The organism is Vibrio sp. Vb1755, from assembly GCF_033338635.1.
Taxonomy (GTDB): domain Bacteria; phylum Pseudomonadota; class Gammaproteobacteria; order Enterobacterales; family Vibrionaceae; genus Vibrio; species Vibrio alginolyticus.
The window spans coordinates 1-114,316 of sequence record NZ_JAWOTA010000006.1; the positions used below are offsets into that span (position 1 = coordinate 1).

Here is a 114,316-nt window from a genome sequence, read left to right on the forward strand (position 1 = left end):
TGGTGATTTCTCCAATTGATTTTCCGGTGTAGCGGTTTCCGACGTCTCGGAAAACCAAGTAGTTCTCTCAAAGTTACTTTTATTAACGGCGCATGCCCTGTTTTCTTTAGAGAAAATTTTGGATTTTTTTGAAAATAATTCGTTTGGAGGGGGAATCGTGACAAAGCGGATAAAAAAGCAAAAAAACTTTCATTTTTCGCTAAAGCTTCTTTTCGAATTGTCGATACAGGCAGGTTTTACGTTAAATTCGGGCAAGGCCGTTCATCAGCCAAGTAAAGTTAATGCTAGGTTGGGCGCTTGTTTTGCTTGTGCAAGAATAGAAGTACTGACCTGCTGCAAAATCTGCTGCTTCACCATTTGCGTGGTTTCTTTCGCGTAGTCAGTGTCTTGGATACGACTGTTGGAAGCAGCTAAGTTTTCGTGGATGTTATCGAGATTATTGATCGCGTGATTAAAGCGGTTTTGATACGCGCCTAACTCCGCACGACTGCCATCTACCGTTTTCAAAGCATCATCTAAAATGCCGACCGCCATCTGAGCGCCACCGACCGTGCTAATATCAATACTATCTACCGTTCTATTTACGGTGACATACTTGCCAAGTTCTAACTCATCAGCCAGGCCACCACTGAAGGTTGGTCCAGGGTATTTTATGGCGTCCTTGTGGGACATGAGTAACTGCAGTTGCCCCTCCTCATTAACAGACGCTTTCACTTTATCGGTTTGCCCATTAATGTAAGTCGCGAGTTCTTCTATATCGTCGCCAGCTTTAGCTTCAATACGGATCTCCTGCTCTTCAAAATTGTTATCACGGTAGCTGATAACAATTTCATTATTTCCGTTTTGAACCGTCCAATCTGAACTGACTCTTTGATATGAGCTCATTGAAAAGCTACCTAAAGATTCCGGCTGCATGGTCCGCAGGCCAATTTGTACCGCTTCACCAGCCGTTGCTCCGATTTGAAAAGACGATGTACCGAATGTGCCATTCAGCAATTTACGTCCACCAAAAGATGTGGTTTCTGCAATACGACTTAACTCATCATTTAAAGCAGACACTTCTTCTTGCAGTGCAGTGCGCTCCGCTTTGCTGTTTGAACCATTGGCTGACTGTAGCGACAAATCACGCATACGTTGCATGATATTGGTCACCTCATTCATCGCGCCTTCCGCAGTTTGCATGATGGAAATGCCGTCATTCGCGTTGCGAACCGCAACATCTAAACCACGCATTTGCGATTGCAAGCGGTTGGAGATTTGCAGACCCGCAGCGTCATCCTTTGCGCTGTTAATACGCTTCCCTGAAGACAAACGCTCCATGGATTGGTTCAGCATGTCAGTTGCACTGGTCAAATGACGCTGTGCGACGAGTGCTGCCACATTGGTATTAACGGTGATCGCCACGAGACACAGACTCCAAATAAATTAAGGCTTTGGATACTTATCGACCAAGTAACAGAAAAGTTTAGTGTTTTTTGAAAAGAGATTGGAATAGAAATAGAAAACAAAAGCCCTCTAATTGGAGGGCTTAAGAAATAAAGTCTGAGAACTTACTTGATGGCTAGCTCTGCGAGCATTTCTTGCGAAGGAGCGAAAAAGTACGCACCTGTTACCGCTGTTGTGAAACGAAGCATTTGGTCTGTTTTACCATCTGTTACGCCGTACATACTTTCTAGCATCACTTTAATGTTATGAAGTGTATTGCAGTAAGAGATGAACAACAGACCGTGAGCTCCGGTCACCGTCCCGTATGGTAAGCTGTGGCGAACAATCTTCAAACCTTTACCTTCTTCTTTGATATCAACTCGACCAACGTGTGATGCAGCAGGAACGTCTTCTAGCTCGATAGAGTCTGGCTTGGTACGACCAATCACTTTTTCTTGCGCTTTGACATTCAATCGATTCCAAGCGGCAAGGTTATGTTCAAAGCGCTGAGCCATAACATAACTGCCTCCAGCAAATGGGCCCTCTTTTACTAGAGCCACATCAGCGCGAGCCTCCCCTTTCGGGTTTTCTGTGCCATCAATGAAGTCTGTCATATCACGAGCATCAAGGTAACGGTACCCATATGTTTCGTCCACAATGGTGACATCTTGTGCCGTCTCTTCTAGGAACTTACGCAGAACATAAAAGTGCAAGTCGTGACGAGTAGAGTGACAGTGAATCAGCACATCGACATCCGATGCAGGCGCTACGATGTCCCCTTCGCCAAGTTGAGTAAAATCAATAAGCTCTTCTGGCGCGTCTACATTAAGGTGTTCCCAAAACGATTTTGTGAATGCGATAGAAAGCGTCAGCGCTGCACCCGGCTGGGTAATGTTTAACTCTTCCACCAACTTTGGCAGTGCTTTCAGTTTTTCTAATACGTTTTCACGGTTTTGGTTCACTTTGAGTTGAGTGTACAGTGCAAATGGCCCGGCTTCTGGCACGATCGCCGTTTGAGCTTGTGACATTGAGGTTTCCTCTATTACTTTGCCCCAGAGTGGGAAGTTATTGTTTTTAATTCTTTGAATGCTGCTGTTCATCGTGCGCCAATTGTGGCACATGAAAACAGTCTTTTACCCATCTTCCATTTAGAAGATAGATCATAAACCAAGCTAATAAGGTAATGGTAAGGGCGTTTGCCCAATTAAACACTCCATGTTCTAGGTACACATGATACATGGTCTGAGCAAGTTGAATACCGCACAAGATCAAAGTGATCTCGCGACCATAGCGAGTAATTCTGTTTACCCATCCTCTGTCGGGATGACGAAGCCCCATTAACCACATAAGAAGCAAACTTGGAATGCCCATCGCCAAACCTAAATACAACGTACTTGAATCTGGGTAAACAATAGCGAGTAGCTTGCTGCCACTATCACGACTTACACCAGCCATGGCAAACACCACCCATGAACGCACAAGAAACATCCATCCCACCCATAAAATGATCGGCGCCTTTAAAAATCCATGAGCGTCATATTGGTCAAACGAATAGCGCACAACATCTTCTTCTTTATGTGATAAAAACGTCACTTTAACCTATCGTTTCAGAGTTGCAAGCCAACAAAGATGAGAACTGAAGTTCATTTCAGCACCTTACACAGGTAAACTAAACAAAGATTTACAGCGACGTTGATGAGAAACATGAAAAAAAGAACTCCAGCTACCCCAGCGCCTTCTCAAGAAACTCAAGCCGAAGCGATGAGAATTGCCAAATCCACGCAGAAACCGGGGCAAACCAAAGAGCAAACCAAGCTTATCGCTCAAGGTATCGAAAAAGGCATCGCGCAATATAAGAAACAACAAAAAGAGCGCAACCGCCAAGCCGATAAAGCGAAGAAAAAACAGCAACGTGAAAAACAACGTCAGCATGAAGAGATTATCGAACAAGACAATATCACCGACGATGCGCCAAACCATTCATCAAGCAAACTGCCTTGGACACTACTTGTTCTGAGCTGGATTGGCTTTGCTGCTTACATAGTATTGGGGAAATAGCTAATGAAACGCCTGTTACTTGGACTTTTTGTCGTGCTTCTAACGGGTTGCACGATGCCTTCTCACCTTACTCATGCTCAAAGTCAAGATGTTCATATTCGCATTGACGCGCAATTCAACCCTGAGCGATGCGAATACAAAGGCGAAGTCACCGGAAGTGAAGGCCATTGGTATAACTACATTTTCATGACTAATGACGCAATGATGCAAGGCGCGATGAACGATTTAAAAAACAATGCAGCGGCTATCGATGCGGACACCGTTTTTATGGTTTCCCCACAAGATTTTATCACTTCATTTAGCGTACTGGGTTCCGCCTACCGCTGCAATGGATGAGGCCTGAATATGAAAAAAGCCAGCAATTGCTGGCTTATGCACGAAATCCAAGACTGCTAGCGATATCTCTCTCCCGCTCTAGAACCCATTGGCTATCAAAAGGCCCCCAATCTGAAAGTTGATAATAGCCGTCATTATGACGTCGGCCATCTTGAACAAATATGAGTTCAATGCCGATCCCAGGTAACGCCTTGAGTACATCTTGAATAGTACGACGAGGCCACCCCGTTTTTTCGATCAACTTTGGCACATTCGGCCTTTCTAGGTTTTCCACCAACAAGGCCAAATATAGCCGCCTTGCAAAAACAGGACTCAATTCCATTGACACCTCCTAAAATTGTGCTGATTCATTATTTCGTTTTTGCTCAGCGAGGTGTTGCGTTTGATCAATAACTCGACTTTTCCATTTGATTTAGACGAATTTTTATTCGATTTATAGCGCATTCATCGTAAATAAGTTATGTGACATTAGTTATCTCAATCTATCTGAAAATATTTTCCACCGCATTTTGTCAGTTTGATTGCTTCTTGATAGGATGCTTTAACAGCCCAAATCACTTAAGTGCGTCTTAACCGCGCCAGTGAAAAATAGAACAAAGAAAAAGGAAACACTATGTCGATTACCATGTTTGGTATTCCCAACTGCGATACGATCAAAAAAGCCAAGAAATGGTTAGAAGCCGAGGATATTGCTTACGACTTCCATGACTACCGTAAGCAAGGCATTGATGCAGAAATGGTAAGTGAATTTTGTCGCGCTTTAGGTTGGGAACAGGTGCTCAATAAACGTGGCACAACCTACCGCCAATTAGCGCAAGAGCAGAAAGACACACTTAACGAGGAAAACGCCATCGCTCTTTTGGTAGAAAACCCTGCGATGATTAAACGCCCAATTTTAAAAGTGAATGATCAACTTCATATCGGTTTTAAAGCTGATCAATACGCTAGCATTTTCAACTCTTAAATAAAGGAATACTCAAGGATGACAGACAGTCCAGTATTGGCACTTGCTAAAGATCTGATCAGTAGACAGTCCGTAACGCCGGAAGACGCAGGTTGTCAGGATTTGATGATCGAGCGCTTAAAAGCACTCGGGTTTGAAATTGAAGTGATGGTATTTGAAGACACCACGAACTTCTGGGCTCGACGTGGTTCAGAAGCGCCGCTATTTGCGTTTGCTGGCCACACCGATGTGGTACCAGCTGGCAAATTGGAACACTGGAATACACATCCGTTTGAACCGACCATTATTGATGGTTACTTGCATGGCCGCGGCGCAGCTGACATGAAAGGGTCGCTAGCTGCTATGGTCGTTGCTGTCGAACGCTTCATTGAAGAAAACCCAGACCACAAAGGCTCAATTGGCTTTTTGATTACGTCAGATGAAGAAGGGCCATTTATCAATGGTACCGTTCGCGTTGTAGAAACGTTGATGGAACGTGGTGAGAACATCGATATGTGTATTGTTGGTGAACCATCCAGCACCGACGTGGTTGGCGATGTAGTGAAAAATGGACGCCGTGGATCCATCACTGGTGATTTAACGGTAAAAGGAACACAAGGTCACGTGGCCTACCCTCACCTAGCCAGCAATCCAGTGCACGAGTCTCTACTCGCGATTCATGAACTCGCGACGACAGAATGGGACAAAGGGAATGATTACTTCCCACCGACTAGTTTCCAGATCCCGAATGTATCGGCTGGCACTGGTGCGTCTAACGTTATTCCTGGCGAGTTCCATGTTCAGTTCAACCTACGTTTTAGTACTGAGCTTAACAATGACGCAATTGTTCAGCGTGTTACCGAAACATTGGACAAGCATGAGCTGGACTACGACCTAAAATGGACATTCAACGGTGACCCATTCCTGACCGATACGGGCGCACTGCTAGACGCGGTTGTAGCTGCTGTGGCCGAAGTCAATGATACGAAGCCAGCGCTACTTACAACTGGCGGTACGTCTGATGGTCGTTTTATTGCTCGAATGGGAGGTCAAGTCGTAGAGTTAGGCCCTGTTAACGCTACGATTCATAAAGTGAACGAGTGTGTGAAAGTCGACGATCTTGAAAAGTTGACGGACATGTACGAAAACACGTTGAAACACCTATTGGCGAAGTAATCAGCGAGAACACAATGACACCAGAGCAACTCACCGGAATCACTGATTCCCATCTTCAATCCACACTAGTGGGGCAAAAGGCATTTATGCTTCACCCTAAAGTAGTCAATGACTTATTGAAGATGATTAATGCCGCAACCGAAGCAGGTTTCAAAATGGAAATCGCCAGTGGTTTTCGTGACTTTAATCGCCAAAAAGCCATCTGGAACGGGAAGTTTTCTGGTGAGTTGCCAATTCTCGACATAAACTCCCGCCCTTTGAATAAAGCAGAGTTAAATGACGAAGAGAAATTGATGGCCATTTTGCGCTGGTCGGCATTGCCCGGAGGAAGTCGTCATCATTGGGGTTGTGATTTTGATGTCTATGCGCGCAATTTATTGCCTGCTGACACCAAACTCAAGTTGGAACCTTGGGAGTATCTTGAAGGCCACCAGCAGGCGTTCTACCAATGGTTAAAAGCCAACCTTGGTCGGTTCGGTTTCTTCTTCCCTTATCAGCATGATTTAGGTGGCGTTTCGATTGAGCCTTGGCACATTAGTCACCGCGCTGTCGGGCAGCAATGCCTCGAGCAGTTGACGCTTGATGTACTCAGAAGCCAGTTGATTAAACAAAATCAGACCGACAACATTGCAGGGATTGACGTCATACTGAATAATTTGGATAACGTCGTTGCCAAATTTATTCACAATATCACGCCGCCGGAGGCTCTATGATAGAAATACTAACCAATCCTTGGGTCATTATTATTGTAGTGTTGAGCGTGGTCATTGGTAATATTGCCGCACTCAAATATACCGCAAAAATGAAGTTTGGTCAGATGGATAAAAGCCGTAAGAACGATTTAGATAAGCTGAACACATTGGATAAACAGCGCTACGCTGAAGAAGATAAAAACAAAAACGAGCCTCGTTAGTTACTCACCAGCTTCATCTCGACACATTTAATCTAAACATCAAAAAAGGGACCACTAGGTCCCTTTTCTATCATTAAGTAAACACGCCGCGTTAAGCTCGCTTTGTTTACTGCTTCACTGTTGCAGCCAATACAGGCGCTAGTGATTTCAAAAACTCTTCTTCTACTGGCTTGCCAGAGGAGTCGGTGATATTGATAGACGTACGGTTGCCTAAATCACCAAGTAAGAATGTGTACTTACCAGCGGCTAACTCCACTGGTTTAACGCCGATATCGTTCCAGAATTCATCATCCGGAGACGCATATTTCGCAGTGATTGTGCCCTGAGACTGGCTACGCTCTTCAATCTTAAAGCCCATCTTAGGTAGAATATTAGGCAGACGCTGCCAAAGCATGTTGTATTGCGCACGCGCGATAATCACTGGAAGTCCGCTGCGGTCTTTACCCATTGTGATTGGGATCTGTTTAACCAACTCTTGCGCTTTACGCTGTGCTTCTTCACGCACTTCTTGATCGTAGCGAGCGGTGACCAAGTTCGTCATGAACACATTGTAGCGCTCACGGTTGGTCGCCGTTACTTCTTTCACTTGATTGCCTTCACGCCAGTCAATAAGGCTCACCTTAAAGCCGTGTCGACCATTTGCTTCAGCGCGTACGATTTCATATCGGCTGCCAATTTCTAGCTCTTCATCTGGCGAATCCCAAGTCACCCATCCTGTCTCGATGCGAGAGTCTGTTTGGCTTTCAACTGGAATCTCGTTGGCCGCGACCATGTTTTGCACCGTTTGCCAAACTTTATCTAGTTCATCTTTACGAAGTAGCCAAAGTGTCACTTCACCATCACTACTGCGGTCTAGACGTGCACCGGGAATAAGCTCTAGGACTTGTTGAGGTGGACGAATGTCGACATCTTTACCGACACCACCAGCGTAGTTACCCTGAGGGATCTCGTAGTTAGGGTAAAACTGAGGCTGTGCACCCTGTGGGACATTCCACTCACCCAAATTGGGGGAGTTCAAATACTCGAAGTCATCTTTTGCTTGACGACGTTGATTGGCACCACCTGAACAGGCAGTCAATACGAATACAGCTAATGAACTTAACACTAACTGGCTTGAAAGCTTCATCTATACTCCTAAAACACCGAGGGCGCTTTGGCCCCCAGTATGAACTTCAATCCTAGTAACTCAATCTTAATAGCTCAATCTTAATAAATATGGGCGTCTGTTAGCGCCTGCTCGACGATCGGCTGCGATTTTTCAGAAAGCGTAGTTAAAGGAAGACGCAAACCACCTTCTTCAATCAAACCAAGCTTTTGCGCTGCCCATTTTACTGGGATAGGGCTTGCTTCGATGAAAAGGTTTTTGTGTAGAGTCATCAAGCGTTGGTTAATCGCTTCTGCTTCTTCGTACTTACCTTCACTTGCCAAATGGAACATGTCTGCCATGTCTTTAGCTGCAATATTGTTCGTTACCGAGATAACACCATTGCCGCCAAGTTTCACAAAATCCAGCCCTGTCGCATCATCGCCACTTAGTAAGATAAAATCTTCGCCACAAAGTTCACGATGAATTGCAATTCGTTCCAAATCGCCCGTTGCATCTTTTAGAGCCACGATATTATCAAGCTTTGACAAGCGTGCCACTGTTTCTGGCTGCATATCAACAGCAGTACGGCCTGGTACGTTGTACAAAATTAGAGGCACATCACTCGCTTCGGCAATTGCCTTGTAATGTAAAAACAAACCCTCTTGAGTTGGTTTGTTGTAATACGGTGTCACACTCAGGAAGCCAGCAATACCAGAATCAGCCAGTAATTTGCTAAATGTTACTGCCTCATGGGTAGCATTTGCACCCGTGCCAGCAATCACAGGGATGCGACCGTCGGCAAACTCAACAGTTTTATTAACGACCTTTACATGCTCTTCAATGGTCAGTGTCGCTGACTCACCTGTTGTGCCTACTGCCACAATACCGTCTGTACCCGCTTCAACGTGGTACTCTACTAGCTTTTGCAGACCGTCAAAGTCTACTTCGCCATCTGCTTTGAATGGCGTAATCAGCGCTACGATACTTCCTGAAAACATGTTTATCTCCCTCATTTAACTCTTTCTGCATGGTACTGTAATGCGATTGAAAAACACAAGAGCGTAAACTCGCTTACAAAGTACAAATGAATGAATAATTATCAGTTGTTAGAGGTCTAGCAACTTAATTGCTCTATTTGGTTTGATTAACGGCAATATTGATAATCGTGTTGGGCTTTCGAGTGACTTTAGAATCTATCAGTGATTTGGAAAATACTGAAGAGCACAAGCAAGGAAAATATACTCTCTGGTCTTGTTAGCCAAGTCAGATCTAAGTGAATAAAACGGCCAGACAATAGGCAAGCACATCATGCAAACGTTTTGTTTATCCTATAGCCTGCATTTACTGTTTATTTCCCACCACTCCCCTCAAGCTCCGACTGCTTTTTTATGGACTAAAAAAGAACTGGCTCGATATTTCTTCGCAATATCTGTGCTAACATCTCTCTATTGAAGAAAGGACAAGAAGCTCATTTATGAAGCAACATCTGGTACTTACAGCAGTTGGAACGGACCGTCCAGGCATTTGTAACCAAGTCGTACAGCTCGTTACTCAAGCTGGTTGTAACATAGTCGATAGCCGTATCGCTATCTTTGGCAGCGAATTTACGCTGATCATGCTCCTGACTGGGAACGCCAGCAGCGTGACTCGAGTTGAAACGCAATTGCCCCTGCTTGGCCAAGAACATGACCTTATTACGATCATGAAACGCACAGCGGCGCACGAACTGCTCGATAACAGCTACACCATGGAAGTGTTTATTGAGTCTGAAGACCGCCCTGGGTTAACTGAAAAATTTACTAAGTTCTTCGCTGATCAGCAGATTGGTTTAGACTCTCTTAGCGCGCAAACCATCAGCAAGTCGAAAATTCAACTCGATTCTGACCAGTTTCACATTGCGATTACTGCATCTGTAAGCGCGGATTTTAATTTGATGCAGTTACAAGAAGACTTCGATGAACTTTGTAAGTCGCTCAACGTACAAGGTTCTCTGAATTTCATTAAAAACACACTATAAAGTAAAGGAAATCAAAATGAATACGCTGACAGCAGGCTCGCCAGCGCCAGCCTTCTCTTTGCTCGACCAAGACGGAAATACCGTTTCTCTTGAAGACTTTAAAGGCAAGAAAGTACTTTTCTACTTTTACCCTAAGGCGATGACGCCGGGTTGTACTACACAAGCAAAAGGCCTTCGTGACATCAAAGCTGAACTCGATGCACATAACGTGGTGGTACTCGGCGTAAGCATCGACCCTGTAAAGCGCCTAGGCAAGTTCATCGAGCGCGATGATTTAAACTTCACTCTGCTTTCTGATGAAGACCATGCCGTTGCTGACCAGTTCGGCGTTTGGGGCGAAAAGAAATTCATGGGCAAAGTATACGACGGTCTTCACCGCATTAGCTTTCTGATCAATGAAGAAGGCGTGATCGAACATGTGTTCAACAAGTTCAAAACCAAAGATCACCACGAAGTCGTATTAAACTACTTAAACGAAAACGCTTAAACGCTATTGTTTTTCTACAAACAAAAAGCCCAGCAAACTGCTGGGCTTTCTTTTAACCATCGTACCTTTGGTAACAACTACTCTTGTTCGACAGGTTCGTTTTCTTCCGTGCTTGGTAATGCATGCCATACGGCTTTGACTAATGTCGCTAAAGGAATGGCGAAGAACACCCCCCAAAAACCCCACAGCCCACCAAAGACTAATACAGCCACAATGATAGCAACTGGGTGTAAGTTTACTGCCTCGGAAAACAGAACAGGAACCAACACATTACCATCCAGCGCCTGGATAATACCGTAAGCAAGCAACAACCAATAAAACGGAGGCGTTAAACCCCATTGGAACAAACCAACGATAGCAACAGGTACAGTAACAGCCGCCGCACCGATATAAGGAATCAAAACCGACAGACCAACGGCTACGGCAAGCAACGCCGAGTAACGAAGATCTAAAAGGGCAAAAGTCACGTAGCTCACACCGCCCACGATTAAAATCTCTAACACTTTACCGCGAATGTAATTTGATATCTGCTCGTTCATTTCATGCCAAACTTTATTCGCCAATTTACGGTTTTTCGGCAGAATACCGCTTGCGATTCGCAGCATTTCTTCTTTGTCTTTAAGCAAAAAGAAGATAAGGAGTGGCACTAAGATCAAATATACCGCTAGCGTTGCAATGCTAACTAATGAAGCAAGCGACCCTTTGACGACACTTTCACCCAGCCCCAGTGCTTGGTTTTTGGCGTTCGTCACCACGGTTTCTACTATTTCTAAATTGGCTAGTTCAGGATGGCGCTCTGGCAATGTGACAATAAACTTTTGTAGCCCGTTGTACATGTTCGGAATATCGTTAATTAGATTACCGACCTGAGTCCAAATCGTCGGAACCAAGCCAAACAACGCAATTAACATTAACCCGACAAAGACCAAGATCACGATAATAACCGACAAAGTGCGCGGCACGCCCATACGACACATTTTGACAACTGGCCATTCAAGTAGATAAGCCAAAACGATCGCGACAAGTAATGGCGCAATCAAGTGTCCAAAGAAGTAAATGGTGATAAAGCCAAACAGCAAGATCGCGACGAGACTTACTGCGTGAGGGTCAGAGAAACGTCGTTTATACCAACGACTAACCATTTCAAACATCTTATGCGGATTCCTTATTGAAGACAGTCAATGTGTAGTGCTCTGATGTAGATTGGCAATCAACCGAGTACCCTTGGGCACTAAGATAGTTCACAATGTCTCGTTTAGAGCTGTTGTCCACTACTTGAATGACAAGTTGATGATACTGCTTTGCTTCTCCTTGAAAGACCTCAGCAGCATGACGCTTTGCAAGTAACAGTGCCATAGGACAACGTTGCTCACGCAAATCAAGTAACATGGATTCCATTGTATTGCTCTGCACTTATGATAGGGTTGTATTGTAACGGCTTTTTGAGCTGGTGCTAGCACTTCTGACATGATTTAACCACATGCTGAAATAGCTCGGATGTAAAATAATTTACGAAACCAATTCATTTATTTCCGGTCTTACTGTTAGCTTATATCCTCACGGATAACCAAAACGTATGTGGCGCTGTTAATAGGCTCTCGACCTGTAACCACATGCTTATGTATTTTGGAGAACCTTTTAAACGTATGTTAAAACGCACTCGCTCGCTAGTTTGCTTATGTCTTGCTGCTGCCATCAGTTCGCCGACAACTTATGCCAATAGCATTGACTTGCCAGACATTGGCACAGCTGCTGGTGGCACGCTTTCAATAGACCAAGAGTTGATTTATGGCGACGCCTATATGCGTATGCTCAGAGCCAGTAAACCTATCGTTAATGACCCTGTCATCAATGAATATATTGACTCTCTTGGGCACAAATTAGTGGCCAATGCGAATGATGTAAAAACGCCGTTCCACTTCTTTATGATTCGCGACCGTAATATCAACGCGTTCGCATTTTTTGGTGGCTATGTAGCGCTGCATTCTGGGTTGTTTCTTCATGCTCGTTCAGAAAGTGAGCTGGCCTCTGTTGTCGCTCACGAGATAGCGCACGTCACACAACGTCATCTTGCTCGGAGTATGGAAGAACAAGCACGCCGCTCTCCGGCCACATTAGCCGCACTTGCGGGGGCACTACTGCTTTCAATTGCCTCACCCGAAGCGGGGATGGCTGCAATTACAGCAGCAACCGCGGGCAACATGCAAAGTCAAATCAACTACACTCGTGCAAACGAAAAAGAAGCGGATCGCTTTGGTATTTCGACACTAGCAAAAGCCGGTTTTGATGTTCAAGCAATGCCAAGGTTTTTTGGCCGTCTTGCTGATGAGTATCGTTATGCGAGTAAACCGCCACCAATGCTCCTGACTCACCCTCTGCCTGAAGATCGAATTACCGATAGCCGTGCGCGAGCAAGAACCTATCCTCCAATGCGTGTTGTGCCTTCAATAGACTATCATCTAGCTCGCGCGCGCATTGTGGCTCGTTACGCTGGCATTGATGGACAAGCCGCCCTGAGCTGGTTTGAGCGAACTCAAAAGAAAGCCTCTGCGGACATTACACCTGCTTTTGATTATGGTCGAGCACTCGTGCATTTAGACAATAAACGCCTATCTCAAGCGGAACCAATTTTGAAAAAGTTACTGGAACAAGACCCAAGTAACCCGTTTTACTTGGACGCTATGACGGATTTATATATCGAGAAGAAGCAGCCAGAAAAAGCGACCGAGATGCTCCGTAAAGCGTTATCTCGTAACCCTCAAAATAAAGTATTAACCATTAACTACGCCAATGCGCTACTTGAGGACAATAAAAACGATCAAGCCACGCGAGTTCTTCAAAGATACACTCATGACTATCCTGAAGATACAAATGGCTGGCACCTAATATCGAAGAGCTACCACGCGCTAGGGCGTAGCGATGAAGAATTGGCTGCTCGAGCGGAAATTTTGGCATTGCGAGCAAATTGGAATAAAGCGATTCAATATTATAGTGAAGCAAGTAAAATGGCCAAGTTGGGCAGCTTAGAGCAAGCGCGATACGATGCCCGTATCGACCAACTCATGATCCAAAGAGATCGATTCATGGCATTACAATAACGAAATGGAGAAAACCATGTCAGTCGTGATTTATCACAACCCTCGTTGCTCAAAGAGCCGTCAAACACTTGAACTGCTTGAGCAAAATGGTGTTACACCGGAAGTCGTCAAATACCTAGACACACCACTTAACGTGGATGAACTAAAAGCGCTGTACGCCCAGCTTGGCTTTTCATCTGTACGTGAAATGATGCGCACTAAAGAAACTGAATATAAAGAGCTTGGCTTAGGCGAAGACTCCGTCAGCGATGAGCAATTATTCGAAGCAATGGCGAAAAATCCAAAGTTGTTTGAGCGTCCGGTAGTCGTTGCCAACGGCAAAGCAAAAATTGGTCGCCCACCAGAGCAAGTGTTGGATATTTTATAAATGGATTGCCAGATCCTTATTTTGTATTTCAGCCGTCATGGCTCGACAAAACAACTGGCAAGACAAATAGCAAGAGGAGTCGAATCGACTCCTCAATGCCAAGCAATTTTGCGTACAGTTGAAGAATTGTCACCTCACTCACACTCCCCTTCTGATCCAATTGTTACTCTAGAGGAACTGAAAACGTGCGACGGTCTAGCGTTTGGCAGTCCCGTCTGGTTTGGCAACATGGCTGCGCCTTTAAAGCACTTCTGGGATCAGACTACATCTTTATGGGTCAGTGGTGACTTAATCGATAAGCCTGCTTGTGTCTTTACCTCTTCGTCCTCGATGCATGGTGGTCAAGAAACAACGTTACAAAGCATGATGACCCCTTTATTGCATCACGGGATGATGGTTTTGGGCATTCCTTATTCCGAGCCAGAGTTACACACTACGCAGTCCGGAGGCACTCCGTATGGCGCCAGCAGTGTAGGCCATGAGGCAACCCTAAGCAGTGAAGAGATTCGCCTGGCACAACAATTAGGCAAAAGGCTGGCAACTGCAGCGTTAAAACTAAAAGTCTGTTAGTAAAATCAAGGATAGTTAATCGATGTCTGACTCTTTAGACCAAACACCACTCGGTACACAGGCTAAAACCTATCGTTACCTGGCTTTATTTGGCAACTTAGCCTTATTAGCCTGGGTCGCTATTTGGCAGCTTGCGTTATCCCCTCACCCTCACCTCAGCAGCACAACACTTGCTATTGCTTGGTGTATTCCGCTACTACTTCCGTTACCTGGTATTTTAGCTGGTAAGCCTTACACTCATGCTTGGGCTAACTTTGTTCTTATGCTGTATTTCTTGCATGCGCTGACCATCCTTTATGTGGATGGGGGTGAACGCTGGCTTGCGGCAGTGGAACTGATACTGACTTCACTCGGTTTCGCTGGCAATATTTTGTTTGCTAGAGCGAGAGGCAAAGAGCTAGGTCTTAAGTTGAAACGCCTCTCTCAAGTAGAAAAAGAAGAAAAAGCGAAATTCAATAAATAACGCCAATTGCAGTCAATCACTGATCATTGGTTCGAATACGAATTTAGAAAACAAAAAGAGTCGCTATTGCGACTCTTTTTTATGCTTACCACATTGGTCTTTGATCCTTGCGTTTCACGCCTGGAACGCTACGAAGGCGATTACGATGCCGAGCGCCACTCGTAGATCAAGTCATACTGTTCTCGGACAGGCTCCACAATCATCGGCTGAGTTGGCTGTGTTTCGTCACTTGCTTCTGCCACAACATTTACTGGTACTTCAGGCTGCGCTTCTTTTGGCGTCGCGGCGTCTTTTGCTTCATTACTCTGAACCAATGGCTCTTCTTCTTGAGTTGAAGCTGGGGCATCAACTTCACCTAAAGGATCTTCAAAAACCATTAATTGAGAAATAGAAGAAGCTTCTTTCTCAAAAGCTTGTTGTGATGCCAAAAGGTGGATGTTGAGCGTTAACTCGTCCCCTTGAACACGCTTAATCTCTGTACCCGCAACCGAATTAAGTTGTTTTAACGCATTCTCTAAACGGAAGAAGTCCGTGGCAGAGGTTACATTAAGGACTTTCACTGCTAGCGCTTTTGAAGACTTTCCTGAAACCACAACTGCACTCTTACTTGCATAGTAGTCTGCGATGCCATCCACCATTTCTGCAATAGCATTAGCACCTGATGCAGACCCGCTGCGCGGAGAACGTTGCGCTTCTACAATTCTCGTTGGCGACTGGTCGTAGAGTGTCCAACGAATTTGTTCACCTTGAGCTCGTACAACCAAAACGGCGTCAGCTGGGTAGCGCTGGCTGGCTTGACCAATTGGCTCAATAAAGCCGCCCCAAAGATCAGAGACATTAACACCGGTTACATCATCAAAATCCCCAACCGGGATAGTGATTGGTAGGCCTCTTAGTTTCGCTGCGCTACGAAGTGCTGCAACATTTGAAGATTCAGAATGTTCCCACGCAATGTTACGATCGTAACCCTGTTCTTCAACCATCCAAACTAAAATATTGGCACGATTTGGCGACCAAGATGGCAATTGTGCTTGTGTTAAAAGAGAGCTGATTTGGTCGTTGTTAAACAACATTTTTAAGCTCGCTTTTCCATCAACCTGTCCATAGCTCAGTTGAGAAATGTAACGCGCACTTGAGCTAAGTGCCTTTTTAATCACTGGATTGCTTAAAGAGGATTGAGAACCGGTCGCTCGAATAATCACATCCTGCATACCTTGTTGACGAGCCAAAGACTCACCGTCGTTCTGCTCACTGTCGATAACCACTTCGGCACGATAGATATCCACCTGAGTTAATGCATATACTGGTAGGGACAACCAACCTATCAGTAAGAGAGCTAAATAGCGCATAGTTTTTATAATCCTCTGAACAAGAACCCGAATAATAAGCAACTATCAAATCTTGAGCAAGGTAAGTACTGAGTAAATTGTCTGTATTATGACCAGCTTTGTTAACTCGGGCCTCAACCAGCGCTTCAGTGCTATTTTTTATAATAAACTCATTGCTTATTAAGCTATCTCAACAAGTTAGGCTGTCCATTTTTCATCTTCACGCAAGACACGTAAAAGAGGACAATTTGCAAGCAAGCAACTCTCAAAAGTGCTATTTATGGGAAAAATTCAATCGAAAGTTTGATCTATGCAACATTGCAAACGATTGCAGGATGATAGTATTCGCCGGATTTGTCTGCGTATCTTGAAAATAGGGAATTATTATGAAAAACGCGTTACAAGGCGCTCAAATGCTCTTTGTCGCTTTTGGTGCTTTGGTGCTTGTGCCGCTCCTAACTGGCCTTGATCCAAACGTAGCCCTCTTTGGTGCCGGTGTCGGTACTCTCCTCTTCCAGTTAATGACTAAACGTTCTGTTCCCATCTTCCTTGCCTCTTCTTTTGCGTTTATTGCTCCTATTATGTTCGGTATCCAAACTTGGGGTATCGGTGCAACGATGGGCGGCTTGATGGCAGCGGGCTTAGTTTATGTGGCTCTAGGGGCTATGATCAAAGTGCGCGGTGTTGGATTTATCCATAAAATTCTCCCGCCCGTTGTCGTTGGCCCTGTGATCATGGTTATCGGCCTTGGCCTTGCCCCAACAGCAGTGAACATGGCGGTAGGTAAAACTGGTGATGGAGCTGCACAGCTAGTTAATGGTGATGCTGCGATCATTATCTCGGCGGTCTCACTGCTCACAACCATTGTACTCAGCGTTTTTGCAAAAGGCTTTTTGAAGCTCGTTCCTATTGTTGGTGGTATTCTTGCTGGTTACTCTGTTTCTCTATTCTACGGGGTGGTTGATTTCACTCCCGTAGAGCAAGCGGCTTGGCTAGCCATGCCAAACTTCACCGCGCCAGAGTTCAATATCAACGCAATTTTGTTCATGATTCCTGTCGCTATCGCACCTGCGGTTGAGCACGTAGGTGACATGCTTGCAATCTCAAACGTTACAGGTAAAAACTACCTGAAAAAACCAGGCCTTCACCGCACAATCGCAGGTGACGGGGTGGCAACTATCGCAGCTTCGATGGTGGGTGCTCCACCAAACACCACTTACAGTGAAGTAACAGGAGCGGTAATGCTAACCAAAGCATTTAACCCTGTGATCATGACTTGGGCAGCAATCACCGCAATCGTACTTGCATTGGTAGGTAAGCTAGGTGCGGTTCTTCAAACGATTCCAGTTCCTGTTATGGGCGGCATCATGATTCTGCTGTTCGGCTCCATCGCAACGGTAGGCCTCAACACACTGATCAAGAATAACGTTGATTTACATAAGTCTCGTAACCTAGTGATTGTTGCCGTAACACTTGTGTTTGGCATTGGTGGTATGGCTTTCGGTATTGGTGAGTTCAGTCTACAAGGTGTGAGCCTATGCGGTATCGTGGCAATTATTCTTAACCTTGTGCTACCAAACGATTTAGGTGAAAACCACGTTGTGGATAACGCACAAATGGAAGAAGAAAGCGCGAAATAGTTCGTTTGCGCCGCTTTATTAGTTGGCGTGTCTTACTCTTCTCCTCTTGTAGATACAAAAAAGGCTTGGTTTTCACCAAGCCTTTTTCTGTTCAGTCATAGTAATACATCAAAGAATTACTTAGTACCGAAGATCTTATCACCTGCATCGCCTAGACCCGGAACGATGTAGCCTTTGTCATTAAGCTTCTCATCGATTGCCGCAGTGTATAGCTCAACATCTGGGTGTGCTTTTTCTAGCGCTTCAATACCTTCTGGTGCAGCAACAAGTACCAGCACTTTGATTTGGTTACAACCTTTCTCTTTTAGGAGATCGATAGTAGCAATCATAGAACCACCTGTTGCAAGCATTGGGTCAACAACAAGCGCAATACGCTCCTCGATGTTTGAAGCAAGCTTGTTGAAGTAAGGAACTGGCTCAAGCGTTTCTTCATCACGGTAAATACCCACAACACTGATACGTGCGCTTGGCATGTGCTCAAGAACTCCATCCATCATGCCTAGACCTGCACGTAGGATTGGCACTACGGTTACTTTTTTACCTTTAATCTGGTCTACTTCTACCGGACCGTTCCAACCATCAATGGTCACTTTTTCTGTTTCAAAGTCTGACGTTGCTTCGTAAGTAAGTAGGCTACCGACCTCAGTCGCTAACTCACGAAAACGTTTTGTGCTGATGTCACCTTCTCTCATTAGACCAATTTTATGTTTTACTAGAGGGTGCTTTACTTCAACAACTTTCATGTCCATCTCCGGCTATAGTTGGCAATATTTAAACAAACCTTCAGATTATACATGATTTTCACAGGGATATCAGGATAAATCACTAAAGAAAAAAACAGACGCAAACGTTTGCTATCTATGTTTAAGCACTGTTAGAATAGCGCCGTTTTCATATCCAACTTAATACCGAGGACTTCCCTGTGAGTGGTAACAACTCTTCTCTTAGCTATAAAGACGCTGGTGTAGATATTGATGCAGGCAACGCGCTTGTGGATCGTATTAAGGGTGCGGTAAAACGTACTCGTCGCCCTGAAGTTATGGGTGGTATCGGTGGTTTTGGCGCGCTATGCGAATTGCCAACTAAATACAAACAACCTGTACTGGTTTCTGGTACTGATGGCGTTGGCACAAAACTTCGCCTAGCACTGGATATGAACAAGCACGACACGATCGGCATCGACCTAGTGGCAATGTGTGTAAATGATCTTATCGTGCAAGGCGCAGAGCCACTGTTTTTCCTAGATTACTATGCAACAGGCAAACTAGACGTTGATACCGCAGCGGATGTTGTTTCAGGTATCGCTGAAGGGTGTGTTCAAGCAGGTTGTGCCCTAATTGGTGGCGAAACTGCGGAGATGCCGGGCATGTATGAAGGCGAAGACTACGACGTAGCTGGTTTCTGTGTTGGCGTAGTAGAAAAAGAAGACGTGATTGACGGCACGAAAGTCGCTGCTGGTGATGCACTTATCGCTGTTGGCTCAAGCGGCCCACACTCAAACGGTTACTCCCTTATCCGTAAGATCCTAGAAGTATCTGGTGCAGATAAGAGCGAAGAGCTAGCAGGCCGCACTATTGGTGAGCACCTACTAGAACCAACAAAAATTTACATCAAGTCAGCACTTAAGATGATTGAGAAACACGACATCCATGCGATTTCTCATATCACTGGTGGTGGTTTCTGGGAAAACATCCCACGCGTACTGCCTGAAGGCACGAAAGCAGTTATCGATGGTAACAGTTGGGAATGGCCAGTTATCTTCAAGTGGCTACAAGAGAAAGGCAACGTCGACACACACGAAATGTACCGCACATTCAACTGTGGTGTAGGTCTAATCGTCGCACTACCGAAAGACCAGGCAGACGCAGCAGTTGCTCTTCTTAAAGAAGAAGGCGAAAACGCGTGGGTGATTGGTCAAATCGCACAAGCAGACGCGAACGAAGAGCAAGTTGAAATCCAATAATTTGCAAATCGAGCTCAAAAGATAAGAAGAATGAGGACACTAGATGACTAGGTCCTCATTTTGCTATCTAGAACACTAAAAACCATTCTATTAGTAGGTAGTTTAGAAGCTACATAACTCCAACCTACAATACCAAGGCGCTCTCGACATCATGAAAAACCATACCCTAAAAAACTTTGTGGTCCTCATCTCGGGTAACGGAAGTAACCTGCAAGCTATCTTGGAAGCTTGCGAAGACAGCATGCCAAACGCACGAGTGGCAGCCGTGTTCTCTAACAAAGCAGATGCTTTTGGTTTAGAACGTGCAAAAAAGTTTGATGTAGACGGTCACTTTGTCGACCCTAAAGCATTCAGCTCGCGTGAAAGCTTTGATGCAGAGCTAATGAGTCAAATAGATGAATACCAACCAGACGTGATTATTCTTGCTGGTTACATGCGCATTCTGAGCAGCGCATTTGTTTCTCATTACATGGGTAAGATGATCAATATCCACCCTTCTCTTCTACCAAAATATCCTGGGCTACACACACACCAGAGAGCAATTGATGCTGGCGATAAAGAACATGGTACGAGTGTGCACTTTGTAACGGAAGAGCTTGATGGTGGCCCTGTCATACTGCAAGCAAAAGTTCCTGTGTTCGAAGACGATGATGCTAGTGTACTTGCGGCACGTGTTCAGGCGCAGGAGCACCGAATCTACCCTATGGTGGCTAAGTGGCTGGTAGACGAGCGGTTGATCATGAAGGATGGTAAAGCCTATTTAGATGGCGCAGAGCTTGGCGTACATGGGTACGCCTCAGATGAGTAGCCCTGAATAATAAACTCCAGGCACAAAAGAGCAGCCTGAGGGCTGCTCTTGGTTGTTTTAATACTTATAAACTTGATTCAAGAAAACCATGGTGAGACTAGAAACCTAAAACCCAACATTCTAAAAAATCCCATAACCACTTGAGTAACATAACACTCGGAAAGTAGATTCTGAATCTGGTTCGTTCTTCACCGTTCAGACTGACGAGGTGTTTTATGAGAAATTTCTATCAGTTACGTCTTTACAGCAAGCCTTAGCGAGACTAGGACTCTACTACCAGCACTCTAGAAAGTAAGAATGCTCATCCGTATCCGCCCTCGGTTTAAAACGCATAAAAATAAAGCTCGCGATTAAGCGAGCTTTATTTTTATATTCAGAGTAAGAGACCATCACTCTAACGGTTCGGTTGGCGCTTGATTGCCCGGCTTAGCCGCCGCAAACGGCACATTTACCAGTTCAGAGGCATTATTTTTGACTAGTTCACCTAGGTGAAACAAGCCGTATTCGCCAGGTTTCATACGCTGCCAAGCTTCGTTGCCCGTCAAAGGTTGAGTTGCGATCACAGAAACGATGTCATGTGGCGTGGTTTCTTCTTGGAAGTTAATTTCCACATCTTCATCAAGCAAAGCAGCTTTTCCAAACGGTGCGCGTCTTGTGATCCAATACAAATGATTGGTGCAATACGTCATTACATACTCACCATCACTCAGAAGCATGTTAAATACACCCTTCTCTCTTAGCTCATCACAACATTTAGCAACATATAAGAATACCGACTCCATATCCTTTGGTGGCTCAGGATATCGATCTTCCATTTGCTTCAATAACCAGCAAAATGCCAGTTCACTATCTGTTTCACCGACAGGTCGATGTCGACCTGTATGCAAGTCTTGATAGCCAGAGAGCTGACCGTTATGCGCAAACGTCCAATACCTACCCCACAGCTCACGTGTAAAGGGATGAGTATTTTCTAAATTAACACCACCACGATTCGCCTGTCGGATATGACTAACGACCGCACGACTTTTGATGGGATAATTTTGTACCAACTCTGCTATTTTAGACTCACAACTTGGCTTGGGATCTTTGAAGGTTCTAAAGCCCTTCCCTTCGTAGAAGGTGATCCCCCATCCGTCACGGTGTGGGCCGGTTCGACCTCCACGCTGCATGAGCCCAGTAAAACTGAAACAAATATCCGTTGGAACATTAGCGCTCATACCGAGCAATTCACACATGGTTTAAAAAACTCCCTAACAACACAGCTCGAAACGGTGGCCGTAAACGATTATTCCATCTCTTTTTCGATCAACTGAATGATGATATGAATAATCTTAATATGAATTTCCTGAATGCGGTCTGCATAACCAAAGTGTGGCACGCGGATTTCAATATCTGCAAGGCCTGCCATTTTGCCGCCATCTTTACCTGTTAGCGCAATCGTCTTCATGCCTTTCGCTTGTGCTGCTTCAATCGCTTTCAGGATGTTACCTGAGTTACCTGAAGTCGACAGACCAAACAGTACGTCACCTTTTCGACCAACCGCTTCTACATAACGTGAAAACACGAAGTCATAACCAAAGTCATTACTCACACAAGAAAGGTGGCTTGGATCTGAAATAGCAATACCAGCATAGCCAGGACGATTTTCTCGGTAACGGCCTGTTAGCTCTTCGGCAAAGTGCATTGAATCACAGTGAGAACCACCGTTACCACATGACAATACTTTACCATCTTGCTTGAATGAGTCAGCAATCATTTTCGCCGCTGCTTCGATTTGCGCAATGTTATGGTCATCGCTTAAAAATTTGTTGAGCACTTCAGCAGCTTCGTTTAATTCACTTCTAATCAGATCATGGTACATAAGACGTTCTCTTTATTATTTCGGCTTCAGTCAGCTCTTGACTCACTGAGCAAATTGTTCTGATACCAATTTGGTATCGGACATTTCATAAACCTGAACTCGGGTTTGATTACTCTGAGTTTACCCACAAACGAGAATTAGTGTCGATAGTGAACCAACAGATTTAGATTAGTGATGGTAATAAACTTGTCAACTTGCTCATGAAACCATCACTCAAATCTCAACTTTAGAATTTTAACTCTACTTAGATCACTTTTTATCCAATCTTATGTTTTACATTTCCTTAATATTTTGATTACACTTAAACCAACTGGTTAGACCTCTTACCTAACATACAGACGTACAAAACTTATAAAGTCTGAAAAGGAAAATACATATGGACATCTTGCTCTCAATCATCACGATGGCGATCGTGCTAGGCATTACGCTCTACCACCGCATGTCTCTCGTGAAATCTATTAGCTTACTCACCGCAGCCATGCTGGCTCTTACAGTAGCTGGTACTGTCGGCGTTATTGGTTGGGCTATTTACGTTCTCGCCGCAGCTGTGCTCGCGGTTCCTGGCGTACGTCAGTCTTTAATTAGCCGCAAAGCGTTAGTGCTTTTCAAGAAAGTGCTGCCAGCTATGTCTCAAACCGAAAAAGAAGCGTTAGACGCAGGTACCGTCTGGTGGGAAGCCGAACTATTTAAAGGCAAACCAGAGTGGCAAAAGCTACACGCAATTCAAGCACCTAAGTTAAGTGCGGAAGAACAAGCCTTTTTAGACGGCCCTGTGAATGAAGTGTGCGCCATGGTGAGTGATTTCCAAGTGACCCATGAACTCGCGGACTTACCGCCAGAAGTTTGGCAATACCTGAAAGATCATAAGTTCTTCGCCATGATCATTAAGAAAAAGTACGGTGGTCTGGAATTCTCAGCATACGCGCAATCTTTGGTGCTACAAAAATTAACGGGTGTTTCTGGCGTTCTATCGTCTACCGTTGGTGTTCCTAACTCTTTGGGCCCAGGTGAGCTACTGCAACACTACGGTACTGAAGATCAAAAAAATCATTACTTACCGCGTCTAGCTGAAGGTAAGGAAATCCCTTGTTTCGCCCTAACAAGTCCAGAAGCGGGTTCTGACGCTGGATCTATTCCAGATTACGGTGTGGTCTGTAAAGGCGAATGGGAAGGAAAAGAAGTACTGGGTATGCGCCTGACTTGGAACAAGCGCTACATCACCCTAGCGCCAGTCGCAACGGTACTAGGCTTAGCATTTAAACTTCGCGATCCTGAAGGTTTGCTAGGCGACAAAGAAGATCTTGGCATCACTTGTGCGCTTATCCCAACTGATGTCAAAGGTGTTGAGATTGGTAACCGACACTTCCCACTCAATGTACCATTCCAAAATGGCCCAACGCGCGGTAAAGACATCTTTGTTCCTATCGATTTCATTATCGGTGGCGAAAAAATGGCGGGCCAAGGTTGGCGTATGCTGGTTGAGTGTCTGTCGGTTGGACGTGGTATCACGCTACCTTCAAACTCAACAGGTGGCATCAAAACTGCGGCAATGGCAACCGGTGCTTACTCACGTATTCGTCGTCAGTTCAAACAGCCTATCGGCCATATGGAAGGGGTTGAAGAACCATTAGCACGCTTGGGTGGTAATGCTTACGTGATGGATGCAGCAAGCAACTTAACCGTTGCGGGTATCGACTTAGGTGAAAAGCCTTCAGTAATCTCAGCTATCGTGAAGTATCACTGTACGCACCGCGGCCAGCAAAGCATCATCGATGCAATGGACATCGTAGGCGGTAAAGGTATCTGTATGGGACCTTCTAACTTCCTAGCTCGTGGTTACCAAGGTGCGCCAATCGCAGTAACGGTTGAGGGTGCTAACATTCTAACACGCTCAATGATCATCTTTGGCCAAGGCGCAATCCGTTGCCATCCGTACGTTCTTGAAGAAATGAACGCGGCGTATTCTGAAGCAAGTAATGCTGTCGAGAAGTTTGATAAAGCGCTTGCTGGTCACGTGAGCTTTACAATGAGTAACCTAGTGCGCAGTATCTGGTTTGGTTTGAGCGACGGTCTGGGCTCTTCATCACCAACCAAAGATGCAACCAAGCGTTACTACCAACAATTGAACCGTTACAGTGCAAACCTTGCTCTGCTATCGGATATCTCAATGGCAGTGCTAGGTGGCTCTTTGAAGCGTAAAGAGCGTCTATCAGCGCGTCTTGGTGACATTCTAAGCCAGCTATATTTAAGCTCTGCGACGTTGAAACGTTTTGAGCAAGATGGCCGCCCAGTCGAAGATTTACCATTAGTACACTGGGGTTTACAAGACAGTTTGAAACAAGCGGAAGTGGCGGTAGACGAATTCTTAGCAAACTTCCCGAACAAAGTGATTGGTAGTGCACTGCGCGTGTTAATCATGCCATTCGGTCGTGTACGCAAAGCGCCAAGCGATAAACTAGACAGTAAAGTGGCGCGCATTCTACAAACGCCAAGTGCAACGCGCTCACGCATTGGTCGCGGTCAATACCTTGAACCAACCGAGCACAACGCAGCAGGTAAGATTGAGCTTGCGCTGTCAGTCATTCTTCAAGCTGAACCTGTGTTTGACAAAGTATGTAAAGCGCAAGGTAAGCGTCGCCCATTCTTACGTTTGGATATGATTGCTCAGGAAGGGCTAGAGCAAGGCTTTATCACGCAAGAAGAAGCCGATCTACTCAGAGAAGCGGAACAGCATCGTCTAGATACAATCAATGTTGACGACTTCGAGCCGGAACTGCTTGCCGCAAAGCCGCTATACCCTCAGATGGATAGTGTCGCGTAACTCTAGAATCTGAGACCACAAACGGGAGTATCAGCTCCCGTTTTTTATTGCTTCCAGAATCGGATTCATAACACCTCACACTACAAAGCCCCCCTGCGCAATAAAATCCTCGCACTCCAATCTTTCCCCCGATTTCCAGTGATAACTAACTCACAGACGTTCCAACTAAGCGGTGTATACTTTAAGTAACTCACTCACATATATGGTAAATCCGTTGGCTAAAATATTACTCGCACAGTGGTTCCCAGGGCTTGTTCAGCTTAAGCATTATCAAAAAGAATGGTTTGTTAACGACTTTAGAGCCGCCTTTTCTGTTGTCGCGGTTGCACTGCCAGTTGCCATAGCTTACGCACAATTAACTGGTGTATCCGCAATTGTCGGTCTGTATTCGTGTGTACTGCCAATGTTGGTTTACGCCATGATGGGCACATCTCGACAACTCATTGTCGGACCCGATGCAGCAACCTGTGCAGTGATTGCTGCTGTTGTGACACCACTTGCCGCAGGTGACCCCACAAAACATTGGCAGTTGGTTATGACCATGACAGCGATGATGGGGATTTGGTGTGTACTGGCAAGTCGTTTCAAGCTAGGGGTATTTGCAGATTTCCTTTCTCGTCCGATTCTTTTGGGTCTACTCAACGGTGTTGCTCTCACAATTATCGTTGGTCAGTTTGCGAAAGTAGTCGGTTTGAAATACGAGCAACGTTATTTACTGGAACGTTTATGGGAAGCTCCACAACGATTAACCGATCTTCATTGGCCTACTGTAACTCTGAGTATCGTGACAGTTGTCGTTTATTTGCTCACCAAACGCTACCGACCAACTTGGCCTGCTGCCATGCTGGCGATCCTCGTAACTACTGCGTCAGTTTGGTTTTTCCATTTACAAGAGATGGGCGTATCGGTTGTCGGACTCACTCAAGGTGGCTTCCCTCAGTTTCAAACACCGGAATTTGAGCTAGGTGAAGTTCGTGAACTAGTAGTCCCGGCGCTCAACCTTGCGATTGTCAGTTTTGTTAGCATGATGCTCACCGCCCGCAGTTTCGCGGCTAAAAACGGTTATGATATTGATGCAAATAAAGAGTTTCAGGCGTTGGGTTTTGCCAACATTGCCTCAGCGTTTTCACAAGGTTTCGCGATAAGCGGCGCTGACTCACGCACAGCCGTTAATGATGCAAATGGTGGTAAATCTCAATTAGTTTCGATTGTCGCTGCAATCACCATTGCCATTATTGCGGTATTTATTTATGAGCCTTTACAGTTCATCCCTATCGCTTCACTTGGTGTTGTATTGATCATTGCGTCCCTATCGCTGCTCGATCTTAAAGCAATTTGGAAATTAAAATCTCGTGACAAAGATGCATTTTATCTGGCCATCATTACTTTTATTTCTGTGTTGATCGTGGGTGTAATACCGGGGATCACTTTGGCGGTATTGCTAGGGCTGTTTCAATTTTTACGTATTGTCATGCGGCCGAGTGATCAGCTACTTGGCTTGGATGAAAAAGGCACCATTCGGACCATCGACGACTCAGGAAAAGCTTCGCCTATTCCTGGAATGGTGATTTACCGCTTTAACTCACCGCTAACTTACTTCAATGCTCCTTACTTTAAACGTAGAGTGTTAGAGCAGGCAGAGCATCACAAAGACGCAAGTTGCGTTGTCATCGACGCCGTGTCGAGCTTTACTCACTTGGATCTTAGTGTGATGGCAACACTGGCAGATATTCACAATACTTTGAAAAAGAGAGGCGTACGCTTAATCCTCGCAGGAAGGAAACGACGTCTTCGTCAATGGTGTGAGCTTACTGGTATCAGCACCAGTGAAGGAGGCATCTTACTGCGAGCTGATATGTACCTTGCCATTAAACTTAGTGGCTGTTACATCAGTGCTGTGGGTGAGGGACAAATTCCTACTGTTCAAAAAGAGCCTGATTTAGAGCAGCCACCCAAACCAATTCCAGAAGTGGCTTAAATACAAATTTAATATAGAAAACAGGAAATTAAACTCCTGTTTTCTAGTGCTTATCTTCACAGCTGAATACGTGTTACGCCTTTGGCTTAAACTTTTTTGTCATCCCTTGGCTTTTAGGAGCCACCAGCCTATAACCAAGCTTTTCGTAAAAGACCGGTTCATCAGCAATCATAGAAACGTAAGAGCCTTCAAGTGCAACAGATGAAAGATAACCGTCGATGTATTCCATGACTTTTCTACCTAAACCGTTGCCTTGATAATCAGAATCAACGGCAACGTCGACAATTTCGAAGTTACACGCCCCGTCACCAACAACCCGACCCATTGCAATGAGCTTTCCTTCATCCCGAACAGATACGCCATATAACGAATTGGGTAGGCCAATTTCAGCAGCTTTCAACGATTTAGGTGATAGCCCGGCTTTTATACGCATATCACAGTATTCTTTCGGGCTTGGCACATGCTCTTCATATCTTATTGTCATTATGTACTACTCCTTTGTATCACCTTGGAGCTTACATAACTAAACTGTATAAATAAACAGTTATACGTTGGAAAGATGTTCCCATTAAGCACACAAAGTATCGGGTCTAGAAAAGAACCCGCCGACAACTCTGACGCCATAATAGATATAAGTTGCTCTGAAGCTAGACGTTCCTTTTTCTAAACATGTTTCTCTCAACAACGTATCCGCATGCTTTCGAGCACTTTGAGGCAACACCTCTTCCCTCATGAGTTGGTAAAGAGCATCATGCACTAAAGAAGCTTTCATAATGTTTTTTGTGTCTAACGCTGGCCCACTCGCTCCATCCCATGCATAGCCCTTTTTAATCGTTAACACGCCTTGTTTGGACAAACTAAGAAAAGGGCTGTCATACGCCTGACTCACTGAAATGTGAGTCTCAATCTTTTCTTCAGAATGGAGAGTGTATTTGTACTTCTGACGCTTTTTGTATTTCATCAGAGACCTCGCGTTTACTTATTCTTATTTATCACGCACAGCTGAATATTTATCCAGAAACCCTAAAAGATCGGCTCTTGTTATTATGGCGTACTACCTATTACAAAGCCCAAATCAATATAAATAGAACTCCATGCAATCAATAAAGCCAGAACCCCTGACTTTATTGACCAAAATTCAACCAACAATCCTTATTCTGAAGGAAGTCTACTCAATTTTTTATGGATATCTTCTACAAAATTGACTTGTTCACTTGGAGAAACCTCTAGAACATAATGAAAAAACGGACTTGTATGCTCAGTAATTTTATACTCTTCACTTAACAGCTTAATTACTTGTTCATGATTAAATCGTGCGGAGACTAAGCCACTCTCGGTTTCTTGAGTTATAACTATATAGTGAGCGGTTGGAAAAACCGTAAACCTTCCTTCGACAGGAAACCAAGGAGCAAAAGAAATAATCTCGTCATCAATTATGTATGCTTGAGGTTTACTGACATAGGTGTAAGGGTACTTTTCATCTAAATAGGGTCTTGCTGTATCAAACAAGCCATCATAATAAGTTGGTATTTCTACTTTTTGGATTTTACTTAAGGGATCGAAAGTGAAGGTATCAAGTGATTTTAAATTATTACTTCCCGAATCTGGATTATTAACACCATTATCAATAGAAGAACAACCTACAATTATCACTGCACAAAAAAAAGCTAAAATTTTATTCATTATTTCTTTATCTTTAATTGATTGTTTTGAAAGTTAGTCACATTAAAAATGCAACCAATTTAGAAAGTAAAAATGATATATTATTTATATAAAATCCCAAACATATATTTGAATACAGTAAACTTAAATATTCATAATTTATCCATTTTTCTTCTTCCAACTTGGTAACTTGATAAAAAAACGGAGCCGATTGGCTCCGTTTCTCGCTTTATGTGTTACTACTATTTCTTTGGTACTTCTAATTGCATCTCTGGCATGGCATCGCGCTTCGCTTTAATTTTGAGCCAGACTATCCATGCAATGATCACAATCAGCAGCATTATCAAATTACCCACCGCGATAATAATCATGCTGCGCTTACGCTCAGCCTCTCGCTCAGCGATAATTTGCTTTTCCATTTCAATACGGCGCTGTTCGGCTAATTCAGCTTCTTTTGCAATTCGAGCAGCTTCTAGATCAACTTCATCAACAACACTGAAGGTTTGCTCTGGGATAGGAAACACCAACGAGCGCTGAGTTGCAAAATCAGTGGCAAAGATCTCGCCGCGCCATGCGTACTTACCAAGCTCAGCATCGTTATTGAGGTTCAACGTAACTCTCATTCCATCTTTAGAGACCTGTCCTTGGCTGTAACTAATGAAACCATCGGGAGCGTCCTTTTTCACTGTGACTGCAATAGAGCCTGGTGCAATCATACCTTGCTCGCCACTCACCACTAATTGGTGTGGCTTATCGGGATTACGAGCCTGAATAAAAGTACGAGAGATTGGGTTCGGATAAACCAAGATGACTTGCTCTTGCGCTCGTAAGAATACGCCATTGCCAGACGTGATGCGCGCACGGTACTTACCAGGCTCAACGTCTATTGGGAGCTGAACCGTGAACACTCCATCCCCTGCTTTTTCATCCAAGCCTCGGCCGTCATCAGAAAACTCACCCACAACCATCGGCACTGGACGTGCTTCTTTGATCAGCTCATCTTCATTTTCGACAAACTTGGTAAATGTCACGCGCAGATTCACGCGATCAAGGAAGTCGCGCAGTACAAGAGGTTTGCCGTCGGAGGTCAGGCGAGCTGTAAACTTAAGCGCTTCCCCATTATATAATCGGTCTGGGAACAGATCCGTACTGAGCTTTAGGTGAGAAATTAAGCGGATGTTATTTTTAGGCGTAACTTTCCCCACAGCCTGCCATGGACCTGGCATAGGGTTATCAACGGAAATAATATCGAGTGAGGCTTCTTGATACCAACGTACATTGTCGTAAGAGCCCCAAGCATAGTATTTTTTACCGTCAGGACGGACTAAAACAACTGGCTGAGAACTTTGCTCACGATAAACCAAAAACGTGATCTGCTCGATGGTTGGATCAACTCGAAAGCGATTGTCTAACAAAGACATTGTAGATTCACTCGCAGCACTCGAGAGACTACTCCATATCGCTAAAAACGCGACCAACAAAGCCCTCAACATAGCTTCTCCTATTGATGCCAAATACAGTTGTTCACCAACTCTAATCTTTTTTGGTGAGCTTCTAGTTCATCGGCACTTGCGCGCAAAACCTTTAGCGCTTTTCTTCCTTCAATACGACGAATGGTTTCTACCCCACCCTCTTGTTTATTCGCGTTAAATTCTAGACTCGTTTGACCACCCGTCATAAAGAGGTAAACGTCGGCTAGAATCTCCGCATCGAGCAAAGCTCCGTGGAGTGTACGGTGCGAGTTATCAATACCGTAACGTTCACATAAGATATCAAGGTTGTTTCGCTTACCAGGGAAGATTTTCTTCGCCATAGCAAGGGTATCGGTCACCTTGCAGTAGTCGTCCGTTTTGCCGATGTTAGGATCGAGCATGCCAAACTCGTAATCCATAAAGCCGGTATCGAAGGGCGCGTTGTGGGCAACAAGTTCTGCGCCTTTAATAAACTCAAGAAACTCTTGGTGCACGCTCGCGTATTCCGGTTTATCAACCAAGAATTCATCCGTAATACCGTGAACTTCAACCGCTTCTGGTTGGATTTCACGATCGGGTTTTAAATAAACGTGGAAGTGACGACCAGTCAGCTTACGGTTGATGATCTCCACGGCACCGATTTCAATAATGCGGTGTCCCATGTAGTGAGGACCACCCTCGCGGTTCATACCTGTGGTTTCGGTATCGAGAACGACAATGCGGTTATATTCAGAATTGCTGCTGGTATTCATAAGGTTATGTATGTCAGACTATGCTTTATTAAATGTTTCGGCTAATAGTACCAAAAAATATGACCAAACACGTTGAGATTTTCACTGACGGTTCTTGTTTAGGTAACCCAGGACCAGGTGGTTACGGCATAGTATTGCGTTACAAAGACGTAGAAAAGACACTTTCCAAAGGCTATACGTTAACTACCAACAACCGCATGGAAATGTTGGCGGCTGTCGTCGCGCTACAGACGTTAAAACAACCTTGTAAAGTCACTTTAACGACTGACAGCCAATATGTGCGCCAAGGTATTACTCAGTGGATCCATAACTGGAAGAAGCGTGGTTGGAAAACAGCGGATAAAAAACCCGTGAAGAATGCCGATTTATGGCAAGCTCTAGACAAAGAAACCGCACGCCATCAAGTTGAATGGCATTGGGTAAAAGGCCACGCGGGCCATCGTGAGAACGAAATGTGTGATGAGCTAGCCCGGACTGCTGCAGAAAACCCAACTGAGGAAGATACAGGTTACCAACCCTCTTAGCGAGATTCTTTCCTCATAGTGTTACCCTCTCGATTCATCACCCCAAGTGGTGTGAGCTTTTTCTTCAAGCGCCAATGCGGTTTGATAGGCTTGAGAGGGTATGTCCGTTTCCGCGCGACTATGTAATACAAACTCCCAGCGGGTGATGCCCAATCACCAAGACTATTTTCCAACCATGTCCACATCGTACGGTAACGTTTCATCGGAAACAGCGCATAACGATCACAATGAATCACTTGATAATTAAGTAACCCTAACCAATCTTTGATGCGGTTCGACGTAAACATTCGTCCACTCCAAGGCAAATTATGTTTACGCCATGGAAGCAAACTCGCTAATCCAGTCAAGCTTAATGGGTTGAATCCAGTAATAATTACATAGCCATCATCCATCATCACTCTATCGACTTCACGCAACAAACGGTGTGGATCGCTTGCATAGTCGAGCTGATGAGCGAGTATCACAACATCAAAGCTTTTTTCCAAAAAGGGTAATTCGTAACCATCTGCAATCACATTATGCAACGGGTTCTGGATATCTACGTTGACTTGGTGTTGAATGTTACAATTACAGCTGGTTAGCTCACAGCTCAACCCGCCCAGTTTGAGCATATGGTAGCCGAAGAGTTTCGGGCACCATTCATCAAGTCGGGTCTGGATTGACTCAAGCACCCACGGACCGTTGTTCATTGCTGACCAAGTCGACGGGTGTGGTATAGTTTTGTTGCTGAGTGCTGGTTTCATTAACCACCTGACTAAAATGGGTGACGGAGAACGAATCGTGTTAGAGATCAAAAGCATACCCGCATTTAATGATAATTACATCTGGCTGATACAAAATAGCGATAAGCGCTGCGCAGTCGTTGATCCGGGCGATGCGAAGCCAGTATTAGAATTTCTGCAGGCTAACGAATTAACTTTAGAAGCGATTTTAATTACGCACCACCACAACGATCACATTGGTGGCGTTCCAGACTTAGTGCGTGCATTTCCTGACGTCGCCGTTGTGGGCCCAAAATCAGAGCCAATTCCAACCCTAACGACACCAATGGAAGAAGGCGACAAGCTGGAGTTGTTTGGTGAGATTTTCTTAGTACTTGGGTTACCCGGCCATACTTTGGGCCATATCGGTTACGTTGGGGACGGAAAACTGTTTTGCGGTGATGTGCTCTTTTCTGCTGGCTGCGGTCGTATTTTTGAAGGTACGCCTGAGCAAATGTTTGAATCACTGAGCAAACTAACGTCTCTACCAGAAGAAACTCAAGTCTTCTGCGCGCATGAATACACCGCGAGTAACGTGGCGTTTGCTCTAGCGGTTGAACCTGACAATGAGCAACTTCGCCAATATCGCGACGATGTAAACCGACTGCGAGCACTCAACATTCCGACACTTCCAACAACAATACGCAAAGAAAAGTGGATTAATCCGTTCTTGCGAACCTCTAACCCTGACGTGGTTCAATCTGTTGCTAGTCGCATTAAAAATAGCGATCCATGCTCGGTTTTTACTGCTTTACGCGAGTGGAAGAACGAATTTTAACCATTTTCTGCTTGTAAGTTTGCAAGACCCCAGTATTATCAGGGACTGATTTTTCGAGAAGCGCCACTGGCGCTTCTCTTACGTTTGGGGTTGATATAAATCTATTTGAATTTCTCCCCATTGCATAATTAGATAGAAGCTCTTTGCCTCTATAAATTAGTTAGTGTTTAAAAGATGTCTATTATCTTGCGACTGCCACGCACATTACGTTGCGCGACAGGCAGGTGAAGATAAACAGGCCCTAAATAGGCTGAATCCATGCGTTTGAAGTATACTTGGGCGTTGGCGTTGTTATTATCTGGCTGTCAATTGACTCAGTCAGATTCAACGTCTTCTACACCAGAAACCAATAAATCTGAGCAGACTGCAAAGCAAAATGCAGTAAAAGCTCAACCGGGCAATAAATCGTCACTAGCAAAAAAATCCGCTAACGACGCGCCTAAAGTTCTCTCCCCCCAAGAACAAGAAGATGTGTGGCAACGTATCGCCATGCAGCTGGACATGGATATCCCAAACCACAAGAAAGTGGACTACTACCGTACGTGGTATTTAAAGCACCCAAATCACCTTTACACGGTATCTAAGCGTGCGACTCCTTTTCTATACATGATCACAAAACGTATCGAAGAGCGCGGACTCCCAATGGAGCTTGCATTACTTCCTGTAGTGGAAAGTTCATTCGATGCCTTTGCCTACTCACATGGTAGCGCGGCTGGGTTGTGGCAATTTGTCCCAGGCACCGGAAAAATGATGGGATTAGAGCAAAACTACTGGTATGACGGTCGCAGAGATGTGGCAGCAGCAACGGATGCAGCGCTGGACTACCTAGTACAACTAAACGAGCGTTTTGATGGTAACTGGGAACATGCAATCGCCGCTTATAACAGCGGTGGAGGCCGAGTTTCTAGCGCAATTCGTAAGAATAAAAAGCTCGGTAAACCTATCGATTTCTTCTCATTAGACTTACCAAAAGAGACCAGCAGTTACGTTCCTAAGCTATTGGCCTTGGCTGACGTTATCGCAAACCAAGACAAGTACGGACTTAATATTCCTGCAATTCCAAACAAGCCTGTTCTAACGCTTGTTGATCCAGAAGAGCAGTTAGATCTGGCTATTGCCGCAGATTATGCCGGCATTAGCGTAAAAGAGTTGCAGAGTTACAACCCAGCATACAACCAGTGGTCGACAGCGCCTGAGGGGCCGCACCAACTTTTGATTCCCGTAGAGAAAAAAGAGACTTTTCTCACCAAGGTGGAGAAAAATCGCGGTAAAGGGATGAAGGTCGCTCGCTACAAGGTGAAATCTGGTGACTCTTTAAGCGTGCTAGCTAATAAATACGGCACAACCACGAAAGTCATTCGACGTGCCAACGGCCTATCGAATAACAACATTCGTATTGGTCAATACCTATTGATTCCGACATCAACAAAAGACGATGCAAAATATGCATTAACGGCACAAAACCGATTAAACAAGACTCAATCTCGTGCTCGTGGTCAACTCAAGCTCACCCATGTCGTTCAGTCTGGAGAAAGTTTGTGGTCAATCGCACGTAACAATAAAGTGTCGTATAAATCGTTAGCTAAATGGAATGGTATGGGCCCTAAAGATCCATTGCGTGTGGGTCAAAAGCTAGTGATTTGGAAAGACTCAGACAAAGGTTCTGTGATCCGTACCGTTTTCTACAACGTTCGCTCTGGCGACACCATTAGCGGCATTGCAAGCAAGTTCAAAGTAAAAACGAACGACATCGTGAAATGGAACTCGCTACACAAGAAAAAATACTTACAACCAGGTCAAAAGCTTAAGTTGTACGTTGACGTAACGAAGGTAAGTGTATGAACCCATCAAGCAATCCACTTGTGATGCTGTTGGACATTTTTCGTTCTCCAACATCTTGTTTTCTTGCGCTTTATCAACGCGGTGGATGGGGATGGCAACCGTTCATCTTCCTGATGCTTAGTCCGTTTTTATTCTGGGGTGCTTACTTTTCGAATGTCGATTTCACGTGGCTCAGTGACCAACTTGCTGCGCAATTTCAGCAAATCGACCCGAAGCAGATTGAGCTATTAGAACCAAACACGCTAATGGCAAGCGCGATCATCAATGATGTATTCAACCGCTTTGCCACCTTACTATTGCTCGCGCTTTGGTTCTTTCTTGCAACAAAGGCAAGCAAACAACAATACGGTTACTGGAAATGGTTTGCCGCATCGTGTGCTATCTTATTCCCAGCAGTATTGGGCGATGTAGCAAGCTACGCGAGCTTGCTACTCAAGCATGGTCAGGTAATGACTTACGCTGCCGATTTAAATAGCCTCAATGGTCTATTAAAGCTGCCTCTTACTAACGAATGGTCTCATTTCGCTAGCTCGTTACCTTTGCTTCTGCCTTGGTACATTGTGCTCGGCTACGGCGTTGTACTGACGTGGACGGAGTTTGAACGTGGCCAAGCTTTGGTGATAGCAAGCCTGCCATGGGTATTCTTCTACGTTATTTGGGCACTTTATATTGTGGTAACCTAAGCTAGTTATTTAACGTAAATGACAATAACAATGGGTTATGATCGGAAGCGTCGCTCTGCGGCGCTTTTGCGTACTTAAGCGTCAGACCTCGGTAAAACACATGGTCCAGTGGTAACCCTGTTATAAATTGGACTCGATGATCCGGCAAGAACGTCACCTCTTGTAAGTCCGCAGCCTTTAAGGCCTGCCTCATCGCATTAACGCGAGATTCACTCCAGCTATTGAAGTCTCCAGCAAATAGAATTGGCCCCACATGATGCTTTAAAAGCATTTCAAGCGCCGTTAACTGAGATACATACTCTTTTGTACCCACGGTGAAGTTAATCGCATGTACATTCACCACTGCGAGTTTCTCGCCATTACTCAAGTGATACTGGCTATATAATGCAGACTTAGGTAAGCGAAGCCACGGCTCTTTAGAGGTGTAAGCGCAGGCTTTTTCTGGTTGCCCTTGAGCAATACTAATTACACCGGCACCGCTACCCAGCGCCTTAAAAGCACTCACTTGATTACTAACCCAGCGACCATCCACCAACCACTGTTTAAATGATGGTGTCATGCTGGCTTCTTGCAATAACAGTAACTGCTTATCAGCAGAAAACTCATCGAGTGCACGTTGCCAATTAGCCCGGTTCTGTTTGTAGATATTCCAGACAAGCACATTGATTTTGCCGTCATGATCGAGAGCTTTTGAATCGCTAAATTCGATGCACCTGATATCTTGTGTCAGCTCGGTACCTGTTTGAGTAATAATTTGCGGCTGATCTGGTACGGTGAAAATAACCTGGAAGCCAACCAATACCGCCATTACGAGAAAAGCTAACGCCAGAAAAAAACGCTTAAACATACGACAAACCTGAATGTAGGCACCCGAAATCTAGAACAACCAATCTCGGGTTAAATGATTTCACTAATAAGCAAACAACAAAAAAGGAGCCACTTGGCTCCCTTTTAGCATAATAAATACGAAACAAGTGACAAGAAACCTTAGATCGCGTCTTCGTCTTCTTCACCAGTACGAATACGAACCACACGCTCAATATCAGTGACGAATATTTTACCATCACCAATCTTACCAGTTTGCGCGGTTTCAATGATTGTCTCTACGCATTTATCAGCCACATCTTCCGTTACAACGATTTCGAGCTTCACTTTAGGTAGAAAGTCCACCATGTACTCTGCACCACGGTAAAGCTCGGTGTGACCTTTTTGGCGACCAAAGCCTTTCACTTCAGAGACGGTCATCCCTGTAATGCCAACTTCAGCTAGCGCTTCTCGAACATCATCCAGTTTAAATGGCTTGATAATCGCTTCAATTTTTTTCATGTTCATCCCTTAAGCTTCAATCGATTGCGCTTATTATCGTTTAGCGTTTCGCAACATTCAATGTTTGTCTCTGATCCACCAGCGAAAATCCAGGCTGAGCAAATTAACATAGCGAATATCGTGAGTTGATAAAACCCAATGAGGACTGCTCAATGCCCAATCGTCCAAGCTTTTTCAGACTCGCGTTTACTTCAAACTTGCGTAGTAAGCCGCTAGGTTAGCGATATCTTCATCAGACAACAATGAAGCTTGAGCTTGCATCACAGCAGCAAGCCCACCTGTTCGCTCTTTATTTTTATAAGCTTTAATTGAACTGATAATATATTGCTCATTTTGCCCTTTCAGATTTGGGTAACCCGGAATGACAGCAATACCATCAGCGCCATGACACGCCGCGCATACTCCCGACTTTGCTTGACCTGCTGCAGCATCTCCCGCAGCTAGAGCTTGCCCACTGAACATGGTTAGCGCCACCATTGCGCCCATGATTGTTTTCTTCATTGCTTCACCTAATCAATTATTATTTAAGGATTTTTATATATTATAATCGACATTGTGGCATGAATTTTCATTACCTGCGCCAAATAAGTTCACAATCTTGACCATTAAACGCCTGATCAACGAACAGATCTGCCACAGCAACGACTCGGTCTTGGTACATTAAAATCGGAATTTGACGACGCAGCCAGCTTGGCACATTGTATTCTTGGAATAACTTCTTCAGTTTTCGACTGTGATTACGCGTGGTTGGATGCGCTGATAAACCTTCCGGATTGAAGGTCACGCGAAGCAATTCTGGCTGACTCGGTAGCGCAATCGTTGCGTTACTAGAACTCGTCGTTAAGGTCAGCTCCCCGAGTCCCTCAGGCAGCGACAAAGTCGCATCAACTTGAATCGTACTTTGCCACTTAGTGACATCAGCCGTTTCCGTTACCCAATAGAGACGATTTCGAAAACGGCGCACTTCACCTTGTTTAAGTTGTAGTTTGGGGTTGGCATCTTGCTGAGCTAATGCCACTTCATTCCAGATAAGATTGAGTTGTACCTGAGTCGGCATACTAGTATTAAGCTTAGCTAGCCACATACGAATCAAGCGCGCACGTGCTAATTCACTGTGCTTAGCCAGTTCTTCAATACTCAAACTTAGATCCGTTTGTAAAGCGCGTTCAAACACCGCGCTCAATAGTTCATCCAATAGCGCTTCTTGTTGAGCACATAAGCTTGCACTGCGCTGAACCGCTTGATGGATACTCGGCCAACGACCAGACAATTCAGGAACAACACAATGACGAAGAAAGTTACGATCATAACGGGTATCTTGATTGCTTTCGTCTTCCACCCACTCCAAGCCTAATTTAGTAGCGGCGTCTTCGATGGTCTTCCGCTTGATAGTAAGCAATGGTCGAACTAGAGATCCGCAAGAAAACGGCATACTCTCCGCCATCGAAGATAACCCTTTTGGCCCGCTACCGCGCTTAAGAGCAAGGAGAAAAGTCTCTATTTGATCGTCGGCATGTTGACCAGTCAACAGTATATCGCCTTCTTGAATGTACTTAGTTAAGGCTTGGTAGCGAGCTTCACGAGCAAGAAGTTCAATACTTTCACCATTGTTGATGTCTAAGCTCACTCGCTCGATCGAGCACGATATCCCCACTTGTTGTGCCCAAAGTAAGCATTTATCGGCCCAATTATCGGCATTCGAGCTTAAACCATGGTGCACATACACAGCGTGACACTCTACAGAGTGCGCTTGTTGGTAGCGACTGAGTAATTCGAGTAAAAGACGTGAATCCACCCCTCCGCTAAACGCCAAGACAACCTTAGTGCCTGATTGATAGTAGCGGCCGAGAACTTGAGCAAAATGCAGGTAAAGCGATTCCATAAACGATCCGATAGGTGCAAAAAAGGGCTGGACTCTCATCCAACCCTTTCTATTTTAACTGTTATCAATTGAGATATCAGCTAACGCTTAACAGCAATCACCGAAATTAACAGTAACCGTAGCTCATTAGGCGCTGGTAACGACGTTCGCGTAGCGTCTCTTCATCCAGTTGTTCTAGATCTTCGAGCTGACGAAGTAGTGTCGCTTTCATATTCGCTGCCATTTGAACATGATCGCGATGAGCGCCGCCTAGTGGCTCTTCGATGATTTCGTCGATCAGTTCAAGCTCTTTAAGACGCGGAGCAGTTAGGCCCATTGCCTCTGCCGCTTGTGGCGCTTTGTCTGAATCACGCCATAAGATTGAAGCACAACCCTCAGGAGAAATTACTGAGTACGTAGAGTACTGAAGCATGTTCACGTAGTCGCCTACACCGATTGCTAATGCACCACCAGAACCGCCTTCACCGACAACGTTACAGATTACTGGTACTTTAAGACCAGACATCACTTTTAGGTTTTTCGCGATAGCTTCAGATTGACCACGTTCTTCTGCGCCCACACCTGGGTATGCGCCAGCCGTGTCAATAAATGTGATGATCGGCATGTTGAAACGCTCTGCCATTTCCATCAAGCGTAGAGCCTTACGGTAGCCTTCTGGTTTCGGCATACCAAAGTTACGTTTCACCTTTTCTTTGGTCTCACGACCTTTTTGGTGACCAATGATCATCACAGGGCGGCCTTCAAGGCGAGCCATGCCACCCACAATCGCTTTGTCGTCTGCAAACGCGCGGTCACCCGCTAATTCATCAAACTCCTCAAAAGCGTGTTGGATGTAATCCAGCGTGTAAGGACGTAGTGGGTGACGAGCCAGTTGAGCTGTTTCCCATGCACCTAGGTCACTGAAGGTTTTTTTCTTCAGCTCTAAGCTTTTCTTCTCAAGCTGTTCGATTTCTTTATCCAGGTCAATCGCAGAATCACCACCGTGACGAGAGACATCACGTAATGCTTCAATTTTCGCTTCTAGTTCTGCAATTGGCTTTTCAAATTCAAGAAAGTTTAGGCTCATCTATGAATCCTTGTTTACTCAGCGTCTAACATATTGCGCTGAATTTTTAGTTAAATTCGAGTTCTACCTGGCTTTTGCCAAGCAACTGTTTTAAATCGTCGAGTAATGTATCACTTGGCGTAACTCGCCACTCGGTGCCCAATGTTAACCGCGCTCTGGCGTCGGCACGCTGGTAGTATACATTGACGGGTACGGTTCCGGCTTTGTGCGGTTCTAAAATACGGCTGAACTGCTCAAAAAACTGATCGTTGATCTGATTTGCATCTATCGATACCGACAAACCACGAGCGTATTTCTCGCGCGCACTGCCGAGATCCATAACTTCACGCGCCGACATTTTAAGGCCACCGTTGAAGTCATCAAAGCTGACCTGTCCAGAAACGACCAAAATTCTGTCTTTTTCGAGAAGTTCAGCGTATCGATCCAGTGCATCTGAGAACAACATCACTTCCATGCGACCACTTCGGTCATCCAGTGTCATAATGCCAATTCGTGTACCACGCTTAGTCGTCATTACACGAGCGGCAATAACCAGACCTGCCACCGTGACAGATTGGTCGCGGCGAGTGGGCGTTGCGTCTTTTAGTCGACAACTGGTGTATTTGTTTAGTTCCTTTACGTAGGCGTTAATTGGGTGCCCTGTCAAATATAGACCTAGGGTATCACGCTCGCCCTCTAACCACACTTTTTCTGGCCAAGGCGGAACCTGCGTATACTTATGCTCTACTTCTTCAGGTGCATCCGTTAGCACACCAAACATATCCGTTTGACCAAACGCTTCAGCTTGGTGATGTTGACTTGCTGCTTTTACCGCATCATTGAGTGACGCCATCATCGCCGCGCGGTGTGGGCCTAGTCGATCCAACGCGCCCGCGTAAATCAGCTTCTCTATCACTCGTTTATTGACGCGTTTTAGATCAACTCGAGCACAGAAATCAAATAGGTCTTTAAAGTGACCACCTTTATTTCTCGCCTCAAGAATCGCATCGATAGGACCCTCACCTACCCCTTTTATCGCACCAATACCGTAAACAATTGCGCCATTTTCATCAACATTAAAGCGATATAAGCCAGAGTTGATGTCTGGTGGCAGCACGGTGAGCTTCATACGGAAACACTCATCGACCAAGCCAACGACTTTTTCCGTGTTATCCATATCGGCTGTCATTACCGCAGCCATAAATTCGGCAGGGTAATGTGTTTTCAGCCAAAGAGTCTGATAAGAAACCAATGCATAAGCAGCAGAGTGCGATTTGTTAAAACCATAACCGGCGAACTTCTCTACCAAGTCGAAGATTTTCATCGCCAACTCGCCATCGATACCGTTCTTTATCGCACCTTCTTCAAAGATAGCACGTTGTTTTGCCATCTCTTCTGGCTTTTTCTTACCCATTGCACGACGAAGCATGTCCGCACCACCTAGCGTGTAACCTGCTAAGATCTGCGCAATCTGCATTACCTGCTCTTGGTACAGGATGATGCCGTAGGTTGGATCAAGCGTCTCTTTTAGCGACTCGTGTTGCCACTTTTCATCTGGATAAGAGATCGCTTCTCGACCATGTTTACGGTCGATAAAGTTATCTACCATGCCCGATTGCAAAGGACCCGGACGGAAGAGTGCTACCAATGCGATAATGTCTTCGAAACAGTCTGGCTGAAGTCGTTTGATCAGCTCTTTCATGCCTCGAGATTCAAGCTGGAATACTGCTGTCGTTTCAGAGTTTTGCAACAAACGGAAAGAGGCAGGGTCTTCTAACGGTATGGATTCAATTTGAACCGGTTCTTTCCCTTCTCGCTCTAGGCGTGGGTTAATCAGTCCTAACGCCCAGTCAATAATGGTTAAGGTACGTAAACCCAAGAAGTCAAACTTAACTAGGCCAGCGGTCTCAACATCGTTTTTATCAAATTGAGTAACCGGAAAGTGACCTTCAGCGTCTGCATAAATTGGCGCAAAATCGGTAATTGTTGTAGGTGAAATTACAACACCACCAGCGTGTTTACCGGCGTTTCGCGTACAGCCTTCCAAAATATGACACATGTCGATGAGTTCTTTAACTTCCTCATCGGCCTCATACAATTCAGGTAGTGCAGGTTCAGCTTTAAACGCTTTATCTAGCGTCATGCCTGGATCGGGCGGGATCAGCTTTGAAATACGATCAACAAAACCAAATGGGTGGCCCAATACGCGGCCAACGTCACGGATTACCGCTTTTGCCGCCATGGTACCAAACGTGATGATCTGAGATACCGCGTCGCGACCGTACATTTCCGCAACGTGGTCAATAACCTGGTCACGTTTATCCATACAGAAATCGACGTCGAAATCGGGCATCGAAACACGTTCTGGGTTCAAGAAACGTTCGAACAGCAAGTCATATTCTAGTGGATCCAGATCGGTGATTTTTAGTGCGTAAGCCACCAAAGAACCAGCACCGGAACCACGTCCAGGACCGACAGGAATTCCATTATCTTTTGACCACTGGATGAACTCCATTACGATCAAGAAGTAACCAGGAAATCCCATTTGGTTGATAACATCTAGCTCTATCTGAAGACGTTCATCATATTCAGGTCGGCGACGTTTTCTCTCTTCCTCATCTGGAAATAGGAACTCTAAACGCTCTTCCAACCCCTCTCGGGATTTCATGACTAGGAACTCAGTCTCTTTCATCCCTTCGGTTGGGAAAGCTGGTAGGAAGTACTCACCTAAGCGCACAGTCACGTTACAACGCTTCGCTATCTCGACACTGTTTTCTAACGCTTCAGGAATATCAGCAAACAGCTCACACATTTCTTCTTCTGTACGAAGATATTGCTGCGGACTGTAGTTTTTTGGCCTGCGCGGATCTTCTAATGTGTAACCATCGTGAATCGCTACGCGTATTTCATGAGCATCAAATAGGTCAGGACTCAGGAATACAACTTCATTGGTCGCCACTACTGGCAAGTCTTGCTGCTCTGCCAATTCAACTGCAAAGTGAAGATAAGTTTCTTCATCTGGACGACCGGTACGAAGTAACTCAAGATAAAAGCGATCTGGAAAATGCTGTTTATAAAAATCAACACACCCCTGCACTAGTTGACGGTTGCCTTTCAAAAGGCCGCGACCAATTTCCCCGCTTTTACCGCCGGATAATACAATCAAGCCTTCAGACATTTCAGCCAACCAGGCTTTATCAATCACAGGGTGGTGTTGAACATGTCCACGTAAGTACGCTTTTGATATCAATAACGTCAGGTTCTTATAACCCACATTATCCGCCGCAAGCAAAGTCACTTGAGTCAGCTCTTCACCAAACTCGTCCGACTGCATTTTAAAGTCAGCACCAATGATCGGTTTAACACCACTGCCATGTGCTGTACCGTAAAACTTCACCAAACCACATAGGTTGGTAAAGTCGGTCAACGCCATTGCGGGCATACCGAGCTCAGCAACTTTCTTCACGATTGGCGGAACTTTGTTGAGGCCATCCACCATCGAGAAGTCACTATGAACACGCAGGTGGATGAATTTGGGATCTGACATTAACAGGTACCGTGTAACTCTATTTTGTTGGGGATTCTAACCTAAAGAGGTTGGGTTTATAACACCAATTAGATCGTTTGATTATTCTATGCCTAACGCTTTTTTTACTGGCTTGAAACTCTTGCGGTGTTCACTGATCACTCCGTGTTGCTCAATCGCTTCAAAGTGCGCTTTAGTTGGGTAACCTTTGTGCTTCGCGAAGCCAAATTGTGGATGAAGTTTATCCAACTCTTCCATCTCTTGGTCACGCACGACTTTGGCAATAATTGAAGCCGCACTGATTTCGGCAACACGTAGATCGCCTTTTACTACAGCTTGAGCATCCATTGGCAGCTCCGGACAACGGTTACCATCAATCAACACCAAATCAGGTTGAACCTGTAACCCCGCCACTGCACGCTGCATCGCAACCATAGTCGCCTGCAAAATATTCAGTTGATCGATTTCTTCAGGAGAACAACGCCCGACCGCCCACGCCAATGCTTTTTCTTTGATTTCAGGAAGCAACGCCATGCGTTTCTTTTCGGTCAATTTTTTCGAATCGTTCAACCCTTCAATAGGATTGTTAGGATCAAGGATAACCGCAGCGGTGACGACGTCTCCCACCAAAGGGCCACGTCCGACCTCGTCGACTCCGGCCACAAGCTGATAACCTTGCGGATATTCAAACGGAGGGAGTTCAACTTTGGTTTTGGTCGCTTTTGGTTTAACAGCCATGATAAATCTCTATTTTTCAATCAGTTTTAGAACTGCGTTTGCGGCTTGTTGGTCCGCATCTTTACGAATCCAATGATGCATTTCCGTAAACTTATCTAACATCGGTTTATTGTCGCTTTCCAATAAGCGAGAAACCTCAGTAAACAAATTGTCTGGTGTGCACTCATCTTGTAGATATTCTTTGACGAGCTCATCATCCGCCAAGATATTCGGCAATGACACATACTTCGTTTTCAATAGACGTTTAGCTAAGAAAGCAGTAAATGCATTCACACGATAACCCACCACCATTGGACGCTTGAGAAGCATACACTCCAACGCTACGGTACCGGAGGCCAACATCACGGCATCGGATGCGGTGATGACGTTGCGTGCGGTGTCATCAACTAACTTGAAGTCCAACTCTGGCGCTAGCTCTTTCCATGCTTGTTCAAACTGCTCACGGCGTTTTTGATTAACAAGCGCGACAACAAACCCCATTTCTGGAAATTTTTTATGGAGTAACTTGCAGGTTTCAATAAATGGCTCTGAGAGCATTTTTAACTCGCTACCACGACTGCCTGGCAGGACAGCAAGCCACTTTTTATCTTGTTCTAAACCAAGCAACTCACGTGCAGGCGCTTGTTCTGATTCTAGTGGGATGGCATCAGCCAAGGTATGACCAATGAACTCGCAAGGTACATTAAATTTGTCGTAGAACGCTTTCTCAAACGGAAGAAATGCTAGTACCAAGTTCGTTGCCGCTTCTATTTTAAAGATGCGCTTCTGACGCCAAGCCCAAACAGACGGACTCACGTAATGAACGGTTTTAATGCCCGCTTGCTTGAGGTCAAGCTCCAGGCGTAAGTTGAAGTCAGGAGCATCGATCCCGATGAAAACATCAGGCGGATTCTGAGTAAAATACTGAACGAGCTCAGCTTTCACTTTAAGAAGTCTCGGTAAGCGGCCTAAAACCTCGACTAATCCCATCACCGCAAGCTCTTCCATATCAAACAGAGACTCGCAACCTTGGGCTATCATTTTCGGACCACCAATGCCTACGAACTCTGCGTCTGGATATTGTTGCTTTACTGCTTTGATAAAGCCTTCACCTAGCGTATCGCCAGACAATTCTCCGGCAATGATGCCAATACGTAATGGTCTTTCCATATCTACTTCGCTATTTTTCCTGTGCGCTATGGATAACGGTTTGCCTTATCCATAAAACACAAAAAGATCGTAACCTCAAATTTGGTCACGATCTTTTTATTTATTGGTTCATTCGCCAATTAACGAATAATGCCACGTTCCGTCGTTTCCAGAATATCTGAGAAACGCTTCACAGCCGGCCACTCTTGAGCCATTTCAGCCAGAATAGGCTTCACTTCTTCTAGCGTCTTACCTGAACGGTAGATTTCTTTATACGCTTTTTGTAGCGCACGAATCTCTGGTTTCTCAAAGCCATTACGCTTCAAGCCAACAAGGTTCAAGCCGAATGGAGTAGCGTGGTTACCTTGCGCGAGTACATAAGCTGGGACATCTTGCACCACAGCTGAACAGCCGCCAATGTATGCGTAAGCGCCCACTGTACAAAACGGATGAATCGCAGACAGTGCCATCACACCGGCATAATCATCAACAGTAACGTGACCACCAAGAATCGAGTTATTACCGATATGAGTGTGGTTACCAATAACAACATCATGCGCAACGTGTGCATTCACACACAATAAGTTGTCATCACCAATGATCGTGGTTGCTTTGTCTTGCACTGTGCCGCGGTGAACTTGGACCGCTTCACGAATGACGTTACGGTCACCGATAACCACAGTTGTGTCTTCACCACCGTATTTTTTGTCTTGGTTTTCTTCACCAATGACAGCATGTGGGAAAATACGGTTATCTTTGCCAATAGTTGTGTGACCTTTGATCACAACGTGAGACATCACTTCTGTGCCTTCACCAATTTCAACCGTAGAGGTGATGTACGTAAAAGGACCTACTGTTACGTTAGCACCAATTTTGGCGCCCTCTTCTACCACCGCTGCCGGGTGGATTTTAGCGGTTTCATGAATCATATTAAAACTCTCGACGAGCACACTTCAGTTCTGCAGAACATACCACTTCGCCGTCAACTTTTGCTACACCGCTAAATGCAGCAATGCCGCGACGTTCTTTCAGAAATTCTACCTCAATAACCAATTGGTCGCCCGGAACCACTGGTTTACGGAATTTCGCGCCGTCTACGCTTGCAAAGTAGTACAGTTCATTTTCTGTTGGTGCACCAAATGATTTAAATGCAAGTAAGCCTGTTGCCTGAGCCATTGCTTCTAAAATCAAAACACCTGGGAATACTGGTAGTTGAGGAAAGTGACCTGTGAACTGAGGTTCGTTAACCGACACGTTTTTAATCGCGTGAAGGTACTTCTCTTCTTGGAAGTCTATCACTCGGTCGATCAATAAGAATGGGTAGCGATGAGGTAGTAGCTCTTGAATTTCAGAGATGTTCATCGTTTTCTTTTCAGTAGTCAAAGTCGTCTTCCTATATCAATTTTTTGCCGCCAAGATGGCAAACGTGGCAACAGGTCGTAAAGCCGAATCGCTTTGCAATATACTAGCAAAATACGCACCATCTTGGAGTTAAATCTACTTAGAGCGCGTCATTATAGAAGAAAAAGACCCGCATTTCGCGAGTCTTCGTACAGAATATGGAACTAGAGCCTGTTAGCTTTCACGTTAAATACAGAGCGAAAGATAACTTGTTCTAAATTTCTTCTTTCTGTTCCAGCTGTTTTTCAACCGCTTTCAGGCGCTTATTCATCTCATCAATACGGTGAACTCGAGTTGCAGTTTTACGCCACTCTCTGTTCGTTTGTAGTGGAATACCTGATGAGTAAAGGCCTTTTTCTTCGATACTGCGCATTACCATGCCCATACCTGTAATCGCCACACCATCTGCGATAGTGATATGGCCATTCAGAACAGACGCGCCGCCAATCTGGCAGTACTTACCAATTTTTGTACTGCCCGCGACAATAGTACCACCAGGCATCACGGTACCATATCCGATCTGCACGTTGTGCGCGATTTGAAGTTGGTTATCCAGAATGACATTGTCTTCAATGATAGTATCTTCGAGTGCACCGCGGTCAATCGTAGTACAAGCACCAATCTCAACGCGGTTACCGATACGCACTGAACCAAGCTGAGGAATTTTAATCCACTCGCCTTTGTCATTCGCGTAACCGAAGCCATCAGAGCCAATGACGGTACCCGATTGAACGAGACAGTCATCACCCAATGACACTTCATGGTAGATAGTGACATTAGCCCAAAGCTTGGTGTTATTCCCTAGCTTGGCGTTCTTACCGATAAAACAACCAGCACCAACACTTACGTTGTCGCCGAGTTCCACGCCCGTTTCAATCACAGCGTTAGCGCCGATTGTAACGTTCTCACCCATCTTAACGTCAGCGGCAATCACAGCACTTGGTGCAATATCGTCTGCCGGTTTTGGTGTGGTATCCATCGCTTGGACCACACGAGCAAATGCGACATAAGGGTCTGAAACCACTAGCGCATTTCCAACGCATTGATCTTTATGCTCAGCCTTTACCATAACAACGGTAGCTTGGCACTCAGAAAGGTGTTTTGCGTATTTTGGGTTAGACAAGAAGGTTACGTCACCTTCTTGTGCTTTATCCATTGGAGCAACACGGCTTACAACGAGAGACTCGTCACCAAACAGCTCACCCCCGGTAATTGTCGCCAATTCGGCTAATGTTAATGTCTTCATAACTTCTTATTTTAGAGCTTTAATTACGTCTTCAGAGATATTGTATTCTGGCTTGCCGTACTGCAAAGCAGAGATGTCAATCACAAGATCGTAACCATTTTTGTCTGCGACTTTCTTAACTGCATCTTGAATCGTTTTGAAAAGCTTCGCTTTTTCTTCAGCTTCACGACGCGCACTTGCTTTTTCAAGTGCTTGTGCTTTCACTTTGTACTCGCTGTCTAGCTTCGCGATATCGATACGTAGCTTTTCAACTTCGTCTTGACCCAAAAGCTCGCCGTCACGTTGTAGCTTCTCAATCTTTGTTTTAGCTTGTGCTTGGATTGACTTCAGTTCATCAGCTTTGCTTTTGAAGTCTTTCTGCATTTTTTGTAGTACAACTTCACGTTGAGGAAGAGCTTGAAAAACTTGAGCTGTATTTACGTAAGCAATTTTCTGTGCAGCTTCTGCCGCATTTGCAAACATTGAAGAGCTCAGTACAAGAAGGCCAATCCCAGCCGCTTTGATCATTTTATTCAAAATATTTTCCTCTTTAGAAAGTTCTACCGATAGTGAATGTGAAGAACTCTTCATCATCGCCATCAAATTTCTTAATTGGTTTCGCTAGTGAGAATACTAGTGGCCCCATTGGAGACATCCACTGCAACGCCGCACCGTAAGAAGAGCGGTAGTTGGTTGGATCTGAGTAATCGTAGTAGTAGTTAGCACCCGAAATGTTGCTATTTTCTCGATAATCAAACTCGGTATCCCAAACACTTGCCATATCAAAGAAGATACTGGTACGAATTTGGTTTTGTACTTCCTCTGATGCGAACGGCGTTGGAACGATCAACTCAATACTTGCTAATGCGACTGCGTTACCACCCACTGAATCATCTGTCGCAATATCTGTACCATTGTTAGAGCCGGATGTATCGCGGTAAACCGCTTTAGGGCCAACAGAGTTTGAGCCAAAGCCACGAAGCGATGTAAAGCCACCGGCGTAGTAGTTTTCGTAGAATGGGAACAAGTTATCGTTACCATCCGTTTGACCGTAACCATTACCGTAACCTAAGCGGCCACGGAACAAGAGGGTAAACTCGTGCTTTTTAGTCAATGGCACATACTGGCGAACATCGTACTGCATTTTGAAGTATTGAACGTCAGAGCCAGGTACGGTCATTTTATAGAATGCACGCTGATGGTTACCTGCCGTAGGGAAATAGCCACGGTTTAAGTTATTACGTGTCCAAGAGATATTGAAGTCGAAGTCGTTCGTATTCAATGCCCCACTTGAATCTATATTATCTTTTTGCGCTTCTAAGAACTGCTCTACCTGCAAGTAAGGCGATAAGTTACCGATCTTGTTGTGCGTATAACCGACACCGAATTCAAAACGGTTCAACTCATCGAATGGGAAGCCCCACGTTAAGCTCGCGCCATAGCTTTCGTTGGTATAGTCAACGATATTGGCTTCTTTAGCTTCAAATTCGTTATAGAAAACCTTACCACCTAAGCTTACACCGTCTAAGTTCCAGTACGGATCACGGTAATCAAGACTGATGTTTTTCTGGTAGTCATTCATCATCGCGTTGATACCAACACGGTTACCGCTACCAATAAAGTTATCTTGTTGCAGGCCAACCTGGAAGCTCACACCCGATTCTGTACCGTAGCCAACACCGAAGTTAACGCTACCAGAGTTCGCTTCTTTGACAGAGTAAACTAGGTCAACTTGATCATCACTACCAGGAACTCGAACCGTCTGTACTTCAACATTTTCAAAGTAGCCCAAACGATTTAGACGAGTTTTACCCGTTTCAATCGATTTCGAGTTCAACCAACTGCCTTCCATCTGACGCATTTCACGACGAAGGACTTCATCTTTGGTTGAGTTATTACCCGTGAAGCGAATATCACGAACATAAATTCGGTTACCCGGGTCTACGTTAACGACCAAAGAAACTTCTTGATTCTCGTCGTCAAACTCTGGAATGGTATTCACTTGAGGATAAGCATAACCGGACTCACCAAGCACACGCTTAATCCCTTCTTCCATTGAAGTCACCAACGAGCCGTTGTATGTCTCATTGTCTTCAAATGGCACAAGTCTTTCGAACGTCGCTTCCTCACCAATCAAATCACCACGGAACTTCACGTCCTTAACGGTGTAAACCTCGCCCTCTTCTAGACCAAGAGTAATGTATACCCCTTTCTTGTCAGGAGAGATTGCAACTTGTGTCGAATCAACGTTAAATTTTAAGTAACCACGATCCAGGTAGAATGATTTGAGTGCTTCAATATCACCTGCAAGAACTTGCTTTTGATACTTTTCATCAGAAAGGAAATTCCACCACGGCACATCAACATTTAAGTTAAAGCGCGAAAGCAGTTCTTCATCACTGAACACTTCATTACCGATAAAGTTGATTTGCTGAATTTTTGCCGACACACCTTCAGTAAAGACAAACTTAAGATCAGAACGATTACGTGGTAGTGGAGTCACCACCGCTTTTACTGTTGCGTTGTATTTACCTACGCTGTAGTAAAAGTCTTCTAAGCCTTTTTCAATGTTGCTTAGCGTGGTGCGGTCAAGCGCTTCACCTTCACGAACGCCAGACGCGTTCAGGTTTTCTTGTAGCTGCTCGTCCTTGATTGCTTTGTTACCTGAAAAAGAGATGCTTGCAATGGTAGGACGTTCTTTGACTTGAACCATCAGAACACCACCGTCACGCAACACTTTCACATCTTCAAAGTTACCAGATGCATACAGGGCGCGGATAATTTCTGCAACATCGCCTTGGCCAATGGTATCACCGACACGTACAGGCATTTTCAACAATGCAGCACCCAGTGCTACACGCTGCAATCCATCGATTTCAATATCTTGAACTACGAAGTTCTCTGCTCCATTTGCAGATACACTGGTCGCCAGTAAACTTGCAAATAGAATTCGCTTAATCGCCATACTTGTTCTAATTATTCCTTGCTACTGCTTTTGTCTCTGAACTATCACAGACGAGTAAAATCATTAAATAGCGCTAACGCCATGAGCGAGAAGATGATCGCACCACCAATTCTAAAACCCATTTCCTGCACTTTCTCAGGAACAGGACGTCGAATGACAGCTTCAATTGCAAAAAACAACAAATGACCGCCATCCAACATTGGTAAAGGAACGAGATTAATAATACCTAGGTTAACACTAATTAGAGCGAGAAAACCTAAAAAGTAGACCAAACCATAATCTGCTGTCGCGCCTGCGCCTTTGGCTATTGATATTGGTCCACTCAGATTATTCAGACCAACGTCTCCAACAATCAGCTTCTTAAGCATGCTGATTGTCAAACCAATGACTTGGCCAGTTTTGTCTACTGCTTTACCTATTGACTCGAATACACCAAACTGAAGATCGAAGCGATAACTTTCTGGCCATTCTGCGACTTTAGGTGCAATACCTGCAAAACCAACGACTTCTTTGTTAGCTAGCTCACGGCTACCGGGCGTCAGCGTCAATGTTTGCTCATAACCCTGACGCAACACCGTCAATTCAAGCGGTGTATCAGGATTAGAACGAACCGCTTCAACCACTTGCTTCCATTCGGTTACGCGTTGTTGACCAATTGCGACAACCTCATCACCTGGAAGCACACCGGCTTTTTCCGCCGCTCCACCTTGCGAGACCTGCTCGATAACTCGATACACCTCCGGTGTATACGGAGCAAAACCTAACGACTGCATCGCTGACTGAGTTTCTGGGTCGAACTTCCACTCACGTAAATCGAGCGTTTTCGTTACTTCTGAACCAACTTCATTCGCTGACGTTAGTGTTACCGTCATCAAATCATCGCCAATATGAGAAATCAATCCCATATTTACTGATTCCCAATCCGGAGTTTTGATACCAGATATCGATTTAAGTTCCATTCCAGATTCAATTCCAGCTTCCGCAACAATCGAATTGGGCGTAACTTCACCAATTACAGGCTTAACAGCTGGGATACCAATTAGAAATACCAGCCAATAGGCAAAAATTGCGAAAAGAAAATTAAAGATGGGGCCAGCCGCAACAATAGAGGTTCGCTTCCATAACGGCTTCTTATCAAACGCTAGGTGCTTCTCATGCTCTGGCACCTCATCGACACGGCTATCAACCATTTTCACATAGCCGCCGAGAGGGATCATTGAGATGCTGTACTCCGTTCCGTCTTTGCCTACTTTACTCCAAATAGACTTGCCGAAACCGATTGAAAACTTTTCAACTTTAACGCCGCAACGGCGAGCAACCCAAAAATGCCCAAATTCGTGCACGGCAACAAGAATGCCCAGTGCGACGATAAAAGAAATGAGATTCCACAATATACCAGTCATCAGCTACGCTCGCGTATGGTTTCTAGGGCAATAGTTCGTGCCATTCTATCTAGCTCGAGCAAGCTTTCCAAGCTATTCGCATTCTCAGCTTTGCAGCTTGCGTTGATTTTATTCAACACAGACTCATTGATGCGAGCAATATCGGTAAAACCTAGTCTGTTATTTAAAAATGCATCAACAGCGACTTCATTAGCTGCATTCAATGCTGTTGTTGCGTGTTGACCTTCATAACAGGCATCAATTGCGAGTTTTAAACATGGGTAACGAGCAAAATCAGGCTGCAAAAACGTCAGCTCACCAACTTTCGTGAAGTCTAGCGGCTTAACCCCAGCTTCCACTCTTGACGGGTATGACATGGTGAGCGCAATTGGCGTCGCCATATCCGCTTCTCCCATTTGTGCCAAGACCGAACCATCACGATACTGAACCATAGAATGAATTACCGATTGAGGATGAATAACCACCTTCAGTTGTTCGCGATCAGCATTAAATAGCCACTTAGCTTCGATATACTCAAGGCCTTTATTCATCATCGTGGCAGAGTCAACAGAAATTTTTGGCCCCATCGACCAGTTTGGATGAGCAATCGCCTGCGCGGGTGTCACCTGCTCCAGTTCTGCGATGTCAGTGTAACGGAAAGGACCACCAGATCCAGTCAACAAAATATGAGAAATGCCATGTTCTTGTAAATTGCAACGACCTAGACTGGTTTGTACTTGCTGTGGTAAACATTGGAAAATGGCGTTGTGTTCACTATCGACGGGAAGTAGCTCTGCGCCAAATTCTTCAACGGCATCAATAAATAGCTGGCCTGACATTACAAGTGCTTCTTTATTTGCCAACAAGACTCGCTTACCTGCTTTCACGGCAGCCATGGTAGGCAATAAGCCAGCGGCTCCTACAATAGCAGCCATTACACTGTCGACCTCGTCCAGCGAAGCAATATGGCATAGCGCATCAACACCACCTAGCACTTCGGTACCTGGCGAAACTGAGTGTAGCTCAGCTTGAAGTTGAGACGCCGCAGCTTTATCTGCCATGACCGCATACTTAGGTTGCCACTGACGACATAAACCGATCATCTTTTCAACGTTAGTGCTTGCCGCTAAGGCAACGACAGAAAACAGATCTGGGTTTTGTTCGACCACTTTAAGCGTGCTTGCACCAATTGATCCAGTAGCACCAAGAATCGTTAACTTTTGCATGTTGTAAGACCGTTAGAAAGCTCAGGAGCGACGACGCCGCTCCTGATAAATTAGAATACGTAGTAAAGAAGAGCAAAAACTGGGAATGCTGCGGTTAGGCTGTCGATACGATCTAGCACACCACCGTGCCCTGGGATAATGTTACTGCTGTCTTTAATGCCTGAGACACGTTTGAACATACTTTCAACCAGATCACCAAGCACTGAAACAACGACAGTAACCAGCGTAATCAGCACCATATGGACAGGGCTAGTGAACTGGATATCGAACCAATCAGCAAATGCCCACGCTACGATTAATGCCGTGATAATGCCACCAATTAACCCTTCAATGGTTTTATTGGGGCTTACATGAGGAGCCATCTTACGTTTGCCTAAGCTTTTGCCTGCAAAGTAGGCGCCGCTATCTGCAGCCCATACCAAGAAACAAACGTACAACACAAGCTTTGCGCCGTGGTATGGATCTACAGTGATGTCATACGCTCTGAGAATAATCACACTCCAAAGGAATGGGATTAATGTCAGAAAACCAAATACATGACGTAAAACAAAATTACTTTGCCAAGATTTCGTCGTTTTGGGGTAAGTAATCGCCATTAAGCTAGCAATAATCCACCAAACAAAACCAATACCCAAGACGACATAATGAGGTGTCGTTAAGTGATTGAGGCTATATGCATCAGGCGAGATGTATAGAAAACTAAGTCCGGTAATAATGATTGCCGGCACAAGGGCAGCAATGCGAGAGTTGCTTCCTGTAAACTGAGTCCACTCCCAAAAACCTAATAGCGTTATTGCAGTTAAAGCGGCAATAAAGCCCATTAGCGGTAATTTAAAAATGCCTAAAATAACCAGGGGAGCTAAAATTAGTGCTGTTATTATTCTCTGTTTCAAACTAACTAGTCCTTATTGAGCTGCCATCAATGCCTTTATTTGTTCACCTGTACAGCCAAAACGACGTTCTCGGTTGATAAACCAAGTCACAGCTTCTACCAAACTGTCTTCATCGAATTCTGGCCAGTACTCTGGTGTAAAGTACATTTCTGCATAAGCCATTTGCCACAACATAAAGTTGCTGATGCGGCACTCTCCACTGGTGCGAATTAAAAGATCCACTTCCGGTAGGTCTGCCATGGTCAAATGCTCAGTGATTAGCTGCTCATTGATATCCTCTACACGAATTTCACCGTTACGTGCTTTTAGCGCTAACGTTTTAGCAGCTTCTGTGATGTCCCATTTACCGCCATAGTTGGCTGCAATGTTGATCACCATACCCGTGTTATCTGCCGTTAGGTTTTCTGCTTCTACAATTTTCTTTTGTAGACGCTCACTAAATCGACTGGTATCACCGATCACGCGCAACCGTAAGTTATTTTTGTGTAGTTTTTTTACTTCACTAGACAGGACCGTGATAAACAGTTCCATCAAAAGACCCACTTCTTCCTCCGGACGACGCCAGTTTTCACTACTAAAAGCAAACAGCGTCATGGCTCTAATGCCTAGTTTTGAAGCAGCAGCCACGGTCTTACGAACGGCACTAACGCCTTTTTTATGACCAAATACGCGAGGTTTTCCTTTGGACTTAGCCCAACGGCCATTACCGTCCATAATGATGGCAATATGCTTAGGAAGGGAATCAGAGAAGGCTTGAGAATTTTGCATAGGGAGTTAATTGAGTTCCATCAGTTGGATAGACTAACATAAAAAAACGCTGAGCTGTGAGCACAGCGTTTTCCAACAGTGATGTGTGTGGGAGTATTAAACTTCCATCAACTCTTTTTCTTTTGCAGCAAGAACTTCATCGATCTTCTTAACTGCAACGTCAGTTAGCTTTTGAATTTCGTCTTGTGCTTTACGGTCTTCATCTTCAGAGATTTCTTTATCTTTTAGAAGCGCTTTAAGATCGTTGTTTGCGTCACGACGGATGTTACGAACAGCAACACGACCACCTTCAGCTTCACCACGGACGATCTTAACTAGGTCTTTACGACGTTCTTCCGTTAGCGGTGGAAGTGGAACGCGGATGATAGTGCCAGCTGACATAGGGTTTAGACCAAGGTCAGACGTCATGATCGCTTTTTCTACTTTCGGCGTCAGCTCTTTATCAAAAACCGTGATTGCAAGTGTGCGTGCATCTTCAGCAATAACGTTTGCTACTTGGTTTAGAGGTGTTGCTGCACCGTAGTATTCTACAGAAATACCAGATAGTAGGCTTGGGTGTGCACGACCTGTACGAATTTTAGAAAGGTTGTTCTTAAGCGCTTCAACGCTTTTATCCATGCGCTCTTGCGCGTCTTTTTTGATTTCGTTAATCACAGTTTCACCTTAAAAATGTCATCTTTCCTGAAGAAAGCCTAAAACGGTTGAGCAAAGCAAGCACCACCCTAACGCTTTGGAGTGGCACCTTAAGCCAAGCTTATTCGTTGATGAGCGTGCCTTCTGCTTCGCCCATAACCACGCGACGTAGTGCGCCTGGCTTGTTCATATTAAATACGCGGATTGGCATTTTGTGGTCACGAGCTAGCGTAAACGCCGCCAAGTCCATAACTTTCAGCTCTTTATCCAGAACTTCCGCATAAGATAGCTTATCATACAGCTCTGCGTCTGGGTTTGCTACAGGGTCAGCAGTAAATACACCATCAACTTTCGTCGCTTTTAGTACGACATCCGCTTCAATTTCGATACCACGTAAACAAGCAGCAGAATCCGTTGTAAAGAACGGGTTACCAGTACCAGCAGAGAAGATGACAACTCGGCCTTGGCGAAGCTCACGGATCGCATCAGCCCAATTATAGTCGTCACATACGCCTTTTAGAGGGATTGCAGACATAACGCGCGCATTTACGTATGCACGGTGAAGAGCATCACGCATCGCTAGGCCATTCATTACTGTAGCAAGCATACCCATGTGGTCACCAACTACGCGGTTCATACCAGCTTCAGCTAGGCCTGCACCACGGAACAAGTTACCGCCACCGATAACTACACCAACCTGAACACCCAGTTCAACCAGTTCTTTAACTTCTTGTGCCATACGATCAAGGACCGCAGGATCAATACCAAAACCGTCTTCACCTTGAAGAGCTTCACCACTCAGTTTTAATAGAATACGTTGATACGCTGGTTTAGGGTTCGTAGTCATGGAGTTTACCTTCCAAAGAGAGTTGTTGATTAACAGTCATGAATAGACACAACTTCAGTTATGGCTATTCATCACGGCTAATCGTTCACTGCTCATAAAAAGACCGCAGCCTTGGCTACGGTCTAATCTTTATACAGTCTCTAAGGATTAACCTTTTTGAGCTGCTGCAACTTCTTCAGCGAAGCTCATTTCTTCTTTCTTCTCGATACCTTCACCTACTTCTAGGCGAACGAACGTAGAAACTGAAGCACCTTTTTCTTTCAGCATTTCGCCTACAGTTTTCTTAGGCTCCATGATGAAAGCTTGACCTGTTAGAGAGATCTCGCCAGTGAATTTCTTCATGCGGCCAACAACCATCTTCTCAGCGATTTCAGCAGGCTTGCCTTCGTTCATTGCGATTTCAACTTGAACCGCTTTCTCTTTTTCTACTACGTCAGCTGGTACGTCTTCTGGGTTAACGAACTCAGGCTTAGAAGCAGCAACGTGCATTGCAACGTGCTTAAGAGTTTCTGCGTCGCCTTCACCAGCAACAACAACACCGATTTTCTCACCGTGACGGTAAGAAGCGATTGCAGTGCCTTGAACGTATTCTACGCGACGGATAGTGATGTTTTCACCGATTTTAGCTACTAGAGCTACACGTGCGTCTTCGAATTGTGCTTGTAGTTCTTCAACAGAAGCTTTTGAAGCTAGAGCTGCAGCTGCAACTTCTTCTGCGAATGCAGTGAAGTTACCGTCTTTAGCAACGAAGTCAGTTTGGCAGTTAACTTCAAGAAGAACAGCAACGCCGTTTTCTTCTTTGATGATGATTGCGCCTTCAGCTGCAACGTTACCAGCTTTCTTAGCTGCTTTCGCTGCGCCAGATTTACGCATGTTTTCAATTGCTAGTTCGATGTCAGCGTTTGCTTCTACAAGCGCTTTCTTACATTCCATCATGCCAGCGCCAGTACGCTCGCGAAGTTCTTTAACTAGAGCAGCAGTTACAGTTGCCATTCTGTCTTCCTCGTTTGATTCGAAATAAGGTAAAAAACAGGGGCCTAACATTGTCGGCCCCCATTGCTAACTATAACTTAGTTTATGCTACACAAAGGTTTCACATAGACCAAGTGTGACACAGAGCCGCTATTATTCAGCTTCTACGAAACCGTCTTTTTCAGCAACTGCAGCTACGTCTTTGTTACGACCTTCAGATACTGCTGAAGCAGCAGCGTTCAGGTATAGCTGTACAGCGCGGATCGCGTCGTCGTTACCTGGGATTACGTAGTCAACGCCGTCTGGGTTAGAGTTAGTATCTACCACAGCGTATACTGGAATACCTAGGTTGTTAGCTTCTTTAATTGCAATGTGTTCGTGATCAGCGTCGATTACGAATAGAGCGTCTGGTAGGCCGCCCATGTCTTTGATACCACCAAGAGATTTCTCTAGCTTCTCCATTTCGCGAGTACGCATTAGAGCTTCTTTCTTAGTTAGTTTGTCAAAAGTACCGTCTTGAGATTGAGTCTCTAGTTCTTTTAGACGCTTGATAGACTGACGAACTGTTTTGTAGTTTGTAAGCATACCGCCTAACCAGCGGTTGTTTACGTAAAACTGGTTGCTTGCGATTGCAGCTTCTTTAACAGCTTCAGATGCAGCGCGCTTAGTACCTACGAATAGAACCTTACCTTTCTTCTCGCCAACTTTAGCTAGTTCAGCTAGAGCGTCGTTGAACATTGGTACAGTTTTTTCTAGGTTGATGATATGAACTTTGTTACGAGCGCCAAAGATGAATGGCTTCATTTTTGGGTTCCAGTAACGAGTCTGGTGACCGAAGTGAACACCAGCTTTTAGCATATCGCGCATTGATACAGTTGCCATTTTAAAATCCTCTATGGGGTTAGGCCTCCACATTCCCCATAACCCCGACCAAGCTTCTGCTCAGCACCCCGGAATATGTGACGGAATGTGTGTGATTTAAAGATAAAAGGTTATTCGGATGAAGCTTGCTTCGCCGCTTAACTTTGCTAAACGAAGAGAACAGTCCTCTATTCCGGCGCGCTTTATACCATATTTTAGCTCACTGTGGCTAGTAAAAATTATTTCTTCACCGAGCCACTTTCTCCTATTTATAAGCAAAACTTTAAACATATGATCGAATTAAGAATGATGCATATTCCTATCTAACTTGGGTTAACGCCCCGATGTCTGATAGAATGCGGCCATTCGCACGTTTACGTGCTTAGGAATAAGTAGAGAAAGCCAATGTCAATCAAGATTAAAACTGCTGAAGAAATAGAACGCATGCGCATTGCGGGCAAGCTAGCCGCAGAGATTCTAGAAATGATCGAACCACACATCAAAGTTGGTGTGACGACAGAAGAGTTAAACAAAATCTGTCATGAGTACGCTCTAGAAAAAGGCGCATACTCTGCTCCGCTTGATTACCATGGTTTCCCTAAGTCGATCTGTACTTCAATCAACCATATCGTATGCCACGGTATTCCAGCGGAAAAAGACGAAATCGGTAGCAACGGCCAAATGAAGCCGGCGGTACTAAAAGATGGTGACATCTTAAACGTTGATATTACCGTAATCGTTCCAAATGATGAGAATGCCGATCTGAGCGTGCGTCCTCAGGGTTACCATGGTGACACTTCTAAGATGTTCCTAGTCGGTGATGTTTCGCCTGCAAACAAACGTCTGTGCATGGTAGCTCAAGAAGCACTGTACGTTGGTATGCGTACCGTTAAGCCAGGTTCAACGGTTGGTGACATCGGTACAGCTATCGAGAAGTACATCAAAGAGAATAACAAGAACAATCCTCGCAACAAGTTTTCTATTGTGAAAGACTTCTGTGGCCACGGTATCGGCGATGAGTTCCATGAAGAACCACAAGTGGTTCATTACAAGAACAAAGACCGCCGCGTATTAAAAGAAGGCATGTGCTTTACTATTGAGCCGATGATTAACGCAGGTAAATTTGGTTGCTCTGTTGATGCACAAGATGACTGGACTGTTTACACGGGCGACGGCAAGAACTCTGCGCAATGGGAACATACCATTGTTGTAACAAAAGAAGGTTGTGAAGTACTGACGCTTCGTAGCGACGATACGATTCCTCGCCTAATGAAAAACGCGTAAAGCTGACGACCACTCGTTGTTTACTATATCCCTGCTTCGGCGGGGATATTTTTTATCTGCCGCAAATTTGTTAGATTGTTATTAGATTAGCTTGCACGGATGGCAAATATGACACTTCAGTCCCCTCTTACCTTTTCCGATGAACAAATCAATATCGGTGAACTCAAACAAGAATTAGAGAAGTTTAGCTCTAATCAAAACCAAGAGTTTCTCAATCATCATCCGGTAACAAGCTTGGTTTTAGCCAGAGCTGAATATATGGATCTGCTTCTCAATCGTTTGTGGCAACATTTTGGTTTCAAGGATATTTACAACATTTCCCTAGTTGCCGTTGGTGGCTACGGACGAGGCGAGCTGCATCCGCTCTCCGATATCGATATTTTGATTCTGTCGAACAATAAACTGCCAACCGCGTTAGAAGCAAAAATCAGCGAATTCATTACGCTGTTGTGGGATTTAAAACTCGAGGTCGGACACGCTGTTCGCACCGTTACTGAATGTGCTGAAATTGGTAAAGCCGATCTAACGGTCGCGACAAACCTGCAAGAAGCGCGACTGCTGTGTGGAAGCGAGGACACCTTTCAGGCACTGAAGAAAGTCGTGTTATCAGACTCCTTCTGGCCAAGTGAGACGTTTTACCGCGCTAAAATTCAAGAGCAGCGCGAACGCCATGCACGTTACCACGACACGACCTACAACTTAGAACCGGACATTAAATCAACCCCTGGCGGGCTGCGCGATATTCATACATTAAGCTGGGTCGCTCGACGTCACTTTGGTGCTACTTCATTGTTGGAAATGAGCCGATACGGATTTTTAACTGACGCAGAATACCGAGAATTGGTTGAATGTCAGGACTTCCTTTGGCGAGTACGTTTCGCTCTGCACATGGAGCTTCGCCGCTATGACAACCGCTTGACCTTTGCTCATCAAGCACAAGTTGCGGAAAATCTAGGCTACGTCGGAGAAGGCAACCGAGGCGTAGAAATGATGATGAAAGAGTTCTACCGCACGCTTCGTCGTGTGGCAGAGCTCAATAAAATGCTACTCAAACTCTTTGACCAAGCGATCATTAATGGTGGGGCGACAGAAAGTGCCGAGATTCTCGATACGGACTTTCAACGTCGCGGTTCTTTAATTGAAGCGCGGAAACCCGCATTGTTCCAAGCTCGCCCAGAAACTATTCTGGATATGTTCTTACATATTGCTAACGACTCAACTATTGAAGGGGTGAGCCCACCAACGCTGCGTCAACTGCGCACCGCTCGGCGTCGGCTCAACAAGTTTTTGCACACCATTCCTGCTGCGCGTGAAAAGTTCATGGCGTTATGTCGTCACCCTAATGCTCTTCACAAAGCATTCAGCCTCATGCACCGATTAGGGGTTATGGCGGCCTATTTACCGCAATGGAGTCAGATTGTTGGTCAAATGCAGTTTGACTTATTCCATGCCTACACCGTTGATGAACACAGTATTCGCTTACTTAAACACATCAACACTTTTAGTGACCCAGAAAATCATGCGAAGCACCCTATTTGCTGTGACGTCTACCCTCGGATGCAAAAGAAAGAGCTGCTGATTATTGCCGCTATTTTCCACGATATCGGGAAAGGTCGTGGCGGCGATCACTCGATTATCGGTGAAGGAGAAGCGTACGACTTCTGCATTGAGCATGGTTTATCGAAGCCCGAAGCGAAACTTGTCGCTTGGTTGGTAAGACATCATCTATTAATGTCTGTCACCGCACAGCGCCGAGATATTTATGATCCTGATGTCATTACCGAGTTTGCCAAAAAAGTCAGAGACGAAGAATCTCTCGATTATCTTGTATGCCTGACAGTTGCAGATATTTGTGCAACCAACCCAGAACTTTGGAATGCTTGGAAACGAACTTTACTTGCGGAGCTGTATTACTCCACACAACGTGCTTTACGTAGAGGCCTAGAGAACCCTGTCGATGTGCGTGAGCGAATTCGCCACAATCAACAAATGGCCTCCGCAATGCTGCGCAAAGAGGGGTTTGCCGCGCGCGAAATTGAAGTATTGTGGCAACGCTTCAAAGCTGACTACTTCCTTCGTCATACCCATACGCAAATCGCGTGGCACTGCGAACACTTACTTCGCATGGAAGATCCGACTAAGCCTTTGGTGTTGATCAGTAAAAAAGCCACTCGTGGCGGCACTGAGGTGTTTGTATATACGAAAGACCAGCCTGCTTTATTTGCGACAGTCGTGGCGGAGTTAGATAGGCGTAATTTTAATGTACACGACGCGCAAATCATGACCAGCAAAGATGGGCACGTGATTGATACCTTTATGGTACTCGATCAACATGGCGAAGCGATCGATGAGTCTCGTCACGCCGCGGTGATTAAACACCTCACTCATGTACTGGAGGCAGGCCGACCAACCAAGATTAAAACGCGCCGTACTCCGAACAAACTTCAGCACTTTAACGTGAAAACCAAAGTCGACTTCTTACCAACCAAAGGTAAAAAACACACTTTAATGGAGTTTGTCGCGCTAGACACACCAGGGCTGTTGGCCAAAGTAGGCCGTACGTTTGCTGATTTAAATATCAACCTTCATGGTGCAAAAATCACCACCATTGGTGAGCGAGCAGAAGACTTGTTTATTTTAACCAGTGATGCAGGGGGAAGATTAAGTGAAGAACAACAGGATGAGCTAAGAGAGAGATTGATCGAAAAGTTATCTGATGAGGTCGCAGCTTAGATCAAACCTGCCAATCTTTTCGGTTCAGGGCGAGAGCGATCTTGCCCACAAGTTAAGCATTTTGGCTAAATATCAGCTATCTAGCTCATACATAGGCTGCTACAGTTATATCAATATCAATTCGATGTAATAGAGGTAGCCTATGTATCCCCACCTCACTGGTTTGGGTATTCACGACCCTAAGCAGATTGAACGTTATTCCCTACGCCAAGAAGCACACAAAGACGTACTCAAGATCTATTTCCACAAGCAAAAAGGCGAACTGTTCGCTAAAAGCGTTAAATTCAAATACCCGCGCCAAATCAAAAATGTTCTTGTGGACAGTGGCAGTCACAAATATAAAGAAGTAACGGAAATCAACCGTAACCTCACATTAGTCATTGATGAACTGAATAAAATCACTAAGCCAACGAAACAACCTGAGGTTGATGTAAAAGAGAAAATTCTTTCAGACCTTCGTCATTTAGAAAAAGTCGTTTCGAGCAAGATCGCAGAGATCGAAGCGGATCTTGAAAAACTAAAGTAAAACGTTAAGTCTTAATGACCCGTCCTGATATGGGTTGACACTTTTTAACTAAAACGCTCGATGTACTTCATCGGGCGTTTTGTATTTTAAAGCCGTATGAGGCCTCATTTGATTATAGATATCTACGGACTCTGCTACCATCGTCCTTGCTTCTTTCAGATCTTTCGGTTTCTTCAGCAAGAGCTCCATTTTGAGTATCCCATTTACACGCTCAGCTAAAGCATTCTGATAACAGTCATACCCGTCAGTCATTGAGCAAGTCACTCTATGTTTCTTATGGATATCTTGATATTCCTTCGAACAGTATTGTGAGCCTCTATCTGAGTGGGGTATTAGCTTTTCTTCACTCTGCCGTTGCCTGAGAGCTGAGATAAATGCCCGCTTAACTGATTGAGTTTTCATGTTGTCATCCACATAAAAACCAACAATCTTCCTTGAATAAGCGTCTGTAACCAAGCTGAGATAACTCTCTCCATTTTGAGTTGGCAAGTAAGTAATATCAGCAACCCACAGTTGTTCTGGCTTCGTTGGTGTCAGCCCATCTTTCACTTTGTTTGGGTGACAGAAAAATCGATGACGGCTGTCAGTCGTTCGGTGATAGGCTCGTCTTGCTCTCACTAACAGCCGATGCTTTCTGAGAAGTTCAAAGAGCTTATCGCGACCTATTTGAATGCCCTTTGTTGCTGCTAAGAACTTCAGTTTACGCGTGCCAATGCGTGGCTGCTTCAGCCTGACTTCACGGACAAAGCCAATGACAGCATGCTCATGATGTTCACAACGAGATTGAGTTTGGCATTGCTTATAATAAGCTTGGCGAGAGATTTGTACTAACTGACAAAACTTCGTAACGCTCAAACCTACTATGGTTTTCTCTTGGACAACGCTTCTTTGTGCTTTTTTGTCACTCTAACACCATAGTCACGTTCCATAACGTTCACGACAGCTTCAAAGAAGTCGGCTTTGAGTTGAGCATCTTCGAGCTGCTTCTCAAGCTCTTTAATACGTTGCTCTGGTGTAGGAGGTGAATTGAACTCGGCCATAGAGTCTCCTTTGGACATAAAGTTAGGTGTCCCTTTAGACCAATCTAGTCGACCATGCTTACGAAGCCAAACCAAAACCGTAGAGCAACCTTGGATGCCATACTTCTCTTGGGCTTGTTTGTAAGTGAGGCTTCCTTTTTCAACCTCATCAACTACAGTGAGTTTAAAAGCGAGGGAGTAATCGCGCTGAGTTCTTTTAGTTGTTGATTTCATAACACTCTCCAATTTTGGGGGTGGAAAGTGTCAACCTTATTTAGGACGGCACATAAATATTAAAAAGGGTTAGCATTGATGCTAACCCTTTTTATTTGTACTCAATCATTATCTAGATCTAACTGCGCCGATTATCGGTTCATCCCACTCAAATCGAGTAAACAATTGCTGCCAAGTTTCATCAAGATTGGCCGTCATGACAATCTCTTGATCGGTAAATGGATGGACAAACCGTAACTCTGAAGCATGCAGTAGCAAACGATGAGAATCAAACTCTGTGCGATACAGCTTGTTGTGCTTTCCATCCCCGTGCGTTGTATCACCCACGATCGGATGGCGTAGATGTGCCATATGACGACGAAGTTGGTGCTTACGCCCCGTTTTAGGTTTCATCTCAACTAAGCAATAACGCGTTGTAGGAAATTTACCCGTCGAATAGGGAACCTCCACTTTAGCCAACGGCTTATATTCCGTCACCGCTTCTTGCGCTTCTTTTTCTTGTGAAGCGAACTTATCAGCAATCTTGTCTAACTCCACTTTGAGTGCGTAATCCAAGACGCCCTCTTCCTCAATCCAACCGCGTACTATCGCGTGGTATGTCTTTTCCATTTTATGTTCAGCAAACATCGGCATGACTTGTGATGCGACTTCACTCGACAAAGCAAACACGAGCACACCAGATGTTGGACGATCCAGACGATGCAATGGGAACACATGCTGACCAATTTGGTCGCGCAAAGTTTGCATGACAAATTGAGTTTCGTGCTTATCTAACCAACTGCGATGCACTAACATGCCGGCAGGCTTGTTGACCGCTACAAAATATTCATCCTGATAAACGATCTCCAGCTCAACTGGTTCTGAAGATCGCGCTATTTTTTGTTCTAGCATTAATTTACTTACACAGTTCGTCAATGGTTCGGATTGTAACGAGCAGCTCGGCGAACTGCGGTTCCTGCTTCCACGCTTCTGAAAAATAGGGCTCGAGAGAAAACCCTCTTGGCAGTGGTTGGTTATTTTTCACTAGTGCGTGCATTCTGGCTATAAAAATCCACTGCAACCACTCATGAGGGTGCAACGTATCAATCGCAAATGGCTCCGCACTTTGTAAGGCTTGCTCTGAAGGCATAGTGTATTGCCACAATTTATGCTCTCTAAGCTGCGTTTCAAGTTGGTGAAGTAAGTCGACCAATTGAGTATTTGTTACCATTAATTCTATCTCGAACCTTGAATTAGCCGAGAATGATACCATTTCTTGTGAAAAGAACGTTAGGACGTCGTATTTAATGGAAAACATTCAAACCCTCACTCAACTGTTGAACAACAGCCACTGTGATTATCAAATCTTCGATCTTGGTCGCCGTATCAAAACCATCGCTAAGAAAGAGTTTACCGATGTAGAAAAAGGTCAAGCACCTTACCCATTTCCAATGCAACGTAAAGCACACCTAGCCATCGCGTACTGGAATGAACAAAAGCAACCTTGGATTTGGTTTCTAAAGTTTGAATTGGACGAGCGCGGTTTGTTAAAGCAAGCGGATATCGGCAATTTCATTAAATACGTAGTGGAGGCTATGGGAACACGCCTCAATGATGATATCACTGAAGAGCAACAGCAAAAGCTGTCTAACAACCCATACACTTTCAAACCTTCCGAAGATAAAATGGCCGTGTTTCATAGCCAGGTCCGCGCAAACCTCAATCTTCCTACCAGCCAATATTACGAGCATACCCAGCATTACTTCTCTGGAGGTTTAGGCTGGGATAATTGGCAAACTGTAGGTCTGCAAGGGATCACAGACATAGCCGCTCGCCTGGACAAAGAGCAAAACGGAGTAATGATACGCAAAGCGTTGAACCACCTACCAAATGAGCCACTTTATGCCCTATTAGGTGCGCTTGAGCATGTAGAGCTACAAGAGCGTTTAGCAGAACGTATCGCAGAAAAGGCACAGCAAGAAATCGCAAGTAGCGAACCTGATCTCTTCCTACTTTCAGTACTTATCCGAGCCCTTGCTGGTGCACCAACAGAAGTCGCCTCTCCAGTATTAGATGCGATATTGCATAGCCCTCGTTTAAGCCATCAGGAGGTATTGATTGGTGTGGCGGGCCGCGCTTGGCACTTACTCGCCAATGAAAAGGTAGCGGAACAGTTTTTGCTGCGTTTAGCTCAAACCGGTAATCAATCCCTATTTAATCAGTTATTTGCCGATTTAGTGATGCTGCCAGAGTTAAGAATGGTGTTATTGCCTTTGCTGCATTCAAACCCATCAGAGGAACTAGCAAATGCGCTAGTCAGCTTACAACAAGCAACAAAAAGCTAAGAAAGGTTCAGGAATGATTGGTGATCTTTTAGCAATTTTAGGGCTCTGCTTTTTCTGTTACCTGTTTTGGCAACAGCGTCGCCAAGCCGAACTCGCAAAAGCGGCCATCACGCGTAAATGTGAGCAATTGGATCTCCAATTAATCAGCATCGCCTTTGGTGCCCATAAACTAAAAACGCCAGACGGAGTCTGGCGTTGGCATACGGTGTATCAATTTGAGTTTTCATCTCTTGGTGATGATTGCTACCAAGGAGAGTTAACCATGGTCGGTTTCAGGCCGCAGAACTTTCACCTACCACCGCATCGCTTGTAAATTCCATTTCAAAGTAAGGACCATATACATCCTTACTTTCTTTTGTTTTAACAAATCCCAGCTTTTTCAGTACCGCCATAGAAGCCTGATGATTGCTATTCACGTTAGCTTTCACCTTATTCAAGCCCAACTCACGGCACGCTTTGGGGAAAAATGCTTTTAGTGCTTCTGTTGCTAACCCTTTACCCCAATATGATTTATCAAAAATAAACCCTAATTCAGGTTCGGAATCGAGATTAGCAATAAACACGTGCCCCATATAGTCACGACTGGTGCTCTCTAGCACTGCCATACTATAAATGTTCTCATCATCCAGTATTTTCTCAAACATCTGTTTGGCAGACGCAACTGTATACGGACCATTCAATTCAGCACGGTTTTTCGCACAGCAATTCAGCATGACGAATTCTAGTTGCAACGACTCATTGTAGGGTAGAAGAAGCATTCTTCTGGTTACTATGGCCACATCTGTTCCTTGATTACAACAAACTTAATCTATCCGCAGATCACAAACTCGATGAGCTGAACATGCTCAATGATTGCGGGCTAACACCTTGTAGAGAAGCCGAAAGTTAAACCAACTGGTTGGAAAGGATATTGATCTGAGTTGTTTTTTATTAAGTGTTATTAGGAATTTATATATTTTGTGATATTGATATCCCCAAATAACATCGAGATGCTTAATTCAATGAGAACACTGGATATCGTTTTTATATAAGAAAGACCCCGACACATAAGTATCGGGGTCATGGTCTTACTCGCAGCAGTCCGGCTACTAAAAGTGCTCCATGCATCATCCATAATAGTGGCTGATTCCGTCAGCTTATTCCTTACGTCGCCGTCCTAGCGGTGTCCTTATCATCCTGACTGCTAACATTCCTCGTTAGCACACGTCACTTGTTCCTTGAGCGGTGTCCCTTGCATCTTCCTGATGCTGTCCATAACCTCAATCCTAGAGGGGTCCATTGTCTATCCTTAGTCATCAACATCCTATTGATGATCGTATCCTTACAATGTCCTACGCTCCATGCTTGATTAATCATCCTGACCAACCAAATCGTCTTCCTGACGATAACCAAATCCTTGGTGCTTTCCTGTTCCATGTCTGCTTCCTGCTGACAACTCTCAATTTACGCCTTTTCCAAAAATAGACAATCTATCTAAGATAAATATTTGGCTCCCACATTGGTTAACAAGTTGTTAAATCATTATTTATCAGAAACTTAAGCTCTTCAGCTTCTCTTTTTCCGCTTACGAAATCGTTTTCTCTCACAACCTATGTAAGAGATCTCTCACACTACACTCTCCAAAATGCCATTCGCCAAATTAGCGCACTCAACGTATGATGATAGATATATCGTTGTTAAGGATTAAAAATGTTAACTCAAGACGTTACTAAAGAATTAGAAGCGGCAATGGAACAGTTGCAACAACAAGGAAAAGAGCCAACCGTAGCGTTAGTGAAAGCACGATTGAAAACGCCAGTTCCAATGCCAGCGTTAATCACCGCAATAAAAAGTTGGAAGAGTGCTCAACGCGTACCCAAGGTTGAAATCGCAGCACAACACCACACCGATAATGATCGTCTTGAAGCCCTAGAACACACCGTAAAAATGCTAGCCATTCGTATTGAAGAGTTAGAAGCGAAACTCAGTGAGAAATCATCATGAAGTTATGGGTAGATGCAGACGCGTGTCCGAAAGTTATTCGCGAAACCATTGTGCGTGCCGCCGAGCGTACGGGGATTGAATGTACGTTTGTCGCTAACCACGTTGTCCCTGTGCCGAAAAGAGACAACATCCACTCGCTACAAGTCCCTGCGGGATTTGACATCGCAGACAACGAAATCGTCAAGCGTGTAGAAGCCAACGATTTGGTGATCACGTCAGATATTCCGCTTGCAGATGAGGTTATCTCTAAAGGCGCTCAAGCCCTCAGTTCTCGTGGCGAGCTCTATACAAAAGACACCATCAAAGCTCGCCTAAATATCCGCGACTTTATGGAAACCATGCGTTCAAGCGGAATTCAGACAGGTGGGCCCGCCGCGCTTTCTCAAACCGATCGACGCGAATTTGCAAACCATTTGGATCGTATTTTGGCGAAATTTAAGAAGTAACCCTCACTCTATTCATATTGAGCCAGCAAATAAAAGCCTGGCTCATTCCTGAAAATTCATTCTCAGCATTGCACCCAAAGCGTGCTCTTACTCCCATTTGTTTTGTTCTGTTTATTTTTCATCTCGCTCACCATAGCTTCAATATGCAACGTGGTTTATTTTGAACGACGTTTTTAATAAGTGTATAGAGAATAATGGGCTTTAACATCGTTTCCAGTGGAAGCTACCTGCCAACGAATCAATGGTCTGATCGAGAGATGGATCACTTCCTAAAATTAGCGCCAGGGACCTGCCGAAATAAATTCGACGTTGAATATCGTCATGTAGCCAATACAAAAGAGACCGCTATTTACATGGCGGTGCAGGCAATAGAGCAGTGTTTAGGAAACACACATACCTTAAGCTCCGTTGATCTCCTTATCTACGCTAGCGGTACACACCACCAGTCTCTACCCTACGACGCTTCAGCGGTTCTCGCCGCGTTAGACGCTCCAACATGGCTAGAAAGCTTTGATTTGAACAGCACCTGTTTATCCTTTCTCTCTGCGCTTGATCTTGCTCAGAGTCTATTCTTAGCAAAACGGTACCGTCGGATTCTTATTGTCACCAGCGAACTCGCCACTGGCATCACACTGAATCGAAATTTTACGCTCAAACCAGAAGTTGCAACCTTATTCGCGGACGGTGCCGCCGCATTTTTGCTCGAAGAACACAACGATGATGGATTGCTCACCAGTCACTTTGAAACGCATCATACCGGGTATTCATTTTGTCAAATTAAGGGCGGAGGTAGTCATATCAATCCGCATACCTCCGAGCATCAAGCCTATTTAAAAAGTTGCCAGTTTGAGATGGAGGGCAAAGCACTCTTTAAGCATGTGCGTAAAGCCTTACCAGCGTTTCTAAAAAAAGGGTTTGACGCCTCTCCGGTAACACTCGGCGATATTGATTATTTTCTTCCTCATCAAGCCAGCGCGCACGGATTAAAAAAACTGCCTTCACTCACCGGGCTACCAACAGAGAAAACCGTTAATCACTTTTCGACTTTGGGAAACCAAGTCGCCGCCTCACTCCCAATTAACTTACACTGGCTGCGTAATCAGCCAGAAACCGCAGGAAAACATGTGTTATTAGCTGGCACCGCCGCAGGGTTGTCGCTAGGGATGGGAGTGCTAAAACTATGAAGATATTGGTCACTGGTGGCAGCGGGATGTTGGGTAGCGCAATTCTGAGAATGTTTCACCAGCAACATGAACTGCACTTTACAGCACGAAACACAGTCATCGCTAAACAACTCGCCGAGCAATTCGATGTTATCCCACATATAGTCGATTTAAGAGACCACTCAGCAGTTCATGCGGTATGCCAAGGTATGGATGCAATCATCCATTGTGCCGCTCTCTCAAGCCCATGGGGAAAGTGGCAGGCGTTTTATCAAGCCAATGTAGATGCCACCAAAAACCTCGTCAATGCGGCTAATACCTATCAAATCTCGCGTTTTATCCATATTTCCTCCACCAGCGTCTACTTTGACCATCAAGACCGTTGGAATATTCGAGAAACCGACGCCATAGCTTCATACTGGTGTAATGATTACGCACACACAAAATACCTATCGGAAATTGAAGCCGTAAAAGGCCAAAGCAAAGCGATCATTTTAAGACCGCGTGGCATTTTTGGACCCAATGATCGCGCTATTATCCCAAGAGTGCTTAAGGCGATAAAAAACAACACTCTGCTTCTGCCATCGGGTAGAAATCCTGTGGTTGATCTGACTTATGTCGATAACGTTGCCCATGCAGCGATGCTCGCTTGCACTCAGGCAGACCGACTTCAGCATGGTGATGTGTTCAACATTTCCAACAACGAACCAATGCCAATTGAGACTGTTCTGCAAGCTTTATGTGAGGGGTTAAACCTAAAAGTAACGTTACAATCATTACCATATGGCGTTGTATCACCATTATTAAAGCTCAGTGAGCAAATACGAAGGCACTTACCACATCAGCCAGAACCAAGGCTCACCTCATACAGCGCAGGATTGTTTAACTATCATCAAACTCTGGATATCAGCAAGGCGAAACAAACACTGAATTACCAACCGCTTTTTTCAATTCAAGAAGGAATACAGCAGTATGCAAACTGGTCTAAAAATAAAAATCTTTGAGGTTGGACACTGCGTACACCCAGGCTTTGTTGTCAAACCAGGTTCTGGTATCAAGCCTAGAGCATTTCCGGCAGCCGTTGCGTTAATTCAGCACCCAACACAAGGCAACATCCTGTTTGACACGGGATATCACGAGCATTTTTTTAGCGCGACTCGTCCCTTCCCTGAACGTTTTTATGCTTGGACAACACCTTGTCGCTATAACAAAGAACACGGAATTGTTGCGCAGTTAGCAAAAGAAAGTCTCAAACCTCATGATATTGAACACTTAGTACTCTCCCACTTCCATGCTGATCACATTGCTGCCGTGTCTGAGTTTTCCCACTCTCAATTGCATTGCCAACAAAAAGGGGTGGATGCAATTACTAAGAGTGGTCGAATTGGAGGCGTAAGAAAAGGATACCTAAAAGCTCTACTTCCTCCACAACTTGAATCTAACTTATTCATTCATAGTGACTTTTCCGTACCAATCAGCCAAATTATTCCTCAGTGCCAAGGTGTTAATTTGCTCTGTAAAGACATGTTCGACGACGGATTCATTTATATGGTTAGCTTGCCAGGCCATGCTGCGGGTCAAGTGGGCTTGCTAGTTAAAAGAGACCAAAGTTGGCTGTTCTTACTCGCCGATGCATGCTGGTTAATCGAGAGCTTGAGTGAAAATATCGATCAACATTGGCTGGCGAACATGCTTTGCGATGATACAAAAGCCTATAAAAACACCCTCTCCGAGTTGAGAAGTTGCTACCAACAAACCCACCACTTTGTTCGCTTCGTGCCTTCACATTGTCAGGAAACTATCCAGCAGCTAATCAAAGAAGGATGGATGAAGTGAGAACGCTTATCTCAGAATTCTGGCGAACCCGCTACCGCCCCTTCGGCTCAAGGGAACAAGTCGAAACATGGCAGCAACAACACTTAACGCAACACTTGGATTGGGTATGCCGTCATTCACCGTATTACCGCTCACTTCAAGGTGCACCACTCAGTGATTTCCCTATCATGAATAAGCAAACCATGATGGAGAACCTTTCAGAGTTGAATACGAAAGGCTTAGATGCTGAACAGCTAATGCAACAAGCACTCGAAGCAGAACAGTCACGCAACTTCGCCGCTTCGAAAGTTGGCGATGTTACTGTTGGGCTTTCTTCGGGCACATCAGGCATACGCGGGTTGTTTCTTGCTGACAAACAGGAAACGCAACTGTGGGCTGGCAATATATTGGCTCGCCTGTTGCCCAACCTATGGCAAAAGCACCGAATTGCGCTAGCCTTGCGCGCCAACAGCCCACTGTATAAATCCGTCGCGAAAGGCCCTGTCACATTCTTTTATGCGGATTTAACTAAACCTTACCAAGAATGGATAAAAGAGCTAGATGAGTTCCAACCCACGCTTTTAGTTGGTAGTGCGCAAGCTCTTCAGCTCTGCGCCCAGTTCAGCGGTCAATTTGGTCAACCCGAAATTCAACCACAGCGGATCATTTCTGGTGCAGAAGTCCTAACTGAGAGTGACCGTCACTTTATTTCTCAACGGTTCGACAGCGAACTCCATGAAGTCTATCAATGTACCGAAGGTTTTCTTGCATGTACTGATCAGCATGGACAAATGCGCTGGAATCAGGATGTTATTTACATCGAAAAACATTGGCTGAATACCGAACGTACTCATTACAGCCCAATTATCACCGATTTTCGTCGTAAAACTCAGCCCATTATTCGTTATCAGCTCGACGATATTATTGAGAATAAACAGGATAATGGCGTATTTGAACCTCTTGGCGCGATTGCCGGACGATGTGGTGATCGCCTCACGCTAAACGCAAACCACGTCCCAGTTACGGTGTTACCAGATCTCATCTACCGCGCTATAACACTATCTGCCAAAGGTCGCGTGGATTACCGAATCACCCAAACAGGGTCACAAGCCATTCAAATTGAAGCGGATGTTCACCACCATCGGGTTATACACCAAGCCTTGATAAAGTTGTTTGACCAATTGCGGCTTGATCCTGTCAGATTTAGTTACCGCCCTGCGCCTATTTGGACGCCAATGAATAAACAACGACGTGTGGTGAACATATGCGGGTCTTAATCACCGGAGCCCGAGCACCAGTTGCACTAGAGTGGGCAACCATGTGTATGCATCATGGGCATGAAGTAATTCTCACCGATTCGCTAAAAAAGCCTCTGGGATCGTTTTTGCGAGGTATCGAGTCTTATATACCCACCGCTTCACCTCGATTTGCGTTTCCCACCTATCAACAGCAGATCCTAAAAATCATTACTCAGATGCGTATTGATATAGTGATACCCACTTGTGAAGAAGTTTATTACTTGGCTCATGTTGCCAAACAATGCCCAGAAGTAGATTTTTTTCTGCCCAATGTGGGACTACTCAATGCCCTGCACAACAAGTTGACCGTCTTTGAACAGCTTCAGGGTTTGCCAGAAATCACACTTCCAAAAACTCGTTTGGTCGCTGATAAAAGTGAGATTGAAATTAATAAGAGGACCGTTCTAAAGCCCGTTTACTCTCGGTTTGGCGGGCAAGTCATAAGAGATGTGACGACTCAGTCTATTTCTGCCGCCACGATATCGCCCCTTTTCCCTTGGGTTCAGCAACAAAAAATCCAAGGGACTCCGGTGTGTAACTATGCCATTTTTGAACATGGTGAACTTAAAGCACACCAAGCTTATGTACCGAAATACTGTGTAAACAGCTCGGCCGCCAGTGCTTTTCAGCCGATCTCGTGCGAACGACTAGATAGATTTATCGCAACTTTTGGTAAACGTCATACTTATCATGGGCAAGTGTCGTTTGACTTCATCAAATCACAAGATGAACTCTACGTGATTGAATGTAACCCAAGAGCCACCAGTGGTTTGCACCTACTCTCGTCTAGATGCAGTCAACTGCTCCCTAATATGGCATTTACTGCCCCTTCCAAACAGCGACTGCATCATTTAGGGCCAATAACACTCATCGCTGAAGGAGGGTTATCCCTGTTCAAGGCTCGAACTTGGCAAGATTGGTGGTCTGGAGTGAATGTAATGCAACAGCATAACTTGCCGGTAGGGAGCCAAATCCGGAGTGTGTTTGAATTACTCCGGTTAGCTAGGCAGAACAAGACGAAGTGGAGCAACGCTTCTACCGTTGATATTGAGTGGAATGGAGAGGCATTGAACTCATGACACTTTCCTCTCAAGAATGGCATAAAACCTTTATCACTCTTATGCAGTCGAATCCCATTGATGAATGCACAGCAAGCTTTGGTTGCTACTATATCGATGATGTTGCCATTCCCTACTCCGTAACACCAAAAATACCAAACAACTGTTATGCCGTGTCCCCTATGACACTACTTAGTGGCTACGCCGAAGAAGAGCTTCACAAAGTCAAAAATGTGGCTGTTCGATGGGTATGTAAGTTACTTATTAATATGACTAAACCAATCTTATCATTGGCTGGATTGGATCAAGTCCAAACGCTCAACAATCAGTGCTTGTCCACCAATATGTATAGCGAACAATGGGCAGCCTTAAATCTCGATGAACTGCGTCGCGTCGCACTCGATCAATACCCCACCTTTCCCTTGGTGCTTCGATCCCTCAACCAGCGTCAGCATTCACACTTAATTCAGCGATTGAAGCAGCCAAAATGGCAAAGCTTGGTAACACGACAAGTGTATTTACTTGATGATTGGCAAGCGTTCAGCTTCAACCGAGATTTAACGAAAGACTTCAAACTGCTTAATGATAAAGATTGGCAGTTTAGGCCACTGACCACTGATGAAGAGTTTCAGCGTGCCAAAGAGTTATATGACATGCTTTACCTTGATAAATACAGTCTCAATAACATCCAGTTTTCAAGCCAATATTTAAAACAGGCGAGCCAGAACAAATTAGTACATTTAGTGGGACTGTTTTATCAAGAAGAGATGCTGGCTACGTTAGGCATTGTAGAAATTGATAATGATATGACTTGCCCAATTTTTGGCTACGATACCAATAAGCCACAACGCCTCGCATTGTATCGTCGAATATCGGCCTATACCATCCGCCATGCAATGATATACCAGCGTCGCTTTAATATGAGCTCAGGCGCTCCGGCTTTTAAACGCAACAGAAAAGCCCGGCCAGAAATTGAATTTAGCTATGTGTATATTGCGCACTTACCTTGGTATAAACGCATAATTTGGAAAAGCTTATGCTGGCTCACTCAGCACTTTTATCGCCCTTTGTTGATGCGTTTTCAGCTATAAACCGACATCTATAATCAGGTAAGCCTGCGTACACAGTCTCAATCGATAAAAAAGCCTGCGACGTTCGCAGGCTTTTTATAATGGAGCTGTGTGAGGTAACCGTTTTCTACGGTGTGTAGTATGTTGCTGCGCCAGGGCCTACTGGTAAACCAAATACGAATACCCATAGGTAGAAGAGCACACTCCAACCTACAATGAAGCAGATTGAGTAAGGTAGCATGGTCGCGATCAGCGTACCGATACCTAAGTTCTTCATGTAACGAGTCGCTACGGCAAGAATCAAACCAAAGTAGCTCATCATTGGAGTAATGATGTTTGTCGTCGAGTCACCAATTCGGTAAGCAGCCTGAATCGTTTCCGGTGCATAACCAACAAGCATCAACATAGGAACAAAAATCGGAGCCGTTACTGCCCACTGTGCCGATGCCGAACCAATCATTAGGTTAATAAAGCCACACATCAGGATGAAGGCAAAGAACAACATTGGACCAGTTAAGCCAATTTCTTGCAGGAAGCTAGCGCCAGCAACCGCGAATACCTGACCGAAGTTAGTCCATTTAAAGAAAGCAACGAACTGAGCCGCAAAGAAAACTAATACAATGTACATGCCCATAGAAGACATAGATTTCGCCATTGCATCAATTACATCGCGATCCGTCTTCATCGTGCCAACAACTTTACCAAACACAAAGCCTGGAATAGCAAAGAACACAAAGATGAATGCCACGATACTTTTCAGGAATGGTGAACCTGCAATTGTACCTGCATCAGAACGTAGGATGCCGTCTTCTGGAACAACCGTCCAAGCAAGCAGCGCTGAAACAACCAGTACAGCAACACCTGCTAGTTTTAGGCCTTTCTTCTCAATGTCTGTTAAGCCACCCATTTTGTCGTTCGACAAATCTTCTGAGGCTTCTTCTTCACTGTATTTGCCAAGCTTTGGCTCAACAATTTTTTCAGTAACAAACGCACCTGTGATTGCAATGAAGAATGTCGACACAAACATGAAGTACCAGTTAACTTCTGGACCAACAGTGTAAGTTGGGTCGATCATTTGCGCCGCCGTTTCAGTAATGCCTGACAACAGCGGGTCAACCGTACCAATAAGTAGGTTTGCTGAGTAACCACCAGATACACCAGCGAACGCCGCAGCAAGACCGGCAAGTGGGTGACGACCTAAAGAATGGAACAGCATTGCAGCCAGTGGAATAAGTACCACATAGCCAAGCTCTGATGCCGTATTTGAAATGATACCCGCGAAAACGACCGTCACTGTTACCATGCGTTGTGATGCACCCATGACTAAGCCACGCATTGCTGCAGATAGCAAGCCTGAGTATTCAGCAATAGCAACACCCAACATCGCAACCAATACCGTACCCAAAGGTGCAAAGCCGACAAAGTTTTTCACTAGATTGGTAACGATTAGTTCAAGGCCATCAGCGTTAAGCAAGCTAACGACATGAATCATGCCATCCGCGGCACGACCTTTTGCACCCTCAGGACGAGGATCAACTACGGAAACTTCGAAGTATCCTGCAATACCCGACATCACCAGAATGGCTAAACAGAAAATGGCAAATAGTGTGATCGGGTGGGGTAATAAGTTCCCCAAATATTCGACAGTATCCAAAAAGCGCGTAAACAGCGGCTTCTTAGGCGAGTTTTGTTTAATTGAATCAGATGAACTCATCTGTTCCCTCCTTGTTTTTATTCCTATGCAAATGTGACAAAAATGTCAAAAAGCGTGCGAAGGGTACTTGAGTAGAAGGTCAAATAAAAGCCCTAAATGTTACAAACTGTGACGAACAGAGGCATTTATAACCAACATTGAATAAAAATGTAGATATTTCATCCATGTAAGATAATTAACTCAACATTATCAATTAAACAAAACCATAAGTTAGATATATGCAGGTTGATTACTTTTGCACAGCTTTGAATCTCGGGTTCGTTTTACAAATGACATAAAGACGCCCTCTCCGTTTTACAATCTGGCAATCCGGATGACGACTTTTTGCACTTTTTAATGATTTTACTACCTTCATGATTTATTCCTTTTCGCTCTTAAATTGACCAAAACGACGGTTGAAGTTCGCAATGCGACCTTCGGTTTGTACAACGCGCTGTTTACCGGTGTAATACGGGTGAGAAGCTGACGACACATCTAACGTAAAGTAAGGGTAAGTTTTGCCATCTTTCCATTCGATGGTTCTCTCCGTTTTCAACGTAGAACCAACGACAAAGTACTTATCTACACTGGTGTCGTGGAACACCACAGGACGATATTCAGGGTGGATTCCTGGTTTCATAATACTTTTCCTTTTAATTAAATTGTTATGTTATAACATTTTAATTAATAATCATTATCAACAAGAAAAGCAAGAGAAATTTGTGATACTTTTCATCTCAATGAATTCTTAAAGATGTCCACCATGTATTCCATCGAACCCATCGGCGTCATTGAGACACCGTACAAAGAAAAGTTTGCAGTTCCGCGCCAACCACGCTTAGTACCAGAGGCTAAAGCACGCGTAAAACTGTTAGGTGCAGCAAATAGCCCTGAAGCAGTGCGTGGGCTAGAACAGTTCTCTCACGTTTGGTTGTTGTTTCTATTTGATCAGAATCTGGAAGCTGGTTGGAAACCAACTGTACGTCCGCCACGATTAGGCGGCAATGAACGAATTGGTGTCTTTGCCTCGCGCTCGACTTTCCGTCCAAACGGAATCGGAATGTCAGCCGTTGAAGTGAAAGGAGTCACTAAGCAAGGCGATCAAATCTATCTTGATTTAGGCAGTGTAGATCTCGTGGATGGGACACCGATTGTGGATATTAAGCCTTATATTCCCTATTCGGATTCTATTTCGGAAGCACAAGGCGGATACGCAGACCAAGAACCAGAAAAGTCACAAGTCACCTTTTCTGCTCAAGCATTAGCAACGATAGAAAATCGACCCGATACTGACTATGTAAGATCAGTCATTGAACAAGTTCTGGCACAAGATCCTCGCCCTGCATATAAGAAAAACAAGCCGGACGACAAAGAATATGCGGTAAATTTGTTCGACTTGAACGTAAAGTTCACAGCAACAAGCAACTTAATAACGGTTACCGCTATTGAAAGCTTTTGACAAACGCAATTGGCTGATATTATAGACGGCTAACAAATTTCCCTTTAGGGAACTCCCATACTCCTGCTTATTCAAGCTTGAGTATCTAACTTAAATAAACGGATAAATTTAATGCGTACCAGTAATTATCTTCTTTCTACTCTGAAGGAGACTCCAAACGACGCAGAAGTAGTGAGCCACCAGCTCATGCTACGTGCAGGTATGATCCGTAAGCTGGCTTCAGGTTTATACACCTGGCTACCTACTGGTCTACGTGTACTGCGTAAAGTCGAAAACATCGTTCGTCAAGAAATCGACAATGCAGGCGCAGTCGAAACTTTGATGCCCGTTGTTCAGCCGTTTGAACTATGGGAAGAGACAGGCCGCAGCGAAAAGATGGGCCCTGAGCTACTTCGCTTTACTGACCGTCATGTTCGTCCGTTTGTACTTAGCCCAACCGCTGAAGAAGTGATCACTAGCCTTGTTCGCAATGAAGTGAGCTCTTACAAACAGCTTCCGCTAAACCTGTACCAAATCCAAACTAAATTTCGTGACGAACGACGCCCACGTTTTGGCGTAATGCGTTCACGTGAATTCTCAATGATGGATGCGTACAGCTTTGACATTGATAAAGACGGCCTACAAAAGTCATACGACGCAATGCACGATGCTTACTGTAAAGCATTCGATCGCATGGGTCTGGATTACCGTCCTGTACTTGCAGATAGCGGTGCTATCGGTGGTAGCGGCTCTCAAGAGTTCCACGTACTGGCTGAAAGCGGCGAGGATATCATCGCATTCTCTAGCGAGTCAGATTACGCGGCAAACATTGAAAAAGCAGAAGCACTAGCTCCAGCCTCTGAGGCTGCGGCACCAACACAAGAAATGACGTTGGTTGATACGCCAAACGCGAAAACAATCGCTGAATTGGTTGAGCAGTTCGAACTACCAATTGAAAAAACAGTGAAAACACTGTTTGTGAAAGCATCTGACGAAGTTGATGCGCCAATCATCGCGCTTATTATTCGTGGTGATCATGAACTGAACGAAGTGAAAGCAGAAAACCTTCCTCAGATTGCAGCTCCACTGGAAATGGCATCTGAAGAAGAAATTCGTGAGCTTATCGGTGCAGGCCCTGGTTCACTTGGCCCTGTTGGCCTTAAACTGCCGTTCATTGTTGACCGCAGCGTTGCGGTAATGAGCGACTTCGGTGCGGGCGCGAACATCGATGGCAAACACTACTTCGGTATTAACTGGGGTCGTGATGTAGAGCTTGGTCAAGTTGAAGACCTACGTAACGTTGTGGAAGGTGACCCAAGCCCATGTGGCAAGGGCATTATCCAGCTTAAGCGTGGTATCGAAGTTGGCCATATCTTCCAACTAGGTAACGCTTACTCCGCAGCGATGAACTGTGGTGTACTGGGTCCTGATGGTAAGAACGTCATCCTAGAAATGGGTTGTTACGGTATCGGTATCACTCGCGTAGTAGCGGCTGCTATTGAACAAAACCACGACAAATACGGCATCATCTGGCCAGATGCAATCGCACCATTCCAGGTAGCGATCGTTCCAATGAACATGCACAAGTCAGAAGAAGTGAAAGAAGCCGCTGAGAAATTGTACGCTGAGCTAACAGCAATGGGCATCGAAGTGCTATTTGACGACCGTAAAGAACGCCCAGGCGTAATGTTCTCTGACATGGAGCTTATTGGTGTACCGCATACCATTATTATCGGTGACCGCTCAATGAAAGAAGGCAACTTCGAATACAAGAACCGTGCTACTGGTGAGAAAACAGCAGTCGCAATGACTGACATTGTTGAGCACGTAAAAGCTCAACTAAAGTAAGCACTAGACGAGTTCGCATTTGAGGTAGTTTCAAATAGTTAAAAAGGGTTGGCTTCGGTCAGCCCTTTTTATTACAGCTCAACGCCCCCCTCCACCTTTTTCGAACTATTCACTTTGTTAATCTTTGGTTCAGCTTCTTGCTATTAAACTGATTTCATCATCTAAAGGAGGTCAGTTATGGATTTAAAAAGTCTTCTAAACCAAGCACTCAAATCAGACTTACTTAAGCAAGGTGCAGATGCATTGGGCAAACAAACCAACAACATCAAATCCTCATCAAATTCAAGTAGCCTAAAAACGCTAGGAGCAGGTGCTGTAGGCGGAGGCCTCATCGGTATGCTGATGGGCTCAAAGAAAAGTAAAAAAATGACTAAAAAAATAGGGTCAAGCGCATTAAAAGTCGGTGGCGCAGCTGCGCTTGGAGCCTTGGCCTACAAAGTGTATAACGACTGGCAAGCCAAGCAATCCGGTCAAGGTGTTCAAGAAACCTTTGACCCCGATGACAGTAAACACAGTGTCTTAATTTTAAAAGCAATGATTGGAGCTGCAAAAGCTGATGGTCACGTTGATGAAGAGGAAATGGCGCGCATTGAACAAGCTCTCGCGGATATGGGCGCAGATGAGCACGTTCGTCACCTCGTTCAGCAAGAGTTAAACAAACCGCTTGATCCTGCTGAAATTGCTAATCAGGCGACCTCTCCTCAACAAGCGTCAGAAATTTACCTGGCGTCTTTGATCGTCGCTGATGAACAAAACTTTATGGAAAAAGCGTATCTGCAAGAACTAGCAAAACAACTTCAACTTTCACCAGAAGTCACTCAGCAGTTAGAAGCACAAATGCAGTGATTAAATCTCGCTCAAGCAAACCTTCAACTTGAGCCAAAACAACTCTGTACTTTGAGTTTCAAATCCGCTGTGTGTATATTGAGATAAGTTATCATTTAGTGGAAAGAAAACATGCAAGTATACGGCTGTTGTGAACTGGTTCGTGAGCTTTATGCTCAGATTGGTAGTGGCGATCAAGCTTATATTCCCCAAGCAATTTCATGTGCAGTTAAAGCACTGAACGATGTTGCAGCGGATGAGTCCCTGCCTAAAGAAGTGCGTGAAAAAGCGGCATTTGCTGCGGCAAACCTACTGATTTCAGATTTTGAGGATAAGTAATGAATCTAGCGAACTTTGAATCCATGGACCCTGTCATGCTGATGAGCATTGTGAATATGAAGCTACGCGATGACTTCGGAGGTGATCTGGACAAACTGGTGGCTTTCTTCGATATCGAGCGCACAGCACTGGAGACAAAACTGGCTTCTGCTGGTTTTGACTTTCTTCCAGAAGCAGGACAATTCCGTTAATCCACACCATGCTTGGCGGATAACCGAAACGAGAATAACCAATATGAAAAAGGGCTTGATGAGTTACCATCAAGCCCTTTTCTTTTATTCGATAGACGTCTCGGTTAGCCAAATGAAGCCCAGATGACTGTCGCCACAAGAATTGGACATACAAACTTCACATACGCAGGCCATAACTTACCAAACCAACCTTGCGTAAACTCCGGGCAACCTTGCTCAAGCTCTTTGATTTTTGAGTTGCGATTCCATACCCAACCACCAAATAAGCAGAATAAGAGCGCAGCGGTTGGTTGTAGATACTGAGTAGCAACCGTCGCGACCATACCAAATAGAGCACCAAAATTATAAACAATCACCACACTGAACAAAGCAATGAGACCACCTAAAACCCAGCTCGTTGCGCTGCGCTTAGTATTGAAGCGCTCACTCACTAAAGCCACTGGACACTCTAACATTGAAATGGAAGACGTTAGCGCCGCAATCGTCAACAATAAGAAGAACACAATAGAGAATAATTGACCAAGCAAACCTAAACTATCAAACATTAGTGGCAATACCGTAAACACTAACGTATCTGAGCTTAAGAGAGAGCCATCTTCTGCATAGATTTGAACGCCCTTTTGCATTGCTACAAACATCGCTGGCATCACCACTAACCCTGCAATGAAAGCAACGGCAGTATCTACCATGGTCACGTTCATCGCCATCTTTGGTAGGTTCTCTTTCTTACTCAAGTAAGAGCCATAAATCAGCATTGAACAGCCACCGATCGTAAGCGAGAAGAAGCCCTGTCCCATTGCAGCAAGAATCAACTTGCGGTCCCATACCTTTTCAAAATCCGGCACTAGGTAATGTTTCAGACCTTCCATCGCACCGTTTTGCGTCATGATGTAAGCAAATAGCAGAGCAAACAAAACAAACAATGCTGGCATCAAACGTGTGGACCACTTCTCAATACCTTGTTTTACGCCACCTTGTACGATGAGAATCGTCAGTACATAAAAAGTAATGGTTCCGAACAAGTTACGTTCAACACTAAAGCCCTTTAGCCATTGAGTTGCAGCTTCTAACCCCATTAGATCTGTGATTGCACCCAGTAAAAAGCAGATCAACCAACCACCAACAATTGAATAAAACGCTAAGACAGCGCTTGGTACGCTTAAACCAATCCAACCCACAATGCCGCCGAGCTTTTTACCGGCAGGGTTATCTGTGATTGCACGCATACTGTCTACAGGGTTGGCTTGACCATGGCGACCAATCGCCATTTCAACCACCAGCATCGGAAATGCGACGATAAGAATCATCACCAAATAAACTAACAGGAAAGCACCGCCACCATTACTGGCTGCTTGAGTTGGGAAGCCCCAAATATTGCCAAGGCCAACTGCGGCACCTGCGGCAGCTAAGATGAACCCGAGACGAGAGCCAAAATGCTCGCGAGGCTGAGAAGAGGTTTGCTGTGTCATACTACTCACACAAAAATATCATTGAACTAGCTAACTAGTACACTATAGCAATATTCACTATTCAACAAGAGCACCTCGGTTAAATCCTCGACAGTTGAAACAATTTGTAGTCATTCAGCTTGTAAATTTTAACGTACATCTCATATTCATCGCTCAAAAGCCTCGCGACTGTTGTTCGTTTTACGTGGCTGAATTTTACCAATCCTTCTGCCGTGAAGTGAGCCGAAAAATAATGAGCTCTGGTGTAAGGGACGAACTGTTCCTCGTGATACTGTGTCGAAAAGCAGAATATTGTGCTTCGCTTTTTCCCCCTAATGTCTATTTATCAGCTAGTTATTACTCTGTTCTCATTTATACCCATGATTCAAGGAGAGGAAAATGAAGGTCACCCTACTTCACGGAGCGATGGTTGTAGCACTCAGCGCCAGCTACCAAGCTCAAGCCTATAACTGTCAAAGTTTACCCGACTGGGACAGCACTGCGACTTATACATCGGGCGCTTTAGTAAAAACGCAAGGAGCCGCTTATGAGGCTGCATATTGGACGCAAGGCAATGATCCCGTGACCAACTCAGGATCTTGGGAAGCATGGAAAGCGTTAGGGCAATGTGATGGTGGAAGCAACAATTTATCACCAACGGTGTCGTTCTCCTCTCCAATAAACAACGCACAAATTCCCGAAGGCAGTGCGATCACTTTGTTAGCCAACGCAACTGACGAAGATGGCCAAATCACACAAATTGAGTTTGTTGCAGGCAACCAAACCGTTGCTGTGGTAACTCAAGCACCATTCGAAGCTTCTTGGACCGCTATTGAAGGGATCTCGCAATTGACCGCAATTGCGACAGATAATGAGGGAGCTGTTAGCACCACGACGATTTCTATCCAAGTTCAACCACAAGTCGAATTACCGCCACCAAGCATTTCATTGACAAGCCCAGTAGGCACAGAAGTGCTTAATGTAGGCGATAACCTAACCGTAGCCGCTCAAGCTGACGATATTGATGGTGTGGTCACACAAGTTGAGTTCTTCGTAAACAATCAATCTGTCGCCATTGATACTAGCGCACCTTACGAATATCAATGGACCGCTAGTCCAGGTACATACTCGTTCAAAGCACAAGCGACTGATGATACAAACCTCGCAACGATGAGCCAAGAAGTAGCGCTGGTTATTAGTAATTCAGAAACCGGAACGGGCGGATGTGCAGATGCAGTACCTTATGTGGCAGGCACAAGTTATCAAGCTGGCGACCTGATTTCTCACTTCAACCAAAAATATCGTTGTGATGTTGCTGGTTGGTGCTCCTCGGATGCGACATGGGCTTACGAGCCTGGTGAAGGGCTATACTGGCAAGATGCTTGGAGTGGCCTAGGTGCTTGTTCGACACCACCGCAAGTTACCATTACGGCACCAACGGATGGACAAGTCGTGCTCGCTGGCAGCAATAACGAAATCACGGCAAACGCAAGCGATGCTGATGGCACAGTCACGCAAGTTGAGTTTTTTGCGAACAACACCAGCTTAGGGGTCACCACTCAAGCGCCATATTCCGTTACTTGGAACGCCACACTTATTGGCGCTAACCAGCTTAAAGCCGTCGCAACCGATAATGATAACAACACGTCAGAGTCCCTGGTTGGTGTGGAAGTCAGCGATAAAGATTTGGTCGTCTCTCTGACTTCACCAAGCAGCGGTCAAACCGTCGGATTAGGCAAAAGTCTCGCATTAAGCGCCGATGCAACGTCTTTAACTTCAGGCATTAAACACGTTGATTTCATGATCAACGGCTCTATTGTTGCAACCGATACCACAGCACCTTACACAGCCAACTGGACACCAACTGCACTTGGTAACTTTACAGTTAGCGCCCAAGCTGTGGATTTGTCAGGAAGCAATGCACTGTCTGACGCCGCAGCAATAACGGTGGTTGAGCAAGTAGAGAAACGCCATAACCTCATCGGTTACTGGCACAATTTTGTAAATGGTGCGGGCTGTCCAATTCGTCTAGCAGATATGGCAGATGCTTGGGATGTGATTGATATTGCCTTTGCTGAAAATGATCGCAACAGTGATGGCACTGTGCACTTTAATCTATATTCAGGCGATATTTACAGCGATTGTCCAGCACTCGATCCAACACAATTCAAGCAGGACATGGCAGCGCTTCAAGCTAAAGGTAAGAAGTTTGTTCTCTCTCTTGGCGGCGCAGAAGGCACGATTACGCTGAATACCGACCAAGATGAAGCCAACTTTGTCTCTAGCCTAACAGGTCTTATCGCTGAGTGGGGCTTTGATGGTCTAGATGTGGATTTAGAGAGTGGTTCTAACTTAGTTCATGGCTCGCAAATTCAAGCTCGCCTTGGTCGTGCTTTGCTTCAAATAGAGCAAAACATGGGTGGAGATATGTACCTAACCATGGCGCCTGAGCACCCTTATGTTCAAGGCGGCTATGTGGCTTACAGCGGTATTTGGGGAGCTTACATTCCTGTGATAAACGAGACACGCAGCACGCTCGACTTGCTTCACGTCCAGTTATATAACAACGGCGGTTTGCCAAACCCATACCTGCCAGGCAGTGCACCAGAAGGCTCTGTGGATATGATGGTAGCGCAATCTAAAATGCTTATCGAAGGTTTTGAGTTGGCCGACGGCACTCAATTTGCACCATTGCGCGATGATCAAGTCGCAATCGGTTTACCTTCAGGTCCTAGCTCGGCAAATTCAGGGCAGGCTCCAACACAGAATATTATCAACGCACTAGATTGTTTAACCAAAGGCACTTCATGTGGCACCGTAAAACCAGCGTACCATTACCCGAATTATGCAGGAGTAATGACATGGTCTATCAACTGGGATCAGCATGATGGCTTTAACTTCTCAAAACCTGTCGGCGATAAACTCACCGAGATGAATGCGCAATAAGCTATCAAAGAATAAGCGAGTAAAACGCAAAGAGAGCACAATAGTGCTCTCTTTCTTTATCTCATCGAGTTTTTGCTTTTTAATGAGTAATTAAATCGTAAATACTCGGTAATCTTTTAGCTCAGGGATTTTCTTCAACAGATCGTTTTCTTGCCCTGCCATGTCATCCAGCGAATCGCACAAGTCTTCTGCTTGTTGTTCTACCTCTTTTGAATGCTCGGCTAAACGCTCTTCTACTTTCGCGCTGAGTTCAGCCATACTCTCTGATAATGCAGTGAGGTTTATCCCTCCCTCTTCCTTCATTTTTTTCGATAAAGCATCCAACGAACTGGCTAAAAACTCTTTATTGAAGATCTCTTGTGCTTTTGCAAAGTCTTCAGTCCACCCTTGTGTCATAGACTCAAAACTCTCCGCAGGCAGGATGAAATCACCATCTTTGTAGTAACGTGATTCAACATCAGCGAAAAAGTCCTTTACTGCGACTTTTACATTATCAAACGCACCAGGTGCATCGAGGCTTTCCGCAACATCATCAATAATATCATTCGCAAGCGCTAAACCATCACTCGCCAATTGCTTTGCTTGTGGAATATACGCGTTCATTTTTTCGCGATAGTCTTCAATTGCCGCTTTTTGGTCGGCATTGAGTTCAATTAGCTCACCTTTGATGAAGAGGTTGTTATCCTCATCCACGACAGCTTTATCACCTGTCGTTTGGCGAATTTCCAAGCTTTGCCCATCCATACGGACTTCATTATTGATGTCCACACGACACTGCGCTGCATAACCAGTAGCACTGACCATCAGCAATGAGAGTGTAAAAAGCTTTTTCATGTCATTCTCTTTTATTTAACATTACTCGTGTTAAACATAACACTGAGTGATACATGAGATGTCAGCAAATCGTCACGACTTCGTAACAAGTTGTTTTATCTCCTATTTTCACGTCAACCTCATCACCCTCTTCTTTCCCGAACAACGCTCGACCCAGAGGAGATTTGGCTGTTAAGACAAAGACTTCCAGAGTCTGATATTGAACAGTCAAACCACCAGAGCAAGGGCCTACAAAGAAGTGCTTTTCGATCAAATTCTCATCTGCGAGAACAACGTAAGCACCAACACCAACAGGCGCATTCTTAAAGTTACGAGTCACTAAAGAACGATATTGACGCAACTCCTCTTCACTATCTTGAATTCGCATGGCTTGTCCATGAGCAAGATACGCGGCTTCAAGTGCCAATGTATCGTACTTGTGCTCGGGAACAGTTTCTTCATCTGTGGCGGCATCGATAGCTCGCTGAGCCGATGAATGGGCAACTTGAAGTTTTTCTTCCAGATGTTGGATGATAATTTGGACTAAGTCAGCTTTGTTCATACTTTTAGGACGCGCGTTTAGTATTCGGGGTGTGTTAATGTAGCCAAGTTTACCATCAAAGAAAGGTTTCCCTATTATGCAAAGTGACTCGCTGCATCAAACACTTCAATCTGTATTTGGTTTTGACTCATTACGCCAAGGTCAGCAACCCGTTATTGAAGCCGTTATGAATGGTTACTCTGCTGCGGCAATCTTTCCTACAGGCTCGGGGAAGTCACTCTGTTATCAACTACCTGCAACCATATTACCCAACCTTACGTTGGTGATCTCTCCGTTGTTGGCGTTAATGAAGGATCAACTGAGCTTTTTACAAAGTAAAGGAATCGCGGCCGCTTCTATCGATAGCAGTCAAAGTAGAGAAGAAGCACAACAGGTCATGGCTGGCGTGAAGAATGGACAAATCAAAATCTTGATGATTTCTGTTGAGCGACTAAAAAATGAGCGTTTTCGTGAATTCATTCGCCAAGTACCGATTTCTTTGATGGTCATTGATGAAGCGCACTGTATTTCCGAATGGGGGCATAACTTTCGTCCAGATTATCTCAAACTACCGCAATATCAACGTGAACTGAACATCCCACAGTCTTTACTTCTCACCGCAACGGCAACGCCTGCAGTTATTGAAGACATGCAAAAAAAGTTCGATATTTCCAGTGAACATATTACCGTTACAGGCTTCTACCGCTCTAATCTGGATATCTCAGTGATCCCGTGTGAGGAAACAAAGAAACAAGAACAGCTCAGTGAGATCATCGCCTCTTCACCTAAGCTTCCGACCATCGTATACGTGACGCAGCAGCAAACAGCAGAACGAGTAGCAAAGTCATTAATCCATATTGGCATTAACGCTCACGCATACCACGCTGGCATGAAAAGCGACGTTCGTGAACAAATCCAACAGCAGTTCATGGATGGCCAAATTGACTGTATTGTTGCAACGATTGCATTTGGTATGGGGGTCGATAAATCTGATATTCGACGCGTCATTCACTTCGACTTACCCAAATCAATCGAGAACTACGCACAAGAGATTGGACGTGCAGGCAGGGACGGGCAACGCTCGGAGTGCATTCTGCTAGGCAATACGTCCGGCCTAACGGTGTTGGAGAATTTTGTCTATGGTGACACACCAGAATTTACGTCAATTAACTATGTAGTCGAGCAAGCGAAAGAACATGCTCCACAATGGGAGGTAGTGCCACTGCGTTTGTCGCGTGAAAGTAATATCCGCCAATTGCCACTCAAAACCTTGTTGGTTTATTTGGAGCTACATAACGTCATTGAAGCAAAGTACAGTTACTTTGCGGAATATCGGTTTAAGTTTTTGCACGATCAGCAATTTATTGTGAATCAATTTCAAGGCGAGCGACGTCAATTTGTGGAGGCTATTTTTTCCTGCTCACAAAAAGCCAAAGTGTGGTGCCAAGTTGATCTAGAAGCGCTATGGATGAACTATCAATCGGAACGCAGCCGAGTTGTCGCAGCGCTCGACTATTTTCACCAGAACGGCTGGATAGAACTAGAGAGCAAACAACTGACGGACGTGTACTCAGTTATGCCAACCAAACAGAGCTCGGATGTTTTAATCCAACAACTGTATGAACTGTTCCAATCCAAAGAAAGCAAAGATATCGAAAGAATCCACACCATGCTGCACTTGTTCCAGTCCGAGCACTGTTTGAGCTCACAATTGGCGAACTACTTTGCGGATCACGATGCACCAAAGCAATGTGGTCACTGCTCCGTGTGTCGTGGTCACGTCGCCACATTCACAGCACCAGAACCTGAAGATATTGAACAATCTCAAGTATCGATATGGGCGCGGGAGTTTATTCAGCTTTCCCCATCGGCCATCAGTAATGATGCCGTTGCTCGCTTCTTGTGCGGAATCAGCACTCCTTTGATTAGCCAGCTAAAAGCCTCAAAGCTAGCAGGTTATGGTGCAATGGCAAATGTAAGTTTTGAGCAGGTATTAACGCAGGTAGAAACGGTAAGGGCCTAAAAAAAGCTCAATTGACGCGCTTGGTCTTCGGGCTTGAGCATCACGTTCAAGCCTAAAAGGCGAATTTCCCGTCCATTTTGGCGTTTAAGAATATCTCTTAGCAAGATCTTGAAGTCCTCAAGCTCTAATTGCGGATGGATGTGCTCAATTGTTGTCAGTTGAAAGTCGGCAAATTTGACTTTAATACCTTGTTTAATAATCGACTTATCTGGGCTTGCACGCTCTAAACGTTTCTCGAGTTCAGGATAAAGTTTCTCCTCAATCACTTGCCAACATTCATCATAGGTTGCGATGTTCTGGCTGAATGTCCTTTCCACACCGACGGACTTTCTCTCGCGCTCAACAACGACTTCTCGATTATCAATTCCATGGCTTCGCTGCCATAAGGAGGCACCCTGACGACCAAACTGCCTCAACAACTCTCGATAGTCACTGTTTTTAATGTCCTCACATCGATAAAAACCGGCTTGGTGGAGCTTCTCAAGACTCACCTTCCCCACACCAGGAATGTTCTCTAGCGGAAGACTATCGATAACCTCTTGGACTTTCTCTGGCGGAATCACAAACTGACCGTTGGGCTTGTTCATGTCTGACGCGACCTTGGCAAGAAACTTTATCGGAGCAATGCCCGCCGATGCCGTCAACCCAAGTTCACTCCAGATATCGCGGCGAATTGACTCTGCGATCAACGTAGCGGAGCCACGGCAAGCTGTCGAGTCCGTGACATCGAGGTATGCTTCATCCAATGAGAGAGGTTCAATGATAGGCGTATAACGCTCAAAAATAGCACGAATCTGCTGAGAGACTTGCTTATATACATGCATTCTACCGGGCACAACCAACAAATGAGGACAGAGTTGCAGCGCGCGCGCCGTTGACATTGCACTGCGAACACCATATTTACGCGCATCATAATTACAGGTGCTAATCACTCCACGCTGCTTTTCATGTCCGCCAACAGCGAGTGCAATGCCACGGTAACTGGGGTTATCTCTCATCTCTACGGCAGCATAAAAACAATCCATATCGACATGAATAATTTTTCTAATTCGATCTGACATAGCCATCAAAGCACTGTTCAAAAAAACAGTATAAATCAAATCTACCTGAAGAGAAATGGGCGTGTTTAAGCGAACGTCAATCTCGAAGCATTACGTCCAATTGATCGACTAATTCGGCCCAATCTGCATCTTCTTCGATGGCTTGTTTTAGAAAGTTCGCCTGTGACATCGTCCAAAAGCTAGCTTCATGTAAAGGCGCAGAATCTCTTTTGTGTCGATGTTGATTAATAAAATCTTTCATTTCTTGAGGAGAGCTACCGAGGCCCAGTTGTTGAAATAGCTCAGCCATACCATGTTGATGCATTTCCATACTACTTTCTCCCTACGTTAGCTAAACATAATTATATAACTAAGACAGGAATAATGATGTGATGTTAACGGATGCGTGTCAAACATTTGAGTAGTTGTTCTACTTTTGGTTGACATGTGTTTTTTGATGGCGATAAGTTTAATTTTAGTTATCATTGATTTTAAACAATTAATTTTGGGGACTGCGCTTGAGTAATAAGATTCTGGTTGTTGAAGATAGTCGTGCATTTAAAAACTTTCTTTGCCAAACAATAAGCCAAGCTGGTTATGAGGTCATCGCAGCGGAAAGCTACGCGGAGGCAAAGAACTTGTTATCTTCAGCACAGGACCTCTTCTGTGCGGTTTTAGACTATTGTTTACCGGATGCTCAAGATGGCGAGATTATTGACCTCGTTTTGGAACATGGTCATCGTGTCATTGTTTTAACGGCTCGATTTCAAGAAGACACTCGCGAAAAGATGCTTGCAAAAGGTGTCCTCGACTATATTTTGAAAGACAGCATGGCGTCCGTTTCCTATCTATTACCACTCCTCAAGCGACTAACCAACAATCAACAACACAAATGTTTAGTCGTTGATGATTCACACACCGTAAGAAGACACATTGCCCAACTTTTGGAGCATCAATATATTCAGACGTTGGAAGCTGACAATGGGCAAAAAGCCCTAGAGCTTGTCGAGCAAAATCCAGATATCACTCTCGTTTTAACCGACCATGATATGCCCGTTAAAGATGGCATTACTATGGTGCGTGAATTACGTCGGAAGTGGGATAAAAATCAATTAGCCATTCTCGGCTTGTCGGGTAGTAACTCTAAGACCATGACGGCTAGGTTTCTAAAAGCAGGGGCCAATGACTTTTTATACAAGCCATTTAATCAAGAAGAATTTTTTTGCCGTATTCACCAACTGTTAGATATCAAAGACGCAACATCTGAACTGTTTAAAATGGCAAATCAAGATGCGCTAACGGGCTTATGGAACCGCCGCTTTCTGTTTGAGCAACCCCATGTAGAAAACGCTCAAAGAAACATCGCGATGCTTGATATCGATTTCTTTAAGCAAGTAAATGATACACACGGACATGAGGGCGGCGATGCAGTGTTAGTCATGATAGCGAATATTCTAAAAATCTATTTTCCAAATGATATTGTCGCTAGGCTTGGTGGCGAGGAGTTTTGTATTCAAGCCAGTGGCGACTATGACGGCTTTCTAACACGCTTAGAACAAATGAGACAGCGCATAGAAAAAACGCCAATAACTTATTTGGACAAAAACATTCTTGTGACCGCGAGTATTGGTGTAAGCAACATCGAGGGGGAGCTGGAACAACAAATAAAAGTGGCGGATGAGCGACTTTACATGGCCAAAGAGAACGGACGTAACCAAATCATTGCTTCGTCCTAATGATTATCGATGTAGTCTTGCTCTATAACATGAGAGAAAGAAACAACAAAACACGGTATTGGGCTCTTTCTCGGACATCTGAGCTTTGGTTAGCTGCCTAAAAATAAAGCTCAGCAGAACGCTGAGCTTTATCACTTTCTTAGTACGATTAACCAATACTAAGCAATTCTATCTTTTTCCCACGCCGCCAATTTCTCAGCACGCGCAGCCTCACGCGCTTCACGTTTTTTACGCGCATCGCAGGGTTCTGGACAATTACACACTTTTTCGATGCCAACTGCCCCTAAGCCACCACAGCTACCTTTCACGACTTTCTTTTGGAAAATGTATCCGACAGCCATTGCAGTGATTACCGCGACAAACACAGCAAAGGTAATTAGAAATGTATTCATAAAAACATGCTCACTTCTGTTGTTATTTCTTCATGAATGGCTTGTATGCTTCCGAAGCCAACTCTTTAAAACCATCTTCCGTTTTCACAATCATGAAAACAGGAATATTATTTTCGTTCGCAATTGCCATGCCTTTGTCTTCACCTAGCACCATAAGACCAGTTGCAAGACCATCAGCAGTCATCGACGATTTATCTAATACCGTTACAGACACCACTTTATGATGAATTGGTTTGCCTGTTCGTGGATTAATAATATGAGAGTATCTCACACCATTACTCTCAAAGTAATTACGATAGTCACCACTTGTTGCAATTGCCATGTCGCCTGGTTCAATAATTTCTTGAATTGAACGTTCATCAACGGTCGGTTTTTCAATTGCGATACGCCAAGGCACACCTTCACGATTGACACCTTTGAGACGCATTTCACCGCCAACTTCGACCATAAAGTTCTGTACCCCTTCAGATTGAAGGTAGTCAGCAACCACGTCAACCCCCCAACCTTTCGCAATCGTCGATAGGTCGACGTACAAGTTAGGAAGGTCTTTGGACAGTGTATTACCATCAACAGATAGGTGGTGAATACCGGTATTTGCTTTGCGAGCAGCGAGTTCTTCATCGGTTGGAACTACATCTGGACGAGCTTCTGGACCAAACCCCCACAGGTTAACTAGAGGGCCGACCGTCACATCCAATGCACCTAAAGTAAGACCGTTAAGGCGAATTGCTTCTTTCACTACCGTTGCTGTTTGTGTCGAAACTGTAAATGGCTCGCTCGTTTGATGCTGATTAAAACGACTTAACTCTGAGTCGTCACGATAGGTCGACATTTGGTCATTAACCTCTTCCAATAAGCGATCAATTTCTGTCTGCATCGCTTTTGGCGTTGGAATACCATCTTGCTCGATATACTTGATGTTGTAAGAAGTCCCCATGGTAGGGCCACTTAAATGAATTTGATCTGCAGGCTGCTCACAGCCAGCCAAAATCAATAGAGAAGCGAATGCAACAAGCCACTTTTTCACTTGTTAACTCCCAATGTTGTTGAATTGATATGGGAAATAGGACCAATCCTTTCAATCCGATTACCTATATCAACTGTTGCGTATCAGTTTTATGTCTATAAAAAACAATGGCTAGCTCTCTTGGAGAGCTAGCCATAGATTCAATCACTTGGAGGAATTAACCACCGAAGTCATCTAGTAGGATGTTTTCATCCTCTACACCTAGATCTTTTAGCATGCCGATTACAGCTGCGTTCATCATAGGTGGACCACACATGTAGTATTCACAGTCTTCTGGCGCTTCGTGATCACGTAGGTAGTTCTCGTAAAGAACGTTGTGAATAAAGCCAGTGTAACCATCCCAGTTATCTTCTGGAAGTGGATCAGACAGTGCACAGTGCCATACGAAGTTGTCATTCTCAGCTTGTAGCATATCGAAATCTTCTACGTAGAACATTTCACGCTTAGAACGTGCGCCATACCAGAAAGACATCTTACGCTTAGAGTGCAGACGCTTAAGTTGGTCGAAGATGTGTGAGCGCATTGGAGCCATACCAGCACCACCACCAACGAATACCATTTCTGCATCTGTATCTTTCGCAAAGAACTCACCAAATGGACCAGAAATAGTACACTTGTCGCCTTCTTTTAGAGACCAGATGTACGAAGACATGATGCCTGGTGGTACGTCTGGGTTGTTCGGCGGCGGAGTTGCGATACGAACGTTAAGCATGATGATACCGTGCTCTTCTGGGTAGTTAGCCATAGAGTATGCACGAATGGTCTCTTCATTAACTTTAGACTCGTAACGGAAAAGGTTGAACTTCTCCCAGTCTTCACGGTATTCCTCAGGAATATCGTAGTCTGCGTATTTCACGTGGTGAGCAGGAGCTTCAATCTGGATGTAACCACCAGCACGGAAAGGTACTGATTCGCCATCTGGAATTTGTAGCTTAAGCTCTTTGATGAATGTCGCTTTGTTATCGTTAGAGATAACAGTACATTCCCACTTCTTAACGCCGAAGATTTCTTCAGGAAGCTCGATATCCATGTCAGTTTTCATTGCAACCTGACACGCTAGACGCTCACCTTCACGCGCTTCACCTTTAGTAATATGGTCAAGCTCGGTTGGTAGGATGTCGCCACCACCTGATTTAACTTTTACGCGACACTGACCACATGAGCCACCGCCACCACAAGCAGAAGATACGAATACGCCAGCACCTGCTAGAGCACTCAGTAGCTTACCACCTGGTTGTGTAACGATCGCCAGAGAAGGGTCATCGTTCACAGAAATTGTAATGTCACCTGTTGGTACAAGCTTAGACTTAGCGAAAAGAATCACTAGTACTAGTGCAAGTACGATCAGAGTAAACATCACTACACCAAGAATAATGTCCATTGACTATTCCTTAATTGTTGCGGTTTACCCGACTTACAGTTGAACACCAGAGAAAGACATAAAGCCTAACGCCATAAGACCTACAGTGATAAATGTGATACCAAGACCACGTAGACCTGGAGGTACGTCAGAGTACTTCATCTTCTCACGGATACCTGCAAGAGCAACGATTGCTAGCATCCAGCCCACACCAGAGCCGAAACCGTAAACGATCGATTCAGCAAAGTTGTAGTCACGTTGTACCATGAAAGATACACCACCGAAGATTGCACAGTTTACTGTGATCAGCGGTAGGAAGATGCCTAGCGCGTTGTACAAAGGTGGGAAGAAACGGTCTAGGACCATCTCTAGAATCTGTACAAGTGCTGCAATTACACCGATAAAGGTGATGAAGTTTAGGAAGCTAAGGTCCACGCCCTCAACTAACGCGTTCTCTCTCAGAACTAGGTTGTATACCAGGTTGTTCACAGGAACAGCGATAGTTAGTACTACCACAACTGCAACACCTAGGCCGAAAGAGGTCTTAACCTTCTTAGATACGGCAAGGAAAGTACACATACCTAGGAAGAAAGACAGAGCCATGTTTTCGATGAAAATCGATTTAACTAACAGACTAATGTAATGTTCCATGACGTCCTTACTCCTTCGCTTCTACTTGTTCTGGTTTCAGAATACGGATTACCCAGATAAGGAAGCCGATTAGGAAGAATGCTGATGGTGCTAGTAGCATTAGGCCGTTAGGCTGGTACCAACCACCGTTGCTCACTAGAGGTAGAACTTCTAGACCAAATAGTTTGCCTGAGCCAAATAGCTCACGGAAGAAACCTACAGTGATAAGAACGAAGCCGTAACCTAGACCATTACCAATACCGTCAATAAGAGATGGTACTGGCGCAGACTTCATTGCGAATGCTTCAGCACGACCCATTACGATACAGTTAGTGATAATCAGACCAACGAATACAGATAGCTGTTTAGAGATATCGTATAGGTAAGCTTTTAGCACTTGGTCTACCACGATTACTAACGATGCGATGATTGCCATCTGAACGATGATACGCACACTGTTAGGAATGTGGTTACGGATCAATGAAACAGAGAAGTTAGACAACGCAGTTACAAATGTTACCGCTAGTGTCATTACAAAAGCTGTTTCTAGTTTAGTTGTTACTGCAAGAGCAGAACATACACCAAGAACTTGTAGCGCGATTGGGTTGTTATCCAATACTGGCGCTAGAATGCTCTTTTTAACGTTTTGTGCACTAGACATTAGTTAAGTTCTCCGTCACGAACTTTTGCTAGGAAAGGACCAAAGCCCATATCACCTAACCAGAAGTCAAATGTGTGTTGAACACCATTACTAGTGAGCGTCGCTCCTGATAGGCCATCAACACCGTGCTCAGAACCTTGCGGTGCGCCGCCTTTCACGACCTTAATCGCTGGCTGGTGATCTTCATTGTACAATTTCTTGCCAATGAATTGATCGCGCCATGAAGGGTTCTCTACTTCACCACCAAGTCCAGGAGTTTCACCTTGCTCGTAGTAAGTAATAGCAGACACAGTGTTACCATCAGTTTCAACGGCTACAAAGGCATACATCATCGACCATAGTCCTTTACCGTGCATAGGCAGGATAACTTTTTGGACTTCATCTTGATCTTTTACAAGGTACACCACTGCTGTATTCGCGCGACGACGGATATCAGCTACGTCTTCTTCTGGTGTCAATGCGATTGAACGTTCTGCATCTTTTGATGCTTCACGTTGATCGTACGTAGATGCATTACCCTCAGTAAAGTTACCTGTTTCAAGGTCTACTAGACGAGGTTCGATGTACTCAGCAAATAGCTCTGGTACTTTCTTACCGTTTGCGTCAATGCCTGCAACTTCAACGATCTTTGATTGCTTATCTAGGACAGCGTTAGCTTTTTGCTTATCACGCAGACCTACTGCTGCTGTTGATACGATGATTGAACAAACAAGGCTCAACCCGATAACAACACCCAGCGTCTTTTTAATGCTGTCGTTATTACTTGCCATAGCGTGCTAGTCTCCGCTTGATGTTCTTCTCAATCACTACATGGTCGAACAGAGGTGCGAATAGGTTCGCGAATAGAATCGCCAGCATCATACCTTCTGGGTACGCTGGGTTAACTACACGGATCATCACACACATTGCACCAATCAGGATGCCGTACCACCATTTACCTTTGCTAGTAAATGACGCTGATACTGGGTCCGTTGCCATGAAGAACATACCGAATGCAAAACCACCTAGAACAAGGTGCCAGTGCCATGGCATATTAAACATTGGATTAGTGTCAGAACCGATCACGTTAAACAGAGTCGATACTGCGATCATACCGATCATTACACCCGCAATGATGCGCCATGAAGCGATTCGCATGTAAACGATCATCGCTGCACCGATCATTAGAGCTAGAGTCGATACTTCACCAATTGAACCAGGGATGTTACCGATGAACGCGTCCATCCAAGTGATAGGAGCGCCAGTTACTGTGTTAACTAGAGCACCGTTACCACCTTGAGCCCATTGGCTAAGAGCAGTTGCACCAGAGAAGCCGTCAGCTGCAGTCCATACTACGTCACCCGAAATTTGCGCTGGGTAAGCGAAGAATAGAAATGCACGACCTGCAAGTGCAGGGTTAAGGAAGTTACGACCTGTACCACCGAAGATCTCTTTTGCTACAACAACACCAAATGTGATACCTAGTGCCGCTTGCCATAGAGGTAGCGTTGGTGGAACGATAAGTGCGAATAAGATAGAAGTTACAAAGAAACCTTCGTTAACTTCGTGTTTACGCACCATACAGAACAACACTTCCCAGAAGCCACCAACAATAAATACTGTTGCGTAGATTGGCAGGAAGTAAGTCGCACCTAGTAGCATCTTACTGCCAACACCCGCTTCCGCACCGATAGTGCCGCCAAGCATTTCTGTTAGCCAGTAGTGCCAGTTACCTGCGATAACTGTCGCTAGTTGGTCACCAGCGTACATGTGGTTAAGTGCTGCAATAGCTTGGCCACCTGCGTTGTACATACCCCAGAACATTGCTGGGAATACCGCAAACCAAACCATGATCATGATACGTTTTAGGTCAACGCTATCACGAACGTGCGAGCTTTTATTTGTTACGATACCTGGCGTGTAAAAAACTGTTGCTACAGCTTCGTACAGGGCAAACCATTTTTCGTGTTTGCCTCCAGGCTCAAAATGATGCTCGATGTCTTCAAGAAACTTTTTAAGAGCCATGAAAATTACCCTTCCTTCTCGATAGTATCTAGGCATTCACGAAGTAACGTACCGTACTCGTACTTACCTGGACATACAAAGGTACACAATGCTAGATCTTCTTCATCCAGTTCAAGCGCACCCAGTGCTTGAGCACTGTCTGTGTCGCCGGCACATAGATCACGAAGCAGCAAAGTAGGCTCCATATCTAGAGGCATTACGCGTTCGTAGTTGCCAATTGGAACCATTGAACGATCACTACCATTGGTCGTCGTTGTCATATTGAACAACTGACCTTTGAATACGTGACCAAGGAAAGAGCGAGTTACCGAGAACTTATTCTTACCAGGCATTGCCCAGCCAAATAGTTCTTTTTCACGGCCTTCACGTAATACAGAAACCTGTTGATGGTAACGGCCAAGGTATGCGTGTGGACCAGTTGCATGTGTACCTGTTAGTACTGAACCAGAGATCACACGAACTTCGCCAGGCATCAGCTCGTTATCTGTTAGGTCATCTAAGCTTGCACCCATTACGGTACGAACTAGACGAGGGTTATTCACAACTGGGCCAGCTAGAGACACAACACGATCTGTGCATAGCTCACCAGTTAGGAACAGCTTACCGAACGCGATAACGTCTTGGTAGTTGATGCTCCATGCCACATTATCTGCATTTACTGGGTATAGGAAATGCATGTGGGTGCCAGCAAGACCTGCTGGGTGAGGGCCATCGAAGACGTGTTCTTCTACGTTAGACTGTGAAGAGCGTGGCAAGCTAGTGCCAGATTTACATACGTAAACCTTGCCTTCTGTCAGGGCTGAAAGAATGTCTAGACCAGCAATGAATGCTTCTTGTTGCTCATTAATGATCAACTCAGGCTTAGCTGCTAGTGGATTAGTATCCATTGCAGTTACGAAAATAGCCTTAGTAGAAGACTCGATTGCAGGAACCTTGCTAAACGGACGAGTACGTAAAGCGGTCCATAAGCCAGAGTCAACCAACTGAGTCTTGATCACTTCACGATCTAGACCTGAAAGTTGAGCGGCTTCGAACTTATCAAATGTCACCTGCTCTTCACCTGCCACTTCAATCACTACAGATTGAAGGACACGTTTAGCGCCACGGTTAACTTCGATCACTTTACCGGCTGCTGGTGCAGTAAATTTCACGCCTGGGTTCTTTTTATCTTCAAAAAGAACTTGCGCTTTTTTCACTTCATCACCAACGCGGACATGCATGGTAGGTCGCATGCCAACGTACTCTTCGCCAAGCAAGGCGACTTTTTTGATGGTCTTACCATCATTAATCACCTGGGATGGAGTTCCTGCGATAGGAAGATCCAAGCCCTTCTTTATTGTAATCATACGCACTTGCACTACTTTTATCGGGAAAAAGATTCTTTTGATTGCGTAACTTTTAGACACGACATCAGTGTCCGGTTTTGATGTTGTTTTAAACATCAAAATCGCAACATCCTATTAAAAATCTCGTCACAAGGAATACGCGAGATTTATCAGGTGCCGTAGTCTAGCATTTTTTAGGAACTTGATGCCATGATCAATCATTAGAATAGAGGGGTTATTTCGGTAGAATCAGGTCTAAAAGGTCAAAGAATAGTCATAACTTTGACCCATCGCACAAATGCCATATTCCATACATATCTTATGGAAAAGTGATATTCATCGCCTGAAATATTCTGCAATTTCCATTCATTTGTTGAAACACTGTTAACACATTTTTTAACCAGAATTTGTGCCACGTTAACGTCCCTAAAGAATGTAAAACGAAAAAAGATGGCCTTAAGCCACCTTTCTCTGCACCTTTATATCTTGCGTTTTTAGTGACCACCACCCATACACATCGGGCTATCAGGGGCGCCATCTTGTTCACGCTTCCACTCTTCATCAGTATATGTATGAATAGCTAATGCATGAATGTGGTTGTCCAGTTCATCTGCCAAAATTTGATGAACTTGACGATGGCGCCCAATCAAACGCTGTCCCGCGAACGAATCACTCACAACAATCACTTTGAAATGACTCTCTGAGCCTGGTGGCACATTATGCATGTAGCTCTCATTAATGACTTTGAGATAGCTGGGTTGCAGCTCACTGTGTAGTTTATTCTCTATGATTTCTTGGATCATATTCGTTCCTCATTGATGCGAATTCCATAAGTATATACCTAAGTAAAGCAGACATGCATCACTCAAACGTCACTCTCATTATTGACGCACTTTGTAGACATATTGTCTCAAGGCGCTTGACTCCACGAACATGTCTAAAGAGCAGCCATCACTGAACTCGTAAAATTTGACAGCTTTTTGTATCTCGACACGTCATCATTTGCGACAATAACACTTAATTTCTAAATCAACTTACATTTAGCTATGAAAACCGAACTGAACCTTCACGAGCGAAGCTTAACACTTCATCGTTTCCCAAAACGTAGTAACGAAACGCTACAAGCGTGGGATGCCGGTGATGAGTATCTTATTAATCATGTTGAAGAGCTTGCTTTGCCAGACAATCAAAACATCCTCGTGATTAATGACAGCTTTGGTGCCCTCTCCTGCTGGTTTTCGGAAAAGCACCATGTAACGCTAATGAGTGATTCATTCATCTCACATAAAGGTGCACAGCAAAATCTCGAGCAAAACCAGTGCAATAAAGTAGCGTTTGCCACCACGATGGACCTCGTTCCTGCCAATATTGATCTCGTCTTGCTGCAACTGCCCAAAAGTAACCGCCATCTAGTGTGGATACTAAGCCAATTAAGAAAGGCGCTACCGGCTTCCTGCCCCGTCATTGCAGTCAATAAAGCGAAAGACATTCATACTTCGACGCTAAAACTGTTTGAAAAATACTTAGGCGAAACAAAAACATCTTTGGCCTGGAAAAAGCACAGATTGGTGTTTTCTCAAGCAACAGTTGAGCCTACGATTGAAGTAATGCCTTTCACGACTTGGCGCGTTGATGGCGAAGATATCGAACTCAAGAACATGCCAAATGTCTATTCAGGAGAAAGTTTAGATTTAGGTGCACGCTTTATGCTGCAGCACCTGCCTCAAGACCCTTCAATAGACAATGTCATCGACCTCGGCTGCGGCAATGGTGTTCTGTCTGTTAAATTTGGTCAGTTGAATCCAAATGCTCGGCTAACATGTGTTGATGAAAGTTTTATGGCGCTTGAGTCGGCAAAACAGAACCTACGCGACAACCTTGGTGAAAATAGAGACATACAGTGCATAGCGAACAATTGCTTGGACGGTTTTAAACACAGCAGCAGCTCTATGGTTATGTGTAATCCACCGTTTCATCAACAACAGGCAATCACCGATCATATTGCTTGGCAAATGTTCTGCGATGCTAAACAAGTATTAAGTGAAAATGGCCGTTTACTGGTTATCGGAAATCGTCACCTCGGGTACGACGCAAAACTCAAACGTCTGTTTGGCGATAAAAATGTGAAACTTATCGCTTCCAACAATAAGTTTGTGATTTTACAGGCTACAAAAAATCCTGCTAAATTAAGCGCAAAATAAGCTTTAGCAAAATAGTTAAAAGGAATAATAAAATGAGAAAATTGGTACTTGCGGCTTCGGTTGCGTTGCTTGCTGCGTGTTCAGCCCCTCAACAACCTCAGCTGAACCTGATGCCAGAAAGCACATTGAGCACCAATCCAATTGTTCAAGGCAAGACTTACAGTTTGACCAGCAAAGATGTACGTGCAGCGCAGTACGTGGCGTTGGTGGATAACGGCCGTTCGAACATTCTTCCTCTTCATGCTAAACAGAATTTACGTATCGCGTTAGAAGAAGCATTAGAGAAGCAATTCTCATCTCAAGGTTTCCATGCGGATCTAAACAGCAACAACGCGATTGAATTGAGCGTTCAAGAAGCGTTGGTCAACGTGAAGCATTCGGTGATGGAAAATGAGATGGATGCTAAAGTTGTGCTGGAAATCACAGCAGAGACACCTGAGGGCAAGCTAGTCAAAACTTATACAGGTACAGCAAAGCGATCTGGCACATTGAGTGCTTCTGATGCCGATATTGAAGAGACATTGAATGATGTGGTGACATTGACGCTTAAAGAGATTGCCAATGACCCTGAGCTTCGTCAATACATGCAGGAGCGTTTCTAATGTTACGCAAAGCGATTCTGTCTTTAGCATTACTCAGCTGCAGCGTTTGGGCTGGGCCAAAAGTAGCGTTTGAAACGACCCTTGGTTCATTTACGGTTGAGTTAAACGAAGAGAAAGCACCTATCACTGTCGCTAATTTTCTGAAATATGTAGAAGATGGGAGCTACGAAGGTACTATTTTTCATCGTATTATCCCAGGCTTTATGGCGCAAGGTGGCGGCTTTAACCAAGATATGCAGATGGTGAAAACATACGCTCCAATCAAAAACGAAGGAAATAATGGTCTAAACAATGACCGTGCTACCATCGCCATGGCACGAACTAATGCACCAAACTCTGCAACTCGTCAGTTTTTCGTCAACTTAGTCGACAATGACTTTCTCAACTATGGCGCTCGACCACCAGGTTATGCTGTATTTGGTGAGGTTACTGAGGGGTTCGACGTTATCCAGAAAATGGCTCAGCAGCCGACCACGACAGTAGGCCGAATGCGTGATGTACCAGAGACGCAAATCGTCATCACCAAAGCTACACTACTTAAATAGCCAAAACGATAAGCCCTTTGAATAATCGAAGGGCTTTCTCTTTCAACGGCTTCATTTTATTGGATTGATTTATGTCTTCATTACCTTCCATCACTTGGTTGGAAACGGTAAAAAGTTACCTCGATAAACGACTCATGTGGGTTTTCATGCTGGGCTGCTCTAGCGGCTTTCCGTGGGTTCTTATCGGTTCAAACATGTCAGGTTGGCTAAAAGATGCCGGCTTGACCCTCTCCGCAATTGGCTATTTTGGTAGCGTTTTTGCGGTCTATGCGATCAACTTTCTGTGGGCACCTCTGGTTGACCGCGTGAAGCTGCCAGTCCTCTTTAGACTGCTGGGGCAAAGACGTAGCTGGATTTTCTTTTGTCAAAGTATCGTACTCGTCGCTACCCTATTTATTGCCGGTGTTAATCCAGCGGAAAACTTGGTGTTTGCGTCACTACTCGCCTTGTGTATTGCAACGGCTTCAGCGACACAAGACATCGCAATTGATGCTTTTCGTATTGATACTTTCCCAAAGTCAGAAGAGTCTAAACTGCCTCAAGCTTCTGCAATGGCGGTCATTGGCTGGTGGACAGGTTATTCACTACCGGGTTATTTAGCGTTTGTTAATGCTGACAGTGTCGGTTGGAATGGTGTGTATTACGGGATGGCGGTGATAGTCGGCATTCTAATGGTCTTTACGATTTTAGTCGGTGAACCGAAGACTCAACGCGAACAACTTCAGTCTGCCGCAGAACAACGCCACAAAGAAGTGGTTGGTTCAAAAGTCGTAGCTTGGTTTACCGTGACTGTTGTAGAACCTTTCCTTGATTTCTTTAATCGCAATGGCGTCCGTGTCGCGATTACTCTGTTGCTGTTCGTTTTCCTATTTAAAATTGGCGAAGCGTTTTTGGGCAGGATGTCGATCGCGTTCTATAAAGATATTGGTTTTAGCAATGAACAAATTGGCTATTACTCCAAACTGATCGGTTGGGGAGCCACCATCTTCTTTACTTTTGTCGGAAGCATGTTCAACGTTAGGTTTGGTATTGTACGTGGATTAATGATCGGCGGTATTGCGATGTCTGCCAGTAACTTGATGTTTGCTTGGATTGCTTCGGTAGGCCCAAACGAGCACTTGTACTTAGCCACGATTATTGTCGATAACTTTACGACTGCTTTCTCAACTGTCGCTTTTGTTTCATTTTTGACGATTCTAACCGGGCAAGCATTTTCGGCAACTCAGTATGCGTTGCTTGCCTCTCTAGGAAACTTCGGACGGACGACTCTTGCTTCTTTCAGTGGCGAGCTAGTGGATTATCTCAATGATTGGAGCACATTCTTCGTGCTTACCGCTGTCATGGTCGTGCCAAGCTTGATTATGTTGTACTCGCTACGACATTACTTTGATGCTCTATTGGAAAAAGCACGTCACAAGCATTAACGAAACATATAAAAAACCACCGAATTCGGTGGTTTTTGTTTTGCGAGATATAAGATAAGAGGTCTATGGGTATAACCCTTTACCAAACATATTAAATATACGTGCCACGCCTTGAGTAAAGATCATCGGCTCAGTCAATACGGTTAAACACAAGCAGTCTTCTCCGGCCTTAGTGTAAGGGCTGTGCTTCACTGATGCGTCTCTAATCATCAAATCGCCCTCTTCATATTGGCCATCCTCGTCACTAAATCCACCATGTAGGATCAATGTAGACTCCAGGCCTTTGTGCGTATGTTGAGGGATTTGCACATCTTCCCCGATGTACATTAAGCTGACACGAGCGTCTTCCCCTAGATCAATCTGAGCACTGAAAACCTTGCCTCCGTAACTTCTCCATGACCCTACGAGGTCAGAGAAACGCGCTAAGGTTTTAGGAAGAGCGAAGCTTTTTCCTGCCACATTAACAGCAGCAGAGTCGCGGATCACGATGTTATCAGTCGCTGGCTCCGCGTTGATGATGTCATTGAACATGTCGTCAAATTCAGAAACATACTCAGAAGGTATGTCACTTACGATGTTCGCTTGACTTGCTTCGACTTGGTTCACATAAGCTCGGCACTTGGTGCATGTTTCTAAATGGGTTGCGACCACAAGACCAGAAACTGCATCAATGCTTCCCGAAGCGTATGCTTCTAACAAGCTGTTATCTGGGTGTTTGTTCATAGTTGCTCCGTATGCATTGAATGCCTTAGCTTTTCTACTGCAAGCCTCAGCCTGGATTTTACGGTACCGAGGGGTATATCAAATAATTCCGCGACCTGTTGATGAGGTAACTCTTCAAGATATACCGCTTGTAAAACATCTCTCTGGTTTTTCGGTAATATATCTAAAAACTTAACCACCTGTTCTTTCAACATATCTTGTTCTGGTGAATAGTGATCAACAAGATCTGGTGGATAATACTCTGACGGCCAAATGTCATCAGAATGAATGTGTAATTCCTTACCTTTCTGTTTTCTCAGCAGATCAAAACAAAGGTTTCGGATTATGGTATATATCCAAGTCGATAACGCGCTCTTTTCACCATCATAGAGGTGCGCTTTCTGCCAAACTGTCGCCATGGTCTCTTGCACCATCTCCATAGCAACTTGCTCATTACCAACATGTTTGTAAGCGAATTGCTTCAGCTTGGGTGCGTAAAAACGGAATACAAAAGCGAACGCATCTTTGTCTCGATCCTTCACTTTATCCATGTAATCGTTCCAATCACTGCGCCCCAGTTTTTTCGGGCTATCACTCATCATAATCGGCCTTAATTTGTGGGAGGAGTCTCCTCCTCCCATTCGTCCTAATCGGTCACGTCATCGACCAACAAGTTGAAACCACCGTTGTTCCCATCATCAATGGCAACGACTTGGTACACAACACCGTTCATTACATTGACTGGTGCTGAGTCAACCGCAACAATACTTGGGTTACCAGCCACTGTTACCGTTACATAATATGTACCTTCAGCGACATATAATCCTTGTACGCTATTTTTATACGCAAAATTAGCAATAGTTGGATCACTTCCATCTATTCCTGCACTCGTAGTGAGGTAGATATCCACCATTTCCGCTATAGGATTAGCCGCCGCGTGTGTCACATTCAATGTCGCGCTAGTCGCCACAGCGCGTCTCATATCTTCAACAACCAGAGCTTCGATATCAATCGCTGGGCTGACAACACCGACTGCATAAACACTGTAATCCATTCCACCTGCAACCATTAACCCGTCAACATCTATGATCGGATTGGTTGTTGTGCCATCCACGTAAACGTCAATATCGTAATCGCCAGCAGCAAGATCCAAATAACCACGAATCTCTTTGAACGCTAAGTCGGCAAGAGGAGCGAAGGCCGCCCCGTTAACGTTGACATCGACGACTGGCGCTCCATCGACAAGGTGTCCGACTCTTACTTCAGCTTGGCTGCCCATATCTTCAATTATAGAAGAGCCCGAACCGTCCAACACCAAGAGTTTGACAGGTGACGTGCTATTCGAATCTCCTGTGCCGATAGCGGCAATCGTCAAGTTGGAGTTAGCCGCAAGAGATACTTTGCCCGAGTCAAAAGCAACGCTGTCTCCTACGGCAAGTCGAACTTGATACTCACCAGCTGGGATGTTCAATACGTCGGTAGAAGCTTTGTAAGCAAGGTTAGTTATTGGAGTCGCGCTAGCAAGAGCAACACCTGGCTCAGTGACATAAAGATCAACAGCAGGAACGCCTGAAGCTGCATGAACAACTTGAACATCTAGACTATTGGCATCAGCCATTGAATCGGCGCTGCGAGTCACAACTAAAGGCTCAACTGGGTTTGGCGAACCATCGGCATCGCCAACAACGAACACGTTATAATTGAGGTCGGAATCAAGATCTAGTTCTGTTTTAGGTACTACGGTCGCGGTTTCATTACCTGGGAGCTGTACATCGACCTGAATCGAATTCATCCCCTCTCGCAATTTAACGTAGCCAGATCCCACACCATAATCAACATTCGTTAATGATGGTTTATCGTTGATCCACACATTTGCAAGCGGCGCATCAGAAGAAGCGTGCACTGCTTGTAAATTGGAATACTCGATAGTGTCACTGTCGGAGCCACACGCCGCCAGTCCTAATGTCGCAACAATAGTTAGCGCAGCTTTATTAAATCCTTTCATATCCTTGCCTCTTTGTTAGTCGGGGCTTCTATGGCTTCTGTCAGAAATTGCAACGCAGGAATACAGTCCTCTGCGCCGACTAGCTGTTCGAACAGATTGCAGTCTAGGGGTAGTAACTCAAGCCAACGCTGAGTAACCCAAGCAGAGTCATCGTAAAAACGATGCTGGTAGAGGCTTCCAAGTTGAGGAAACTCTTCATAAACATGGGATAACTGCTGGCTTAAAAAGAAGAAATCTGGTGAGTTGTCTAGATGTTGCCAATTGTCTAACCATTCAACCTCTGCATGACGTAAGCCATCCGCATCTGCACGGACGCGTTTGACAACAAAGCGTTGCTCACCAGCAACTGTAATACCAAGAAGGCCATCACTGAGTGTTTCAAAATCAACGATCCTGACCAAAGTTCCGATAGATGAAACGTTACCCACGTCTTTAGGGTCACCTTCACTTCCTACTAGGCAAACTCCAAAGCCCACATTTTGTAGGCTGCATTCCTTTACCATTCGCTTATATCGTGGCTCAAAAATGCGCAGATTCATTTTACCTTCAGGGAGTACAACTGAAGTGAGTGGGAATAACATGACTTCTTTCATTCAAACGTCCTCTTTGATTCACGGATACATACGAATCCCTTATCACTCCGATCACTAACGATTTATGTTGGTTAATCGACTGGCTTAAAAAGTCATAAAATCGCTTACGCAAACGATCCAAATCACATATTTATTGCAATCAAATGCAACAAACAAAAAGTTCCGTAAATAAAGATAATTTCGTGACACAACTCACCAAAAACGTTCAATTTTGCACCCTTTATCACTTTCATTTGGGATTTTTATCGCTATTATTCCCGCCAATTGGAAAGCGCAGCATAGATTGCGTGTTCTGAATCATTACAAACATAGAGAGTCCCCTTATGCGTAAATCACTTTTAGCTCTTAGCCTTCTAGCGGCTACTTCAGCTCCAGTTATGGCGGCAGATTACTCTGACGGCGATATCCACAAAAACGATTACAAGTGGATGCAGTTCAACTACATGTACTCAATTGATGAAATGCCACGAGTTAAAGGCGCTGACGACAACGCTCACGATTACCTAGAAATGGAATTTGGCGGTCGCTCTGGTATTTTCGACCTATACGGTTACGTAGACGTATTTAACCTAGCGACTAAAGATAACCAAGATAAGTCAATTGAGAACGGCGCTCCTGACAAGATGTTCATGAAATTTGCACCACGTATGTCTCTAGATGCCGTAACTGGTAAAGACCTATCTTTCGGTCCAGTTCAAGAGCTATACATTGCATCTCTAATGGAATGGGGCGGTAACAACGGTGGTGTAAACAACCAGAAAATCGGTTTAGGTTCTGATGTAATGGTTCCTTGGTTAGGTAAAATCGGCCTAAACCTGTACAGCACTTACGATGGCAACAACAAAGGTTGGAACGGTTTCCAAATCTCGACTAACTGGTTCAAACCATTCTACTTCTTCGACAATGGTTCATTCATTTCTTACCAAGGTTACATTGATTACCAATTCGGTATGGATGATGATGCTGGTAACAAATTTGGTACTACCGCGTCAAACGGTGGTGCAATGTTCAACGGCATTTACTGGCACTCAGATCGCTTCGCGGTTGGTTACGGCCTGAAAGCATACAAAGAAGTATATGGCGTAAAAGACGGTCTACAAGTCGCTCCAGGTGTTGAGCTAGAATCGACTGGTGTAAGCCACTACCTAGCTGTAACTTACAAGTTCTAATTGAACCACTAAGTTTGCTCAAAAATGGCGCCTTTCGGCGCCATTTTTATTTGCTTTCCTTTTTTCCCTCATTATCCTTGCAGCAAACCTTTTTAATGAGAGCGTTTGGTGAATATCCTTATCCTCGGTCCAGGTGCGGTGGGCTCACTCTGGGCAACAAAATTTAAGCTTGCCGGGCACAATGTTTCATTGTGGGGAAGAAGTTCTGAAAGCCAACAATCACTTCAGTTGGATGACACACCCGCAACCGCATTCAGTAATCAAGATATTTCCTCCGTAAATAAAGCGGATCTCATTTTGATCACGGTAAAAGCTTGGCAAGTGGAAGACGCCATTCAGCCTTTGCTCCCTCATATCAATACAGACACGATTATCATGCTGATGCACAATGGTATGGGTACTGCCTCTGCCTTGGAGAAGGTTGTGCCAAACAATCCGATAGTGCTCGCAACAACGACGCACGGCGCATACAAACCAGATAACCAACACGTATTGCATACCGGTCACGGAACAACGCAAGCGGGTGGTTATAATGACAAAGGAATGCAGTGCACTTTTCTGAAAGATGTTATGCATAATGCCCTTCCAGAGGCCATTTGGAATCCACACATCCAATCTGCGTTATGGACTAAGTTAGCAATTAACTGCGCGATTAACCCACTGACTGCGATTCTCCAGTGTAAGAATGGTGAACTTGCGAAGCCCGAGTTTAAGATACAACTCGAAAGCATCACTCAAGAACTGGTTGAAGTAATGAGTAAAGAAGGTATTGCTATCGAGTTTCGCTCTCTTTTCGATACGGTAATGCAAGTGGTGAACGCCACAGCTGAGAACTATTCTTCAATGAGACAAGACGTATTCCATCAGCGTCGAACGGAAATTGATTTTATAACCGGATACTTGTTAAAGGCTGCCGAGAAACATCGCATCAATACGCCTGAGAATTTAAAACTTTACCAACGCATCAAACAAATAGAACAAAGCTGGACAGAACAATGAGTAAGAAAATCTTAGTGCCAATCGCTCCGGGCACCGAAGAAATGGAAGCCGTCACCGTTATCGACATGATGGTTCGCGCGGGTTATGACGTTACGGTAGCGAGTGCTGCTTTTGATGGCTCATTGACGATGAAAGCTTCTCGCGGAGTCACACTAACAGCCGATTGTAAACTGGTCGATATTGCTGATGATGAGTTTGACGCCATAGCGCTTTCTGGTGGTGTTGGTGGTGCAGAAATTTTTCGTGATAGCACGGTGATGATAGAAATCCTTAAGCAGCACATCTACGAGGGAAAATTGGTCGCTGCTATCTGCGCAGCACCGGCGTTGGTATTGCAACACCATGATCTTTTCCCACAATCACTGATGACCTGTCACCCGAGCTTTCAGTCACATATCCCGGAAGAGAAGTGGCGCAGCAAACGCGTGACCTTTGATATCAACCACAACCTGATCACTAGTCAAGGTCCGGGTACAGCTTTAGAGTTCGCGATGGAAGTAATCATTCAACTCTCAGGTAAAAAACACGCATGGTCAGTTGCTGAACCAATGATCCCTCTGCCTACTCTGCACTACCACAAGCTTGGTGAAGAATAATGTTTGACGTAAATGCTGTACGCGAGCAATTTCCTGCTCTAAACCAATCCGTCAACGATACGCCCTTAGTGTATCTAGATAGCGCAGCGACAACGCAAAAACCGCAATGTGTGATTGATGTCATCAGTCATTACTACAGTGCGCAAAATGCCAATGTTCACCGTGGCAGCCACAGTTTAACGGCTAATGCCACCAGCCAATTTGAAGCGGCACGAGAACGAGTGGCAAGCTTTATTGGTGCAAACAGCTCTAAAGAGATCATTTGGACACGGGGCGCAACCGAAGCACTGAACTTAATTGCTCAAACCTACGCCCGTAGCACGTTACAACCAGGTGATGAGATCTTGATTAGCGAGATGGAGCACCACGCCAACATCGTGCCCTGGCAAATCGTGGCAGAGCAAACGGGTGCTAAAGTCATTAAAGTTCCGATGACATCAGATTGCCAGTTCGACATCAGTGCATTTGAGGCGCTTCTGTCTGACCGCTGTAAACTTGTTGCTTGCGCGCAAATAACCAACGTAACAGGCACACGCCAACCTATAGAAAAAATCACTGAACTGGCGCACAACGTTGGCGCGGTTATTGTAGTTGATGGCGCGCAAGGCATCGTACATGAGCAACTTGATTTATCGGCATCAGATATCGATTTCTACGTTTTCTCAGGTCACAAACTTTATGCACCAGCAGGCATTGGGGTTTTATACGGCAAGCTTGAACTTTTGGAAGCCATGCCACCATGGCACGGCGGCGGTAAAATGGTTGAACGCGTTTCTTTCGAAAAAACGACGTTTTCTGCACTTCCTGGAAAATTTGAAGCGGGCACACCAAACGTTGCGGGCGCGATTGCTCTAGCGAAAGCCATTGAGTGGTACCAAGGTTTTGACCATCACGAAGTAGAGACTCATCTCCATGCGCTTCAGGATAAGGCCTACCAAGCACTAAGCGCTTTGGATGACATCCATATTCTAGGCTATCAACCGAATGCCTCTGTACTGACCTTCGTAATGGACGGCGTTCATCACCAAGATATTGCGACGCTGCTCGATCAACAAGGCATTGCGGTACGAGCAGGACACCACTGCGCTCACCCATTGATGGATGCGCTAAATGTGAAAGGCACGGTACGCGTCTCTTTTGGTATTTATAACACGACGAGCGATGTGGAAAGACTCATCGCCGCCGTAGAAAAAGCCGTCGACATGCTATAACGCCAACGGTTTGATTTGGAGTAACCAACAAGGTTACTCCATCTGCCTATCCAGAGTCGCCACGCAATTTCTGCCATTTCTTTTCGCAGCATAAAGCGCTTTATCTGCATGCGCATACAAACGTTTGGTGGTTTCATTTCTGCCTATTTCCACCACGCCTACACTCACCGTGACCGGAATTTCAATCTTTTCAAATTCGAACTGACAATTTTGAATGTGGGAACGTACTTCCTCTCCTACCTCTTTCGCCGCCGACAGAGAAGTTTCTGGCAAAATAATCGCAAACTCCTCCCCTCCGACTCTTGCAAAAATTTCGTCTTTGACGAGTAAGTGAGAAACCAAATCAGCTAAGGTCTCTAAGACATAATCCCCCGCATCATGACCACGTTTATCATTGATGACTTTAAAAAAGTCCAAATCAAACAATAACAACGCGGAGTGATAATCTGGAGCTTGGGATTTAATAACTTCTTCTGTGAGCTTTTCGAAAAAAACACGTCGATTGTAGATGTTGGTAAGAGCATCAATTTGGCTTTGATGGCGAAGAAGGGTTTCAACTCGGTGGCGATTGGAGATGTTGCGTGTAAGAATAAGGACAACGCGACGACCCCGGTATTTTATAGCGAGTGGGCAGATCTTGCCTTCGTAGTATAGGTCGCCTCTTGGTCCACTGTTGGCATCTATTCCCTGAATGCTGTCGGCGCACATCTTGTACTCGATCGTCACAATACTGTCTTGTTTCAGTGATCGACTGATCTGCTCGATAAACCAGTCGGCTTTATCTTTTTCAAGTACACCGTGAAGTGTCTTACCTATCAAATTGCTTCCATCGTGATAGGCTTTTTTATCTGTTCCTCCAAAAACATCAATATAGATACCATCTTCACTCAGAATAAAAGTGGGGTCTGGCATTCCGGATAACACGTCTTGCGCATGTTCCAAGGTGAATTGCATATAGGGAGGTTCCTAGCATTTGTATCTAAGTAACCCAATCGCTTCCAAGTGTGTTTCCACATTGGGGAATAGGAGCGGATGGGGCATATGTCTATTATCTAATATAGACAAATTTTAAATACAATTGAGTTTATAAAAACCAGGTGGGCAATATAATGAACCAGGATCAATAGAATGGTTAATTAACGCTAAAATAGTCGACCATTTGCATACTTTTTATCCATATGCAAAAAATATCTCAACTCAGATACAAAAAACGCCAAACAGCTAGGCTATTCGGCGTTTTTTAAGAGTTGGAAAAATAACTCGTTACACGGCGACTTGCTTAATCTGCTCTACAATAGCTTTCAAGCCATTACCACGTGACGGGCTTAAATGGGAGACAAGCCCCAGCTGATCAAAATAAGCATCAATATCAAATGCTTGAATTTGATCGGCCGTTTTACCGTCATAAGCTGCCATTACCAAGGCAATCAATCCACGGACGATACGCGCATCGGAGTCCGCACAAAAATGCCAAACGCCATCTTGCTCTTGGCTCACTAACCACACCAAGCTTTCACAACCCGAAACGGTAACTTGTTCTGATTTCAGCTCTTCTGGCATTTGTGGCAGCTTTTTACCCCACTGAATCACCTGACGGTAACGATCTTCCCAGCCTTGAAATTGCTGCATAGTCGCTACAATGTCTTCGCTGGTGATATCTGTACCAAATGGAGAAACGGGAAAATCTGTCATGATGCGCTCTTCTTCTAGTTTACTGCTTATATTTTGAAATCAACTTCTCAACGATTCGCGATACCGCGACAAAGCCAAACGTTGCAGTTACGACAGTCGCCGCACCAAAACCGCTAGCGCAATCCATACGTTTTGGACCTTCCGCTGTCGACTTCACACCACACACTGAACCGTCTGCTTGAGGGTACTTCAGCTGCTCGGTTGAAAACACGCAATCAATACCAAACTTACGAGCCGGATTCTTAGGGAAGTTATGATGACGACGCAAGGTGTCTTTGATTTTCTTCGCTAGAGGATCTTGGATCGTTTTCGTTAAGTCAGCGACCATGATCTGCGTTGGGTCAACCTGACCACCAGCGCCCCCCGTGGTGATCACTTTGATCTTGTTGCTGCGGCAATACGCCAACAAAGACGCCTTCGCTTTTACGCTGTCAATCGCATCTAGCACGTAATCAAACTCTTTGCTTAAGTACTCATGTTGATTGTCTGGCGTGATGAAATCATCAATCAGATTGACTTTACACTCTGGGTTGATCAATTTGACACGCTCGGCCATCACTTCAATTTTGCTTTGGCCAACGGTGCCCGTCATCGCATGAATTTGGCGGTTAATATTCGTGACACAAACATCATCCATATCAATCAGAGTCAACTCACCGATCCCAGTACGGGCCAGCGCTTCGACCGCCCATGAACCCACGCCACCAATACCA

117 protein-coding genes (1 of these 117 cut by a window edge) are annotated in these 114,316 nt (G+C 44.8%); 50 read left to right on the top strand and 67 right to left on the bottom strand.

Translation table 11 applies throughout. The features are described 5' to 3' along the window. Positions 1 to 264 precede the first annotated feature (264 nt). The 3 genes from R7E00_RS07660 to R7E00_RS07670 form a co-directional block, all read right to left on the bottom strand. The gene (locus R7E00_RS07660) at positions 265 to 1,404 is read right to left on the bottom strand and encodes a flagellin (RefSeq protein ID WP_005380443.1); all 1,140 of its coding nucleotides are present in this window, start codon (positions 1,402 to 1,404) and stop codon (positions 265 to 267) included. A 146-nt stretch (positions 1,405 to 1,550) separates the two neighbouring features. After that, positions 1,551 to 2,453: a Dyp-type peroxidase gene (locus R7E00_RS07665; RefSeq protein WP_262606230.1), complete on the bottom strand. Its 903-nt coding sequence runs from the start codon at positions 2,451 to 2,453 to the stop codon at positions 1,551 to 1,553. Between the two features lie 46 nt (positions 2,454 to 2,499). Then, entirely contained in the window at positions 2,500 to 2,985 is a 486-nt protein-coding gene (locus R7E00_RS07670; RefSeq protein WP_025768263.1) for a DUF2919 domain-containing protein, read from the bottom strand. A gap of 144 nt (positions 2,986 to 3,129) precedes the next feature. On the opposite strand from R7E00_RS07670, the gene R7E00_RS07675 reads away from it, so the two are divergent. Beyond that, the gene (locus R7E00_RS07675; protein WP_169630860.1) at positions 3,130 to 3,483 is read left to right on the top strand and encodes a DUF2956 domain-containing protein; all 354 of its coding nucleotides are present in this window, start codon (positions 3,130 to 3,132) and stop codon (positions 3,481 to 3,483) included. Positions 3,484 to 3,486: 3 nt separating this feature from the next. Continuing rightward, positions 3,487 to 3,819 (top strand): DUF4156 domain-containing protein, encoded by a 333-nt coding sequence (locus R7E00_RS07680; RefSeq protein WP_025768262.1) that lies wholly within the window; start codon positions 3,487 to 3,489, stop codon positions 3,817 to 3,819. Positions 3,820 to 3,853: 34 nt separating this feature from the next. Here R7E00_RS07680 and R7E00_RS07685 read toward each other — a convergent pair whose 3' ends face one another. Then, entirely contained in the window at positions 3,854 to 4,141 is a 288-nt protein-coding gene (locus tag R7E00_RS07685) for a winged helix-turn-helix domain-containing protein (protein WP_005380433.1), read from the bottom strand. A gap of 291 nt (positions 4,142 to 4,432) precedes the next feature. Between R7E00_RS07685 and R7E00_RS07690 the strand changes: the two genes are divergently transcribed. Genes R7E00_RS07690 through R7E00_RS07705 form a run of 4 tightly spaced genes read left to right on the top strand, consistent with a single transcriptional unit; the run spans position 4,433 to position 6,851 of the window. Further along, on the top strand, positions 4,433 to 4,783 hold the full coding sequence (locus tag R7E00_RS07690; protein WP_005380431.1) for an ArsC family reductase: 351 nt from the start codon (positions 4,433 to 4,435) through the stop codon (positions 4,781 to 4,783). Between the two features lie 18 nt (positions 4,784 to 4,801). Next, the gene (gene dapE / locus R7E00_RS07695) at positions 4,802 to 5,938 is read left to right on the top strand and encodes a succinyl-diaminopimelate desuccinylase (protein ID WP_005380429.1); all 1,137 of its coding nucleotides are present in this window, start codon (positions 4,802 to 4,804) and stop codon (positions 5,936 to 5,938) included. A 14-nt stretch (positions 5,939 to 5,952) separates the two neighbouring features. Continuing rightward, positions 5,953 to 6,651, top strand: a complete 699-nt coding sequence (locus tag R7E00_RS07700) for a M15 family metallopeptidase (protein ID WP_025768261.1) — start codon at positions 5,953 to 5,955, stop codon at positions 6,649 to 6,651. After that, a complete protein-coding gene (locus R7E00_RS07705) occupies positions 6,648 to 6,851 on the top strand; it encodes a DUF2897 family protein (protein ID WP_005380425.1) in 204 nt (67 codons plus the stop codon). The genes R7E00_RS07700 and R7E00_RS07705 overlap by 4 nt, the downstream gene beginning before the upstream one ends. Before the next feature lie 106 nt (positions 6,852 to 6,957). Here R7E00_RS07705 and bamC read toward each other — a convergent pair whose 3' ends face one another. Continuing rightward, the gene (bamC, locus tag R7E00_RS07710) at positions 6,958 to 7,977 is read right to left on the bottom strand and encodes an outer membrane protein assembly factor BamC (protein WP_005380424.1); all 1,020 of its coding nucleotides are present in this window, start codon (positions 7,975 to 7,977) and stop codon (positions 6,958 to 6,960) included. Positions 7,978 to 8,057: 80 nt separating this feature from the next. After that, positions 8,058 to 8,936, bottom strand: coding sequence for a 4-hydroxy-tetrahydrodipicolinate synthase (gene dapA, locus R7E00_RS07715; protein WP_005380422.1), 879 nt, complete (start codon positions 8,934 to 8,936; stop codon positions 8,058 to 8,060). 476 nt (positions 8,937 to 9,412) lie between these two features. Here dapA and R7E00_RS07720 point away from each other — a divergent pair, with 476 nt between their 5' ends. Together R7E00_RS07720 and bcp are read left to right on the top strand one after the other, a co-directional pair. After that, on the top strand, positions 9,413 to 9,955 hold the full coding sequence (locus R7E00_RS07720) for a glycine cleavage system protein R (RefSeq protein ID WP_005380420.1): 543 nt from the start codon (positions 9,413 to 9,415) through the stop codon (positions 9,953 to 9,955). A 16-nt stretch (positions 9,956 to 9,971) separates the two neighbouring features. Continuing rightward, positions 9,972 to 10,442: a thioredoxin-dependent thiol peroxidase gene (gene bcp, locus R7E00_RS07725; RefSeq protein ID WP_005380418.1), complete on the top strand. Its 471-nt coding sequence runs from the start codon at positions 9,972 to 9,974 to the stop codon at positions 10,440 to 10,442. Between the two features lie 77 nt (positions 10,443 to 10,519). Here the strand turns inward: bcp and R7E00_RS07730 are convergent, their stop codons facing one another. Then, on the bottom strand, positions 10,520 to 11,593 hold the full coding sequence (locus R7E00_RS07730) for an AI-2E family transporter (RefSeq protein WP_005389843.1): 1,074 nt from the start codon (positions 11,591 to 11,593) through the stop codon (positions 10,520 to 10,522). Position 11,594: 1 nt separating this feature from the next. Beyond that, positions 11,595 to 11,831 carry a sulfurtransferase TusA family protein gene (locus R7E00_RS07735; RefSeq protein WP_005380414.1) on the bottom strand — a complete coding sequence of 79 codons (237 nt, stop codon included), beginning with the start codon at positions 11,829 to 11,831 and terminating at the stop codon, positions 11,595 to 11,597. A gap of 257 nt (positions 11,832 to 12,088) precedes the next feature. Between R7E00_RS07735 and R7E00_RS07740 the strand changes: the two genes are divergently transcribed. From R7E00_RS07740 to R7E00_RS07755, 4 genes are read left to right on the top strand one after another with little or no spacing between them, the layout of a single operon-like run. Further along, a complete protein-coding gene (locus R7E00_RS07740; protein WP_005394337.1) occupies positions 12,089 to 13,540 on the top strand; it encodes a tetratricopeptide repeat protein in 1,452 nt (483 codons plus the stop codon). Between the two features lie 16 nt (positions 13,541 to 13,556). Beyond that, positions 13,557 to 13,907 (top strand): arsenate reductase (glutaredoxin), encoded by a 351-nt coding sequence (arsC, locus tag R7E00_RS07745; protein WP_064368710.1) that lies wholly within the window; start codon positions 13,557 to 13,559, stop codon positions 13,905 to 13,907. Then, complete coding sequence (wrbA, locus tag R7E00_RS07750; RefSeq protein WP_005380409.1) at positions 13,908 to 14,477, top strand: NAD(P)H:quinone oxidoreductase; 570 nt, start codon at positions 13,908 to 13,910, stop codon at positions 14,475 to 14,477. Between the two features lie 22 nt (positions 14,478 to 14,499). After that, positions 14,500 to 14,940: a DUF2069 domain-containing protein gene (locus tag R7E00_RS07755; RefSeq protein ID WP_005380407.1), complete on the top strand. Its 441-nt coding sequence runs from the start codon at positions 14,500 to 14,502 to the stop codon at positions 14,938 to 14,940. 140 nt (positions 14,941 to 15,080) lie between these two features. Here R7E00_RS07755 and R7E00_RS07760 read toward each other — a convergent pair whose 3' ends face one another. Beyond that, positions 15,081 to 16,289, bottom strand: a complete 1,209-nt coding sequence (locus tag R7E00_RS07760) for a DUF2066 domain-containing protein (RefSeq protein WP_158156766.1) — start codon at positions 16,287 to 16,289, stop codon at positions 15,081 to 15,083. Between the two features lie 365 nt (positions 16,290 to 16,654). Here R7E00_RS07760 and R7E00_RS07765 point away from each other — a divergent pair, with 365 nt between their 5' ends. Beyond that, positions 16,655 to 17,908, top strand: coding sequence for a uracil-xanthine permease family protein (locus R7E00_RS07765; RefSeq protein WP_005389855.1), 1,254 nt, complete (start codon positions 16,655 to 16,657; stop codon positions 17,906 to 17,908). 116 nt (positions 17,909 to 18,024) lie between these two features. On the opposite strand, the gene upp is transcribed toward R7E00_RS07765, so the two are convergent. After that, a complete protein-coding gene (upp, locus tag R7E00_RS07770; RefSeq protein WP_005380401.1) occupies positions 18,025 to 18,651 on the bottom strand; it encodes a uracil phosphoribosyltransferase in 627 nt (208 codons plus the stop codon). Between the two features lie 179 nt (positions 18,652 to 18,830). Here upp and purM point away from each other — a divergent pair, with 179 nt between their 5' ends. Both purM and purN read left to right on the top strand, forming a co-directional pair. Further along, positions 18,831 to 19,871, top strand: coding sequence for a phosphoribosylformylglycinamidine cyclo-ligase (purM, locus tag R7E00_RS07775; RefSeq protein WP_005389861.1), 1,041 nt, complete (start codon positions 18,831 to 18,833; stop codon positions 19,869 to 19,871). Positions 19,872 to 20,022: 151 nt separating this feature from the next. After that, positions 20,023 to 20,679 carry a phosphoribosylglycinamide formyltransferase gene (purN, locus tag R7E00_RS07780; RefSeq protein ID WP_025768256.1) on the top strand — a complete coding sequence of 219 codons (657 nt, stop codon included), beginning with the start codon at positions 20,023 to 20,025 and terminating at the stop codon, positions 20,677 to 20,679. 389 nt (positions 20,680 to 21,068) lie between these two features. On the opposite strand, the gene R7E00_RS07785 is transcribed toward purN, so the two are convergent. After that, positions 21,069 to 21,914, bottom strand: coding sequence for a class II glutamine amidotransferase (locus R7E00_RS07785; protein WP_005380394.1), 846 nt, complete (start codon positions 21,912 to 21,914; stop codon positions 21,069 to 21,071). A 50-nt stretch (positions 21,915 to 21,964) separates the two neighbouring features. Further along, positions 21,965 to 22,540, bottom strand: a complete 576-nt coding sequence (gene lpcA, locus R7E00_RS07790) for a D-sedoheptulose 7-phosphate isomerase (RefSeq protein ID WP_005380392.1) — start codon at positions 22,538 to 22,540, stop codon at positions 21,965 to 21,967. A 376-nt stretch (positions 22,541 to 22,916) separates the two neighbouring features. Here lpcA and fadE point away from each other — a divergent pair, with 376 nt between their 5' ends. After that, positions 22,917 to 25,361, top strand: coding sequence for an acyl-CoA dehydrogenase FadE (fadE, locus tag R7E00_RS07795; protein ID WP_005380391.1), 2,445 nt, complete (start codon positions 22,917 to 22,919; stop codon positions 25,359 to 25,361). A 202-nt stretch (positions 25,362 to 25,563) separates the two neighbouring features. Continuing rightward, positions 25,564 to 27,339, top strand: coding sequence for a SulP family inorganic anion transporter (locus R7E00_RS07800; protein ID WP_262606231.1), 1,776 nt, complete (start codon positions 25,564 to 25,566; stop codon positions 27,337 to 27,339). A 73-nt stretch (positions 27,340 to 27,412) separates the two neighbouring features. Here the strand turns inward: R7E00_RS07800 and R7E00_RS07805 are convergent, their stop codons facing one another. The 5 genes from R7E00_RS07805 to dnaQ all read right to left on the bottom strand — a co-directional run bounded on the left by R7E00_RS07805 (position 27,413) and on the right by dnaQ (position 31,225). Next, a complete protein-coding gene (locus R7E00_RS07805; protein ID WP_005391824.1) occupies positions 27,413 to 27,823 on the bottom strand; it encodes a GNAT family N-acetyltransferase in 411 nt (136 codons plus the stop codon). 84 nt (positions 27,824 to 27,907) lie between these two features. After that, positions 27,908 to 28,300 carry a DUF1353 domain-containing protein gene (locus R7E00_RS07810; RefSeq protein WP_215810019.1) on the bottom strand — a complete coding sequence of 131 codons (393 nt, stop codon included), beginning with the start codon at positions 28,298 to 28,300 and terminating at the stop codon, positions 27,908 to 27,910. Positions 28,301 to 28,491: 191 nt separating this feature from the next. Next, complete coding sequence (locus R7E00_RS07815; RefSeq protein ID WP_025768254.1) at positions 28,492 to 29,022, bottom strand: hypothetical protein; 531 nt, start codon at positions 29,020 to 29,022, stop codon at positions 28,492 to 28,494. Positions 29,023 to 29,243: 221 nt separating this feature from the next. Further along, positions 29,244 to 30,494, bottom strand: coding sequence for a TIGR03503 family protein (locus R7E00_RS07820; protein ID WP_318124421.1), 1,251 nt, complete (start codon positions 30,492 to 30,494; stop codon positions 29,244 to 29,246). Between the two features lie 8 nt (positions 30,495 to 30,502). Beyond that, entirely contained in the window at positions 30,503 to 31,225 is a 723-nt protein-coding gene (dnaQ, locus tag R7E00_RS07825) for a DNA polymerase III subunit epsilon (protein ID WP_017636047.1), read from the bottom strand. Positions 31,226 to 31,284: 59 nt separating this feature from the next. On the opposite strand from dnaQ, the gene rnhA reads away from it, so the two are divergent. Further along, entirely contained in the window at positions 31,285 to 31,749 is a 465-nt protein-coding gene (gene rnhA / locus R7E00_RS07830; protein ID WP_005380384.1) for a ribonuclease HI, read from the top strand. Here the strand turns inward: rnhA and R7E00_RS07835 are convergent. Then, entirely contained in the window at positions 31,746 to 32,492 is a 747-nt protein-coding gene (locus R7E00_RS07835) for a class I SAM-dependent methyltransferase (protein WP_017636046.1), read from the bottom strand. The genes rnhA and R7E00_RS07835 overlap by 4 nt on opposite strands. A gap of 37 nt (positions 32,493 to 32,529) precedes the next feature. On the opposite strand from R7E00_RS07835, the gene gloB reads away from it, so the two are divergent. From gloB to R7E00_RS07850, 3 genes are all read left to right on the top strand, one after another. Next, entirely contained in the window at positions 32,530 to 33,288 is a 759-nt protein-coding gene (gene gloB / locus R7E00_RS07840; protein ID WP_017636045.1) for a hydroxyacylglutathione hydrolase, read from the top strand. A gap of 258 nt (positions 33,289 to 33,546) precedes the next feature. Then, positions 33,547 to 35,130: a LysM peptidoglycan-binding domain-containing protein gene (locus R7E00_RS07845; protein ID WP_017820746.1), complete on the top strand. Its 1,584-nt coding sequence runs from the start codon at positions 33,547 to 33,549 to the stop codon at positions 35,128 to 35,130. Continuing rightward, complete coding sequence (locus R7E00_RS07850; RefSeq protein ID WP_005380375.1) at positions 35,127 to 35,813, top strand: YIP1 family protein; 687 nt, start codon at positions 35,127 to 35,129, stop codon at positions 35,811 to 35,813. Before R7E00_RS07845 ends, R7E00_RS07850 begins: the two co-directional genes overlap by 4 nt. 1 nt (position 35,814) lies before the next feature. Here R7E00_RS07850 and R7E00_RS07855 read toward each other — a convergent pair whose 3' ends face one another. From R7E00_RS07855 to rpsB, 21 genes are all read right to left on the bottom strand, one after another. After that, positions 35,815 to 36,660: an endonuclease/exonuclease/phosphatase family protein gene (locus R7E00_RS07855; RefSeq protein ID WP_025768251.1), complete on the bottom strand. Its 846-nt coding sequence runs from the start codon at positions 36,658 to 36,660 to the stop codon at positions 35,815 to 35,817. A 140-nt stretch (positions 36,661 to 36,800) separates the two neighbouring features. Then, positions 36,801 to 37,139, bottom strand: coding sequence for a nitrogen regulatory protein P-II (gene glnB, locus R7E00_RS07860; protein WP_005380372.1), 339 nt, complete (start codon positions 37,137 to 37,139; stop codon positions 36,801 to 36,803). Between the two features lie 186 nt (positions 37,140 to 37,325). After that, positions 37,326 to 37,640 carry a c-type cytochrome gene (locus R7E00_RS07865; protein WP_017636043.1) on the bottom strand — a complete coding sequence of 105 codons (315 nt, stop codon included), beginning with the start codon at positions 37,638 to 37,640 and terminating at the stop codon, positions 37,326 to 37,328. A 70-nt stretch (positions 37,641 to 37,710) separates the two neighbouring features. Continuing rightward, positions 37,711 to 39,021: a tRNA lysidine(34) synthetase TilS gene (gene tilS, locus R7E00_RS07870; RefSeq protein ID WP_005380367.1), complete on the bottom strand. Its 1,311-nt coding sequence runs from the start codon at positions 39,019 to 39,021 to the stop codon at positions 37,711 to 37,713. Between the two features lie 106 nt (positions 39,022 to 39,127). Continuing rightward, on the bottom strand, positions 39,128 to 40,087 hold the full coding sequence (accA, locus tag R7E00_RS07875; protein WP_005380365.1) for an acetyl-CoA carboxylase carboxyl transferase subunit alpha: 960 nt from the start codon (positions 40,085 to 40,087) through the stop codon (positions 39,128 to 39,130). Positions 40,088 to 40,133: 46 nt separating this feature from the next. Further along, entirely contained in the window at positions 40,134 to 43,613 is a 3,480-nt protein-coding gene (dnaE, locus tag R7E00_RS07880; RefSeq protein WP_005380363.1) for a DNA polymerase III subunit alpha, read from the bottom strand. A gap of 81 nt (positions 43,614 to 43,694) precedes the next feature. Next, positions 43,695 to 44,330 carry a ribonuclease HII gene (rnhB, locus tag R7E00_RS07885; RefSeq protein WP_005380361.1) on the bottom strand — a complete coding sequence of 212 codons (636 nt, stop codon included), beginning with the start codon at positions 44,328 to 44,330 and terminating at the stop codon, positions 43,695 to 43,697. A 9-nt stretch (positions 44,331 to 44,339) separates the two neighbouring features. Then, entirely contained in the window at positions 44,340 to 45,479 is a 1,140-nt protein-coding gene (gene lpxB / locus R7E00_RS07890; RefSeq protein ID WP_005380359.1) for a lipid-A-disaccharide synthase, read from the bottom strand. Positions 45,480 to 45,598: 119 nt separating this feature from the next. Continuing rightward, positions 45,599 to 46,387: an acyl-ACP--UDP-N-acetylglucosamine O-acyltransferase gene (gene lpxA / locus R7E00_RS07895; RefSeq protein WP_005380357.1), complete on the bottom strand. Its 789-nt coding sequence runs from the start codon at positions 46,385 to 46,387 to the stop codon at positions 45,599 to 45,601. A 1-nt stretch (position 46,388) separates the two neighbouring features. Continuing rightward, entirely contained in the window at positions 46,389 to 46,841 is a 453-nt protein-coding gene (gene fabZ, locus R7E00_RS07900; protein ID WP_005380349.1) for a 3-hydroxyacyl-ACP dehydratase FabZ, read from the bottom strand. 232 nt (positions 46,842 to 47,073) lie between these two features. Then, the gene (gene lpxD / locus R7E00_RS07905) at positions 47,074 to 48,105 is read right to left on the bottom strand and encodes a UDP-3-O-(3-hydroxymyristoyl)glucosamine N-acyltransferase (RefSeq protein ID WP_005380347.1); all 1,032 of its coding nucleotides are present in this window, start codon (positions 48,103 to 48,105) and stop codon (positions 47,074 to 47,076) included. A 6-nt stretch (positions 48,106 to 48,111) separates the two neighbouring features. After that, positions 48,112 to 48,621 carry an OmpH family outer membrane protein gene (locus R7E00_RS07910; protein WP_005391804.1) on the bottom strand — a complete coding sequence of 170 codons (510 nt, stop codon included), beginning with the start codon at positions 48,619 to 48,621 and terminating at the stop codon, positions 48,112 to 48,114. A gap of 13 nt (positions 48,622 to 48,634) precedes the next feature. Continuing rightward, on the bottom strand, positions 48,635 to 51,049 hold the full coding sequence (bamA, locus tag R7E00_RS07915; RefSeq protein WP_005380335.1) for an outer membrane protein assembly factor BamA: 2,415 nt from the start codon (positions 51,047 to 51,049) through the stop codon (positions 48,635 to 48,637). 44 nt (positions 51,050 to 51,093) lie between these two features. After that, complete coding sequence (rseP, locus tag R7E00_RS07920; RefSeq protein WP_005380334.1) at positions 51,094 to 52,452, bottom strand: sigma E protease regulator RseP; 1,359 nt, start codon at positions 52,450 to 52,452, stop codon at positions 51,094 to 51,096. Next, a complete protein-coding gene (gene ispC / locus R7E00_RS07925) occupies positions 52,452 to 53,657 on the bottom strand; it encodes a 1-deoxy-D-xylulose-5-phosphate reductoisomerase (protein WP_005380333.1) in 1,206 nt (401 codons plus the stop codon). The genes rseP and ispC overlap by 1 nt, the downstream gene beginning before the upstream one ends. A 50-nt stretch (positions 53,658 to 53,707) precedes the next feature. Then, complete coding sequence (locus R7E00_RS07930; protein ID WP_031779042.1) at positions 53,708 to 54,550, bottom strand: phosphatidate cytidylyltransferase; 843 nt, start codon at positions 54,548 to 54,550, stop codon at positions 53,708 to 53,710. 12 nt (positions 54,551 to 54,562) lie between these two features. Beyond that, the gene (locus R7E00_RS07935) at positions 54,563 to 55,318 is read right to left on the bottom strand and encodes an isoprenyl transferase (RefSeq protein ID WP_005380331.1); all 756 of its coding nucleotides are present in this window, start codon (positions 55,316 to 55,318) and stop codon (positions 54,563 to 54,565) included. A gap of 96 nt (positions 55,319 to 55,414) precedes the next feature. Then, complete coding sequence (frr, locus tag R7E00_RS07940) at positions 55,415 to 55,972, bottom strand: ribosome recycling factor (RefSeq protein WP_005380330.1); 558 nt, start codon at positions 55,970 to 55,972, stop codon at positions 55,415 to 55,417. Between the two features lie 100 nt (positions 55,973 to 56,072). Then, complete coding sequence (pyrH, locus tag R7E00_RS07945; protein ID WP_005380329.1) at positions 56,073 to 56,798, bottom strand: UMP kinase; 726 nt, start codon at positions 56,796 to 56,798, stop codon at positions 56,073 to 56,075. A gap of 147 nt (positions 56,799 to 56,945) precedes the next feature. Further along, positions 56,946 to 57,791: a translation elongation factor Ts gene (tsf, locus tag R7E00_RS07950; protein WP_005380328.1), complete on the bottom strand. Its 846-nt coding sequence runs from the start codon at positions 57,789 to 57,791 to the stop codon at positions 56,946 to 56,948. A gap of 132 nt (positions 57,792 to 57,923) precedes the next feature. After that, positions 57,924 to 58,652 carry a 30S ribosomal protein S2 gene (rpsB, locus tag R7E00_RS07955; protein ID WP_005380327.1) on the bottom strand — a complete coding sequence of 243 codons (729 nt, stop codon included), beginning with the start codon at positions 58,650 to 58,652 and terminating at the stop codon, positions 57,924 to 57,926. A 384-nt stretch (positions 58,653 to 59,036) separates the two neighbouring features. Here rpsB and map point away from each other — a divergent pair, with 384 nt between their 5' ends. The 3 genes from map (at position 59,037) to R7E00_RS07970 (ending at position 63,174) form a co-directional block, all read left to right on the top strand. Next, positions 59,037 to 59,915 (top strand): type I methionyl aminopeptidase, encoded by an 879-nt coding sequence (map, locus tag R7E00_RS07960; protein WP_005380326.1) that lies wholly within the window; start codon positions 59,037 to 59,039, stop codon positions 59,913 to 59,915. Between the two features lie 108 nt (positions 59,916 to 60,023). Then, positions 60,024 to 62,648 (top strand): bifunctional uridylyltransferase/uridylyl-removing protein GlnD, encoded by a 2,625-nt coding sequence (glnD, locus tag R7E00_RS07965; protein WP_017636037.1) that lies wholly within the window; start codon positions 60,024 to 60,026, stop codon positions 62,646 to 62,648. Between the two features lie 142 nt (positions 62,649 to 62,790). Beyond that, positions 62,791 to 63,174: a DUF3461 family protein gene (locus R7E00_RS07970; RefSeq protein ID WP_005380322.1), complete on the top strand. Its 384-nt coding sequence runs from the start codon at positions 62,791 to 62,793 to the stop codon at positions 63,172 to 63,174. Between the two features lie 48 nt (positions 63,175 to 63,222). Here the strand turns inward: R7E00_RS07970 and R7E00_RS07975 are convergent. From R7E00_RS07975 to R7E00_RS07985, 3 genes are all read right to left on the bottom strand, one after another. Next, positions 63,223 to 64,427 (bottom strand): IS3 family transposase gene (locus tag R7E00_RS07975; protein ID WP_262606233.1). Its coding sequence is split into 2 segments (ribosomal slippage): positions 63,223 to 64,076 and positions 64,076 to 64,427, totalling 1,206 coding nucleotides; the frame shifts between segments, so codons are not numbered across the junction. A gap of 108 nt (positions 64,428 to 64,535) precedes the next feature. Then, positions 64,536 to 65,318, bottom strand: coding sequence for a tRNA pseudouridine(65) synthase TruC (truC, locus tag R7E00_RS07980; RefSeq protein WP_005391793.1), 783 nt, complete (start codon positions 65,316 to 65,318; stop codon positions 64,536 to 64,538). Between the two features lie 4 nt (positions 65,319 to 65,322). Next, positions 65,323 to 65,637, bottom strand: coding sequence for a YqcC family protein (locus tag R7E00_RS07985; protein WP_042521408.1), 315 nt, complete (start codon positions 65,635 to 65,637; stop codon positions 65,323 to 65,325). Between the two features lie 76 nt (positions 65,638 to 65,713). Here R7E00_RS07985 and R7E00_RS07990 point away from each other — a divergent pair, with 76 nt between their 5' ends. Further along, positions 65,714 to 66,751: a DUF3549 family protein gene (locus R7E00_RS07990; RefSeq protein ID WP_318124422.1), complete on the top strand. Its 1,038-nt coding sequence runs from the start codon at positions 65,714 to 65,716 to the stop codon at positions 66,749 to 66,751. A 13-nt stretch (positions 66,752 to 66,764) separates the two neighbouring features. After that, positions 66,765 to 67,064: a DUF3301 domain-containing protein gene (locus R7E00_RS07995; protein WP_005380315.1), complete on the top strand. Its 300-nt coding sequence runs from the start codon at positions 66,765 to 66,767 to the stop codon at positions 67,062 to 67,064. Here the strand turns inward: R7E00_RS07995 and R7E00_RS08000 are convergent. Next, positions 67,024 to 67,509, bottom strand: coding sequence for a GNAT family N-acetyltransferase (locus R7E00_RS08000; RefSeq protein WP_025768243.1), 486 nt, complete (start codon positions 67,507 to 67,509; stop codon positions 67,024 to 67,026). The genes R7E00_RS07995 and R7E00_RS08000 overlap by 41 nt on opposite strands. A gap of 931 nt (positions 67,510 to 68,440) precedes the next feature. Between R7E00_RS08000 and R7E00_RS08005 the strand changes: the two genes are divergently transcribed. The 8 genes from R7E00_RS08005 (at position 68,441) to R7E00_RS08040 (ending at position 75,605) form a co-directional block, all read left to right on the top strand. After that, a complete protein-coding gene (locus R7E00_RS08005; RefSeq protein ID WP_033905520.1) occupies positions 68,441 to 68,734 on the top strand; it encodes a hypothetical protein in 294 nt (97 codons plus the stop codon). Then, positions 68,731 to 69,180, top strand: a complete 450-nt coding sequence (locus R7E00_RS08010; RefSeq protein ID WP_005380310.1) for a YaiI/YqxD family protein — start codon at positions 68,731 to 68,733, stop codon at positions 69,178 to 69,180. Before R7E00_RS08005 ends, R7E00_RS08010 begins: the two co-directional genes overlap by 4 nt. Before the next feature lie 194 nt (positions 69,181 to 69,374). After that, on the top strand, positions 69,375 to 70,364 hold the full coding sequence (locus R7E00_RS08015; protein WP_005385334.1) for a ketoacyl-ACP synthase III: 990 nt from the start codon (positions 69,375 to 69,377) through the stop codon (positions 70,362 to 70,364). Continuing rightward, a complete protein-coding gene (locus R7E00_RS08020; RefSeq protein WP_258481790.1) occupies positions 70,361 to 71,347 on the top strand; it encodes an NAD-dependent epimerase/dehydratase family protein in 987 nt (328 codons plus the stop codon). Before R7E00_RS08015 ends, R7E00_RS08020 begins: the two co-directional genes overlap by 4 nt. Then, complete coding sequence (locus R7E00_RS08025; protein WP_017636031.1) at positions 71,316 to 72,179, top strand: MBL fold metallo-hydrolase; 864 nt, start codon at positions 71,316 to 71,318, stop codon at positions 72,177 to 72,179. Before R7E00_RS08020 ends, R7E00_RS08025 begins: the two co-directional genes overlap by 32 nt. Beyond that, on the top strand, positions 72,167 to 73,435 hold the full coding sequence (locus R7E00_RS08030; RefSeq protein WP_213967766.1) for a F390 synthetase-related protein: 1,269 nt from the start codon (positions 72,167 to 72,169) through the stop codon (positions 73,433 to 73,435). The genes R7E00_RS08025 and R7E00_RS08030 overlap by 13 nt, the downstream gene beginning before the upstream one ends. Continuing rightward, entirely contained in the window at positions 73,423 to 74,535 is a 1,113-nt protein-coding gene (locus R7E00_RS08035) for an ATP-grasp domain-containing protein (RefSeq protein ID WP_017636029.1), read from the top strand. The genes R7E00_RS08030 and R7E00_RS08035 overlap by 13 nt, the downstream gene beginning before the upstream one ends. After that, positions 74,532 to 75,605, top strand: a complete 1,074-nt coding sequence (locus R7E00_RS08040) for a hypothetical protein (protein WP_149191561.1) — start codon at positions 74,532 to 74,534, stop codon at positions 75,603 to 75,605. Before R7E00_RS08035 ends, R7E00_RS08040 begins: the two co-directional genes overlap by 4 nt. Positions 75,606 to 75,711: 106 nt before the next feature. Here the strand turns inward: R7E00_RS08040 and R7E00_RS08045 are convergent, their stop codons facing one another. The 3 genes from R7E00_RS08045 to R7E00_RS08055 form a co-directional block, all read right to left on the bottom strand. Continuing rightward, a complete protein-coding gene (locus R7E00_RS08045; protein ID WP_005380301.1) occupies positions 75,712 to 77,298 on the bottom strand; it encodes an AbgT family transporter in 1,587 nt (528 codons plus the stop codon). A gap of 229 nt (positions 77,299 to 77,527) precedes the next feature. Next, the gene (gene ykgO, locus R7E00_RS08050) at positions 77,528 to 77,653 is read right to left on the bottom strand and encodes a type B 50S ribosomal protein L36 (protein WP_005380299.1); all 126 of its coding nucleotides are present in this window, start codon (positions 77,651 to 77,653) and stop codon (positions 77,528 to 77,530) included. Between the two features lie 3 nt (positions 77,654 to 77,656). Next, on the bottom strand, positions 77,657 to 77,917 hold the full coding sequence (locus tag R7E00_RS08055; RefSeq protein ID WP_005380295.1) for a type B 50S ribosomal protein L31: 261 nt from the start codon (positions 77,915 to 77,917) through the stop codon (positions 77,657 to 77,659). Positions 77,918 to 78,040: 123 nt separating this feature from the next. On the opposite strand from R7E00_RS08055, the gene tsaA reads away from it, so the two are divergent. From tsaA to R7E00_RS08080, 5 genes are all read left to right on the top strand, one after another. Then, complete coding sequence (gene tsaA / locus R7E00_RS08060; protein WP_025768239.1) at positions 78,041 to 78,736, top strand: tRNA (N6-threonylcarbamoyladenosine(37)-N6)-methyltransferase TrmO; 696 nt, start codon at positions 78,041 to 78,043, stop codon at positions 78,734 to 78,736. Positions 78,737 to 78,847: 111 nt separating this feature from the next. Then, entirely contained in the window at positions 78,848 to 80,563 is a 1,716-nt protein-coding gene (locus tag R7E00_RS08065) for a proline--tRNA ligase (RefSeq protein WP_025768238.1), read from the top strand. Between the two features lie 177 nt (positions 80,564 to 80,740). Next, positions 80,741 to 81,409, top strand: a complete 669-nt coding sequence (locus R7E00_RS08070) for a tellurite resistance TerB family protein (protein WP_005380291.1) — start codon at positions 80,741 to 80,743, stop codon at positions 81,407 to 81,409. Positions 81,410 to 81,520: 111 nt separating this feature from the next. Continuing rightward, entirely contained in the window at positions 81,521 to 81,727 is a 207-nt protein-coding gene (locus R7E00_RS08075; protein WP_005391765.1) for a YaeP family protein, read from the top strand. Continuing rightward, positions 81,727 to 81,918 (top strand): DUF4250 domain-containing protein, encoded by a 192-nt coding sequence (locus tag R7E00_RS08080; protein WP_005380289.1) that lies wholly within the window; start codon positions 81,727 to 81,729, stop codon positions 81,916 to 81,918. Before R7E00_RS08075 ends, R7E00_RS08080 begins: the two co-directional genes overlap by 1 nt. A 104-nt stretch (positions 81,919 to 82,022) precedes the next feature. Here R7E00_RS08080 and R7E00_RS08085 read toward each other — a convergent pair whose 3' ends face one another. Further along, a complete protein-coding gene (locus R7E00_RS08085) occupies positions 82,023 to 83,387 on the bottom strand; it encodes a sodium-dependent transporter (RefSeq protein WP_005391763.1) in 1,365 nt (454 codons plus the stop codon). 378 nt (positions 83,388 to 83,765) lie between these two features. Here R7E00_RS08085 and R7E00_RS08090 point away from each other — a divergent pair, with 378 nt between their 5' ends. Next, entirely contained in the window at positions 83,766 to 86,312 is a 2,547-nt protein-coding gene (locus R7E00_RS08090) for an Ig-like domain-containing protein (RefSeq protein WP_033905532.1), read from the top strand. A gap of 90 nt (positions 86,313 to 86,402) precedes the next feature. On the opposite strand, the gene R7E00_RS08095 is transcribed toward R7E00_RS08090, so the two are convergent. Together R7E00_RS08095 and R7E00_RS08100 are read right to left on the bottom strand one after the other, a co-directional pair. Next, positions 86,403 to 87,146 carry a YggN family protein gene (locus tag R7E00_RS08095; RefSeq protein WP_005380283.1) on the bottom strand — a complete coding sequence of 248 codons (744 nt, stop codon included), beginning with the start codon at positions 87,144 to 87,146 and terminating at the stop codon, positions 86,403 to 86,405. 61 nt (positions 87,147 to 87,207) lie between these two features. After that, complete coding sequence (locus R7E00_RS08100) at positions 87,208 to 87,687, bottom strand: GreA/GreB family elongation factor (protein WP_005380280.1); 480 nt, start codon at positions 87,685 to 87,687, stop codon at positions 87,208 to 87,210. 76 nt (positions 87,688 to 87,763) lie between these two features. Between R7E00_RS08100 and R7E00_RS08105 the strand changes: the two genes are divergently transcribed. Beyond that, entirely contained in the window at positions 87,764 to 89,689 is a 1,926-nt protein-coding gene (locus R7E00_RS08105) for an ATP-dependent DNA helicase RecQ (RefSeq protein WP_005380279.1), read from the top strand. Here the strand turns inward: R7E00_RS08105 and dinB are convergent. Beyond that, positions 89,686 to 90,750 (bottom strand): DNA polymerase IV, encoded by a 1,065-nt coding sequence (dinB, locus tag R7E00_RS08110; protein ID WP_025768236.1) that lies wholly within the window; start codon positions 90,748 to 90,750, stop codon positions 89,686 to 89,688. The genes R7E00_RS08105 and dinB overlap by 4 nt on opposite strands. 76 nt (positions 90,751 to 90,826) lie before the next feature. After that, entirely contained in the window at positions 90,827 to 91,060 is a 234-nt protein-coding gene (locus R7E00_RS08115; protein ID WP_005380277.1) for a DUF2789 domain-containing protein, read from the bottom strand. A gap of 187 nt (positions 91,061 to 91,247) precedes the next feature. Here R7E00_RS08115 and R7E00_RS08120 point away from each other — a divergent pair, with 187 nt between their 5' ends. Next, positions 91,248 to 92,465 (top strand): response regulator, encoded by a 1,218-nt coding sequence (locus R7E00_RS08120; protein WP_064368726.1) that lies wholly within the window; start codon positions 91,248 to 91,250, stop codon positions 92,463 to 92,465. 158 nt (positions 92,466 to 92,623) lie between these two features. On the opposite strand, the gene nqrM is transcribed toward R7E00_RS08120, so the two are convergent. The 9 genes from nqrM to bolA form a co-directional block, all read right to left on the bottom strand. After that, positions 92,624 to 92,857, bottom strand: a complete 234-nt coding sequence (gene nqrM, locus R7E00_RS08125) for a (Na+)-NQR maturation NqrM (protein ID WP_005380273.1) — start codon at positions 92,855 to 92,857, stop codon at positions 92,624 to 92,626. Between the two features lie 22 nt (positions 92,858 to 92,879). Next, positions 92,880 to 93,884 carry an FAD:protein FMN transferase gene (locus R7E00_RS08130; protein WP_005380272.1) on the bottom strand — a complete coding sequence of 335 codons (1,005 nt, stop codon included), beginning with the start codon at positions 93,882 to 93,884 and terminating at the stop codon, positions 92,880 to 92,882. Between the two features lie 157 nt (positions 93,885 to 94,041). Then, entirely contained in the window at positions 94,042 to 95,265 is a 1,224-nt protein-coding gene (nqrF, locus tag R7E00_RS08135) for an NADH:ubiquinone reductase (Na(+)-transporting) subunit F (protein ID WP_005380271.1), read from the bottom strand. Between the two features lie 33 nt (positions 95,266 to 95,298). Further along, positions 95,299 to 95,895 (bottom strand): NADH:ubiquinone reductase (Na(+)-transporting) subunit E, encoded by a 597-nt coding sequence (nqrE, locus tag R7E00_RS08140; protein WP_005380270.1) that lies wholly within the window; start codon positions 95,893 to 95,895, stop codon positions 95,299 to 95,301. 7 nt (positions 95,896 to 95,902) lie between these two features. Beyond that, positions 95,903 to 96,535 carry an NADH:ubiquinone reductase (Na(+)-transporting) subunit D gene (locus R7E00_RS08145; protein ID WP_005380269.1) on the bottom strand — a complete coding sequence of 211 codons (633 nt, stop codon included), beginning with the start codon at positions 96,533 to 96,535 and terminating at the stop codon, positions 95,903 to 95,905. After that, on the bottom strand, positions 96,535 to 97,305 hold the full coding sequence (locus R7E00_RS08150; RefSeq protein ID WP_005380267.1) for a Na(+)-translocating NADH-quinone reductase subunit C: 771 nt from the start codon (positions 97,303 to 97,305) through the stop codon (positions 96,535 to 96,537). The genes R7E00_RS08145 and R7E00_RS08150 overlap by 1 nt, the downstream gene beginning before the upstream one ends. Continuing rightward, positions 97,295 to 98,539, bottom strand: a complete 1,245-nt coding sequence (locus R7E00_RS08155; RefSeq protein ID WP_005380265.1) for an NADH:ubiquinone reductase (Na(+)-transporting) subunit B — start codon at positions 98,537 to 98,539, stop codon at positions 97,295 to 97,297. The genes R7E00_RS08150 and R7E00_RS08155 overlap by 11 nt, the downstream gene beginning before the upstream one ends. A 5-nt stretch (positions 98,540 to 98,544) precedes the next feature. Beyond that, entirely contained in the window at positions 98,545 to 99,885 is a 1,341-nt protein-coding gene (locus R7E00_RS08160) for a Na(+)-translocating NADH-quinone reductase subunit A (RefSeq protein WP_213908246.1), read from the bottom strand. A gap of 473 nt (positions 99,886 to 100,358) precedes the next feature. Further along, positions 100,359 to 100,667: a transcriptional regulator BolA gene (gene bolA, locus R7E00_RS08165; RefSeq protein ID WP_258481792.1), complete on the bottom strand. Its 309-nt coding sequence runs from the start codon at positions 100,665 to 100,667 to the stop codon at positions 100,359 to 100,361. A 243-nt stretch (positions 100,668 to 100,910) separates the two neighbouring features. Here bolA and R7E00_RS08170 point away from each other — a divergent pair, with 243 nt between their 5' ends. From R7E00_RS08170 to R7E00_RS08185, 4 genes are all read left to right on the top strand, one after another. Beyond that, positions 100,911 to 102,065: a methyltransferase gene (locus R7E00_RS08170; RefSeq protein WP_005380260.1), complete on the top strand. Its 1,155-nt coding sequence runs from the start codon at positions 100,911 to 100,913 to the stop codon at positions 102,063 to 102,065. Positions 102,066 to 102,097: 32 nt separating this feature from the next. Continuing rightward, positions 102,098 to 102,667 carry a YajG family lipoprotein gene (locus R7E00_RS08175; RefSeq protein WP_005380259.1) on the top strand — a complete coding sequence of 190 codons (570 nt, stop codon included), beginning with the start codon at positions 102,098 to 102,100 and terminating at the stop codon, positions 102,665 to 102,667. Next, positions 102,667 to 103,212 (top strand): peptidylprolyl isomerase, encoded by a 546-nt coding sequence (locus R7E00_RS08180; RefSeq protein WP_005380258.1) that lies wholly within the window; start codon positions 102,667 to 102,669, stop codon positions 103,210 to 103,212. Before R7E00_RS08175 ends, R7E00_RS08180 begins: the two co-directional genes overlap by 1 nt. 71 nt (positions 103,213 to 103,283) lie before the next feature. Continuing rightward, the gene (locus R7E00_RS08185; protein ID WP_005380257.1) at positions 103,284 to 104,636 is read left to right on the top strand and encodes an AmpG family muropeptide MFS transporter; all 1,353 of its coding nucleotides are present in this window, start codon (positions 103,284 to 103,286) and stop codon (positions 104,634 to 104,636) included. Positions 104,637 to 104,699: 63 nt separating this feature from the next. Here the strand turns inward: R7E00_RS08185 and R7E00_RS08190 are convergent, their stop codons facing one another. From R7E00_RS08190 to R7E00_RS08205, 4 genes are read right to left on the bottom strand one after another with little or no spacing between them, the layout of a single operon-like run. Beyond that, positions 104,700 to 105,359, bottom strand: a complete 660-nt coding sequence (locus R7E00_RS08190; RefSeq protein ID WP_005380256.1) for a ChrR family anti-sigma-E factor — start codon at positions 105,357 to 105,359, stop codon at positions 104,700 to 104,702. Then, positions 105,356 to 105,940 carry an RNA polymerase sigma factor gene (locus R7E00_RS08195; protein ID WP_017636022.1) on the bottom strand — a complete coding sequence of 195 codons (585 nt, stop codon included), beginning with the start codon at positions 105,938 to 105,940 and terminating at the stop codon, positions 105,356 to 105,358. Before R7E00_RS08195 ends, R7E00_RS08190 begins: the two co-directional genes overlap by 4 nt. Positions 105,941 to 105,984: 44 nt before the next feature. Then, entirely contained in the window at positions 105,985 to 107,343 is a 1,359-nt protein-coding gene (locus R7E00_RS08200; RefSeq protein WP_085569841.1) for a DUF4397 domain-containing protein, read from the bottom strand. After that, positions 107,340 to 107,936, bottom strand: a complete 597-nt coding sequence (locus R7E00_RS08205) for an LON peptidase substrate-binding domain-containing protein (protein WP_017636020.1) — start codon at positions 107,934 to 107,936, stop codon at positions 107,340 to 107,342. The genes R7E00_RS08200 and R7E00_RS08205 overlap by 4 nt, the downstream gene beginning before the upstream one ends. 323 nt (positions 107,937 to 108,259) lie before the next feature. Here R7E00_RS08205 and R7E00_RS08210 point away from each other — a divergent pair, with 323 nt between their 5' ends. The 4 genes from R7E00_RS08210 to csdA all read left to right on the top strand — a co-directional run bounded on the left by R7E00_RS08210 (position 108,260) and on the right by csdA (position 111,911). Then, positions 108,260 to 109,105: an outer membrane protein OmpK gene (locus R7E00_RS08210; protein WP_005391741.1), complete on the top strand. Its 846-nt coding sequence runs from the start codon at positions 108,260 to 108,262 to the stop codon at positions 109,103 to 109,105. A gap of 108 nt (positions 109,106 to 109,213) precedes the next feature. Then, complete coding sequence (gene panE / locus R7E00_RS08215; RefSeq protein WP_262606235.1) at positions 109,214 to 110,104, top strand: 2-dehydropantoate 2-reductase; 891 nt, start codon at positions 109,214 to 109,216, stop codon at positions 110,102 to 110,104. Continuing rightward, a complete protein-coding gene (locus tag R7E00_RS08220; protein WP_006742560.1) occupies positions 110,101 to 110,700 on the top strand; it encodes a DJ-1 family glyoxalase III in 600 nt (199 codons plus the stop codon). The genes panE and R7E00_RS08220 overlap by 4 nt, the downstream gene beginning before the upstream one ends. Beyond that, positions 110,700 to 111,911 carry a cysteine desulfurase CsdA gene (gene csdA / locus R7E00_RS08225; RefSeq protein ID WP_262606236.1) on the top strand — a complete coding sequence of 404 codons (1,212 nt, stop codon included), beginning with the start codon at positions 110,700 to 110,702 and terminating at the stop codon, positions 111,909 to 111,911. The genes R7E00_RS08220 and csdA overlap by 1 nt, the downstream gene beginning before the upstream one ends. A 33-nt stretch (positions 111,912 to 111,944) precedes the next feature. On the opposite strand, the gene R7E00_RS08230 is transcribed toward csdA, so the two are convergent. The 3 genes from R7E00_RS08230 to tcdA form a co-directional block, all read right to left on the bottom strand. Beyond that, the gene (locus R7E00_RS08230) at positions 111,945 to 112,865 is read right to left on the bottom strand and encodes a GGDEF domain-containing protein (protein ID WP_025768228.1); all 921 of its coding nucleotides are present in this window, start codon (positions 112,863 to 112,865) and stop codon (positions 111,945 to 111,947) included. A gap of 309 nt (positions 112,866 to 113,174) precedes the next feature. Then, complete coding sequence (gene csdE, locus R7E00_RS08235) at positions 113,175 to 113,603, bottom strand: cysteine desulfurase sulfur acceptor subunit CsdE (protein ID WP_054728416.1); 429 nt, start codon at positions 113,601 to 113,603, stop codon at positions 113,175 to 113,177. Positions 113,604 to 113,622: 19 nt separating this feature from the next. Then, positions 113,623 to 114,316 carry the 3' portion of a tRNA cyclic N6-threonylcarbamoyladenosine(37) synthase TcdA gene (tcdA, locus tag R7E00_RS08240; protein ID WP_005391724.1) on the bottom strand. Its footprint extends 116 nt past the window's final position, so 694 of the gene's 810 nt are visible here — the last part of the coding sequence; its start codon lies off the right edge, out of view — the gene reads right to left on this strand; it ends in the stop codon at positions 113,623 to 113,625.

What these genes read in the sequence shown, in the direction of transcription:
- R7E00_RS07665 (WP_262606230.1), bottom strand. Translation starts at nt 2,453, where the DNA reads ATGTCACAAGCTCAAACGGCGATCGTGCCAGAAGCCGGGCCATTTGCA.
- R7E00_RS07675 (WP_169630860.1), top strand. Translation starts at nt 3,130, where the DNA reads ATGAAAAAAAGAACTCCAGCTACCCCAGCGCCTTCTCAAGAAACTCAA.
- R7E00_RS07680 (WP_025768262.1), top strand. Translation starts at nt 3,487, where the DNA reads ATGAAACGCCTGTTACTTGGACTTTTTGTCGTGCTTCTAACGGGTTGC.
- R7E00_RS07685 (WP_005380433.1), bottom strand. Translation starts at nt 4,141, where the DNA reads ATGGAATTGAGTCCTGTTTTTGCAAGGCGGCTATATTTGGCCTTGTTG.
- R7E00_RS07690 (WP_005380431.1), top strand. Translation starts at nt 4,433, where the DNA reads ATGTCGATTACCATGTTTGGTATTCCCAACTGCGATACGATCAAAAAA.
- dapE (WP_005380429.1), top strand. Translation starts at nt 4,802, where the DNA reads ATGACAGACAGTCCAGTATTGGCACTTGCTAAAGATCTGATCAGTAGA.
- R7E00_RS07700 (WP_025768261.1), top strand. Translation starts at nt 5,953, where the DNA reads ATGACACCAGAGCAACTCACCGGAATCACTGATTCCCATCTTCAATCC.
- R7E00_RS07705 (WP_005380425.1), top strand. Translation starts at nt 6,648, where the DNA reads ATGATAGAAATACTAACCAATCCTTGGGTCATTATTATTGTAGTGTTG.
- bamC (WP_005380424.1), bottom strand. Translation starts at nt 7,977, where the DNA reads ATGAAGCTTTCAAGCCAGTTAGTGTTAAGTTCATTAGCTGTATTCGTA.
- dapA (WP_005380422.1), bottom strand. Translation starts at nt 8,936, where the DNA reads ATGTTTTCAGGAAGTATCGTAGCGCTGATTACGCCATTCAAAGCAGAT.
- R7E00_RS07720 (WP_005380420.1), top strand. Translation starts at nt 9,413, where the DNA reads ATGAAGCAACATCTGGTACTTACAGCAGTTGGAACGGACCGTCCAGGC.
- bcp (WP_005380418.1), top strand. Translation starts at nt 9,972, where the DNA reads ATGAATACGCTGACAGCAGGCTCGCCAGCGCCAGCCTTCTCTTTGCTC.
- R7E00_RS07730 (WP_005389843.1), bottom strand. Translation starts at nt 11,593, where the DNA reads ATGTTTGAAATGGTTAGTCGTTGGTATAAACGACGTTTCTCTGACCCT.
- R7E00_RS07735 (WP_005380414.1), bottom strand. Translation starts at nt 11,831, where the DNA reads ATGTTACTTGATTTGCGTGAGCAACGTTGTCCTATGGCACTGTTACTT.
- R7E00_RS07740 (WP_005394337.1), top strand. Translation starts at nt 12,089, where the DNA reads ATGTTAAAACGCACTCGCTCGCTAGTTTGCTTATGTCTTGCTGCTGCC.
- arsC (WP_064368710.1), top strand. Translation starts at nt 13,557, where the DNA reads ATGTCAGTCGTGATTTATCACAACCCTCGTTGCTCAAAGAGCCGTCAA.
- wrbA (WP_005380409.1), top strand. Translation starts at nt 13,908, where the DNA reads ATGGATTGCCAGATCCTTATTTTGTATTTCAGCCGTCATGGCTCGACA.
- R7E00_RS07755 (WP_005380407.1), top strand. Translation starts at nt 14,500, where the DNA reads ATGTCTGACTCTTTAGACCAAACACCACTCGGTACACAGGCTAAAACC.
- R7E00_RS07760 (WP_158156766.1), bottom strand. Translation starts at nt 16,289, where the DNA reads ATGCGCTATTTAGCTCTCTTACTGATAGGTTGGTTGTCCCTACCAGTA.
- R7E00_RS07765 (WP_005389855.1), top strand. Translation starts at nt 16,655, where the DNA reads ATGAAAAACGCGTTACAAGGCGCTCAAATGCTCTTTGTCGCTTTTGGT.
- upp (WP_005380401.1), bottom strand. Translation starts at nt 18,651, where the DNA reads ATGAAAGTTGTTGAAGTAAAGCACCCTCTAGTAAAACATAAAATTGGT.
- purN (WP_025768256.1), top strand. Translation starts at nt 20,023, where the DNA reads ATGAAAAACCATACCCTAAAAAACTTTGTGGTCCTCATCTCGGGTAAC.
- R7E00_RS07785 (WP_005380394.1), bottom strand. Translation starts at nt 21,914, where the DNA reads ATGTGTGAATTGCTCGGTATGAGCGCTAATGTTCCAACGGATATTTGT.
- lpcA (WP_005380392.1), bottom strand. Translation starts at nt 22,540, where the DNA reads ATGTACCATGATCTGATTAGAAGTGAATTAAACGAAGCTGCTGAAGTG.
- fadE (WP_005380391.1), top strand. Translation starts at nt 22,917, where the DNA reads ATGGACATCTTGCTCTCAATCATCACGATGGCGATCGTGCTAGGCATT.
- R7E00_RS07800 (WP_262606231.1), top strand. Translation starts at nt 25,564, where the DNA reads ATGGTAAATCCGTTGGCTAAAATATTACTCGCACAGTGGTTCCCAGGG.
- R7E00_RS07805 (WP_005391824.1), bottom strand. Translation starts at nt 27,823, where the DNA reads ATGACAATAAGATATGAAGAGCATGTGCCAAGCCCGAAAGAATACTGT.
- R7E00_RS07810 (WP_215810019.1), bottom strand. Translation starts at nt 28,300, where the DNA reads ATGAAATACAAAAAGCGTCAGAAGTACAAATACACTCTCCATTCTGAA.
- R7E00_RS07815 (WP_025768254.1), bottom strand. Translation starts at nt 29,022, where the DNA reads ATGAATAAAATTTTAGCTTTTTTTTGTGCAGTGATAATTGTAGGTTGT.
- R7E00_RS07820 (WP_318124421.1), bottom strand. Translation starts at nt 30,494, where the DNA reads ATGTTGAGGGCTTTGTTGGTCGCGTTTTTAGCGATATGGAGTAGTCTC.
- dnaQ (WP_017636047.1), bottom strand. Translation starts at nt 31,225, where the DNA reads ATGAATACCAGCAGCAATTCTGAATATAACCGCATTGTCGTTCTCGAT.
- rnhA (WP_005380384.1), top strand. Translation starts at nt 31,285, where the DNA reads ATGACCAAACACGTTGAGATTTTCACTGACGGTTCTTGTTTAGGTAAC.
- R7E00_RS07835 (WP_017636046.1), bottom strand. Translation starts at nt 32,492, where the DNA reads ATGAAACCAGCACTCAGCAACAAAACTATACCACACCCGTCGACTTGG.
- R7E00_RS07845 (WP_017820746.1), top strand. Translation starts at nt 33,547, where the DNA reads ATGCGTTTGAAGTATACTTGGGCGTTGGCGTTGTTATTATCTGGCTGT.
- R7E00_RS07850 (WP_005380375.1), top strand. Translation starts at nt 35,127, where the DNA reads ATGAACCCATCAAGCAATCCACTTGTGATGCTGTTGGACATTTTTCGT.
- R7E00_RS07855 (WP_025768251.1), bottom strand. Translation starts at nt 36,660, where the DNA reads ATGTTTAAGCGTTTTTTTCTGGCGTTAGCTTTTCTCGTAATGGCGGTA.
- glnB (WP_005380372.1), bottom strand. Translation starts at nt 37,139, where the DNA reads ATGAAAAAAATTGAAGCGATTATCAAGCCATTTAAACTGGATGATGTT.
- R7E00_RS07865 (WP_017636043.1), bottom strand. Translation starts at nt 37,640, where the DNA reads ATGAAGAAAACAATCATGGGCGCAATGGTGGCGCTAACCATGTTCAGT.
- tilS (WP_005380367.1), bottom strand. Translation starts at nt 39,021, where the DNA reads ATGGAATCGCTTTACCTGCATTTTGCTCAAGTTCTCGGCCGCTACTAT.
- accA (WP_005380365.1), bottom strand. Translation starts at nt 40,087, where the DNA reads ATGAGCCTAAACTTTCTTGAATTTGAAAAGCCAATTGCAGAACTAGAA.
- dnaE (WP_005380363.1), bottom strand. Translation starts at nt 43,613, where the DNA reads ATGTCAGATCCCAAATTCATCCACCTGCGTGTTCATAGTGACTTCTCG.
- rnhB (WP_005380361.1), bottom strand. Translation starts at nt 44,330, where the DNA reads ATGGCTGTTAAACCAAAAGCGACCAAAACCAAAGTTGAACTCCCTCCG.
- lpxB (WP_005380359.1), bottom strand. Translation starts at nt 45,479, where the DNA reads ATGGAAAGACCATTACGTATTGGCATCATTGCCGGAGAATTGTCTGGC.
- lpxA (WP_005380357.1), bottom strand. Translation starts at nt 46,387, where the DNA reads ATGATTCATGAAACCGCTAAAATCCACCCGGCAGCGGTGGTAGAAGAG.
- lpxD (WP_005380347.1), bottom strand. Translation starts at nt 48,105, where the DNA reads ATGAAGACATTAACATTAGCCGAATTGGCGACAATTACCGGGGGTGAG.
- bamA (WP_005380335.1), bottom strand. Translation starts at nt 51,049, where the DNA reads ATGGCGATTAAGCGAATTCTATTTGCAAGTTTACTGGCGACCAGTGTA.
- rseP (WP_005380334.1), bottom strand. Translation starts at nt 52,452, where the DNA reads ATGACTGGTATATTGTGGAATCTCATTTCTTTTATCGTCGCACTGGGC.
- ispC (WP_005380333.1), bottom strand. Translation starts at nt 53,657, where the DNA reads ATGCAAAAGTTAACGATTCTTGGTGCTACTGGATCAATTGGTGCAAGC.
- R7E00_RS07935 (WP_005380331.1), bottom strand. Translation starts at nt 55,318, where the DNA reads ATGCAAAATTCTCAAGCCTTCTCTGATTCCCTTCCTAAGCATATTGCC.
- pyrH (WP_005380329.1), bottom strand. Translation starts at nt 56,798, where the DNA reads ATGACTACGAACCCTAAACCAGCGTATCAACGTATTCTATTAAAACTG.
- tsf (WP_005380328.1), bottom strand. Translation starts at nt 57,791, where the DNA reads ATGGCAACTGTAACTGCTGCTCTAGTTAAAGAACTTCGCGAGCGTACT.
- rpsB (WP_005380327.1), bottom strand. Translation starts at nt 58,652, where the DNA reads ATGGCAACTGTATCAATGCGCGATATGCTAAAAGCTGGTGTTCACTTC.
- map (WP_005380326.1), top strand. Translation starts at nt 59,037, where the DNA reads ATGTCAATCAAGATTAAAACTGCTGAAGAAATAGAACGCATGCGCATT.
- glnD (WP_017636037.1), top strand. Translation starts at nt 60,024, where the DNA reads ATGACACTTCAGTCCCCTCTTACCTTTTCCGATGAACAAATCAATATC.
- R7E00_RS07970 (WP_005380322.1), top strand. Translation starts at nt 62,791, where the DNA reads ATGTATCCCCACCTCACTGGTTTGGGTATTCACGACCCTAAGCAGATT.
- truC (WP_005391793.1), bottom strand. Translation starts at nt 65,318, where the DNA reads ATGCTAGAACAAAAAATAGCGCGATCTTCAGAACCAGTTGAGCTGGAG.
- R7E00_RS07985 (WP_042521408.1), bottom strand. Translation starts at nt 65,637, where the DNA reads ATGGTAACAAATACTCAATTGGTCGACTTACTTCACCAACTTGAAACG.
- R7E00_RS07990 (WP_318124422.1), top strand. Translation starts at nt 65,714, where the DNA reads ATGGAAAACATTCAAACCCTCACTCAACTGTTGAACAACAGCCACTGT.
- R7E00_RS07995 (WP_005380315.1), top strand. Translation starts at nt 66,765, where the DNA reads ATGATTGGTGATCTTTTAGCAATTTTAGGGCTCTGCTTTTTCTGTTAC.
- R7E00_RS08000 (WP_025768243.1), bottom strand. Translation starts at nt 67,509, where the DNA reads ATGCTTCTTCTACCCTACAATGAGTCGTTGCAACTAGAATTCGTCATG.
- R7E00_RS08005 (WP_033905520.1), top strand. Translation starts at nt 68,441, where the DNA reads ATGTTAACTCAAGACGTTACTAAAGAATTAGAAGCGGCAATGGAACAG.
- R7E00_RS08010 (WP_005380310.1), top strand. Translation starts at nt 68,731, where the DNA reads ATGAAGTTATGGGTAGATGCAGACGCGTGTCCGAAAGTTATTCGCGAA.
- R7E00_RS08015 (WP_005385334.1), top strand. Translation starts at nt 69,375, where the DNA reads ATGGGCTTTAACATCGTTTCCAGTGGAAGCTACCTGCCAACGAATCAA.
- R7E00_RS08020 (WP_258481790.1), top strand. Translation starts at nt 70,361, where the DNA reads ATGAAGATATTGGTCACTGGTGGCAGCGGGATGTTGGGTAGCGCAATT.
- R7E00_RS08025 (WP_017636031.1), top strand. Translation starts at nt 71,316, where the DNA reads ATGCAAACTGGTCTAAAAATAAAAATCTTTGAGGTTGGACACTGCGTA.
- R7E00_RS08030 (WP_213967766.1), top strand. Translation starts at nt 72,167, where the DNA reads ATGGATGAAGTGAGAACGCTTATCTCAGAATTCTGGCGAACCCGCTAC.
- R7E00_RS08035 (WP_017636029.1), top strand. Translation starts at nt 73,423, where the DNA reads ATGCGGGTCTTAATCACCGGAGCCCGAGCACCAGTTGCACTAGAGTGG.
- R7E00_RS08040 (WP_149191561.1), top strand. Translation starts at nt 74,532, where the DNA reads ATGACACTTTCCTCTCAAGAATGGCATAAAACCTTTATCACTCTTATG.
- R7E00_RS08045 (WP_005380301.1), bottom strand. Translation starts at nt 77,298, where the DNA reads ATGAGTTCATCTGATTCAATTAAACAAAACTCGCCTAAGAAGCCGCTG.
- ykgO (WP_005380299.1), bottom strand. Translation starts at nt 77,653, where the DNA reads ATGAAGGTAGTAAAATCATTAAAAAGTGCAAAAAGTCGTCATCCGGAT.
- R7E00_RS08055 (WP_005380295.1), bottom strand. Translation starts at nt 77,917, where the DNA reads ATGAAACCAGGAATCCACCCTGAATATCGTCCTGTGGTGTTCCACGAC.
- tsaA (WP_025768239.1), top strand. Translation starts at nt 78,041, where the DNA reads ATGTATTCCATCGAACCCATCGGCGTCATTGAGACACCGTACAAAGAA.
- R7E00_RS08065 (WP_025768238.1), top strand. Translation starts at nt 78,848, where the DNA reads ATGCGTACCAGTAATTATCTTCTTTCTACTCTGAAGGAGACTCCAAAC.
- R7E00_RS08070 (WP_005380291.1), top strand. Translation starts at nt 80,741, where the DNA reads ATGGATTTAAAAAGTCTTCTAAACCAAGCACTCAAATCAGACTTACTT.
- R7E00_RS08075 (WP_005391765.1), top strand. Translation starts at nt 81,521, where the DNA reads ATGCAAGTATACGGCTGTTGTGAACTGGTTCGTGAGCTTTATGCTCAG.
- R7E00_RS08080 (WP_005380289.1), top strand. Translation starts at nt 81,727, where the DNA reads ATGAATCTAGCGAACTTTGAATCCATGGACCCTGTCATGCTGATGAGC.
- R7E00_RS08085 (WP_005391763.1), bottom strand. Translation starts at nt 83,387, where the DNA reads ATGACACAGCAAACCTCTTCTCAGCCTCGCGAGCATTTTGGCTCTCGT.
- R7E00_RS08090 (WP_033905532.1), top strand. Translation starts at nt 83,766, where the DNA reads ATGAAGGTCACCCTACTTCACGGAGCGATGGTTGTAGCACTCAGCGCC.
- R7E00_RS08095 (WP_005380283.1), bottom strand. Translation starts at nt 87,146, where the DNA reads ATGAAAAAGCTTTTTACACTCTCATTGCTGATGGTCAGTGCTACTGGT.
- R7E00_RS08100 (WP_005380280.1), bottom strand. Translation starts at nt 87,687, where the DNA reads ATGAACAAAGCTGACTTAGTCCAAATTATCATCCAACATCTGGAAGAA.
- R7E00_RS08105 (WP_005380279.1), top strand. Translation starts at nt 87,764, where the DNA reads ATGCAAAGTGACTCGCTGCATCAAACACTTCAATCTGTATTTGGTTTT.
- dinB (WP_025768236.1), bottom strand. Translation starts at nt 90,750, where the DNA reads ATGTCAGATCGAATTAGAAAAATTATTCATGTCGATATGGATTGTTTT.
- R7E00_RS08115 (WP_005380277.1), bottom strand. Translation starts at nt 91,060, where the DNA reads ATGGAAATGCATCAACATGGTATGGCTGAGCTATTTCAACAACTGGGC.
- nqrM (WP_005380273.1), bottom strand. Translation starts at nt 92,857, where the DNA reads ATGAATACATTTCTAATTACCTTTGCTGTGTTTGTCGCGGTAATCACT.
- nqrF (WP_005380271.1), bottom strand. Translation starts at nt 95,265, where the DNA reads ATGGACATTATTCTTGGTGTAGTGATGTTTACTCTGATCGTACTTGCA.
- nqrE (WP_005380270.1), bottom strand. Translation starts at nt 95,895, where the DNA reads ATGGAACATTACATTAGTCTGTTAGTTAAATCGATTTTCATCGAAAAC.
- R7E00_RS08145 (WP_005380269.1), bottom strand. Translation starts at nt 96,535, where the DNA reads ATGTCTAGTGCACAAAACGTTAAAAAGAGCATTCTAGCGCCAGTATTG.
- R7E00_RS08150 (WP_005380267.1), bottom strand. Translation starts at nt 97,305, where the DNA reads ATGGCAAGTAATAACGACAGCATTAAAAAGACGCTGGGTGTTGTTATC.
- R7E00_RS08155 (WP_005380265.1), bottom strand. Translation starts at nt 98,539, where the DNA reads ATGGCTCTTAAAAAGTTTCTTGAAGACATCGAGCATCATTTTGAGCCT.
- R7E00_RS08160 (WP_213908246.1), bottom strand. Translation starts at nt 99,885, where the DNA reads ATGATTACAATAAAGAAGGGCTTGGATCTTCCTATCGCAGGAACTCCA.
- bolA (WP_258481792.1), bottom strand. Translation starts at nt 100,667, where the DNA reads ATGATCCAAGAAATCATAGAGAATAAACTACACAGTGAGCTGCAACCC.
- R7E00_RS08170 (WP_005380260.1), top strand. Translation starts at nt 100,911, where the DNA reads ATGAAAACCGAACTGAACCTTCACGAGCGAAGCTTAACACTTCATCGT.
- R7E00_RS08175 (WP_005380259.1), top strand. Translation starts at nt 102,098, where the DNA reads ATGAGAAAATTGGTACTTGCGGCTTCGGTTGCGTTGCTTGCTGCGTGT.
- R7E00_RS08180 (WP_005380258.1), top strand. Translation starts at nt 102,667, where the DNA reads ATGTTACGCAAAGCGATTCTGTCTTTAGCATTACTCAGCTGCAGCGTT.
- R7E00_RS08185 (WP_005380257.1), top strand. Translation starts at nt 103,284, where the DNA reads ATGTCTTCATTACCTTCCATCACTTGGTTGGAAACGGTAAAAAGTTAC.
- R7E00_RS08190 (WP_005380256.1), bottom strand. Translation starts at nt 105,359, where the DNA reads ATGAACAAACACCCAGATAACAGCTTGTTAGAAGCATACGCTTCGGGA.
- R7E00_RS08195 (WP_017636022.1), bottom strand. Translation starts at nt 105,940, where the DNA reads ATGATGAGTGATAGCCCGAAAAAACTGGGGCGCAGTGATTGGAACGAT.
- R7E00_RS08200 (WP_085569841.1), bottom strand. Translation starts at nt 107,343, where the DNA reads ATGAAAGGATTTAATAAAGCTGCGCTAACTATTGTTGCGACATTAGGA.
- R7E00_RS08205 (WP_017636020.1), bottom strand. Translation starts at nt 107,936, where the DNA reads ATGAAAGAAGTCATGTTATTCCCACTCACTTCAGTTGTACTCCCTGAA.
- R7E00_RS08210 (WP_005391741.1), top strand. Translation starts at nt 108,260, where the DNA reads ATGCGTAAATCACTTTTAGCTCTTAGCCTTCTAGCGGCTACTTCAGCT.
- R7E00_RS08220 (WP_006742560.1), top strand. Translation starts at nt 110,101, where the DNA reads ATGAGTAAGAAAATCTTAGTGCCAATCGCTCCGGGCACCGAAGAAATG.
- csdA (WP_262606236.1), top strand. Translation starts at nt 110,700, where the DNA reads ATGTTTGACGTAAATGCTGTACGCGAGCAATTTCCTGCTCTAAACCAA.
- R7E00_RS08230 (WP_025768228.1), bottom strand. Translation starts at nt 112,865, where the DNA reads ATGCAATTCACCTTGGAACATGCGCAAGACGTGTTATCCGGAATGCCA.
- csdE (WP_054728416.1), bottom strand. Translation starts at nt 113,603, where the DNA reads ATGACAGATTTTCCCGTTTCTCCATTTGGTACAGATATCACCAGCGAA.